Source organism: Bacillus sp. SD088 (assembly GCF_017355205.1).
Taxonomy (GTDB): domain Bacteria; phylum Bacillota; class Bacilli; order Bacillales; family Bacillaceae_C; genus Lederbergia.
Genome location: NZ_JADIJK010000013.1, coordinates 1 through 115,343, shown reverse-complemented (window position 1 = coordinate 115,343; position 115,343 = coordinate 1). Strand labels below are relative to the sequence as shown.

The 115,343-nt window shown below is 39.3% G+C and carries 115 protein-coding genes, 1 tRNA gene, 1 pseudogene and 1 riboswitch (1 of these 118 running past the window's edge); of the genes and pseudogenes, 52 read left to right on the top strand and 65 right to left on the bottom strand.

The genetic code is table 11. The annotated features are described in order from the left end of the window. On the bottom strand, positions 1-496 hold the 5' end (the start) of the coding sequence (locus IPU53_RS13040; RefSeq protein ID WP_207451329.1) for a glycerol-3-phosphate dehydrogenase/oxidase. It extends 1,163 nt beyond the left edge of the window; 496 of the gene's 1,659 nt are visible here — the first part of the coding sequence; it begins with the start codon at positions 494-496; its stop codon lies off the left edge, out of view. 184 nt (positions 497-680) lie between these two features. Next, positions 681-1,367 carry an SDR family NAD(P)-dependent oxidoreductase gene (locus IPU53_RS13035; protein WP_207451328.1) on the bottom strand — a complete coding sequence of 229 codons (687 nt, stop codon included), beginning with the start codon at positions 1,365-1,367 and terminating at the stop codon, positions 681-683. Between the two features lie 661 nt (positions 1,368-2,028). Here IPU53_RS13035 and IPU53_RS13030 point away from each other — a divergent pair. Continuing rightward, positions 2,029-3,558, top strand: a complete 1,530-nt coding sequence (locus tag IPU53_RS13030; RefSeq protein ID WP_207451327.1) for a glycine betaine uptake BCCT transporter — start codon at positions 2,029-2,031, stop codon at positions 3,556-3,558. Positions 3,559-3,696: 138 nt separating this feature from the next. On the opposite strand, the gene IPU53_RS13025 is transcribed toward IPU53_RS13030, so the two are convergent. From IPU53_RS13025 to pbp4, 3 genes are all read right to left on the bottom strand, one after another. Beyond that, positions 3,697-5,490: a BlaR1 family beta-lactam sensor/signal transducer gene (locus tag IPU53_RS13025; RefSeq protein WP_207451325.1), complete on the bottom strand. Its 1,794-nt coding sequence runs from the start codon at positions 5,488-5,490 to the stop codon at positions 3,697-3,699. After that, complete coding sequence (locus tag IPU53_RS13020; RefSeq protein ID WP_207451323.1) at positions 5,490-5,879, bottom strand: BlaI/MecI/CopY family transcriptional regulator; 390 nt, start codon at positions 5,877-5,879, stop codon at positions 5,490-5,492. The genes IPU53_RS13025 and IPU53_RS13020 overlap by 1 nt, the downstream gene beginning before the upstream one ends. 82 nt (positions 5,880-5,961) lie before the next feature. Further along, positions 5,962-8,007 (bottom strand): penicillin-binding protein PBP4(5), encoded by a 2,046-nt coding sequence (pbp4, locus tag IPU53_RS13015; protein WP_207451322.1) that lies wholly within the window; start codon positions 8,005-8,007, stop codon positions 5,962-5,964. 229 nt (positions 8,008-8,236) lie between these two features. Next, positions 8,237-8,338: riboswitch (SAM riboswitch) on the top strand. Between the two features lie 114 nt (positions 8,339-8,452). Between pbp4 and IPU53_RS13010 the strand changes: the two genes are divergently transcribed. The 3 genes from IPU53_RS13010 to IPU53_RS13000 all read left to right on the top strand — a co-directional run bounded on the left by IPU53_RS13010 (position 8,453) and on the right by IPU53_RS13000 (position 11,115). Beyond that, positions 8,453-9,217: an SDR family NAD(P)-dependent oxidoreductase gene (locus IPU53_RS13010; protein ID WP_207451321.1), complete on the top strand. Its 765-nt coding sequence runs from the start codon at positions 8,453-8,455 to the stop codon at positions 9,215-9,217. A 22-nt stretch (positions 9,218-9,239) separates the two neighbouring features. After that, complete coding sequence (locus IPU53_RS13005) at positions 9,240-10,553, top strand: Na+/H+ antiporter NhaC family protein (RefSeq protein WP_207451320.1); 1,314 nt, start codon at positions 9,240-9,242, stop codon at positions 10,551-10,553. Positions 10,554-10,647: 94 nt separating this feature from the next. Further along, positions 10,648-11,115 carry an S-ribosylhomocysteine lyase gene (locus IPU53_RS13000; RefSeq protein ID WP_207451319.1) on the top strand — a complete coding sequence of 156 codons (468 nt, stop codon included), beginning with the start codon at positions 10,648-10,650 and terminating at the stop codon, positions 11,113-11,115. A 687-nt stretch (positions 11,116-11,802) separates the two neighbouring features. On the opposite strand, the gene IPU53_RS12995 is transcribed toward IPU53_RS13000, so the two are convergent. Further along, the gene (locus tag IPU53_RS12995; RefSeq protein WP_207451318.1) at positions 11,803-13,128 is read right to left on the bottom strand and encodes a hemolysin family protein; all 1,326 of its coding nucleotides are present in this window, start codon (positions 13,126-13,128) and stop codon (positions 11,803-11,805) included. Between the two features lie 213 nt (positions 13,129-13,341). Between IPU53_RS12995 and IPU53_RS12990 the strand changes: the two genes are divergently transcribed. The 5 genes from IPU53_RS12990 (at position 13,342) to IPU53_RS12970 (ending at position 18,308) form a co-directional block, all read left to right on the top strand. Continuing rightward, positions 13,342-14,190 (top strand): undecaprenyl-diphosphate phosphatase, encoded by an 849-nt coding sequence (locus IPU53_RS12990; protein WP_242698272.1) that lies wholly within the window; start codon positions 13,342-13,344, stop codon positions 14,188-14,190. Positions 14,191-14,347: 157 nt separating this feature from the next. Next, complete coding sequence (gene pxpB, locus IPU53_RS12985) at positions 14,348-15,052, top strand: 5-oxoprolinase subunit PxpB (protein WP_313886486.1); 705 nt, start codon at positions 14,348-14,350, stop codon at positions 15,050-15,052. After that, complete coding sequence (locus IPU53_RS12980) at positions 15,037-16,005, top strand: biotin-dependent carboxyltransferase family protein (protein ID WP_207451314.1); 969 nt, start codon at positions 15,037-15,039, stop codon at positions 16,003-16,005. The genes pxpB and IPU53_RS12980 overlap by 16 nt, the downstream gene beginning before the upstream one ends. A 16-nt stretch (positions 16,006-16,021) precedes the next feature. Next, complete coding sequence (locus IPU53_RS12975; RefSeq protein ID WP_207451312.1) at positions 16,022-16,771, top strand: 5-oxoprolinase subunit PxpA; 750 nt, start codon at positions 16,022-16,024, stop codon at positions 16,769-16,771. Between the two features lie 121 nt (positions 16,772-16,892). Continuing rightward, the gene (locus tag IPU53_RS12970) at positions 16,893-18,308 is read left to right on the top strand and encodes a LysM peptidoglycan-binding domain-containing protein (RefSeq protein WP_207451310.1); all 1,416 of its coding nucleotides are present in this window, start codon (positions 16,893-16,895) and stop codon (positions 18,306-18,308) included. Positions 18,309-18,518: 210 nt separating this feature from the next. On the opposite strand, the gene IPU53_RS12965 is transcribed toward IPU53_RS12970, so the two are convergent. Together IPU53_RS12965 and IPU53_RS12960 are read right to left on the bottom strand one after the other, a co-directional pair. Further along, the gene (locus IPU53_RS12965) at positions 18,519-19,400 is read right to left on the bottom strand and encodes a helix-turn-helix transcriptional regulator (RefSeq protein ID WP_207451308.1); all 882 of its coding nucleotides are present in this window, start codon (positions 19,398-19,400) and stop codon (positions 18,519-18,521) included. Between the two features lie 153 nt (positions 19,401-19,553). Further along, positions 19,554-21,479, bottom strand: coding sequence for an LTA synthase family protein (locus IPU53_RS12960; protein ID WP_242698271.1), 1,926 nt, complete (start codon positions 21,477-21,479; stop codon positions 19,554-19,556). Positions 21,480-21,824: 345 nt separating this feature from the next. On the opposite strand from IPU53_RS12960, the gene IPU53_RS12955 reads away from it, so the two are divergent. The 6 genes from IPU53_RS12955 to IPU53_RS12930 all read left to right on the top strand — a co-directional run bounded on the left by IPU53_RS12955 (position 21,825) and on the right by IPU53_RS12930 (position 28,858). Continuing rightward, entirely contained in the window at positions 21,825-22,043 is a 219-nt protein-coding gene (locus IPU53_RS12955; RefSeq protein WP_207451307.1) for a heavy-metal-associated domain-containing protein, read from the top strand. A 36-nt stretch (positions 22,044-22,079) separates the two neighbouring features. Further along, positions 22,080-23,984 carry a heavy metal translocating P-type ATPase gene (locus tag IPU53_RS12950; protein WP_396019950.1) on the top strand — a complete coding sequence of 635 codons (1,905 nt, stop codon included), beginning with the start codon at positions 22,080-22,082 and terminating at the stop codon, positions 23,982-23,984. Further along, positions 23,971-24,660: a Crp/Fnr family transcriptional regulator gene (locus tag IPU53_RS12945; protein WP_242698270.1), complete on the top strand. Its 690-nt coding sequence runs from the start codon at positions 23,971-23,973 to the stop codon at positions 24,658-24,660. The genes IPU53_RS12950 and IPU53_RS12945 overlap by 14 nt, the downstream gene beginning before the upstream one ends. 627 nt (positions 24,661-25,287) lie before the next feature. Next, positions 25,288-26,649, top strand: coding sequence for a spore germination protein (locus IPU53_RS12940; RefSeq protein WP_207451302.1), 1,362 nt, complete (start codon positions 25,288-25,290; stop codon positions 26,647-26,649). After that, positions 26,646-27,746 (top strand): GerAB/ArcD/ProY family transporter, encoded by a 1,101-nt coding sequence (locus tag IPU53_RS12935; protein ID WP_207451300.1) that lies wholly within the window; start codon positions 26,646-26,648, stop codon positions 27,744-27,746. The genes IPU53_RS12940 and IPU53_RS12935 overlap by 4 nt, the downstream gene beginning before the upstream one ends. Beyond that, positions 27,743-28,858, top strand: coding sequence for a Ger(x)C family spore germination protein (locus tag IPU53_RS12930; protein WP_207451298.1), 1,116 nt, complete (start codon positions 27,743-27,745; stop codon positions 28,856-28,858). Before IPU53_RS12935 ends, IPU53_RS12930 begins: the two co-directional genes overlap by 4 nt. Positions 28,859-28,997: 139 nt before the next feature. Here the strand turns inward: IPU53_RS12930 and IPU53_RS12925 are convergent, their stop codons facing one another. Further along, positions 28,998-30,371, bottom strand: a complete 1,374-nt coding sequence (locus IPU53_RS12925) for an MDR family MFS transporter (RefSeq protein ID WP_207451296.1) — start codon at positions 30,369-30,371, stop codon at positions 28,998-29,000. 202 nt (positions 30,372-30,573) lie between these two features. Beyond that, positions 30,574-31,473, bottom strand: coding sequence for a glucose 1-dehydrogenase (locus IPU53_RS12920; RefSeq protein WP_207451294.1), 900 nt, complete (start codon positions 31,471-31,473; stop codon positions 30,574-30,576). 192 nt (positions 31,474-31,665) lie between these two features. On the opposite strand from IPU53_RS12920, the gene IPU53_RS12915 reads away from it, so the two are divergent. Next, positions 31,666-32,670: a DUF3231 family protein gene (locus IPU53_RS12915; protein WP_207451293.1), complete on the top strand. Its 1,005-nt coding sequence runs from the start codon at positions 31,666-31,668 to the stop codon at positions 32,668-32,670. A 6-nt stretch (positions 32,671-32,676) separates the two neighbouring features. After that, the gene (locus IPU53_RS12910; protein WP_207451292.1) at positions 32,677-33,138 is read left to right on the top strand and encodes a hypothetical protein; all 462 of its coding nucleotides are present in this window, start codon (positions 32,677-32,679) and stop codon (positions 33,136-33,138) included. Positions 33,139-33,687: 549 nt separating this feature from the next. Here IPU53_RS12910 and IPU53_RS12905 read toward each other — a convergent pair. Beyond that, a complete protein-coding gene (locus IPU53_RS12905) occupies positions 33,688-33,921 on the bottom strand; it encodes a hypothetical protein (protein ID WP_207451291.1) in 234 nt (77 codons plus the stop codon). Positions 33,922-34,178: 257 nt separating this feature from the next. On the opposite strand from IPU53_RS12905, the gene IPU53_RS12900 reads away from it, so the two are divergent. After that, positions 34,179-35,255, top strand: coding sequence for a GerAB/ArcD/ProY family transporter (locus IPU53_RS12900; protein WP_207451290.1), 1,077 nt, complete (start codon positions 34,179-34,181; stop codon positions 35,253-35,255). A gap of 197 nt (positions 35,256-35,452) precedes the next feature. Here the strand turns inward: IPU53_RS12900 and IPU53_RS12895 are convergent, their stop codons facing one another. From IPU53_RS12895 to IPU53_RS12855, 9 genes are all read right to left on the bottom strand, one after another. Beyond that, on the bottom strand, positions 35,453-36,679 hold the full coding sequence (locus IPU53_RS12895) for a Ger(x)C family spore germination protein (protein WP_313886491.1): 1,227 nt from the start codon (positions 36,677-36,679) through the stop codon (positions 35,453-35,455). Continuing rightward, positions 36,660-38,264: a spore germination protein gene (locus tag IPU53_RS12890; RefSeq protein WP_207451289.1), complete on the bottom strand. Its 1,605-nt coding sequence runs from the start codon at positions 38,262-38,264 to the stop codon at positions 36,660-36,662. The genes IPU53_RS12895 and IPU53_RS12890 overlap by 20 nt, the downstream gene beginning before the upstream one ends. Before the next feature lie 120 nt (positions 38,265-38,384). Continuing rightward, on the bottom strand, positions 38,385-39,287 hold the full coding sequence (locus IPU53_RS12885) for a peptidylprolyl isomerase (RefSeq protein ID WP_207451288.1): 903 nt from the start codon (positions 39,285-39,287) through the stop codon (positions 38,385-38,387). A 132-nt stretch (positions 39,288-39,419) separates the two neighbouring features. Further along, positions 39,420-40,823, bottom strand: a complete 1,404-nt coding sequence (locus IPU53_RS12880; protein WP_207451405.1) for a sensor histidine kinase — start codon at positions 40,821-40,823, stop codon at positions 39,420-39,422. Then, positions 40,819-41,571, bottom strand: a complete 753-nt coding sequence (locus IPU53_RS12875; protein ID WP_207451287.1) for a response regulator transcription factor — start codon at positions 41,569-41,571, stop codon at positions 40,819-40,821. Before IPU53_RS12875 ends, IPU53_RS12880 begins: the two co-directional genes overlap by 5 nt. A gap of 211 nt (positions 41,572-41,782) precedes the next feature. Then, the gene (locus tag IPU53_RS12870) at positions 41,783-43,012 is read right to left on the bottom strand and encodes a S1C family serine protease (protein ID WP_313886485.1); all 1,230 of its coding nucleotides are present in this window, start codon (positions 43,010-43,012) and stop codon (positions 41,783-41,785) included. Between the two features lie 200 nt (positions 43,013-43,212). Next, the gene (locus IPU53_RS12865; RefSeq protein ID WP_207451283.1) at positions 43,213-43,758 is read right to left on the bottom strand and encodes a GNAT family N-acetyltransferase; all 546 of its coding nucleotides are present in this window, start codon (positions 43,756-43,758) and stop codon (positions 43,213-43,215) included. Between the two features lie 28 nt (positions 43,759-43,786). Then, on the bottom strand, positions 43,787-45,145 hold the full coding sequence (locus IPU53_RS12860; RefSeq protein WP_207451281.1) for an MATE family efflux transporter: 1,359 nt from the start codon (positions 45,143-45,145) through the stop codon (positions 43,787-43,789). A 225-nt stretch (positions 45,146-45,370) separates the two neighbouring features. Beyond that, on the bottom strand, positions 45,371-46,315 hold the full coding sequence (locus tag IPU53_RS12855) for an aldo/keto reductase family protein (RefSeq protein WP_207451280.1): 945 nt from the start codon (positions 46,313-46,315) through the stop codon (positions 45,371-45,373). A 197-nt stretch (positions 46,316-46,512) separates the two neighbouring features. Between IPU53_RS12855 and IPU53_RS12850 the strand changes: the two genes are divergently transcribed. The 13 genes from IPU53_RS12850 (at position 46,513) to IPU53_RS12790 (ending at position 56,721) form a co-directional block, all read left to right on the top strand. After that, on the top strand, positions 46,513-47,304 hold the full coding sequence (locus tag IPU53_RS12850) for an HAD family hydrolase (protein ID WP_207451278.1): 792 nt from the start codon (positions 46,513-46,515) through the stop codon (positions 47,302-47,304). 5 nt (positions 47,305-47,309) lie between these two features. Beyond that, the gene (locus tag IPU53_RS12845; RefSeq protein ID WP_207451276.1) at positions 47,310-47,708 is read left to right on the top strand and encodes an SLAP domain-containing protein; all 399 of its coding nucleotides are present in this window, start codon (positions 47,310-47,312) and stop codon (positions 47,706-47,708) included. 402 nt (positions 47,709-48,110) lie between these two features. Continuing rightward, positions 48,111-48,935, top strand: coding sequence for a transporter substrate-binding domain-containing protein (locus IPU53_RS12840; RefSeq protein ID WP_242698267.1), 825 nt, complete (start codon positions 48,111-48,113; stop codon positions 48,933-48,935). Between the two features lie 223 nt (positions 48,936-49,158). After that, entirely contained in the window at positions 49,159-49,821 is a 663-nt protein-coding gene (locus IPU53_RS12835; RefSeq protein ID WP_207451274.1) for an amino acid ABC transporter permease, read from the top strand. Position 49,822: 1 nt separating this feature from the next. Continuing rightward, positions 49,823-50,545: an amino acid ABC transporter ATP-binding protein gene (locus IPU53_RS12830; protein WP_207451403.1), complete on the top strand. Its 723-nt coding sequence runs from the start codon at positions 49,823-49,825 to the stop codon at positions 50,543-50,545. A 153-nt stretch (positions 50,546-50,698) separates the two neighbouring features. Then, complete coding sequence (locus IPU53_RS12825; protein ID WP_207451272.1) at positions 50,699-50,911, top strand: YjzC family protein; 213 nt, start codon at positions 50,699-50,701, stop codon at positions 50,909-50,911. 245 nt (positions 50,912-51,156) lie between these two features. Then, positions 51,157-51,414: a hypothetical protein gene (locus tag IPU53_RS12820; RefSeq protein WP_207451270.1), complete on the top strand. Its 258-nt coding sequence runs from the start codon at positions 51,157-51,159 to the stop codon at positions 51,412-51,414. Between the two features lie 152 nt (positions 51,415-51,566). Further along, a complete protein-coding gene (locus IPU53_RS12815) occupies positions 51,567-52,133 on the top strand; it encodes an RNA polymerase sigma factor (protein WP_313886484.1) in 567 nt (188 codons plus the stop codon). Continuing rightward, complete coding sequence (locus IPU53_RS12810) at positions 52,126-52,881, top strand: hypothetical protein (protein ID WP_207451268.1); 756 nt, start codon at positions 52,126-52,128, stop codon at positions 52,879-52,881. The genes IPU53_RS12815 and IPU53_RS12810 overlap by 8 nt, the downstream gene beginning before the upstream one ends. Positions 52,882-52,884: 3 nt before the next feature. Next, positions 52,885-53,760 carry an ABC transporter ATP-binding protein gene (locus tag IPU53_RS12805; RefSeq protein WP_207451266.1) on the top strand — a complete coding sequence of 292 codons (876 nt, stop codon included), beginning with the start codon at positions 52,885-52,887 and terminating at the stop codon, positions 53,758-53,760. A 5-nt stretch (positions 53,761-53,765) separates the two neighbouring features. Beyond that, the gene (locus IPU53_RS12800) at positions 53,766-55,028 is read left to right on the top strand and encodes a hypothetical protein (RefSeq protein WP_207451264.1); all 1,263 of its coding nucleotides are present in this window, start codon (positions 53,766-53,768) and stop codon (positions 55,026-55,028) included. Positions 55,029-55,040: 12 nt separating this feature from the next. After that, positions 55,041-56,165, top strand: a complete 1,125-nt coding sequence (locus tag IPU53_RS12795) for a hypothetical protein (RefSeq protein WP_207451262.1) — start codon at positions 55,041-55,043, stop codon at positions 56,163-56,165. A 13-nt stretch (positions 56,166-56,178) separates the two neighbouring features. Beyond that, positions 56,179-56,721, top strand: a complete 543-nt coding sequence (locus tag IPU53_RS12790; protein ID WP_207451260.1) for a VanZ family protein — start codon at positions 56,179-56,181, stop codon at positions 56,719-56,721. A gap of 401 nt (positions 56,722-57,122) precedes the next feature. On the opposite strand, the gene IPU53_RS12785 is transcribed toward IPU53_RS12790, so the two are convergent. The 13 genes from IPU53_RS12785 to IPU53_RS12725 all read right to left on the bottom strand — a co-directional run bounded on the left by IPU53_RS12785 (position 57,123) and on the right by IPU53_RS12725 (position 67,010). After that, on the bottom strand, positions 57,123-58,106 hold the full coding sequence (locus IPU53_RS12785; protein WP_207451258.1) for a nuclease-related domain-containing protein: 984 nt from the start codon (positions 58,104-58,106) through the stop codon (positions 57,123-57,125). Between the two features lie 85 nt (positions 58,107-58,191). Then, positions 58,192-58,479, bottom strand: a complete 288-nt coding sequence (locus IPU53_RS12780) for a hypothetical protein (protein ID WP_207451256.1) — start codon at positions 58,477-58,479, stop codon at positions 58,192-58,194. 8 nt (positions 58,480-58,487) lie between these two features. Next, positions 58,488-58,877, bottom strand: coding sequence for a hypothetical protein (locus IPU53_RS12775; RefSeq protein WP_207451254.1), 390 nt, complete (start codon positions 58,875-58,877; stop codon positions 58,488-58,490). A gap of 18 nt (positions 58,878-58,895) precedes the next feature. Next, the gene (locus tag IPU53_RS12770) at positions 58,896-59,267 is read right to left on the bottom strand and encodes a DUF2089 domain-containing protein (RefSeq protein WP_207451252.1); all 372 of its coding nucleotides are present in this window, start codon (positions 59,265-59,267) and stop codon (positions 58,896-58,898) included. A gap of 170 nt (positions 59,268-59,437) precedes the next feature. After that, on the bottom strand, positions 59,438-60,508 hold the full coding sequence (locus tag IPU53_RS12765) for a Gfo/Idh/MocA family protein (protein ID WP_207451250.1): 1,071 nt from the start codon (positions 60,506-60,508) through the stop codon (positions 59,438-59,440). Between the two features lie 20 nt (positions 60,509-60,528). Further along, complete coding sequence (locus IPU53_RS12760) at positions 60,529-61,692, bottom strand: Gfo/Idh/MocA family protein (RefSeq protein ID WP_207451249.1); 1,164 nt, start codon at positions 61,690-61,692, stop codon at positions 60,529-60,531. Positions 61,693-61,797: 105 nt separating this feature from the next. Further along, entirely contained in the window at positions 61,798-62,553 is a 756-nt protein-coding gene (locus IPU53_RS12755; RefSeq protein ID WP_207451247.1) for a sugar phosphate isomerase/epimerase family protein, read from the bottom strand. A gap of 18 nt (positions 62,554-62,571) precedes the next feature. Next, the gene (locus tag IPU53_RS12750; protein ID WP_207451245.1) at positions 62,572-63,423 is read right to left on the bottom strand and encodes an AraC family transcriptional regulator; all 852 of its coding nucleotides are present in this window, start codon (positions 63,421-63,423) and stop codon (positions 62,572-62,574) included. A 206-nt stretch (positions 63,424-63,629) separates the two neighbouring features. Continuing rightward, the gene (locus IPU53_RS12745) at positions 63,630-64,196 is read right to left on the bottom strand and encodes a superoxide dismutase family protein (RefSeq protein WP_207451243.1); all 567 of its coding nucleotides are present in this window, start codon (positions 64,194-64,196) and stop codon (positions 63,630-63,632) included. Between the two features lie 79 nt (positions 64,197-64,275). Beyond that, on the bottom strand, positions 64,276-65,007 hold the full coding sequence (locus IPU53_RS12740; RefSeq protein WP_207451241.1) for a hypothetical protein: 732 nt from the start codon (positions 65,005-65,007) through the stop codon (positions 64,276-64,278). Then, complete coding sequence (locus IPU53_RS12735) at positions 65,004-65,750, bottom strand: hypothetical protein (RefSeq protein ID WP_207451239.1); 747 nt, start codon at positions 65,748-65,750, stop codon at positions 65,004-65,006. The genes IPU53_RS12740 and IPU53_RS12735 overlap by 4 nt, the downstream gene beginning before the upstream one ends. Further along, the gene (locus tag IPU53_RS12730) at positions 65,719-66,630 is read right to left on the bottom strand and encodes an ATP-binding cassette domain-containing protein (RefSeq protein WP_207451237.1); all 912 of its coding nucleotides are present in this window, start codon (positions 66,628-66,630) and stop codon (positions 65,719-65,721) included. The genes IPU53_RS12735 and IPU53_RS12730 overlap by 32 nt, the downstream gene beginning before the upstream one ends. After that, positions 66,627-67,010, bottom strand: coding sequence for a GntR family transcriptional regulator (locus IPU53_RS12725; RefSeq protein WP_207451234.1), 384 nt, complete (start codon positions 67,008-67,010; stop codon positions 66,627-66,629). Before IPU53_RS12725 ends, IPU53_RS12730 begins: the two co-directional genes overlap by 4 nt. Positions 67,011-67,195: 185 nt before the next feature. Between IPU53_RS12725 and IPU53_RS12720 the strand changes: the two genes are divergently transcribed. The 4 genes from IPU53_RS12720 to lipA all read left to right on the top strand — a co-directional run bounded on the left by IPU53_RS12720 (position 67,196) and on the right by lipA (position 70,168). Continuing rightward, positions 67,196-67,948: a GTP pyrophosphokinase gene (locus IPU53_RS12720; RefSeq protein WP_207451232.1), complete on the top strand. Its 753-nt coding sequence runs from the start codon at positions 67,196-67,198 to the stop codon at positions 67,946-67,948. Positions 67,949-68,015: 67 nt separating this feature from the next. Then, positions 68,016-68,089 (top strand) — tRNA-Pro (locus IPU53_RS12715). Positions 68,090-68,387: 298 nt separating this feature from the next. Continuing rightward, on the top strand, positions 68,388-69,221 hold the full coding sequence (locus tag IPU53_RS12710; RefSeq protein ID WP_207451230.1) for a lipoate--protein ligase family protein: 834 nt from the start codon (positions 68,388-68,390) through the stop codon (positions 69,219-69,221). Beyond that, the gene (gene lipA / locus IPU53_RS12705; RefSeq protein ID WP_207451229.1) at positions 69,221-70,168 is read left to right on the top strand and encodes a lipoyl synthase; all 948 of its coding nucleotides are present in this window, start codon (positions 69,221-69,223) and stop codon (positions 70,166-70,168) included. The genes IPU53_RS12710 and lipA overlap by 1 nt, the downstream gene beginning before the upstream one ends. 196 nt (positions 70,169-70,364) lie before the next feature. Here the strand turns inward: lipA and IPU53_RS12700 are convergent, their stop codons facing one another. Continuing rightward, a complete protein-coding gene (locus IPU53_RS12700; protein WP_207451228.1) occupies positions 70,365-71,285 on the bottom strand; it encodes an aminoglycoside phosphotransferase family protein in 921 nt (306 codons plus the stop codon). A gap of 148 nt (positions 71,286-71,433) precedes the next feature. After that, a pseudogene (locus IPU53_RS12695) lies at positions 71,434-72,245 on the bottom strand (DUF368 domain-containing protein). 208 nt (positions 72,246-72,453) lie between these two features. Here IPU53_RS12695 and IPU53_RS12690 point away from each other — a divergent pair. Next, positions 72,454-73,440: a nuclease-related domain-containing protein gene (locus IPU53_RS12690; protein ID WP_313886490.1), complete on the top strand. Its 987-nt coding sequence runs from the start codon at positions 72,454-72,456 to the stop codon at positions 73,438-73,440. A gap of 120 nt (positions 73,441-73,560) precedes the next feature. Here the strand turns inward: IPU53_RS12690 and IPU53_RS12685 are convergent, their stop codons facing one another. The 9 genes from IPU53_RS12685 to IPU53_RS12645 form a co-directional block, all read right to left on the bottom strand. After that, positions 73,561-74,724 (bottom strand): AI-2E family transporter, encoded by a 1,164-nt coding sequence (locus IPU53_RS12685; RefSeq protein ID WP_207451227.1) that lies wholly within the window; start codon positions 74,722-74,724, stop codon positions 73,561-73,563. A gap of 353 nt (positions 74,725-75,077) precedes the next feature. Then, the gene (locus IPU53_RS12680) at positions 75,078-76,307 is read right to left on the bottom strand and encodes an ABC transporter permease (RefSeq protein WP_207451226.1); all 1,230 of its coding nucleotides are present in this window, start codon (positions 76,305-76,307) and stop codon (positions 75,078-75,080) included. Then, positions 76,297-77,241, bottom strand: coding sequence for an ABC transporter ATP-binding protein (locus IPU53_RS12675; protein WP_207451225.1), 945 nt, complete (start codon positions 77,239-77,241; stop codon positions 76,297-76,299). The genes IPU53_RS12680 and IPU53_RS12675 overlap by 11 nt, the downstream gene beginning before the upstream one ends. A 120-nt stretch (positions 77,242-77,361) precedes the next feature. Next, positions 77,362-78,099 (bottom strand): DUF2812 domain-containing protein, encoded by a 738-nt coding sequence (locus tag IPU53_RS12670; protein WP_207451224.1) that lies wholly within the window; start codon positions 78,097-78,099, stop codon positions 77,362-77,364. Then, positions 78,096-78,413 (bottom strand): PadR family transcriptional regulator, encoded by a 318-nt coding sequence (locus tag IPU53_RS12665; protein ID WP_207451223.1) that lies wholly within the window; start codon positions 78,411-78,413, stop codon positions 78,096-78,098. The genes IPU53_RS12670 and IPU53_RS12665 overlap by 4 nt, the downstream gene beginning before the upstream one ends. Before the next feature lie 446 nt (positions 78,414-78,859). Continuing rightward, positions 78,860-80,761, bottom strand: coding sequence for an ABC transporter permease (locus tag IPU53_RS12660; protein WP_207451221.1), 1,902 nt, complete (start codon positions 80,759-80,761; stop codon positions 78,860-78,862). Beyond that, positions 80,736-81,506 carry an ABC transporter ATP-binding protein gene (locus IPU53_RS12655; protein WP_242698265.1) on the bottom strand — a complete coding sequence of 257 codons (771 nt, stop codon included), beginning with the start codon at positions 81,504-81,506 and terminating at the stop codon, positions 80,736-80,738. The genes IPU53_RS12660 and IPU53_RS12655 overlap by 26 nt, the downstream gene beginning before the upstream one ends. A gap of 95 nt (positions 81,507-81,601) precedes the next feature. Further along, the gene (locus tag IPU53_RS12650; RefSeq protein ID WP_207451219.1) at positions 81,602-82,579 is read right to left on the bottom strand and encodes a sensor histidine kinase; all 978 of its coding nucleotides are present in this window, start codon (positions 82,577-82,579) and stop codon (positions 81,602-81,604) included. Then, positions 82,576-83,277 (bottom strand): response regulator transcription factor, encoded by a 702-nt coding sequence (locus tag IPU53_RS12645; RefSeq protein ID WP_207451217.1) that lies wholly within the window; start codon positions 83,275-83,277, stop codon positions 82,576-82,578. The genes IPU53_RS12650 and IPU53_RS12645 overlap by 4 nt, the downstream gene beginning before the upstream one ends. Positions 83,278-83,406: 129 nt before the next feature. On the opposite strand from IPU53_RS12645, the gene IPU53_RS12640 reads away from it, so the two are divergent. From IPU53_RS12640 to IPU53_RS12615, 6 genes are all read left to right on the top strand, one after another. Continuing rightward, positions 83,407-83,742 (top strand): MGMT family protein, encoded by a 336-nt coding sequence (locus tag IPU53_RS12640; protein ID WP_207451215.1) that lies wholly within the window; start codon positions 83,407-83,409, stop codon positions 83,740-83,742. Positions 83,743-83,794: 52 nt separating this feature from the next. Then, entirely contained in the window at positions 83,795-84,781 is a 987-nt protein-coding gene (locus IPU53_RS12635; RefSeq protein WP_207451398.1) for a nuclease-related domain-containing protein, read from the top strand. A gap of 447 nt (positions 84,782-85,228) precedes the next feature. Beyond that, positions 85,229-86,374 (top strand): MFS transporter, encoded by a 1,146-nt coding sequence (locus tag IPU53_RS12630; RefSeq protein ID WP_207451396.1) that lies wholly within the window; start codon positions 85,229-85,231, stop codon positions 86,372-86,374. Positions 86,375-86,499: 125 nt separating this feature from the next. Then, positions 86,500-86,823, top strand: a complete 324-nt coding sequence (locus tag IPU53_RS12625) for a PadR family transcriptional regulator (RefSeq protein WP_207451213.1) — start codon at positions 86,500-86,502, stop codon at positions 86,821-86,823. Then, positions 86,816-87,367, top strand: a complete 552-nt coding sequence (locus tag IPU53_RS12620; RefSeq protein ID WP_207451211.1) for an HAAS signaling domain-containing protein — start codon at positions 86,816-86,818, stop codon at positions 87,365-87,367. The genes IPU53_RS12625 and IPU53_RS12620 overlap by 8 nt, the downstream gene beginning before the upstream one ends. A 1-nt stretch (position 87,368) precedes the next feature. Further along, a complete protein-coding gene (locus IPU53_RS12615) occupies positions 87,369-88,271 on the top strand; it encodes a DUF4097 family beta strand repeat-containing protein (RefSeq protein ID WP_207451209.1) in 903 nt (300 codons plus the stop codon). 230 nt (positions 88,272-88,501) lie between these two features. Here IPU53_RS12615 and IPU53_RS12610 read toward each other — a convergent pair whose 3' ends face one another. Further along, a complete protein-coding gene (locus IPU53_RS12610) occupies positions 88,502-89,086 on the bottom strand; it encodes a TetR/AcrR family transcriptional regulator (protein ID WP_207451207.1) in 585 nt (194 codons plus the stop codon). Positions 89,087-89,184: 98 nt separating this feature from the next. On the opposite strand from IPU53_RS12610, the gene IPU53_RS12605 reads away from it, so the two are divergent. Continuing rightward, complete coding sequence (locus IPU53_RS12605) at positions 89,185-89,724, top strand: hypothetical protein (RefSeq protein WP_207451206.1); 540 nt, start codon at positions 89,185-89,187, stop codon at positions 89,722-89,724. Between the two features lie 89 nt (positions 89,725-89,813). Here the strand turns inward: IPU53_RS12605 and IPU53_RS12600 are convergent, their stop codons facing one another. The 5 genes from IPU53_RS12600 to IPU53_RS12580 form a co-directional block, all read right to left on the bottom strand. Further along, on the bottom strand, positions 89,814-90,116 hold the full coding sequence (locus tag IPU53_RS12600) for a DUF5316 domain-containing protein (protein ID WP_207451205.1): 303 nt from the start codon (positions 90,114-90,116) through the stop codon (positions 89,814-89,816). Between the two features lie 108 nt (positions 90,117-90,224). After that, entirely contained in the window at positions 90,225-91,538 is a 1,314-nt protein-coding gene (locus IPU53_RS12595) for a (Fe-S)-binding protein (protein WP_207451394.1), read from the bottom strand. Further along, positions 91,538-92,950, bottom strand: coding sequence for a glycolate oxidase subunit GlcD (glcD, locus tag IPU53_RS12590; RefSeq protein ID WP_207451392.1), 1,413 nt, complete (start codon positions 92,948-92,950; stop codon positions 91,538-91,540). Before glcD ends, IPU53_RS12595 begins: the two co-directional genes overlap by 1 nt. Positions 92,951-93,110: 160 nt before the next feature. Continuing rightward, entirely contained in the window at positions 93,111-94,241 is a 1,131-nt protein-coding gene (locus tag IPU53_RS12585; RefSeq protein ID WP_207451204.1) for a CdaR family transcriptional regulator, read from the bottom strand. 67 nt (positions 94,242-94,308) lie between these two features. Beyond that, positions 94,309-95,205 (bottom strand): LysR family transcriptional regulator, encoded by an 897-nt coding sequence (locus IPU53_RS12580; protein WP_207451203.1) that lies wholly within the window; start codon positions 95,203-95,205, stop codon positions 94,309-94,311. Between the two features lie 314 nt (positions 95,206-95,519). Here IPU53_RS12580 and IPU53_RS12575 point away from each other — a divergent pair, with 314 nt between their 5' ends. After that, a complete protein-coding gene (locus tag IPU53_RS12575; protein WP_207451202.1) occupies positions 95,520-96,542 on the top strand; it encodes a YeiH family protein in 1,023 nt (340 codons plus the stop codon). 259 nt (positions 96,543-96,801) lie between these two features. On the opposite strand, the gene IPU53_RS12570 is transcribed toward IPU53_RS12575, so the two are convergent. From IPU53_RS12570 to IPU53_RS12555, 4 genes are all read right to left on the bottom strand, one after another. Next, entirely contained in the window at positions 96,802-97,914 is a 1,113-nt protein-coding gene (locus tag IPU53_RS12570) for a mechanosensitive ion channel family protein (protein ID WP_207451201.1), read from the bottom strand. 189 nt (positions 97,915-98,103) lie between these two features. Next, positions 98,104-99,375 (bottom strand): alkaline phosphatase, encoded by a 1,272-nt coding sequence (locus IPU53_RS12565; protein WP_207451200.1) that lies wholly within the window; start codon positions 99,373-99,375, stop codon positions 98,104-98,106. Between the two features lie 68 nt (positions 99,376-99,443). Beyond that, complete coding sequence (gene splB / locus IPU53_RS12560; protein WP_207451198.1) at positions 99,444-100,472, bottom strand: spore photoproduct lyase; 1,029 nt, start codon at positions 100,470-100,472, stop codon at positions 99,444-99,446. Then, positions 100,465-100,716, bottom strand: coding sequence for a transcriptional regulator SplA domain-containing protein (locus IPU53_RS12555; RefSeq protein WP_207451196.1), 252 nt, complete (start codon positions 100,714-100,716; stop codon positions 100,465-100,467). Before IPU53_RS12555 ends, splB begins: the two co-directional genes overlap by 8 nt. Before the next feature lie 130 nt (positions 100,717-100,846). Between IPU53_RS12555 and IPU53_RS12550 the strand changes: the two genes are divergently transcribed. Beyond that, positions 100,847-101,119 carry an alpha/beta-type small acid-soluble spore protein gene (locus tag IPU53_RS12550; protein WP_207451390.1) on the top strand — a complete coding sequence of 91 codons (273 nt, stop codon included), beginning with the start codon at positions 100,847-100,849 and terminating at the stop codon, positions 101,117-101,119. Between the two features lie 55 nt (positions 101,120-101,174). On the opposite strand, the gene IPU53_RS12545 is transcribed toward IPU53_RS12550, so the two are convergent. From IPU53_RS12545 to IPU53_RS12530, 4 genes are all read right to left on the bottom strand, one after another. Next, the gene (locus tag IPU53_RS12545) at positions 101,175-101,489 is read right to left on the bottom strand and encodes a DMT family transporter (protein ID WP_207451194.1); all 315 of its coding nucleotides are present in this window, start codon (positions 101,487-101,489) and stop codon (positions 101,175-101,177) included. A gap of 1 nt (position 101,490) precedes the next feature. Next, positions 101,491-101,826, bottom strand: coding sequence for a DMT family transporter (locus tag IPU53_RS12540; protein WP_396019949.1), 336 nt, complete (start codon positions 101,824-101,826; stop codon positions 101,491-101,493). Between the two features lie 74 nt (positions 101,827-101,900). After that, complete coding sequence (locus IPU53_RS12535) at positions 101,901-102,470, bottom strand: TetR family transcriptional regulator (protein WP_207451190.1); 570 nt, start codon at positions 102,468-102,470, stop codon at positions 101,901-101,903. Between the two features lie 145 nt (positions 102,471-102,615). Then, complete coding sequence (locus tag IPU53_RS12530; RefSeq protein ID WP_207451187.1) at positions 102,616-103,887, bottom strand: DUF5068 domain-containing protein; 1,272 nt, start codon at positions 103,885-103,887, stop codon at positions 102,616-102,618. Positions 103,888-104,339: 452 nt separating this feature from the next. Between IPU53_RS12530 and IPU53_RS12525 the strand changes: the two genes are divergently transcribed. Together IPU53_RS12525 and IPU53_RS12520 are read left to right on the top strand one after the other, a co-directional pair. Then, positions 104,340-104,660, top strand: a complete 321-nt coding sequence (locus IPU53_RS12525) for a YbjQ family protein (RefSeq protein WP_207451185.1) — start codon at positions 104,340-104,342, stop codon at positions 104,658-104,660. Between the two features lie 5 nt (positions 104,661-104,665). Beyond that, a complete protein-coding gene (locus IPU53_RS12520) occupies positions 104,666-104,893 on the top strand; it encodes a hypothetical protein (protein ID WP_207451183.1) in 228 nt (75 codons plus the stop codon). A gap of 18 nt (positions 104,894-104,911) precedes the next feature. Here the strand turns inward: IPU53_RS12520 and IPU53_RS12515 are convergent, their stop codons facing one another. Further along, entirely contained in the window at positions 104,912-105,349 is a 438-nt protein-coding gene (locus IPU53_RS12515; RefSeq protein ID WP_242698263.1) for a hypothetical protein, read from the bottom strand. A 209-nt stretch (positions 105,350-105,558) separates the two neighbouring features. Here IPU53_RS12515 and IPU53_RS12510 point away from each other — a divergent pair, with 209 nt between their 5' ends. Beyond that, the gene (locus IPU53_RS12510; RefSeq protein WP_313886489.1) at positions 105,559-106,473 is read left to right on the top strand and encodes a lysylphosphatidylglycerol synthase domain-containing protein; all 915 of its coding nucleotides are present in this window, start codon (positions 105,559-105,561) and stop codon (positions 106,471-106,473) included. A gap of 235 nt (positions 106,474-106,708) precedes the next feature. On the opposite strand, the gene fni is transcribed toward IPU53_RS12510, so the two are convergent. From fni to IPU53_RS12480, 6 genes are read right to left on the bottom strand one after another with little or no spacing between them, the layout of a single operon-like run. Further along, positions 106,709-107,734: a type 2 isopentenyl-diphosphate Delta-isomerase gene (gene fni, locus IPU53_RS12505; RefSeq protein ID WP_207451386.1), complete on the bottom strand. Its 1,026-nt coding sequence runs from the start codon at positions 107,732-107,734 to the stop codon at positions 106,709-106,711. Positions 107,735-107,760: 26 nt separating this feature from the next. Next, positions 107,761-108,864, bottom strand: a complete 1,104-nt coding sequence (locus IPU53_RS12500) for a phosphomevalonate kinase (protein ID WP_207451179.1) — start codon at positions 108,862-108,864, stop codon at positions 107,761-107,763. Further along, positions 108,851-109,837 carry a diphosphomevalonate decarboxylase gene (gene mvaD, locus IPU53_RS12495; RefSeq protein ID WP_207451177.1) on the bottom strand — a complete coding sequence of 329 codons (987 nt, stop codon included), beginning with the start codon at positions 109,835-109,837 and terminating at the stop codon, positions 108,851-108,853. The genes IPU53_RS12500 and mvaD overlap by 14 nt, the downstream gene beginning before the upstream one ends. A gap of 15 nt (positions 109,838-109,852) precedes the next feature. Next, positions 109,853-110,806 carry a mevalonate kinase gene (mvk, locus tag IPU53_RS12490; protein ID WP_207451175.1) on the bottom strand — a complete coding sequence of 318 codons (954 nt, stop codon included), beginning with the start codon at positions 110,804-110,806 and terminating at the stop codon, positions 109,853-109,855. 29 nt (positions 110,807-110,835) lie between these two features. Next, complete coding sequence (locus tag IPU53_RS12485; protein WP_207451173.1) at positions 110,836-112,194, bottom strand: tripartite tricarboxylate transporter permease; 1,359 nt, start codon at positions 112,192-112,194, stop codon at positions 110,836-110,838. 3 nt (positions 112,195-112,197) lie between these two features. Further along, positions 112,198-112,446, bottom strand: a complete 249-nt coding sequence (locus IPU53_RS12480; protein WP_207451171.1) for a hypothetical protein — start codon at positions 112,444-112,446, stop codon at positions 112,198-112,200. A 373-nt stretch (positions 112,447-112,819) separates the two neighbouring features. On the opposite strand from IPU53_RS12480, the gene IPU53_RS12475 reads away from it, so the two are divergent. Genes IPU53_RS12475 through IPU53_RS12460 form a run of 4 tightly spaced genes read left to right on the top strand, consistent with a single transcriptional unit; the run spans position 112,820 to position 115,205 of the window. Further along, a complete protein-coding gene (locus tag IPU53_RS12475; RefSeq protein ID WP_207451169.1) occupies positions 112,820-113,539 on the top strand; it encodes an ABC transporter ATP-binding protein in 720 nt (239 codons plus the stop codon). A 28-nt stretch (positions 113,540-113,567) separates the two neighbouring features. After that, positions 113,568-114,308, top strand: coding sequence for an ABC transporter permease (locus tag IPU53_RS12470; protein ID WP_207451167.1), 741 nt, complete (start codon positions 113,568-113,570; stop codon positions 114,306-114,308). A 33-nt stretch (positions 114,309-114,341) separates the two neighbouring features. Beyond that, positions 114,342-114,797, top strand: a complete 456-nt coding sequence (locus IPU53_RS12465) for a LytTR family DNA-binding domain-containing protein (protein ID WP_207451165.1) — start codon at positions 114,342-114,344, stop codon at positions 114,795-114,797. After that, positions 114,798-115,205 (top strand): DUF3021 domain-containing protein, encoded by a 408-nt coding sequence (locus IPU53_RS12460; protein WP_207451163.1) that lies wholly within the window; start codon positions 114,798-114,800, stop codon positions 115,203-115,205. It abuts the gene before it with no gap. Positions 115,206-115,343 lie beyond the last annotated feature (138 nt).

Here is a 115,343-nt window from a genome sequence, read left to right as displayed (position 1 = left end):
CGACATAATAGCCACTGCCCTTTAATCCAGTCTTTTTAATAAAAGGGACCTTATTTAAGGTCTCATCAACCGAAAGCATCTTTCTTCTTTCCGCCTTTTTCACTCCAGCTAAAAAGTCATACACCATCAAGCCAATAGAAGTCGTGAATTTCCCAAAAGTCCCTCCTGTATGAAAAGGAAGCAGCATCCATTCTGGTGTCGTGACATGCGGACCGTTTTCATAAACAATCGCTCGTTCCTTTCCAAGCTCTGCCACTTCTTTTATTTCAAACTGCTTTAAATAACGCAACCCACCATGCACTAATTTCGTGGATCGGCTTGATGTACCAGAGGCAAAATCATTCATTTCTACAAGCGCTACTTTCAACCCTCTTGTAGCCGCATCTAAAGCAATTCCCGCACCAGTTATTCCTCCACCTATCACAAGCATATCAAATTCGGCTTGCTCCATATCTTGAAAAACAGCCTTTCTATTTAAACCTGAAAATTCCTTCATAACAGTTCTCCCCCTTCGAATGTGCTAAAAAAGGAGATGCAAAAAAAGAGACTCAAAACAGACACTATAAACTAGACAATAGTGCTGCTTGGTCTCTCTGCATCTCCAACCATTTATGAACTTATTATTAGATTATCATATTTCTTCCTCACTTGCATGGGTGAAAATTATAAAATCCCCCATTTTATTCACTCGCTTTGATAACCTGTCCATTGACCCCATCTGCCGGTAAAGCTGCCAATTTTACAATTCCATCAACAACTGTCGCTGGATCCCCTTCTCCATAAGGGTTTTGCTCCGTTTTCAAATTCCCTGGATCGAACATGTTCACTAATATTCCATGTTCCTTTTCTTCAAGCGCCACTGTGCGCATTAATCCTTCCAAACCTGCTTTAGCAGCCGAATAAGCCCCAAAACCTTCATACTCATAATGAGCCATTGCAGAAGTAATGGTCACAATCCGACCATACTGTTGCTTTCGCATTATCGGAAGAAATGCGTTTGTTACAATGAAGGAGCTAGATAAGTTGAGACGAATCGTATGATCCCATAACGAAACTGTCATGTCATGGACTGCACTGAATCCCCCAGTCCCGCCGACGTTATTGATTAACACATCTATCCGACCCACTTGAGCGATTAACTGATCACGCAGCGTGTTCACCTCTTCTGGATTCGTTACATCCACAGGGAATACAAGCGATCGGCCCCCTGCCTGCCCAATAACCTCTGCTACTTCCTGTAATTTTTCCTTACGTCTTCCGGTTAATACAACTTCTGCTCCTTCGGCCGCCATTTGAATCGCTGTTGCTCTTCCTAAGCCAGTTCCTGCACCTGTCACTAGGACAACTTGATTTGTTAATAATCCCATAATGATCACTCTCCCTATGTATTATTTTCCTCATCCATTCACTTGCTCCAAAACAAAAGCGCAAGCGCCCGTTTAGCGACCTACAAACTTTCTTAATAAGGATGAACGGCTAAAAACGTGCCATCCTGGCGGCAGACCCAAACGCGACGTCCTGTCGCTTCGTCTGCACTAGTACATCCTGTACGTCGCAACGCCGATGGACTCGCTCCTGCGAGCCTTGATCCGATGGCTCCTGAAGCTGACAACAACTGCCCAGCCTTGAAGCAATCTTAAGAAAACTTTATTTATCTTTTAAAAAAGTGAATCAACTGCTGAGTAATGATTTTTACTCAATATTTCTCTATGTTTCAATTTCTTAACTCTTTCCTTAAAAATTTTTACAATATTCATTGTATTAATGAAAGGACCCAATGTAAACGAATTTGTCTTCGAACCATACATGTAAACCAGCTATCTTTTGCATCATTACCTTTCGGATTCAACCTGAATGAATTATCGTTTAACGAGGAAAGATAAAGTGACTGGCATCACGGGGTCGCTGGTTGGGGTTTCATTTTATCCTCCTTTGGGAACACACTCTATAAACAAGACATTTGAAAAAGGTCACGATCATTGATATGGTAAAAAAATGAAAAAATTTGTTATTAGAAAGGAAAACGGCATGAATAAAATTTCGAATGTATTTTGGATATCTGCTGCTTTCTTAGTTATTGCAGTTATTTTTGGAGTTGCAGCACCAGATAGCTTTGAAGCGATGACCTCTAATGTGAAAGATTTTATTACAAGTAGTTTTGGTTGGTATTATTTAATCCTAGTTTCCGTAATTGTCCTCTTTTGTATCTTTCTTATTTTTAGTCCTATCGGAACAATTCGATTAGGGAAACAGAATGATCGACCTGAATTTTCCCGAACCTCATGGTTTGCCATGCTCTTTAGTGCAGGAATGGGAATTGGTTTAGTCTTTTGGGGGGCAGCAGAGCCAATTTCCCATTTTGCCATTAACTCAGCCACTGCTGAACCCGGTACAGACGAAGCGTTAAAGGAATCCATGCGTTATACTTTCTTTCACTGGGGGATTCACGCATGGGCAATCTACGCATTTGTTGGATTAAGCCTTGCCTTCTTCAATTTCCGGAAAGACCGTCCAGGTTTGATCAGTGCCACATTAGAACCGATTTTAGGTAAGTATGCGAGAGGCCGAATTGGCGTATTGGTTGATATTATTGCTGTTCTAGCTACGGTGATTGGTGTATCCACAACATTAGGATTTGGGGCTGCCCAAATCAATGGTGGACTTTCTTACCTTTTTAATGTCCCCATTTCCTTTCCGATCCAGTTTATCATTATTGCTATTGTCACCGTCTTATTCTTGATATCATCTTGGTCCGGATTAAGTAAAGGAATTAAGTACCTAAGCAATACAAATATGATCTTAGCTGTACTATTGCTTCTTTTAGTCTTTATCGTTGGCCCTACCTTATTAATTTTGAATATGTTTACAGATACGATTGGACTTTATTTGCAAAACATAATTCAGATGAGTTTTCGGATTGCCCCTTTGAATTCTAGTCATCGAGAATGGATTAATGACTGGACCATCTTTTATTGGGCTTGGTGGATCTCTTGGTCACCTTTCGTTGGTATATTTATTGCCAGGGTTTCTAAGGGTCGTACCATTCGCGAATTTGTCATTGGAGTTCTTTTGGCTCCAGCTATCGTCAGCTTTATTTGGTTTGCTGTATTCGGTACAGCAGCGATTGATGTTCAGCAAATTGGAGCAATTGATTTAACGCAATTTGCAACAGAAGAAGTGTTATTTGCCGTCTTTCATGAAATGCCATTTTCCATTGTCTTGTCAATTGTCGGGATTGCTCTGGTTGCGATCTTTTTTATCACATCGGCAGACTCTGCAACCTTTGTACTAGGTATGCAAACAACTTATGGATCGCTTACCCCACCTAATACTGTTAAGCTTTCATGGGGAATTATCTCAGCGGCTATGGCCTCTATTCTCTTATATAGTGGTGGCTTGGACGCATTACAAAATGCTTTAATTATTGCGGCCTTACCATTTTCTATTATCATGATCCTGATGATGTTCTCGCTTTATAAGGCATTGGCCAGTGAGAAAAAAAGGCTGGGACTTGTGCGAAGACCAAGGGAACCAAAAGCAGAAAAATCATCAAAATAAGGCACCTAAGAAAGTGTAAAACTGCAATTTACCTATAAGCCAGAAGTTTATAAATTCCTGCACACAAAAAACCCGAGATTCTATATTAGAATCCGGGATTTTTTGGTTTAGGCATTCCTGGGTTATCGGTAGACAGCATTAATACGAATAAATGTTTTTATCCTGGAGAATGTGCTTGGCGATCTCAGCTGCTTTACTACCGTTTGCCCCATCATTTTGAATATTAACAGCAAAATAATAAAAATGATGATTCTTTTCGATATAGCCAATAAACCAACCATTCACATCTATTCCATTAATCGTACCTGTGCCTGTTTTTCCATGTAATTGTCCCTGCGCTTTCTTCTCAATAGAGATTGCTTGCTTAACGGCTTGAATGTTTTCTTCTTTAAAACCGAAGCGGTTTTCTTGTAAAGCAACTAATAATTCCACTTGTTCAATTGGAGAAATTTTTAATGAAGATTCCATCCAATATTGATCCAGCTGCCCGGAGAGATTCTCATTTCCGTACATTATTTTATCAACATAATGTTGTAATTGCTTTTTGCCCATTTTCTGATCAAGATTCTGGAAATACCAGTTCACTGAACTTCCTATGGCCGTATCCAAGTTATGGTTTTGATTCCATTCTGGATAAGGGTGAACTTCACCATCCCAAGTCTGTACATTGTTGTCAGGTGTTATCACATTTGACTCTAAGGCAAATAAGGCTGAGTAAATTTTATAGGTGCTATTAGGAGAAACCCTTTGTTCACTCATCTTCTGATTATAAATATGATATTGATCTTCGGATGCATCATATAAAACAAAGCTGCCTTTAAATCCTTGAAAATAACGATCTAAATCTTCATATATAACCTTTTCCTCATCGAATGCATAAACATCAGAACTGGCTACAGCATTAGTGAAGGGTGTCAGGCATAGCACAAACATACCTAAGGCTATGCAAATGGCTATACTTTTCCGTCTCAATAATTGTGAATCCTCAGTATGCTTTGCAATGCTAATGATTCTCTGTTTTATTTGTTTTTTCGTTCCTCCTATTCCTGGAACAAATTGTTCATACACACGGTCATGTTTTCCTCTCGCAAAATGAAGAATTGTATGCCCATAGTCGACATAGTTGTCTTCATCTATCAGACTTAGCACAGATGCATCGCAAGCTAATTCACGATCGATTCTTATCCGCTTTAAAGCATACCAAACAAATGGATTAAACCAATACAAGATTTGCAAGGCCAACATCAGATTATTAACGAGCACATCTTTGTTTTTTTGATGGCTTAATTCATGTAAAAAAACATATTTTAATTCATTCAATGAAAATTCCCTTTGAGCATGTAAAGGCAAAAGGATAGATGGCTTTATCATCCCAAAGGTAATCGGGGAATTGATCATTGAAGTCTCCTGCAATGCGATCTCTCTTCTTACCCCGACAATCTCCTTACACTCTTCTAATAGATCCTTTATCTTTTGATCTCTTATAAGTGAGGCCGACTTTTTAATTTTGCGGATTTGGCCATGTGAATAGATAATCCATCCAGCTAAGACAACTATGCCAATCGCCCAAACGATTAACCCCATAGTGAACACAGATTCTGGAGTTGACCTATTCACCGATATAGCAAAATCGCGTAATAGATCACTGTTTTCTGCTTGAGAGATTGTGGACCCGCTCATACTTTTTTGCTTAAGGGAATTCGATGTATTTTGCGTGAATATATTTGTAAAAATCGCTGGGATTGCTCCAAGTTTGAAAAAATCCCACGGAAAAAAGGGAGTCATTAGGGGAACGAAAAGAAAGTACCAAATTTTATAATGCACTTTAATAGAAAGATGCTTGCTCAATCCCTTTTTAAGCAAAAGAATCGTGATAATTAGCAAAGTAACTAGCAAAGTACTTAGCATAAAACGATGTATAAAGGTATCCATTATTCTCCCCCTTTCTTCTTCTCCCTTTCTGATAATATCGCTTTTAATTCATCTATATCTTCTTCTGATAGTTGATCATTCTCAATAAAATTTAACACCATAGAATTTAACGCACCATTAAAAAACTGTTTAAGGAATAGTTCGCTTTTTTGTTCAACATATTCATGCTGCTGAACAAGTGATGTGTAAACAAACACTCTTCCCTCTTTTTTCGTTTGCAAGACCTTTTTCTTTACTAGACGTGCAAGCATCGTGTGAATGGTATTTGGTTTCCAGTCAATTTTCCCCATAACCTTCTCGACAACCTCAGGAGTGGAAATCGGCTCATACTTCCATACAATTTTCATCACTTCATATTCTGCTTCCGATATTGGCGGAATTTTACTCATTCTTCATACCCCCTACTCTTACATGTGTAGTATTTATTATATAAAATAAATGCGCAGGCGGTCAAATCAAGCAGCGCATATGTTATGTGCCCATCTTTGAGAAATAGGCATATAATTCTTCTATGAACGCTTGGTTTAGTTGGGTTGCAGAGTTTCCGGAAGTATAATTCTCTACAAGTGAGAGAACTAAAAAATCATACTCGTCTGTATCAAAAGCAAGTAAAAAACTGTTTTCATTCCCTTGTTCACCTTGTTTCAGTTTTAACTCAGCTGTGCCGGTTTTGGCAGCTAAATGATGCTCTGGGTTATACAGACTATGGGCCGTGCCATTTGGATCATGAACTACCTCAACCAAGCTATCTTTTATTTCATTTACTGATTTACTTGTAAGTGCAGCTTTCGTTTTTCTTTCTTTTTTATCTGCTGCTAATAATTGCGGATAAATGATGTTTCCCTCATTCCGAAAAGTAGAGTACATCACAGCCTGCTGAATGGGCGTCATCAATAATTCCCCTTGTCCATATGCCGTATCAGCTAAGAGGATTTCTGAATCAAATGTATCTTGATTCGATATTTGCGCGGGCTTCATAGTAATGGGTAAATCTAATTCTTCCCCAAAGATAAATTGGTCTAAGCCCTTTCTGAAACGTTTTTCTCCTATCTCTAAAGCTTCTTGAGCAAAATAGATGTTATCAGAGTAAATTAAGGCCTGTCTCATATTTACCTTACTTACTTCAGAAACACGGGTCACAGAATAACCTCCCCAGCCTTTATCCTTTTGCCATTTTAAACCACTTATTTCTCTTACCTTATCTATCTGTGTCACATTTGCATCAAGGCCAATGCCTGCTGTGATCGTCTTAAATGTTGACCCGGGTGCATAACCGACTGCAAATCTAGAAAGAAATGGTTTTCTCTCATCATTCGCATATTCATTGTATTCATCCTGCGATATCCCTTGCACCATTTTATTAGGATCAAACGACGGCGAACTAACCAAAGCATAGAGACCACCGTCATCGGGGTTCATCACAACTGTTGCTCCTGGTTTCTCTTTTAAATGCTCATAGGCTTTCTCTTGAATATAGGCATCAATAGTTAATTGAATATTTTCACCATCCATCTTCTCTACCTTTTGAATTTCTTGCTTCTTCTCTCCCTGTTCATCAACGATAAAAAGCTCCCCGCCATCCTTTCCTCGTAATTCCTTATCAAAAGCTCGCTCTAATCCCATTCTTCCAATCATATTCTCTTCAGAGAGATTTGGATTTTTTTCTAAATCCTCTTCTGTGACCTTACCAATATAACCGACTAAATTGGCAGCTGCCTCCTTTAAAGGGTAATAACGAACCTTAGTATCTTGATAGGCAACCCCAGGCAACTGCTTTACTTTATCAGATTCAATGATTTTAAGGGGTACGAATAAATCGTCTTTTATCCAATCTTGTTGAAGTGTTTTATGCAAATCATTCAGTGAAATATTAAATTGTTTACTTATATTTTCAAGACTACTTTCTTTTTCCTTCCCCTGGCCCAAGTCTTTCGGGATGACACCAACCCATTTAAAATCCTCATTAACAGCCAGTTTATTGCCAGCATGGTCATGAATTTCACCACGTTCCGCTGGGGAAACACGAAATGCCACCTTATCCTTCCCCTCCATTTCTGGAAAAATTAGAGAGGGGTCCCATTCTACAAAATAATCATCATCCCTTCTCACAAGCTTTGCCTGATAATGCAACTTATCCATGTTACCTAAAGGAGTGGTGAAACTTAGTTGAAATGAAAGCTTTTGTTCATTTTGATTTATTTCATCTATGTTTACCTTAGTAGCACGGATGTTGTGAATAGGGATGCTATTAAAAATCTTTTCATATTTATCTTTTACTTCGTCTAATGTATACCCTAGTGCTTTGTATGACTGCTGATCTAGTACAGTACTTAAATCTTCATACTCCTTATCCTCTAAAATTTGTAGGAATTGATTTGCTACTTCCTGGGCTTGATCACGCTCACCCGCATTTTTAAGTTGAAAATAACCCAATCCCCCAATCCCTATGAGCAAAAAGAATATTATCATTATATAAGGAAGCATTCGCAGCTTGTTTCTTTTCATTCGACTAGTCATATATTCATCTCTCCTTTAATCAATACTAATTACTACAAACGTAGTAATTAGAGAAAAACTACATGCGTAGTAATGGAGATATTATAGCATGTCATTGAGGAATTATCCAATTAAAAAATATAGTTAATTTGAAAGAGATTTTACCGACGACAAGCTATTATTTCTCTTCCACTATTGACTTACATAGTTTTTTGAGGTAATTTATTACTAATTACATACTTTATACTATTTCTTATCTAGAGAGGTGGAGGGACTGGCCCTACGAAGCCTCGGCAGCGGACTCTTAGAAGTACTGTGCCAATTCCAGTAGTTATTAACTTAAAGATGAGAAGAGGAAGTCTATTATGTTTTTTAAAGCCTCTTTCATTCAAATGAAGAGGTTTTTTATTGGGTAAAAGGGAAAGCTGCCTGCATCTCAAAAAGGCATTTCAAAGGGGGACAACCAATGTACTCGATGGATTTAACAGGAAAAGTAGCCATTGTCACAGGCGGGGCAAATGGAATCGGAAAGGCAATTGCCGATGCGTTTTTGGATTGTGGTGCAAAAGTGGCGGTTGCTGATATGTCCGTGCCAGAAAAGGACGCAAATGATCACCTATATTATGTTCAAACCAATGTATCTAAAAGCGATCAAGTAGAAGCGATGATAAAAAAAGTAACAACTCACTTCGGGAGATTGGATATTCTAGTCAACAATGCAGGAATTTCCACGATGGATTATATGGTGAATATTAAAGAACATGATTGGGATCGGACGATGGATGTGAACACAAAAGGGGTATACTTATGCATGCAAGCGGCCGCCAAAGTTATGAAGGCCCAGGGGGAAGGCGGGAAAATTATTAATATTTCCTCTCAAGCTGGAAAAAATGGCTATCGCTTGATGGGAAGTTACGTAGCCTCAAAGCATGCAGTATTGGGAATCACAAAGGTAGCTGCAATTGAATTGGCACCAGACCAAATTAATGTGAATGCTGTATGTCCAGGGATCGTAGAAACGGATATGAAAAGGACAGAAAGAGTAATTGGTGGAGAACTTCGAGGGCTAGATGGAGAATCGATTCGTTTAGAAGACAACTCTCAAGTACCATTAGGAAGAACAGCATTGCCAAAGGATATTGCCAATGTTGTCGTTTTTTTAGCTTCAGAATACTCGGATTACATGACTGGACAAGGTATCAACGTTACTGGCGGGATGACAATGAACTAATCAAGTTTAAGGGGGGTTATTTATGACGACGAAGACGAAAAAAGGAAGTCTTCTAGCGCTGTTACCATTGCTTGTGTTTGTGTTGCTTTTTATTGGGAATGGAATTATTTCCGGAGACTTTTCAAATATGCCATTAAATGTTGCGATTGTTATTGCCGCAACCGTTGCATTAGCGATGAACAGAAAGGAAACTTTAACAAGAAAATTAGACATCTTTACAAAAGGGGCCGGCCACCCCAATATTATTTTAATGGTTGTAATTTTTATACTAGCAGGTGCATTTGCAGAAACTGCTAAGGGGATGGGGGCAGTTGACTCTACCGTGAATATGGGACTATCCTTCATTCCTAGTAATCTATTAATGGTAGGATTATTTATAGTCGGCTGCTTTATTTCCATTTCAATGGGGACATCCATGGGCACAGTAGCTGCCTTAACACCAATTGGCATGGGTATTGCTGACCAAACAGGAATATCAATGGCTTTAGCTATGGGGACAGTCATTGGCGGAGCCATGTTTGGCGACAATTTATCAATGATCTCGGATACGACGATTGCCGCTGTACGTACGCAAAAAACAAAGATGAACGACAAGTTCAAAACAAACTTTTTTATTATTTTACCTGGAGCAATTGTGACAGCCCTCATTCTTTGGCTTGTAACCATGGGAAATGAGATCCAGACTCTTGGGGAATATCCTTTTAATTTCATAAAAGTTCTCCCTTATATTCTCGTGTTAGTTGCCGCATTAGTAGGAATTAATGTTGTCGTTGTCTTGCTTGGAGGGACGATTTTTGCTGGGGCGATTGGTTTAATTGATGGCTCCTATACTACAACGGGATTGATTAAAACCATTTCTCAAGGAATAATAAATATGGAGGATATTGCTATTGTCGCTGTACTTATTGGTGGTATGATAGGCATTATTCAACATAATGGAGGGATTGACTGGTTACTAAACTTTATCAAGAGTAAACTGAAAACAAAAAAAGGCGCGGAGTTTGGGATTGCTGGATTGGTCAGTGTCACAGATATTGCCACAGCCAATAATACAATTTCGATTATTATGACCGGTCCATTAGCTAAAGATATCGCAGATGAATATAAAATAGACCCGCGAAAATCTGCAAGTCTATTAGATATTTTCGCAGGATGCTGGCAAGGAATTGTTCCCTATGGTGGACAAATGCTTGTTGCTTCAGGACTAGCTGCGATTTCACCTGTTAGTATCATACCATTCTCATTCTATCCGATGGCACTTGGTATCTGTGGTATTTTGGCCATACTCTTTAACTTTCCAAGACATCGTCATACAAACAGCAAGAATAAAGAGTAGCTGGATTGAGGATGAATAGATAAAAGACCAAATTTTAATAAAATATGTTACGATATTAGTAGAAATGATAAATCGTTTAGGAGTGAATTAGATTATGGTTCAAAAAATGAATGTTGAAAGTTTTAATCTTGATCACACAAAAGTAAAGGCACCTTACATTCGCCTAGCAGGAGTCACAGAAGGCGCAAATGGGGATGTTATTCATAAATATGACCTTCGCCTAAAACAACCGAACAAGGCGCATATGGAAATGCCTGCTCTTCATTCACTTGAGCACTTAATGGCAGAATTAATCCGGAATCACCATAATAGTGTAGTCGATTTAAGCCCAATGGGATGCCAAACAGGATTCTATCTAACAGTAATTAATCATGACAATTTTGATGAAATCCTTGATGCTGTTGAACAAACGCTAAACGATGTTCTCGTTGCGACAGAAGTTCCTGCCTGCAATGAGGTGCAATGCGGTTGGGCAGCAAGCCACAGCCTAGAAGGTGCACAAGCACTCGCCCGTGAAATGCTTGCAAAAAAAGATGAATGGCGCGAAGTATTTGGGGAATGAACAAAAGCGCAAGCGCCCGTTTAGCGACGTACAAACTTTTTAGGGTTCTGACGAGATAAAGGAAACACCATGAGCTTGGAAAGCGAATGGATGTTGACTTATCGTAGGAAGAAACCGAAAGTTTGCTAGTCGCTGGGCGCTGGAGCTGGATGTCAAGCCGCAACGTAAACAGTTATCCACAGGCCAAGAATTTTATAATTTCCTTAACAAGAACAAAAGCGCAAGGCGCCCGCCAATTGTCGGCTAAGATCTCCACTGTCCACATGTCTTCGCCGATGAACTCACATTCTGTGGGCTTCTCAGAGCTAGGTACTTGAAGCTGGATGAAAAGGCTTCTTGTTAGGGTTTATCCAAATAGTTTCTAAACCACGAAAAAAGCATGCTATTGGTTATTTAGCATGCTTTTTTCGTTTATCCCGATTTAACTGGCAGTAAGACCCCCATCAAGAATTCGAGGTGAAAACGAAAATTCTAAGTGGGGGACAACTGCCAGTAAATACCCGGTTGGTTCGGGCCTGCAGGACGCAGGTCACAAAGGCGTTGCGACGTACAGGACGTACTAGTGCGGGCGAAACGACAGGATGTCGTGCTTTAAGCCTGCCAACAGGATGTTGCGAATTTAGCCTTTGATCCTTAACATTCAGTGGGGGATGGAAAAAACCCCCACTGAATGAAGTTTCACTTTATTTATTCATTTTCAACCATTTGTAAAAGGACTTCTTCCCTTTTAGCGGAAATATAGCGAACCTGATGTCCATCCATTTCTTTTACAGTGAAGGTAAAATGATCATGTGAAAAGGTATCTCCCATTTTCACATCACTATTCTGTGATAAGATCCATCCTCCGAGCGTATCTACCTCTTCGTCGGATAATGAGATGCCTAATAAATCATTTACTTCATTCACTAAGACTTTCCCACTTAATACATATTGGTTTTCAGAAATTTTGGTAATTTCCTCTTTCTCATCTGCATCAAATTCATCGCGGATATCTCCAACGATTTCCTCGATGATATCTTCAATCGTAACAAGACCTGATGTACCGCCATATTCATCCATTAACACAGCCATATGAATACGTTCTTGCTGCATTTTCAGAAATAACTCCTGTATGGAAATCGTTTCAATAATGAGAATCACTGGTTTAAGAAAAGCAGTCAATTTCATCTCTGAATTGGATTTAGTGTGGCTGATCTGGGCCATTAAAATATCTTTTACATTGATAATTCCTACAATATTGTCTTTATCCCCATCATAAATAGGATAACGTGTCAGCTTCTCTGTTTTTATGATGTCCATCCAGTCTTGGAAACTATTATCGGTCGAAAGAGAAATCATTTCGGTTCTAGGAACCATAATTTCTTTTGCACTTCGGTCATCAAACTTAAAAATATTATTCACGTATAATAGTTCTGATTGATTAATTTCCCCACTTTTATAACTATCTGACAAGATAATTCTTAACTCTTCTTCAGTATGGGAAGTTTCGTGCTCCATCACTGGCTGCATACCAAACGCTTTAATAATAAGCCGGGCAGAACCATTCAGTAACCAAATGAACGGAAACATCAATTTGTAAAACCAGATAATCGGTTTAGCAGCAAGTAAGGTAATATTTTCTGCTCTTTGAATGGCCATTGTTTTTGGTGCAAGCTCCCCTACTACGACATGGAGATACGTAATAAATAAAAATGAAACTGCAACCGAAATAATGGTCGAAAAAGATGAATTAATTTGCAGCTTATCAAGAACTGGATCAAGTAAACTTTTGACGGCTGGCTCACCCAACCAACCAATTCCAAGAGCTGTAACAGTAATTCCTAATTGACAGGCGGATAAGTATTCATCCATGTGAGTAATCACATGCTTGGCAGCTTTCGCCCCTGGCTTCCCTTCTTCTACTAGCTGGTCAATCCGAGAACTTCTAATTTTAACAATCGCAAATTCCGTAGCAACAAAAAAGGCGGTTAAAGCAATTAATAAAGCAATTAAGAGTAAACTGGCAACGTCCAAATGGTTCACCTTTCAGAGAAAGGTGGTCCACCTCCTATTTTTTTAAAATGGTGTTAAGATCTATTATACAATGAAAAAGTAGTGTATGTATATTATTAATTATTGATAAATATGTTCTTTTTTTCCTCAAGCATGTGTAAACTGAATAAAGGACGAGTATTAAGTTAGCTAGAAGCATTTAGGATCAAGGTTTATTAATGAGAGGAGTTACTTATGGATATTCGTGATTGGATTGTCGCACTTATTCTAGGATTTGTAGAAGGCATGACCGAATTTGCTCCTGTTTCCTCAACAGGTCATATGATTATTGTTGATGATATGCTGTTCAAATCGGCCGCATTATTAGGCTCACAGGAAGTAGCCAATACATTTAAAGTCGTCATTCAACTAGGCTCGATAATGGCCGTTGTCATTGTCTTTTGGTCACGCCTTTGGAGTTTGGTCGGGGTTAAGGTTGGCAGGACAAACACCTCCTCCCATGGCTCCCATTTAAGACTCTCTCATGTCATCGTTGGTCTGATTCCCGCCGCCGTGTTAGGGCTGGCCTTTGAAGATGTTATCGACAAATATTTATTTCGGATCGAGACTGTTCTATTGGCCCTCGTTGCCGGAGCGATTCTTATGCTGGTCGCTGACCGGCAATCTAAAAAGGAACGAAATTTCCGCGGGAATTCACTTGATGAAATTACATATCGCCAAGCTTTTCTGATTGGTCTTTTCCAATGTATTTCCTTATGGCCAGGCTTCTCACGCTCAGGCGCCACAATCTCCGGTGGTGTATTAATGGGATTAAAACATCGTGCAGCCGCGGATTTCACTTTTATTATGGCTGTCCCTATCATGTTCGGAGCGAGCGCCGTTTCCCTTTTGAAAAAATGGGATGTGATGACACTCGATGTGTTGCCCTTTTTTATCGTCGGCTTTATTAGTGCCTTTGTCTTTGCTTGGGTCTCAATTCGCTTTTTCCTAGCCCTGATCAGCCGGGTAAAATTACGTCCCTTCGCCATCTACCGGATTCTTCTAGCTATTGTGTTAGCCGTTGTGTATTATTCTGTTGGTTGATTTTCACTACATTTCTGATTCATCCTAGTAGGCCAAGTTAAAAGCTTGGTCTTTTTTCATGTCGCTATTTGGCGGTTATCGTGATCATAATCTCTGTAAAAGTATTTCTCCTCTTGGTATAGTAGTAGGTATAGATCTCGATAAAGGGGTGAAAAGCGTGGATGCAATAAGGTTTTTCCCACTGGGTGAAGACGCCTTAATCATGGAATTTGGAGATTCCATTAATCTGGAAACGAACCAGAAGATTCTCAGTTGGAAGAAGGCAATTGAAGTGGCAGATCTTCCCGGAGTTTTGGATATTGTTCCAGCTTATACGACACTTACTATTTTTTATTATTCAGGGTCTATTTCTTCTTTTCCCTATGAAACATTAAAATCATCCATTCTACAACTTAATCCCATTTTATCGACAGCACAGGAAGTGAAAAAACTCAAAGATATTCCCGTTTGCTATGAAGAGCCCTATGCGCTAGATTTACAATTTGTAGCTAAATCAAACGGGATATCTGAACAAGAAGTGATTCGAATTCATACAAGCAAACATTATCCTGTCTATTTCTTAGGATTTTCACCAGGCTTTCCCTTTCTTGGTGGGATGGACTCGAAAATAGCGGTACCTAGACGAACTACTCCCCGAGCGGAAATCCCTGCCGGCTCTGTTGGCATTGCAGGTGAGCAAACTGGCATCTATCCCTTAACCTCTCCAGGTGGCTGGCAAATTATTGGTAGAACACCTTATCGACTTTTCAATCAAGACCATCATCCGCCTACCCTGCTTCAGCCTGGAGATTCGATTCGCTTTATCGCTATCAGTAATGAAGAATTTCAAGCTTTGGAGGGAAAGACATGTCTCTTTACGTGATCAAGCCAGGTATGCAAACGACGATACAGGATTTCGGTAGACATGGTTGGCAAAGTCTTGGGGTTTCGGTTTGTGGAGCAATGGATCCATGGGCTGCAAGGATAGCGAATATCCTGCTTAACAATCACGAAAATGAAGCTGTTTTAGAAATGACTGTTCATGGACCAACACTTGAAATCCAGGAAGATCTATTTCTCGCTATTTTTGGCGCTAATATGGACGTAACTAGAAATGGAAAGAAGCTGGCACAAGGCAAGCCTGTTTTCGTTCAAAAAGGCGATATTTTAACGTTTGGTTATGCTAAGACTGGAATGAGAACATATCTAGCTGTAAAAGGAGGATTTCCCCTCCAAAAGGTACTACATAGCTATAGTACGGATTTGAAAGCTAAGATAGGGGGATTGAATGGCAGGGCCTTAAAAGAGGGGGATATTCTTCCAAGCAAAAGTGAAGTACCCTCCCTAGCGCCCGATTGGGGATTCCCTTATCATATAAACAACCACTATATCAATAAAAATTGCTCACCTATTCATTTTATAAGAGGGCGACACTATCACTGGTTTAAAAAAGAGTCATTGCAAGTCTTTGAATCTAGCTTTTTTACAATAAAGCCTGATTCAAATCGAATGGGATATCGATTGTCAGGCCCTGCTCTAGAATGGGAAGAGTCTAGAGAGTTAATCACAGAAGCAACAACATTCGGGAGCATACAAATCCCTCCAAGTGGACAGCCGATTATTTTAATGGCTGATCGTCAACCAACAGGTGGCTACCCAAAAATCGGTGAAGTAATACAAAGTGATCTTCCACGGTTAAGCCAAATGCGACCGGGGCAAAAACTTTACTTTCAAGAAATTACCTTACAAGAAGCGTATCAAAAAACACATAAACAACATCAAACTTTAGAAAAAGTAAAAATTGCTTGCCGAATGAAATGGCAGGAGATGTCTTAATTTAGGAGGCTTTCATATGAAGCAGATCGATTTAAACTGTGATATTGGAGAAGGTTTTGGCGCCTATAGAATTGGGTGTGATGAAGACATCATGCCTTATATCTCCTCCGCCAATATAGCCTGTGGCCTACACGCTGGGGATTTCACAACGATGAATCAAACTGTTCAGTTGGCGCTGGAGCATAATGTTGCGATCGGAGCACATCCCGGGCTTCCTGATCTGCAGGGATTTGGCAGAAGAACGATGAAGGTTTCTCCCCAAGAGGTATTTGAGATTGTCCTTTACCAAATCGGTGCTCTTCATGGATTTGTTGTCGCCCATGGTGGGAAACTTCGGCATGTCAAACCTCATGGCGCCCTTTATAATATGGCAGCCATTGATCCAACATTAGCAGAAGCCATTGCAGAAGCGGTCTACCGCTTTCAGCCTGAACTTATTTTATTCGGATTATCTGGAAGCGAGTTAATTAGGGCTGGCGAAAAAATAGGTATACAGACGGCAAGCGAAGTATTTGCGGATCGAACCTATCAAAGAAATGGAACGCTGACACCAAGAAATCAAGCAAACGCACTTATCCACAATGTGGAACAGGCAGTCGATCAAGCAATCCGTATAGTTATGGAACAAAAAGTAGAGACCATTGAAGGTGGCAGTATTTCTGTCCAAGCGGATACGATCTGTCTACATGGGGACAGCCCTTCCGCCCTCCACTTTGCATATGAGTTGAATAAGCGATTCGCTGCAGAGGGCATTAAGATCCTCTAAATCTATGCTCCCGATCGATTTTCGGACATAGCTTCTTATTTTTTCAGCATGAAAAACAAGCTGTTCTTCCTTTCTTAATGCTTGCATAGAATAATTATATGATCTATTTAGGAGTGGGTTTATGATTATTCATGTAGTAAGAAAAGGAGAGACATTGTACACGATTGCTAATCAATATGGAAGTCAAGGTCAACTGATTGCAACGGCAAATGAATTGCCTGATCCAAACAAGCTTTTAATTGGCCAAGCCTTGGTGATTCCGATTGCGGCTATTCACCATACAGTACGCGGAGGAGAAACATTGTGGGGAATTGCACAAAGATACGGCATTCAATTAAATGCCATCCTTCAGGCAAACCCAACGGTAAGCAGTCATCCTTCTTCGCTCAGTATCGGAACCATTCTTGTAATCCCCCCGCGTACTCATGTGGTACAAGCTGGGGAAACCTTATGGCAGATTGCCCAACAATATCAACTAAATATTCAATCACTAATCCAAACCAATCAGATACAAAACCCTAACCAAATTGTTTCAGGGTCTGTTTTGATTATTCCTTTTCCAAAACCAATCATTGATGTTAATGCTTATACAATGAATACCGGAGAAACAGGAGCCCAAGAAGTGCGGGAGGTAGCGCAATATCTCACCTATATTGCCCCTTTTGTGTACTCAATAAAAGAGGATGGAACGCTAACTACGCTAAATGATCAGGCTATAATCCAAGCTGCAGTTGAAAATCAGATCGTCCCGATGATGTGTATTACCAATTTTTCTTCTACAGAAACCGGCACAGAGCTAGCCCATCAAATCCTTTCCAGCTCGCAACTTCAGGACAAATTACTTGATCACATTGTGCAGGTAATGCAAGAGAAAGGATATAAGGGACTGAATGTTGACTTTGAAAATGTACGGCAAAGCGATCGAGAAGCTTATAATCAATTTTTACGAAAGGCAGTCGATCGCCTCCATCCACTTGGATTTTTCGTTTCCACTGCAGTAGCACCGAAAACAAGTTCCGAACAAAAAGGCCTTTTATATGAGGCGCACGATTATGAAGCACAAGGCAGAATTGTCGATTTTATCATTTTAATGACATATGAATGGGGCTATCGTCTTGGACCACCCCAGGCGATTTCCCCTATCAATCAAATGAAGCAGGTCATCGACTATGCGGTCACAGTTATTCCAAGAAATAAAATTTTTATGGGCTTTCAATTATATGCCCGTGATTGGCTCCTCCCTCATAAAGAAGGACAAGAAGCGGAAACATTCGATATGCAAGAGGCGCTTAGACGTGCTTTAACACATCAAGCCGCTATCCAATATGACACCGTGACACAGTCGCCGTTCTTCCGTTATACCGATGAACAGGGCAGAGATCATGAAGTTTGGTTTGAGGATGCCCGCAGCGCTCAAGCAAAATTCGATTTAGTGAAACAATACAATTTACAAGGCATTAGCTATTGGGTACTTGGATACCCGTTTCCACAAAATTGGCTCTTACTGGAGGATAATTTTACGATAAGAAAGCGCTAGAACAGCTTAAAATGGCAGATGGATCTCAGCTCCATCTGCCTCCCCTTTCCCAATCATAATTCCTTAATCGAAATTGGTTCAGTTCATTAAGCTTCTAATAAAGTTTACAATTAAATGACCCAGAAAATACTTCCCTGCTATGATGGTAACCACTACTATAGCACCAATCACTAGTTGTTGTTTTGAAGTAGACAAGAATCCCAACTCCTTTTATTCTTCAAATGATAAATTTGTAGGTTCATCTAAGATATCACTGGTAAAATCAATATTTGTTGTTGGTGTTTTTTTATCAACTTCTTCAAATTTAAATTCATCCACCCACACTTGTCCCTTTCCTGACAGTAGAACTCCGAAAGAGATTAATGAAGTGTTCTGAGGTACATCCAAAACAATATAATAGTGATTCCATTCCGTACTACCTATGATTGGTCTGTCACTCATATTATCAAACTGCAAGACATCACCAATTGTATTATCCACTCTTAACCAAAACCCACAATAACCTTCAATACTCTGAGATTTCAAAAAGCCAGAAAGCTTTATTCTCTTGCCAAGATATTTATTTGCTTTAAATTGTTGCATCATTGTTGCAAACTCATCATTTGATTGTACAGTACTAGATTTTAGGAATCCTGATCCCTTACCTTTATGGAAAATTTTACGATCAATTCCCATTCTATAATTAGCGGGATGACTCCCACTTAATAACCAACCTTTTAAGCGTTGTTCATTTTTCAAAACAGTTTCCTCCCTTTGTAACATTAATTGACCCATAATTTTCCGATACTGTCCCGGCGGTAGCTTATAATGTTTTTTAAAAGATCGACTAAATGATTCTTGTGTCTCAAAATGATAATAAAAGGCAATATCTATGATCTTTTCATCCGCATTAATAAGCATACTTGCCGAATTGGCAATTCTTCGATACCTAACATATTCAGATATTGTTACACCAGTTTCTTTTTGAAAGACACGATGAAAATGATACCTTGAAAAGCCGGCAAACTGCGCAATACTTTCTAAAGATAAGTCTTCATGCAAATTATTTTCTATATACTTAATAGATTTTTGAATGATTGGCTGGTAGCTCATTGCATCAACCTCCCTAAAGATAAGATAACAAATAGTCCATACGTTTTTTTGATATATATTGCTCTAATATCTTTCGCACCACAAAGCTACCTCATAAGACTTTTATAAAAAAATCAAAAAACCCCCTCTCATCAAGTGAGAGGGAGCTTTGCTCTATTCTTTCGTTCCATTGGTATATTGATAATCCTTCGGGTCAATGGGCTCAAAGCCTTCTGGTTGATAAAAACGAAGTAAATCTTTCGTAACAATTCGATCCGAAATCTCTAATTTTTCTTTAGCAATTTGATCATCTGCAAGGCATTGCTCATCTTCGATTTCCTCACCCGTCTCATTATCATAACAAACACCATTTACCTGTGTTACATTATTTGTAACGAAGTCTCCATTACGGAAAGGCACAATTTCCTTGTAATCAGGTGATAGAATATCATTTCCTAAATGCAAGTAATTGCGAGTATCAACTCCTAACAAATGAAGAAGCGTTGGCTGAACATCAACCTCTCCACTATATTTATCGACAACTCCACCCTTCACGCCAGGAGCATGAATAAACAGAGGCACCCTTTGTAATTGGGCATTTTTAAATGGTGTGATTTCTTCGCCTGTTACTTTTTCCATCGCATTATTATGATTTTCCGAAATACCATAATGGTCACCATACATCACAATAATCGTATTATCATACAAGCCTGCTTCTTTTAAACGATCAAAGAATTCTTCCAGGGCTTGGTCCATATAATTGGCTGCTTGAAAATACTGATTAACCACTTTATCGCCAAAATCCCCTGCTGGAAAGTCTGTGTCCCCTTCATCCATCGCAAATGGGAAATGGTTCGAAAGCAATATAAACTTCGAATAAAATGGTTGTGGTAAGGATTCTAATAACGGCATCGATTCCTCTAAGAATGGCTTATCCTTCAGACCATAGTTTTTCACATTTTCTGGTGTCATATTATAATACGTAGCATCGAAAAAGTGATCGTATCCAAATGTTTTATAAACTTCATTTCGATTCCAGAAAGTTTTATAGTTTCCATGGAATGCAGCCGAAGTATAACCTTTTGATTTTAAAATGGCAGGTGCTGCATGATACGTGTTCTGCGCTCTATTAATAAAGACTGATCCTTGTGATAGCGGGAATAAGGAAGTTTCCATCATAAACTCAGCATCCGATGTTTTTCCTTGTCCTGTTTGATGAAAGAAATTATCAAAATAGAACGTTTCCCCGTCATGAGCTAATGAATTCAAAAATGGTGTAACTTCTTGACCATCCAATTCATAATCAATTATGAATGTTTGCAACGATTCTAGGGATATATACATGACGTTCATCCCTTCCGCCTGTCCAAAATAGTCTTCATTAGGCTTCGCAAAATTGGCCTTTAAGTTATTTTCGATTTCTGTAACATCATCACTACTAGCAAGAGTCCGTTGCATCGAAGATCGCGCTGTTTGGATTCCATCATAAATAGTGAAATTATAGGTTCCCAAATATTTCACAAGATAATTCCGGTCAAACGACCGAGTCAGTAACTCAGGACGATCATCCTCTGCTAAAGACAAATTAAACATGAAAATTCCCACTGCTACTAGCATCGGAATGATTGCCAGTTTTCTTGTGGATACAGCTTTTAATTGAAAGACTTTAAATCCTAACAATAAAGCCAAAATAATTGTATCTGCAAAATACAGGATATCAAGCGGCGTCATTAATGATAAGGCACTCTCAGTTTGTCCCCCGTTTACCTTCAACTGTAAGATCGTTGGCCATGTAATAAAGTCATCAAAGAAACGATAATAGACCACATTCGCGTACAGCCAAAACGATAAGACAAATTGAATCGCAATGATGGCCTTTCCCCAGTGTTTCTTAGATAATAAAGCAACTCCGGTAAATAAAAAAGCAGAACTAAGTGGATTGATAAATAATAAAAACTTTTGAACTGAATTATCAATTCCTAAATTAAATTCCATTCTATACGTCACATATGTTTTTATCCAAAATAGAACAATCGCAATTAGAAAAAATTGTACACTTTTACTATGAATGTTGAATGAGAACTTTTTAAGCCGATTCAACTTAAACGCTCCTCTCTTACAAACTACTAATCATATAGGTTACGTGGTTTGTTGTTTGCAGTTAAACGCCAAAATTTATCTATCTTTCTATCTAAAAAAAGTGACTACGATATTATAACTCTTTTTATAGAAATGTCCAGCCTTCTATTCCTATTCCCATCAAGCTATATATGTCAAAAATGCATCATACCTGCTTTTGTGGACATACCCTAAATATTTTTCAGCACAAAATGACAATTGATTTTCATTTTTTCCTTATTTACTCTTCAATCTTGATGCACGTCAAGGAACTTCCCTCTTATTCCGTTTAAGATTAGAGTACAAACAATAAAGGAGGCGGTCGACATGACCACTGTCAAATTCCAGTTGGAAACTCTCTCATGTCCATCCTGTGTCAAAAAAATTGAAACAGCTTTAAACAAGCAAGCGGGGGTGATAGAAGTAAAGGTTCTTTTCCATTCTAGTAAAGTCAAAGCAATATTTGACGAAACGATCACAACGGCCAAGCATCTTGAAGAAACGATAAAGAGACTTGGCTACCCTGTTTTAACAACAAAAATATGACAAGTTGGATGCTTGCTCACAGAATAGGCAAAAGGAGTGATTTCATTGACAGGCAAAATAAAGGCGCGGATAACTGGTATTACAGGTTTATTTCTTTTGTTTGCATTTATTTCCCATCTACTTGGTCTTTCTCAACTTCAAAACATACTTTTAATTACCTGCACCTTTATAGCTGGCATTCCGATTAGCATAAAGGCGGTTCAATCACTAAGAATGAAGGCATTTAGCATTGAGCTACTCGTATCCATTGCCGTTATTGGCGCTCTTTTCATTGGCGAATATGTGGAATCAGCTGTAGTTGCTTTCTTATTTTTATTTGGTGCCTATCTTGAAGCAAAAACTTTGGAGAGAACAAGAGGCTCTTTGAAAAGCTTAATGGATCTATCCCCCCAAGTCGCAACTGTCTTACGTCACAATCAACAAATAGTTCTTCCCGTTGAAGAACTGAAAGTAGGAGATCGTGTTTTTATCCAATCCGGTGAGAAAGTAGCGGTCGATGGCTTTGTAGTTTCCGGTACAGCTTTCATCAACGAGTCCGCTATTACAGGAGAATCCGTTCCAGTTCACAAACAAGTTCAGGATAGGGTTTTTAGTGGTACGATCTTGGACCATGGCTATATAGAAGTAATCGCGGAGAAGATAGGAGATGATACAACCTTTTCTAAAATAATCGAACTTGTGGAAGAAGCCCAAGAATCTCAAACGAAAACAGAAAAGTTTCTCGAAAAATTTGCCAATATTTATACCCCTGCTATCGTGCTATTATCCATTCTTGTTTTGATCTTCACCCGAAACATCGAGTTCACTTTAACTTTTCTTGTTATTGCCTGTCCAGGAGCTCTTGTGATATCAGCACCTGTTTCAATTGTGGCTGGTATCGGCAATGGAGCAAAACATGGTGTCTTGTTGAAGGGCGGGGAAACGGTAGAGAAATTGGCAAAAGTAAATACCCTTGTGTTTGATAAGACCGGAACTTTAACGAAGGGAAAGCCAACAGTAACGGCTATAAAAACTTTCACGATGAATGAGGATAAACTTTTACAGATGGTAGCAGAAGTTGAAATCATTTCTGAGCACCATCTCGGGCAAACCATTGTTCAAGAAGCAAAACAAAGAAAGCTTCCTCTGTCCAATAAACCTGACCAAGCTACAATTATAAAAGGGCATGGGATTCAGGCTTTCATCTCTGGCCAACAAATTGTCATTGGAAATCGCCGTTTAATGAAAGAAAATGGAATTTTAATCCCCAAGCATATGGAGGCCTATACATCTAAAATGGAAATGCAAGGAAACACAGCAGTTCTTGTAGCAGTTGCTGGCCAAATAGCAGGCATTATATCGATTGCAGATCAAATTCGAGATGATGCCAAAGAGACGATTGAACAGCTTAAAAGAGCGGGCATCGAACAAGTCTATATGCTCACAGGTGATAACCGCCATACTGCGGAACGCGTAGCTGCTGAACTCAAGATCGATTATGTATGGGCAGAACTACTTCCTGAAGAAAAGGTCGCCAAAATTATTGAATTACAAAAAACAGGTTTACACGTTGCCATGGTCGGGGACGGGATTAATGATGCACCTGCCATTGCTAAGGCCGATATAGGACTTGCGATGGCAGATGCTGGGACAGATGTCTCAATGGAGACGGCAGATATCGTGCTAATGGCCAATCGACTATATCCATTTGTCCATGCCTATTCTTTAGCAAAAGCAACTGTTCGCAATATGAAGCAAAATACCTTTCTCGCTGTTAGTACTGTTTTATTCCTGCTTATTGGCGTTCTATTTCAAAGAGTATATTTAGCTTCTGGTATGCTGATTCACGAATTAAGTGTCCTAATCGTCATTCTGAACGCGATTCGATTAACAGGTTATAATAAAAATAGGCGCCATACGATTATTTCTAACAAGGAGCAGATGCAAATTGAAAGATTATGAACATTACCCGAAGGAGATGCAGCAACTCTGCGTCTCCCTTGTTCCCATTTTTAACCATTTAAAGTCGGATGAAATGCTTGAAATTGCCAAAACAACTACACATGCCCAATACAATCGAAATGAAATCATTTATAGTCCAAGTAACCACCCCGCCCATTTATATATTGTTCATCAAGGGCGTGTGAAAATTTACCTTCTATCTGATTCTGGGAAAGAACAACTCATTCGCATTTTGGAGCCAGGTGATGTTATGGGCGAACTCTCCTTATTTAAAGAATCTGTTTTTGACCATTTTGCTGTCGCTATGGAAAAAACCGAAATATGTATTATGAAGCGAACAGATTTACAGGCCTTTTTATTGAAGTATCCCGCCATCTCTTTAAAGCTCCTTGAAGAATTTAGCCATCGCTTAGAAAACATAGAGAAACTTCTAAGCCTGCTTACATCTGAAGATACAGAAAAACGAATCGCCACCTATTTACTAGAACTAGTTGAAGGACAAGAAGAGAGCACCATCACCCTCCCGATGGCTAAAAAGGATCTTGCCTCTTATCTTGGCACAACCCCAGAAACCGTCAGTAGAAAACTAGCTGAGTTTCAAGGGCGAGGTTGGATTGAACAAACAGGACAAAGGAAAATCCATATTCACAGCACACAGGCGTTAGAGGAGATTTAGGTGAACTGCCAAAAAAGACCACGATAATTGGAAACATGGAAGTTTGATTCCAGAAAATGACCTAAAGTATGCATTGTTCGCCGTTAGAGCTTAGCATTTTAATTATGTCCCAGCCTCTTGCCCACACTAATCGTTGGATGTTTTAGTCATTTGCCTCTATATCTCCTTTTTCCAATTTATTGTTTAAAGATACGGCTATTCTATCCAACCTATTTCCACTTGGGTATAGATACCCCGAATTAACTGGCAGTAAGACCCCTACTTCAAGAATTCGAGGGGACAACTGCCAGTAAATACCCGATTGGTCCAGGCCTGCAGGACGCAGGTCACAAAGGGAGTAGCGACGTATAGGATGTACTAGTGCAGACGAAGTGACAGGACGTCGCGTTTGAGTCTGCCAACAGGATGTTACGAATTTAGCCTTTGATCCTTACTATTCAGTGGGGGATGAAAAAACCCCACTGAATGAAGTTTCACTTTATATTTAAAAGCATTTTGGTTTTATGTATGAGATCTATTATTATGTATTTATTTATACGTTATTCTTCCTTTCAGATCTCCGCATAGATTATCCAGTTTTGCCAAAACTACCTTAGAGAAAACGAAAGAAACGAGGTGGTTCCAGCAATGCCGAGAAAACCAATTTCACCTTCCCCCGTTACAAAAGACTGGCTTATTCAAACATTTAAAAATTCCTTTGACTTTACGCATAAATCATTAAAAATTGAACAAAAGGAAATTGATTTACTGTTTATCAAAACAGTGACAGATAATGATCGTCTACAACAGATTGTTATCAAGCCTTTTTTCGAGTTGGCTTCTATGGAACAAATAGAAGCTTATTTAACCTCACTTCCCAACCAGCAAACCATTGACTCAAAAGAACAAATCGAACTTGAATTAACAAAAGGAAGTGTCGTTATTTTCCTTAACGAGCACATTTTACTTTTCGACTTTAAGACCGTACGTACAGATACCGTGCTTGAAAGCAATATCGAACCGACCATTATGGGGCCACAGCTCGCCCTAAGTGAAGACATCGATACCAATCTGAATTTGATTCGCCAGCGCTATCATCAACCCTCTTTAGTCATCGAAATGCATGAAGTTGGAAAGAAGTCACATCAATCATTAGCAGTTATTTATGATAAAGACTTAGTCAAACCTGAGACTCTAAAACTGATTAAACAAGGCTTAAAAAAATTAAACAGCGATGTCATATTGTCCAGTGCTGAACTGGTTCGCTTTCTAAATGTGAAAAAACGTTCCCTTCTCCCGACCATGCTTCAGACCGAGCGGACAGATCGTATTACCTACAATCTATCTGGTGGGAAGATCATTCTTCTACTTGATGGGGATTCATTAGTTATCCTTGCGCCAGCTGTTTTTTTCGATTTTATGACCTCTATGGAAGATAATTATCATCCTTATTGGGTAACCAAGTTTGCGGAGATCCTTCGCTATATTGGCCTTATTACTTGTATCATCTTTCCTGGATTGTATGTGGCTATTGCTTCGTATAACCCAGAGGTGTTTCGGGCGGAACTAGCCTTATCCGTCGCTGGCTCGCGGATAGGTGTGCCTTACCCCTCTTATGTAGAAGTCCTGTTTATGTTAGTCGTTATGGAATTACTAACAGAAGCCAGTATTCGTTTACCAAAGGCTGTTAGTGCCACTGCGACAACCGTTGGTGGATTAATTTTAGGAACAGCCGCCACGGATGCTGCACTTACCTCTAATATTATGATTATTATTGTCTCGGCTGTGGCGATTTCAACCTTTGTTATCCCGATCAATGAAATGAGCTTTTCGATTCGGGTTTCTAAATACATTATTTTATTATTTGCGACCTTTGGAGGAATGGCCGGTTTAATGCTTAGTTTTATAGGATTTATTATGCTTCTATCGAATAAACGTAGTTTTGGGGAGCCTTATTTTAAAATGTTTATTCAAGCGAAAGAAAAGGAAACAAGCGGGAAAACATCATGAATCGATATTATTATTATCTTATCTTCGTTAACTTGGTGGCCAATATGATTTCAACTGTCCCTAGGATCTTTTTCATTCATAAGACAAGCGGCACTCTTAGTTCTCTACTGCTTGCCATTCCAGTAGGTTTGGTTTCTGTATATCTGTTTATTGGCTTTTTTAATTTTTTTCAAGGAAAGGACCTCTCCGAGTTATTAAAGAAGTATTTCTCTAAGTGGTTCTATCTTCCCGTCTTAAGCCTTTTAGCCATAAATTGGTTTGCAGCCGGATTGATCACATTAATCAATTTTACATTTATGATCAAACGTTTTTTAACACCCGATATGTCGCTTCTATTCATTGCATCGCTTTTTTTGATTTTTATTTCTTATGGTGTATTAATGAAAACAAAGAGCGTTTTATATACGATTGAAACGGTGCTTATTTTCTCTATTCCCTTAATAACCTTTATATTTATCAAAGCATACAGTAGCCCAAATTTCATATGGGACTTTGTAAAAGTTGCGGTAATGTATAGTAATCACTGGCCTAGCTATAGTAGCTTTTCCGCAGCCTTGTATTGCTTCCTAGGCATTGCCAATCTTATTGTGTTTAATCGTGCCTTTCCGAAAATAAAATTCCAACTTTCATGGAAGTCGATGCTATTCATCGGAATTGTAGGAGGTATTATCGTTATATCTAGTTATATCCTTCCGATTGGACTTAATGGCTTTGAAAAAATTGAAAATCTTGTCTATCCTGCGATCACAACGAGCGATACACTTCGCATGAAATTTGGTGTGATTGAAAGAGTGCTTTTTCTATTTTTTATGTTTTTCCTAGCTCTAACTTTTATTAGCCTTCTCATTCACTGGCATGTAGCCGTAGAATTATGTAAGAACATTCTTTGGCTAGAAAATTTTAAATGGAAGAAAACGAACCTAACACCTTTTATTATTATTGGGATCTTTTGGGCCGTCACCTTGTTTTTAACATTCTATTTAAATGAATACACATTATTAGTCTACACAAATTACTTTTTCAATTGTCTTCCCCCTTTTTTCTTACTCACGTTTATTCTTTTTTGGTTCATTCGAAGGAGGGCAAAGGCAGCATGAAAAGACTTCTAAAAAAGTATATGGTGATGATTCTGTCGATGCTATTTTTTACTTCACTCCTTTCGAGCTGTGCCTTTAAGGATATTGATAAAAGAATTTTTGTACAAGGCATTGCGATTGATTACACAGGGAAAGAAGATAAACCATATAAGATCACTTTGAAATTAGCTATTCCTACTGGCTCTCTCAAAGAAGCGGAAGGCAATAAATATGGCTATCTGTCTAGGGAAGATTCTAGCTTAGCGGGAGCCATCCGTTTTCTGAAAACGTACGCTGATAAAGAGCCTGATTTCGGTCATGGGAAAATTATTTTATTAGGAGAAGAGTTATTAGACCACAATATCGAGGATGTAATGGATTTTTTTTATAGGAGAAGAGATATTCAAATGATTTCCTGGGTAGCTGTTGGGAATCCAACCGCTGAGGATGTGTTAAAAACAGAGCCTGTCTCCGAAATGGCAGCATCCAATCTTTTGACAAATCTTTTTTCAAAAAATGGCGTGGAAAGTGCTTATACGGTCTCCACCTTTCTATTTGAAATGAAAAGGGAATTTTCCGAACCGGGAATTGATCCAATCTTACCCGTGATTCAGACCAACAAAGAAAAGTCAAAAGTAAAGGTAAATAAGTCAGTTGTACTGAAAAACAATCATAACGATTTACATCTTTCAAGCAAATACACACAATCCTTTAATGTACTTACAAATAGAATTAATAAATATGATCTTCGGGTAAAAGAAGAGGATGTTCACTTTCTTGTAGCAATTGATTCAATTAAGGTAAAATACAAAATTGATACATCCAAGGAAATACCTGTCATCAAGATGAATGTCAAACTTACAGGAATTGTTGAAGAATCTTTTGAAGAAATATCAGCTTCAAAGTTAGATCATTACGGTGATCTTGCAAGCAAAGCAGCTAAAAAAAATATCGTCAGCTTTTTAAAGCTTCTCCAAGAAGAAGATGCTGATCCATTAGGATTTGGCCTGCGTTATCGTGCTACAAGGCTCCATAATCGTGATACGTACGAAGAATGGAAAGAGCTATATCCAAAGGTAAAATTTGATGTTCGAGTGAAAACAGCTGTCAAGAGTACGGGGACGATTGAATAAGAAAGTGCACTTTGCATACCATCGTCCTCCTGACCGCTTATTGCAGGCTCACAATGCATATATGTGCATTCGATTGGCCAAAATCAAAAAGCTGGCAAGGAACTGCACAAGCCTTGCAAGCTTTGTTTCAATTCTATTTCTAATCTGTTGATAATTCTCCACCTTTTTCACCCAAAAGCATGGCGGTCACAGCAAAGCCAAGTCCTGCTAACACAATTAACAGGATAAAAACTTGATGCAAGCTTGCTTCTAACTCGGCACCCTGCAATTGATCACTTAACCAAAGTCCAGAGACGGCAATCCCGATGGTTTGTCCTAAAGTACGGAATAAATTATTAGAGCCCATCGCGGCACCACGCATACTCCACCCTACAGATGATTGAACCACAACAGTAAACAAGGTGGTTGATAAACCAAAGCCAAGTCCTAAAATGGCGGTTATAAGCATCATCCATACTAGACTTGTACCAGTTTGCAATAAGCTCATCCCAATGCATCCTATGATGACAAACACCATTCCAATCAAGGCAATCCGGCCAACCTCCATTTTCTTCACCCATTTCCCGACGAGCATCGCCCCTAAAGGCCAAGTTAATGATTGCGGCAACATCGCTATTCCGGATAAAGTAGCATTAAGGCCTGTTACCCCTTGAACCCATAATGGAATATAAAAGGTAACCGCAATTAAAATAAAACCGATTAAAAAGCTGGCTCCATTCGAGACAACGATCAAGCGAATTTTAAATAAAGACAGTGGCAGCATTGGTTCTTTCCCTTTAGATTCAATCCAGATAAAGAGAAGAAGACTAATCAAAGCAATCGCAAACATCATCGTGATGCTTCCAGTCAATTGCCGCTCCTCTTTCCATAAATTCAATGCATATAAAAATGAAGTCATACAGACTGCAAAGGTCAAAATACCTGCATAATCGATCGTGCGTTTTTTCTTTTCTATTTGTTCATGTAATGAGGTTCCAATCAAAATTAACGCAATAATCCCAAAGGGGAGGTTCATAAAGAAGATCCAATGCCATGAAATAGAATCTACAATAAAGCCGCCCACTAAAGGCCCTAGAATTCCGGATATTCCCCACACACTGCTAATCAATCCTTGAATTTTCGCCCGCATTTCATAAGCAAAGACATCACCAATAATCGTCATGGGAATCGTTGTCAATGCCCCTGCGCCCAGTCCTTGAATGACTCGATAAACAACAAGCTGTTGCATTGACTGAGATAGTCCTGAAAGCACTGAACCCAACAAAAAGATAAGCACTCCAAGAGCAAACATTCGCTTTCTGCCGTATAAATCCGCCATTTTACCAAAAATCGGTGTACTAATGACCGTCGCCAGTAAATAAACCGATATCACCCACGTATATAAATGACTGCCACCTAAATCCCCAACAATTTTAGGCATAGCTGTACTTACGATCGTTCCTTCAATCGCAGTTAAAAAAGTTGCAATTAATAAACCGGCCACAACGTACTTTTGTTTTGTTTCCTTTTTCACGATTCTCTCCCTACCATTCTATGAAAATTGCAAGACGCCACGAACTGTGACCGCGACCATTTGATTGGTCGATTTTCCCTTTAATCTTTAGTATACCTGAAAGTAGGAGGGATAAGAAAAAAATCAATACAAAAACATGCATCAAATGGTTTTTTCTAACGATTGAAGAACACTCTAAACTCGCGAGCGTTCTTCTCTTTTTTTATGAGCTTACCATCACGCCACCATTCACATGCAGGACCTGCCCTGATACAAAGCTTGCTTCATCTGAAGCTAGATAGACATAGGCTGGAGCTAATTCGACAGGCTGTCCTGCTCTTTTCATCGGGGCGTCAAGTCCGAATTTCATAATATCTTTATCGGAAAAGCTTGCTGGAATAAGTGGTGTCCAAACCGAACCAGGAGCAACAGCATTCACACGAATTTGTTGATTGGCAAGTGAAAGAGATAATGAGCGTGTCAATGTTACAATCGCCCCTTTCGTCGCGCTATAGTCTATTAGCTTTTTATGCCCTTCATACGCTGTAATCGAAGCCGTATTGATAATTGAACTTCCTGCCTTCATATAAGGAAGAACGGCTTTAATCAGATAGAAAAAAGCAAATATATTCGTTTGAAAGGTGAATTCAAGCTGTTCCTTCGTAATATCAAGAATACTTTTTTGAACATATTGTACCCCATGGTTATTCACCAAAATATCAATTTTTCCAAAAGCTTCAATTGTCTGTTGAACAACCTGGTCTGACATTTTCTCATCTTTTAAATCTCCGAAAATCAGCAGACATTCTCCGCCAAGCTCGTGAATTCTTTGCTCAGTTTCTTTCGCATCACGATGCTCATTCAAATAGACAATTACTACCTTAGCTCCTTCTTTTACAAAAGCATAAGCAATGGCACGGCCAATTCCGCTATCTCCCCCTGTAATAATCGCGACCTTATTTTCTAATTTATTGGAGCCTCGTTCATCTGGATTCTCTGAAATCGGACGGGGATGCATAAGATATTCCAGACCAGGTTGCACCGGCTGATGCTGAGGTGGAAAAGCAATTGGCTCATCTTTACACTTTTTATAAAATCCATAATACGGATAATAGGGAATCACATGACATCCTCCTCATATTTGGTCTAGGTATCTTATGTATAAAATCATTGCATGTGTCCTTAATCGGAAGAGTGTTAAAAAATGAATCATCTTAATAAGAGAAATCATCTTCCCTTCCACTCTTCATTATATTTTTTCAATTTAGGGAAACACTATGCTTACTTAGATATTCTAAAAGGAGGAGGAACTAACATGACATCTCCCAACCATAGTACATTAACAGCAAGCGAATTAAGCATTTTATTTGGATCCTATCTAGATGATACCTTAGCTATTTGTATGCTCTCTTATTTTAAAGAACATGTGGAAGATCCAGACATGAAAGCTTGTGTGGAATATGCACTAGAATTATCGGAATTGCACGTTCGCTTTGATAAGAACATTTTTACAGAAGAAGGGATTCCTATTCCAGTGGGATTTACTGAGCAAGACGTAAATACTCATGCCCCAAGACTATATACCGATGATTTTATTCTCCATTATGTGCAAAACCTTGGGATTATGGGCTTAAGCGCATATAGCATGGGTTTACCTAAGGCGATTCGGAAGGAATTACGTGACCATTTCACTCAATGTCTCCAGTCGTCGGCTGAATTATTTAACCGAACAACTGAACTTTCTATAGAAAAAGGGACTTATGTCCGGCCACCATCTATTCCTTATCCGCAACAAAATCAATTTGCCCATAAGCAGCACTTTTTAGCGGGCTGGATAGGCGAACAAAGGCCACTTACGAGTATAGAAATTTCGCTTCTGTTTATGAATCTTTATCGTAATTCTTTAGGCGAGGCTTTATTGATGGGATTTGCTCAAGTGGCTCAGTCAAAAAAAGTACAGAAATATATGGTGAGAGGCGCTGAAATTTCACATCATTACTGTTCAGTATTCTCTAAATTTTTACTGGAGAATGATTTACCTGCTCCAACATATGGAAATTTTAGTCCGATGGCAACAACAGAACCGATATTTTCAGATAAACTGCTTATGTATCACACAAGTGCCTTAATTAACGCAGGGATTAGCTTCTATGGGAGTAGTATGGGGGGGAGCCCAAGAAAAGATCTTGCTACCGCTTATGGCCGCTTGATCCTAGAAGCAGGCGAATACTCCGAGGATGGGGCAAAAATTATGATTGATCATGGTTGGATGGAAATCCCTCCTTCCGCCCCAGACCGCGAAAATTTAGCAAAGGGTTAAGATAATGTGGACGCAAAAGAAAAATTATTTTGGAGTATTGCCCTCCCCGGCTTTGGACAATTATTAAATAGAAAATATATAAAAGGTCTCTTGTTGGTTTTACTGGAATTTATCGTGAACGTAAAATCCCAATTTAATGCTATGATCATCGCCAGTTTTCACGGCGATATCCAAAAAGCAATCGAACTAGCTGATTTCCAATGGCTTCTTTTCTATCCTTGTCTTTATTTTTTCGCTATGTGGGATGCTTTCAAAGATGGAGGTGGCGGAAAAGAACCGTATTCATTTATGCCTTTTGTCTTTTCCGCTTACTTTGTTACTGTAGGGACTATCTATTCCACAAAGGTCACCATTTTCGGCTACTTACCTGGTCCTATATGGTTGCCGATTCTTAGTGTAATTCCTGGAGTACTAATAGGACTATTATTGAAAAAGATCTTAACGAAATGGGGGAAGAGAAAAAATTAGCATGTTTCTCTTCCTCTTTATTTTGTCTAGCAATGGATTAAATGGTGAGTAGAATCATTAGGCAAGAACAAAAGCGCAAGCGCCCGTTTAGCGACGTACAAACTTTCATAGTAAGGATGAACAGCTAAAAACGCGCCGTCCTGGCGGCAGACTCAAACGCGACGTCCTGGCGCTTCGTCTGCACTAGTACATCCTGTACGTCGCAACGCTGTTCTGACCTACATCCTGTAGCCCTGAGATAAAGGATACATGAAATGCGAAAGACGGCTGATTAGGAGCGACAAGCAAATGTTCCTGAAACGAAGAAGGGCGAATTTTCCCTTCTGCGATTCAGGAACATTTGACCTCGAGCTTCTGCCGTCTGTAGCTAGACAGTACGGCGAAGCATGAGCCGATGTTGACTTACGCAAACAGAAGCTGAAAGTTTGCTAGTCGCTGGGCGCTGAGCTGGACGACAAAACTCAAAATTACAACTTATCCACAAGCGACAATTTTATAATTTCCTAACAATAAAAAAAAACGATAGCTTTCACTATCGCCATATAAGTATCATGATGTGTTTCTTTTTTTATTCAAAAAACACTCCACGATCGGCTGACAAATAATACTTAATGGATAAAAAATATAAAGGAGATTTTCAGATACATTTCGCAGATAAAGCGGTTGAAACCAATTTAGTATAGCTCCTTTTATATCCGGCCCATAGAAAAAGATATTTATACACATTGTAGCTGGGATTAATAAGACCATATATAAAATAGTGATCCCTACAATTTTCAACATGAACCACATCCTTCAATTTATCCCGCATTACGGGCAGTAATCCCCCTTTAGAGAATACGGAGAAGCGTAGGTGGGCGGTAAACTGCCTGTAAAGGTCCGATTGGTTCAACTAACAATCAGTGGAACCCCCCACTGATGAAGTTTCACTTTATCCTTTTTTTCTTAAAAATGATATTCATTGGCTAGTTATAAATAAAGTCGATATTGGGTAAACCGATGAATATACTTCTATTCGTTTTCTTAAGAAAGGAGATACTATGGAATCCGCAAAAATTAGTCCCTTTCAGTTATTCGTTCTGATTCTCCTTTTCGAACTTGGCAGTGCCTTACTATATCCACTTGGGACTATGGCGAAACAGAATGCATGGCTAGCGATACTATTTGCCATGGTTGGGGGATTCGGTATTTTTTTTATTCATTATGCACTTTATAATTATTATCCTGATCAATTACCAACAACTTATACTCAGAGGATCCTTGGTAAATTTTTCGGGAAAATAGTAGCCTTTATTTACATGCTTTTTATTCTTTACCTCGTTGCTCGCGCACTTCGTGACTTCGGTGAAATGCTTGCTATTCTCGGTTATCCGCAGACTCCACTTGTCATCAATCATTTTTTATTAATCCTGGTTGTTATCTATGCCGTCAGAAAAGGAATTGAAGTCATAGGAAGAGCAGGTGAAATTTTATTTACTTTTATTTACGTTTTGGCTATTTTTGGCTTCATCTTTATTATGGCTTCTGATCTCATCCATTTAAGTAATTTAAAGCCGTTCTTAGAAGACGGTATTTTACCTGTTATGAAAACGGCTTTTACACAGGTAGTGTTTTTTCCATTTGGGGAAGTATTTGTCTACGCCATGATCTTCCCTTATGTCAATCAACCGAAAAAAGTAAAAAAGGCCGGTCTATTAGCTCTATTGCTGATTGGTATTAATTTAGCTATTAGCACCGTTATTAATATTAGTGTCCTTGGTTATGCCAAAATTGAACGCACACAGTTTCCTTTACTCAATACCATTCAAGCGATTGAAATTGCAGAATTTCTGCAGCGACTGGATATCTTTTTTATGTTATCTATTATCATTCTTGGCTTTTTCAAGGTGGCTATTTATTTTTATGTTGTGATCATTGGCACGGCTGATTTATTTAAAGTGAAAGAATCCTCAAAACTTGCTTTTCCATTAGCATTTGTTGTTATTTTTCTATCCATTATCATTGCTAATAATGCGTTGGAACATATTGAGGAAGGAAGGAAGATTGCCTCTATCTATGTCCAATTTCCATTCCAAGTTCTCATTCCAGCCCTATTATTACTTATTACCTTTTTTTAAAAAAAGAAAGAAAAGCAGTTTAAATAATTGCATCAAGGATGAGTAGATATGGTCGCCACGACAATTGCCACTTCGATAGGCGCTAGAGCTAGAACCAATCAGTCACAAATTTTATACTCCTTATATATAGAAACGAATGATTTCTTATCGTGTAAAAAAGCTCAATTTCTTTTACGCAAAAGAAACTGAGCTTTCCCTTAGTCATGTTCAATATACTTGAACGAATTGCTTCTTAAACCAGTTCCTGAAATCATTGCATCCACCCCTACTTCCACCTTCATTTCAGGAAAATATTGATCTTGCCAATCTTCCTCTATCTGCCGCCACTTTTTTGGATGGGAATGATAAATTTTTTCCCCAAAGCCAAAAATATCAGCTTGATACGATTGAACCTCTGTAATCGTTGAACGAATCATATGTTCAATTTCCTTTTCTACTTTTTTCTCAATTTGATTACGAATACGCCTATCTTTAAGATTGATGGGCACGTTCACCTCTCCCAAGTCGCCTTGTGTTTGTATATCTAGCTTTGCTATAATTTGGTTCCCATCAAACTCAAATTTCACCTTCGTTTTTTCTCGAACAACCTGAAATGAAATGGCCTCCATTTCCTCTTCCCAATCGATCGCAATATTGGTAGAACGAATCTTATTCATAATCCAAGCTGTTCCCCTTGCCTGTTCATCATGGAGCCAACCCATTAGTTTCCCATCTTTGAAGATTCCGAGACCGTTTGTACGAATAATGGCATCCGGGCTCGTTCTTTGCAGACTTTCAATGGATTTTGCCGCATCCCGATCACCGTAAATAGAAAAACTCGGAATAATCGGTTCTTTTCCAGTACTTGTTAAGGCATTTAAAATATCTCTAATTTTGACCGGCCATTGTTCCCCCCATTGTTGTTCAGAGAATCGTAGGGTTTTAATGACCTTATTTGCAGGAATTTTGTCAATTGGGGTCGTGATTTGCATCAGTTCACTTGCTGTAGCCCCCCGGGCAATCACCACCTTAGATGTATCACGAAATCGATCATCACGATCGAGACCATCCAAGATTCCATCGATTCCCTCTTCCTTAGCCAGTTCTTCTCCAATCACGACCAAATTAGCATGAGAGTAAAATAAAACCCGTGAAATTTCATTAGCAGCACGACGACTAACATCTACCATATTTTCCCCCGGAATTCGGTATACCGTGACAGTGGCCCCATCTTGTCCAGATCCTCCCTGTAGCCCTCCTGCAACATTACTAGGGTTAATAATTTGAAAGGTGCCTACATATTGACCATTTTCCCCTTTATCTATCCCCATTGCTGCCACAAAAGCAATATCAGTCAACTCCTTTTTATCCCAGCAACCAGTAAGGAGACATAGTGATAAGATCAGGATGAGGTACAGTTTAACGTTATGAGTCATTGTTGTCACCTTTCCCAATATCCTTATTCCTTATTGTCCGAGGCGATGGAGGAGCTGGCTTTGGCGTATTCTTTGCATGAATCTGCTTTCCCTTCATGATTAAATTGGCTTTTCTTCTTGTCGTCCATAAAGGGATACGAATCAGTGTATCCCCTAAATTCCCAATTGTAACAGGTGCCATTGGCGTCATATATGGCACACCAAAGGAACGTAAACTACATAAATGAAGAGTAAGAAAAATAGTGCACAAAATCACCCCATATAAACCAAAAGTCGCTGCAGCTACCATAAATAAAAAACGAATGAGGCGAGCAGAAATGGCGATCGCAAATGAAGGAGTTGCAAAATTCGCAATCGCTGTAATCGAAACAATAATCACCATAGCTGGGGAAACGATCCCTGCTTGAACAGCCGCTTGCCCAATCACAAGGGCGCCCACGATGGAGATGGCAGCCCCAACAGCACGCGGCATTCGTACACCCGCCTCCCGTAAGATTTCAAATGTAATCTCCATCATGATAGCTTCCACAAAAGCTGGAAATGGAACGGTTTCACGCTGTGCCGCAACAATAATCGCCAGCTGTGTCGGAATCATTTCCTGATGAAACGTCGTTCCAGCAATATAGACAGATGGCGCAATGATCGATAATAAAAATGTGATAATCCGTAAAAATCGCAAAGCGGTCGCAATGTCGAACCGAGCATAATAATCTTCAACAGATTGGAAAAATTGAATAAACACGGCTGGCGCTAGTAAAACAAAAGGAGTTCCATCGACAAAGATAGCTACTCTTCCTTCTAAAATATTCCCCGCTACCGAATCTGGCCTTTCTGTATGATAAATGGTCGGAAAGATTGTCCAGGTCTGATCCTCAATCAATTGTTCGATATAGCCGGATTCCAAAATGGCGTCAATTTCAATTTCTTTTAACCGCTTACGCACTTCAGTCACAATCTTCTCGTTGACAACACCATTTAAATACATGATTTCCACATTTGTTTTGGTTTGATTGCCGATTTTCATCGACTCTGTCCAAAGATTAGGGTTACGGACCCTTCTCCTGACAAGGGCAGTGTTCGTACGTAGCGATTCTGTAAATCCGTCTCTTGGACCACGAACCGTTACCTGGCTTTCCGGTTCTTCAATCGAACGCCGTTCCCCACCCTGTGTATCAATTGTTATCACTTCGTCGATTCCATCAATAAGAAGAATGGTATTCCCGTCCATTAAGGCTGTATATAACTGAGCCCATTGCCTTGATTTTTGAATCGGCCCCATTGCAACGACTTTCGAAGTAATGGTCTTTAAAAGTTCCTTAGGGTCCCGCTCTGTCCTGATACCAGATTCTAAAATCGAGTCCACTATAAAATCATGAATTGAAGTATCGTCGACAATCCCGTCTACATAAGCAATTGCCACGGACAACATAGGTTCCCCAAGCTCCAATTCTCTTATGACAATATCCGAGCTATCCCCCGTCTCCTTCTTTATTCTTTCCACCGTATCAGATAAATGAGAACCTACATACTCCATAGGGGATTTGTTGTGTGTATTTCCTGTATCCTTGTGTTTCTTCTTAAATAATGAAAACATGACAAAAAATCCCTTTCGTTTTCCTATTAGGATTCGTCAACTGTCCGTTTTTATACATTCTTCTATCCGCTCGTAAAAAGGCTGCCTCCAGGACGGGGCAGCCTTTTTACGAGCAACTTATTAATTTGTACCTAATGATTTTTTAATTTTATAATCTTCTTTTTTCTCATTTAACCATGTTTGGTATTCTGTTTGCAGTTTTTGCTCAAATAATGCGTCTTTAACTTCCTCTTTATGATCTTCTAGTTTCGCCTCTTTAGCGTCTTTTTTATCAGTTACTTTGATGATGTGATAGCCATGTTCTGTTTTGACGGGATCACTAATTTCATCAACTTTCATAGAAAAGGCCTTGCCTTCAAATTCTTTGACCATTTTTCCTTTTCCAAAGAAGCCTAGTTCTCCACCAGATTCAGCATTTGATTCATCTGTTGAGTATTCTTTGGCTAATTCTGCGAAATCTTCTCCATCATCTATCTTCTGTTTCACTTCTTTTGCTGTCTTTTCATCATCGACTAAAATATGACTAGCCTCTACTTGTTCTTCTTGGTCAAAGCTAGCTTTATTATCTTCAAAGTATTCCTTAATCTCATCATCGCTAATGTCAATCCGTGGTTCTAAGATCTTTTGAATTGATAAAAAACTCACAATATCCTTTTCAAGATCCTTTTTAGTCAGCCCTTGTTGTTGTAAGGCTGAATTAAAGGCTTCTTCGCCCCCACTCTGTTCAACATATTTATCCATTTCTTTATTGATTTCATCATCAGATATAGATACTTTTTCCTTCTTTGCTTCCATTTTTACAATTTCATCATTGATCATACCATCAAGAGTTTGCTCCCCATAGTTGTCCACAAGTTGCTCATACAGCTCGTCTTTTGTAATTTTGGCATCCCCTACATTCGCAACAATGTCTCTCTTCACAAAAGCCGTTGTAAAAATAACAGCAGCTCCAAGTATAATTAGGACAATCACAGAAATCGTAAACTTTTTGCTAGATGATTTTGCTTGTTGATGCTGACTCATTTTCTTCCTCCTCTAATCCCTATTTTAATGTAGTTATATAGGCCATATTTATTTGTACAACCTTAGTCTACAAAATAAATGTGAACAAACTATTAACAATATGATATATGAAAACGCTAAAAATTTCGATATCTATTTTTTAAATGGAAAGGTCAAAGTGAAAGTGGTTCCCTTTCCTTCCTCACTTTTCACGTCAATTTGGCCGTTATGCAACTGAACAAGCTGTTTGACAATCGATAGCCCAAGGCCAAACTCTCCATAGGGATTATTGGTTCTTGATACCATTGCCTTGTAAAATCGCTGCCAAATCTTCTTAATTTCGCGCGGATCCATCCCCTGTCCGTTATCTTCTATTTCAATAATGGTCTCGGTCTCGCCCATTTTGCCTCGTAACGTGATCGTCCCCTGTTCCGTAAATTGAATACTATTCTTTGTGATATTTATTAAAATTTGCGTTAAGCGATCATAATCAGCATACACCTGTGCATCATTCTCTACTTCTAATACAATCTTATCCTGCTTTTCTTCAGCCTGAATTTCCAACTGATCGCGAATTACTTCCATCACTTCAGACAATAGAAGATTTTCCTTATGGAGTTTGATTTGATTCGAACGGATTTTTTCATAATCGAGGTTTTCATTTACCAATCTGATCAAACGCTTTGTTTCTTGACTTGCCATCAGCATAGCCCGCTTTTTTTCTGATTCAGGAATCATCTGATTGCGGATTCCATCAATCACACCGCGAATCGTCGTGAGCGGGGTTCTTAATTCATGGGAAACATCTGCCATAAATTGGCGACGCCGATTTTCTAAACGTTCGATCTCTTCCATTGATTCCTCTAATTTTTCAACCATTTGATTGAAATCCCCTGACAGCTCCCCAATTTCATCAAAATCAGAAGAAGGAATGCGCACTGAATAATCACCATTTGCAATTAAAGAGGTGGCTTCCTGAAGTCGTTTAATTCTTCTTACATGAAAAGCCGATAAGATCCAACTTAACAGCAAAGCAACAGCTACTGCCACCAATACTGTATACAGCAAATATTGATTGATTTGTGAAATAATATCCCGTGTTCCTTTAATCGGCGATGCGAGCAAAATACCACCAACAAATTGACCTTGGCGAAAGTAAGGTAACAACACAAAGGTCATCCCTTCGTTAAACCGTTTATAGTCTTGTTTCACTACAACGGTATAGCCATCTTGGATTTTTTGCCATTCTCCCGCTTCCAGCTTGATTCTCGCTCCCCTTCCTGTTGAATAGATAATCGCTGAGCTCGGATCAAATAAACTGTACTGGATATCACGCCCAGCTAAAACATGTCCATATTCTTGTAAAATGGATTCGGAATCATAGTTTTGTTCAAGATCTGCCAAAACATTTTTCCCATAGGCTGTAAGCTCATCAATTTTATCCTGGTAAATTAGATTTTCAATAAAATGGGAGAACAGTAAGCTTAAAATAAGGATCGCAATCACAATCACGCTGACATGACTCAAAAGCTGTTGATACAGATATTTCATTTTAATTTTCATAGCGATTCTCATTTGGAGGAGTTTCTTCAGTCTGTTTTTTGAGTCCATCCGCTGATTCTTCAAATTTATATCCTACACCCCAAACGGTTTTAAAAAAAGGTTGTTCTGAAGAGCCCAATTTATTCCGTAAGCGCTTGATATGAACATCTACGGTTCGGTCATCTCCGTAAAAATCATAGCCCCATACTTTATCTAATAATTGTTCGCGTGAAAATACCTGTCTCGGATGCTGTAAAAAATGATAAAGCAAATCAAATTCCTTCGGTGTTAAATTGGTAACAGACTTCCCGTCTAACAAGACTTCACGTGTATCCTTATTCACTTTGAAATGGGGCGTTTCGATCGTATTCGTATTGCTGTTTACTTTCTTACTCGGCTGGCTTTGAGATCTACGTGTTACAGCCCGAATTCTTGCCATTAAAGCAAGGGGGCTAAATGGCTTTGTCACATAATCATCGGCACCCATTTCTAGGCCCAATACTTGATCAGATTCTGTATCTTTGGCTGTAAGCATAATAATCGGTACCGTTTTATTCTTTTCTCGAATTTTCCGGCAGATACTGATGCCATCCATTCCTGGGAGCATCCAATCAATAATTAAGCAATCCCACTGTTCCTGCTTAGCACGTTCATACCCGGCAATTCCATCTTGAATAAATTCCCCTTTAATTCCTTCTTTTAAAAAGAACATTTCAATCATAGAAGCGACATTCTCATTATCTTCAATGACTAATATTTTCAACTTGGGCACCCCCTTTATATTAAAAGTAAAGGAATTTAAATCCTTGTGCAAGCATCAAATAGGGGATAGCATCGGTAGTAGAGACAATCCTTCCTATTAACAAGCCAAGCATGAACAAAACACCCCTTGACATTACAAGAGGTGTAAGCATTTTTTATAAAATGAAACTTCAATCAGTGGGGGTCTTACAGCCAGTTAACGCGGGACAAAATTAACTCTCAGGGTTTGCCGTTAAAGTAACAAAGAATGTCTTTTCTTTCCCATCGCGATAGACTTGAAGAGAAGCTTTATCTCCAACTTTAAGGTCTGTATATAAAAGCTTTCTTAAATCGCTCGCATTTTCGATCTTATGGTCATTGATACTAACTAGGACATCTTCCATTTGTAAACCAGCTTTGCCAGCAGCCGAATCTGGATCAACGGATGTGATAATCACGCCACTGTCAACGTCTTCCGGCAGTTGTTGTAAATATTGGGGAGCAACTTGCTCAAAGTCGACCATGCTAATTCCCATATAAGGACGTTCAATTTTTCCGTTTTTAATCATTTCTTCAATAAGCGGCTTTGCATCATTGATCGGAATCGCAAATCCTAGCCCTTCTACACCACTCTCGGCAATTTTCAAACTATTAATCCCAACTAGTTCACCTTTTGTGTTGACTAAGGCTCCACCGCTATTTCCTGGATTGATTGCAGCATCAGTTTGAATGACATTTAATTCCCAATTCCCTGCAGAAGTTTGCACATCAATGGAACGATTCACCGCACTCACAATACCTTGTGTCACTGTCCGTGAAAACTCAAGTCCAAGTGGATTTCCAATCGCCACAACTTGTTCACCTGCACGTAGCGTATCGGAATCACCGAAATTCATGACAGAATCAACTTTGCTACCATCTATTTTAAGGACAGCCAAATCAGTTAAAGCATCCGCTCCAATCAATTCAGCCTCCACCTTGTCTCCATTTTCTAGATTGACCTCAATTTGCTCAGAACCCTCAATTACATGGTTATTCGTCACGATAAAAGCGTCTTTACCTTCTTTTTTAAATATGACACCTGACCCTGATTTTTCCCCTTGACTTTCGTTCTGAGGAGCAAATGGATTTCCTTGTGTTTTCGTCGCACTCACAATTCCGACAACCGCATCTGATGCCTTTTCGACCATATCAGCAAGAGATGTCGTATTAGCAGAAAGTTGCTGAACATTTCCGGATGAATTTTGCTCTGTATTTGCCGTAGCTGTTTGCACTGTATCCTCCTGAGGTTCAGAGTCTTTTAAAAGCGGTGTATTGAGAACAACGCCTAAAGTTAAGACCGAACCAATTACACCCGCACCTACAGTCGATACAACCCTCTTCACAGCTGTCCTTCCTTTCGCCCAGCGTTTTTTCGGTCTTTCCGTCACATCACTAACTTCATATTCATCTTGATCCTTCACTTTGATTACCCCCCTGCGATTTATGGTACTTTTATCATAATCACAAGATATGAATAAACTATGAACGAAGCATGAACAGTTCATAAAGAAATGCGTAAGCGGCGGACAAATTACGGTAAGGACGAACCGATGTTGACTTACGCAATCAAAAGGAGGAAAGTTGAAAATGCAACCTTCTACCGACGATCCAGTTGGCTTTCTTATGTTTTTTGGTTATCACTAGCAAGAAAACTGTAGATGATATGATCTACGTAATGGTCATATAGCCACTCAGCTTCACGCAGAATCCCTTCTTTTTTAAAACCAAGTTTTTCAGGGATTGCCTGACTCCTCTTATTTCCAGCTGCTACGCGAATTTCAATGCGGTTAAATTCAAGGATATGAAACGCATAGTCCATCAGCGAGCGGACAACCCGATTCATAATCCCCTTCCCTTGAAAATCCTTACATAACCAATAACCAATAGACGCCGCTTTATTCTCTGGATCCATTTCATTAAATCCTGAGACACCGATCAATTTCCCTCTATATAGAATACCCAGAGTCATGGAAGTAAATTCAGCAAATCCCTGCTGACTTGATTGAATAAAAGCAATGGAGTCTTCCTTACTTTTGATCCTGTCGATCCATGGCAACCATTCCCGTAAGTACTCTCTTGATTGATCTGTTAGTCGAAAGAGCTCTTCCGCATCCTCTTCCTCCACCATCCGCAAATAAAGCTCTTCATCCACAGGATGTACGAACATTGAATCACCTCATCCTTAAAGCCATTAGTTAGGATTCCACCGATCTGGCTGTGTCATCCTGTAGTAACTCTTTTTCACTCCATTTTCCAAAGCGATAATAACAAAAGGCCACTATACTGCTAATCACAAAACTACTGCCCAGCCCATAGGCAATTCCTCTCTCGCCAAAATATTGGGCAAACAACCAAGTTAATGGGAATCGTAAAACCCAAAAAGAAATAAGATTCAGCATAAGCACTTGAAAAGCTGCACCAGAGGCGCGGACCACACCATTCCACACAAAATTAAATCCTAAAAATGGAAAGAAGAACGCAACCATTTTTATATACTCTGTCCCAAAACGAACAGCTTCTGATTCAGAAATAAACAAGCGAATCCCCCAACCACCGATTGCAAAGATCAGCAGTGCAATCAAAAGCATCGTGATGAGGTTAAGAATTGTCGCATACAGAGTGATTTTATGTACGCGTCGCCACTTCCCAACAGCGATATTTTGGCCCGCCATACTGTTAACAGCAGTTCCTAAAGCTTGCGCCGGTAGCATAATCATGCTCTCCAATCGCTGTGCCGCACCAAAGCCAGAAACAGCATCACTCCCAAATGAAGTCACCACACTCATAATCGCTGCTGATCCAGCGGAAATAACCGTCATTTGCAACCCAGATGGAAGGCCTTGCCCGAGAATTAATTTTATCTCCTCTATTTTTGGAAAAGCGGGAGATGAAAATGGAATTTGCTTATGAGCGATACTCAAGAACACACCATATAGGAAGGCAATTCCTTGCGCTAAAATGGTCGCAAATGCTGCCCCTTCTATCCCCCAATTAAATACATAGATAAAGAGCGGATCTAGGAAAATATTTAGAATCACAGCAATAACGACAAACCGCAAGGGGGTTTTACTGTTTCCTAACGCCCGAAATACAGTTCCAATGAAATTATAGCCAAATAAAAACAGGATGCCCAAAAAGTTTATCCGTAAATACCCCGTTGCTTCTCCTAACATCGATTCAGGTGTTCCTAATAAACGAAGAATCCACTCAGATGACAGATAGCCGATAATCCCAAGCATTATGGCCATACTTGCTAAAATGACAGTAAAGGCATTTGTGTAATTTTTTAAGCCCGTTGCATCGTTCTTTCCCTTCAACTGAGATAAAATCGTTAATGTGGCATTATTTACACCAATGATAAATGATAACACGGTAAAAATTACAGTACTGGATACCGCTACCGCTCCGAGCGCTGAAGCACCAAGCAAATTTCCAACCCACAAGCTATCAATTAATTGATAGGAGACCTGAAGAAGATTGGTTAAAATAATCGGGCCCGAGAATAGCAGTAACTGCTTTCCAATCGAACCCCTTGTAAAATTCTCTTGCTGCATGTATATAAATTTCCTTTCCTTATTTTCTACTATTCTACCTCAAAATGGCTTTATTGCTAGAACAAAAGCGTAAGCGCCTTGATCTAGCAATAAAGGCTAAATTCGCGCTGCGCTGGAGCTGGACGTCAACCCGCAACGTAGACTATTTAACCACAAGCCAAGAATTTTATCGTTTCTTCAATCATAAAAAAGCCCCGATTCCATTCAAGAAATCGGAGCTTCCCTTTAGGCCAGTATGCCTTCTATTTTATCAAGGACATCAGCGGTTAATTCAAGCTCACTGCCTTTGATATTGGCTTCAATTTGTTCGGGCTTACTAGCCCCAACTAGCGCGCTCGCTACCATAGGTTGACGTAAAATCCAAGCAAGAGCTAATGCTGGTAAGGTGGTATCCAATTCCTTTGCCACTTCAGCTAATTCTCTTACCTTCCCTAGCACTTCCTCTGTCAGCATCCTTCTTACACCATTATTGATCTCATCATTCGCCGCACGACTTGTTTCAGGGATATCGCCACCAAGATATTTCCCCGTTAAAATCCCTTGAGCGAGCGGGGAGAATACCACTTGTCCAATCCCATATTTACTTGATACTGGTAATACTTCTTTTTCAATATAGCGATTTAGCATATTGTAAACTGGTTGATTGACCACAATTCGATCAAGCAACTTTTTATCTGCGATGCCTACTGCTTCTTCGATTTGTGCTGCTGACCATTCACTGACACCCGCATATAAAATTTTCCCTTGTCGAATTAAATCATCGATCACGCGAAGCGTTTCTTCCACAGGCGTTTCCGGATCATAACGGTGACAATAGAAAATATCGACATAATCCAAATCCATACGTTTCAAGCTATTATGAACTTGCTCATACACATGCTTCCGCGACAGGCCGCGATCATTCGGTCTTTCTCCCATCGGCCAGAAAGCCTTTGTTGTAATGACATAAGATTCACGAGGAAATTCTTTCAATGCTTTAGATAGGACCTTTTCTCCTTCCCCTTGTTCGTAAACGTTTGCAGAGTCAAAAAAGTTAATCCCTAAATCATACGCTTTATGTATCGTCTTTGTTGCCGTATCATCTTCCACCGATTTCCCATAAGTTAACCAGCTTCCAAGGCTAATCTCGCTAACTTTTAAACCCGTTTTTCCCAGTCTACGATACTTCATTAGGATCTCTCCTTACCCATATTTTAAAAGTAACTTTACTTTTTTATCATTCCTTATTTTTTTAGGAGTGTCAAGCAATCATCCTTCTATTTCTTTTGACAATATTCGCTTTAATTCGCTCTCGTCCCCACTTGTTATATGTTTTATTTCCTTAATATGATAAACTGGCTAAAAACCCACTTCTAGAGGAGAATAAAATGTCTACTTATCAGGTATTGTTTTTAGATATTGATGGAACGATTCTTAAACCCGATCATACGTATGATCCCTCAACAAAAGAGGCGATCAGGCAGGTACAAAAAAGGGGACTCGAAGTGTTTCTAGCCACTGGCAGGCCTCTACACGAAATTAGAGATTTGGCAAAGGAACTAAATGTCCATTCTTTTATTGGCTATAATGGAGCTCTTGCGCTTTATAAGGAAGAAGCTGTAGTCAATGAACCGATGAAGAAAGAAACGGTGTTGCAGTTTCTAGAGATCGCGAGAAAAAACGATCATGAGATGGTCTTATATACAAGCGAGAAAAACTATTTCACTAGCATCGATACACCTGTTGTCCAGCATTTTATTGAGATGTTTCAACTAAAAGAAAATGAATTGTTTACCGAAGAAGCAGCTGATCAAATTCTAGGAGCTACTTTAATCAATCTAACAGCTGAAGATCAAAAGCTCTATCATTTCGACCCGACCTACCATCTTTCCCAAGTCAATGTGGAAGCGCTACTCCACTGTTATGATGTGATACGTGATCGGGTAAATAAAGGTGGAGCCATTCACAAAGTATTAGAAGTTTTAAAGATCACAAAAGAGAATGCCATTGCCTTTGGGGATGGAATGAACGATAAAGAAATGCTACAAGCTGTTGGAGAAGGCTTTGCAATGGGAAATGCTCATCCAGATCTCTATCAGTATGCCAAGCATAAGACAACAAGTGTTGCAGACTCCGGTATCGCCAATGGTTTAAAAATACTCCATCTTATTGAGGAATGATGTTCATGTCAGCTATTCATTTTCATCCTGTCTGGGATCAGCAACTAACTGAAAAAGAAAAGGAATCCTATATTCAAGAAGCACAAACTCTTGTCATTCCTGAGGAGTCCTTTACAGTCAGCCCAATTATGACAAAATACAAACGCAATGGCGGGCTTGTGGCAACTGTTTTCCTGCACAATGGCTTTCTATATCCCTTACACTTACATAAATTGTCCGTAAGGATCACAAATCAACATAAACATAATGAGACCATTGCTCAAGGAGACTTCTCTTCTTCACTAGAAATTAATCCTATATCGTCACAACCATGGTCATTTGTCTTTTCTAAACAGATGGTAAATCTGACAGACGCCGATTTAACACATATAGCCATTTCTGTTGTAGAGGATGAAAGCGAATGATTCGCGTATTGTTTGGCCGCCTCGGAGATCGTCATTTAATTGAAAGAGAAAAAATCCTAATTGCTGTATGCAGGGGTTAGATCCACTCGATCCAGTTTTTATGCTTTCTTTAAATTAGACGAATAAATCTTCAAAACTCCCATACCATTAGGTCGTGGGAGTTTTTTGGTTTCCTTTTCCCTGCTCTCTTCGAAAAATATGTTTATGCCATTTTACAAAAGGGTATCAAACAGTTATCGAGACATATGGAGAGGATTATTACAAGAATAGTAGCCTAGGTTGATTACATGTGCTCTTATCCTTGCTAATCCATCCTCATACTGTTTTGGGAATTTTTCCTTTATTCCAGCTTTATTAGATAATAAAGAGCAGATGTAAAAAAATAGGAAGGGTGTCACAATCTTGAAGAAAAAGCTTGTTTTTCTTATTGCCATGGTTTCTATTATGCTAGCGCTTGCAGCATGTGGAACAAGTGAAAATGCTGATGGAGGTAGTAACGGCGGAAGTAATGACGGAGACGGTGATTCGAAAGGGAAGACCTATACTGTCGCCACAGATTCGAATTTCAAACCATTCGAATATCTCAATACAAAGACGGGAGACTTAGAGGGGTTTGATATTGACATGATCACAGAGATCGCCAACCGTGCGGGCTATGAAGTTGATTTTGAATCAATGGATTTTGATGGCCTTCTTGCAGGCATGCAAGGCGGACGCTATGAAATTGGCGTTGCCGGAATGTCTATTACACCTGAACGTGAGGAGACACTTGATTTCTCCATTCCATATTATGATTCTGGTATTATCTTAATGGTTCCAATTGATAGCGATATTGAGTCGATTGATGATGTGGACGGAAAGAAAGTTGGGTCTCGACAAGGCTCCACAAGTGAAAGCTACTTAGGCGAAAATACGGATGCCCAGGTGGAAGCGTATCCTGAAATTGTCACAGCGTATATGAACTTAGCGAATGGCAAACTTGATGCTGTCCTATATGATGTTCCAAACGTTCAGTACTATATCGCCCAAGAAGGAGAAGGAAAATTAAAAACCACTGGTGAAATTCTTCAAGGAGAATCCTATGGAATCGCCTTTAAGAAAGGATCTGAATTGGTTGATGACTCCAATGAGGCGCTCGAAAGCATGATTGATGATGGAACTTATGCGGAAATTTACGAGAAATATTTCGGTGAAAAACCTAGCGATGAATGGTTGGGCGAAGAATAAGTAAGACTTCATACAGCCGGGAAGCTAGACCATAGGAGGTAGCTATGTTGAGCTGTGAATAAGGCGCCAAGCTAATTAAGAAAAGCGCAGGCGCCCGTGTTGCCGTCCTGGCGCATCGCCTTTCTGCCCAACTCCTTGTTGGTCTCAGTCGCAACAAGTTCCTTAACTTGTTGCGACTTTTTCACTCATGCAAAATACGTTTTCAAAGGGAGAGAAATAAAGAATGCTCGAAACAATCATGGACAGTCATTATATTCAAAGCCTCCCTATGCTTTTTAGAGGATTGCTTTGGACATTAATTATTACGATCATCGGTCTTATTCTTGGTTTTATTCTTGGAGCTTTAGCTGGTTTAGGCCGCTTATCAAAAAGCAGAATTCTCCGCGGCATTTGTGCCTTTTATGTGGAGGTTGTTCGTGGGACTCCTATTCTAGTGCAAATTTTATTTATTTATGTTGGACTTTCTGAAGATATAATTGGATTTAATATCGATAAAATTACAGCTTCTATCATTGCGATTACCATTAATGCAGGTGCATATATCTCAGAAATCGTACGGGGTGCTGTGAAATCCATTGATAAAGGACAGCATGAAGCTGGACGTTCAATCGGGTTAACAGCGAAACAAACGATGCGCTATATTATTTGGCCGCAAGCCTTTAAACGAATGATTCCTCCATTAGGAAATCAATTTATCATTAGTTTAAAAGACACTTCCCTTTTTTCTGTTATTGCCGTAGGAGAGCTTCTTTACATGGGAAAACAGTATTATAATGCGACCTTCTCCGCTTTCCAAACATTAATTATGGTTTGTATACTTTATCTTCTCATTACTATCCCTACCTCCTATTATTTACAAAGATTAGAAAGGAAGCTGGATGTCTAATATGATTACAGTAAATAATTTGCATAAAAGCTTCGGGAAATTGGAAGTATTAAAAGGAATCGATATGGAAATTGAAGAAAATGAAGTGGTTTGTGTTATCGGACCATCAGGTTCTGGAAAAAGTACCTTTCTTCGCTGCCTTAATTTATTAGAGGAAATTACATCAGGCGAAGTGATTATTGATGGCGAAAATATCGTCGATCCATCAGTAAACATTAATGATATTCGTTCCCAAGTTGGGATGGTCTTTCAGCATTTTAATCTTTTCCCCCATAAAACGGTATTAGAAAATATTATGTTGGGGCCACAAAAGGTGAAAGGGATGTCCATATCAGATGCCGAGAAAATTGCTGAGCCTTTATTAGAAAAGGTTGGACTTTCCGATAAAGCCCATGTCTATCCTCAAAGCTTATCAGGTGGACAAAAGCAACGTGTCGCCATTGCTCGCGCATTAGCAATGAATCCAAAGGTTATGCTTTTTGATGAACCAACCTCTGCCTTAGACCCTGAATTGGTGGGCGATGTCCTACAAGTCATGAAGGACCTGGCAGAAGATGGAATGACCATGGTAGTCGTGACACATGAGATGGGCTTTGCACGCGAAGTTGGAGATCGCGTTGTATTTATGGATGAAGGCATTATCATGGAAAAAGGTAACCCAACCCAAATTTTTGACGATCCACAAAATGAACGTACACAAGAATTTTTAAGTAAAATATTGTAAAGAATGTGCAAAATGCGGGACGTCATCTAGGTTTATAATAGAGAATACTTTTTGTAAAATTTAATCTTTTACAATTGAGTTGGCTTTTTATATGCATTGTTTGTTATAATGTCTTTATATTGTGCAATCTATCTAAAGTGAGGGAAATACATTATGAACCAATTTTACAAACCAGGTGACACAGCACCCGTAACAGGTACTTATGTGGAAGCAGGTCATGGCGGCGGAAAAGTTAAAAATCCAGAACGCGTGGAGCTTCAACAAGGAGATAAACTTCCTGACCTAAAAGCTTATACTGTCACAATCGAACATAAAGGCGAAGAAAAAGTTAAAGATCGTCAACATGTTTGGACGTTAGAAAAATAAAAAGTGTTCTTTTGAACATAAAGCTGTCGAGATGCTAGATGCTCGGCAGCTTTTTTATTTTACACAAGAAAAGTGCAAGGAGCCCACTACCTTCGACAAGCAAGTGTTCCGAGCCGATGGTTCCTGAAGCTGGACAACTTCTACACTCAGTCCCAAAGCAATCCAAGGAAAATTTTATACTTTCTCAACTCATCCGATAACCTTCTATTCTTCGATGCATACAGTAGACTTAGGGGGTGTGAAATGTGAATAAATCACTAACTCTTGGAATAGCCATTTCCTTCATTTCACTTATTACCGGATTCCTGACCAATAATTGGTTTTTGGCTGTCAAGATTACAGGTATGACAGCTATTGTTTCTATTTTACTTGCTGGTATTTTTATGGGCGCCCCAATCAGACATCAAGAAAATAAATGGATTAAAAATTTGGTTTTCATCGCCATTCCTAATTTTATTCTTCTGACCATATTAATTGGCATTCGGACATTCATTCCGTTTTAACATTTGTATCCGTTTTCATTTTCAGCACTCTAGTTCCCGTTGACTGGAGTGTCTCCTCTTTCAATGGCTTTCCTCTCTTTTTTTTAATAATTTTTCGCTTTTTAAAACTTTTTTCCATATGATTACGAATATATAACCAGAAGGCTTGAGTGGTGAAAAAGAAGATGATACAAGAACAGCACTGGATTAAAAAAATAAAAAGAAATGGCCATCATGAATCGGCTAATCAGTTAATTTCAAAATATTATCAAGAAATATATGGCTTCGTGTACAAGCAGACAATGGATGCGGATACCTCGCTCGATTTAACACAGGAAATTTTTATTAGTGTTTTACAATCGATTCATCGGTTTAAGAATGAGAGGGCTTCTTTCCGTACATGGCTCTATCGAGTAGCCACCAATCGGGTCGTAGACTATTACCGCTCCAGAAACTACAAATACAGAAATTATACAAGTCCATTAGAAGATGAGGATGTGCAAGACCAAAATGATTTTGTTCTATCCCTCGAATATAAAGAGGATATAGAGAAAATCACGGGGTTGATCAATCAATTAGAGACTGTCTCCCAAGAAATTATTCGTCTCAAACTATTCGGAGAGTATACGCTTCAAGAAATTGCCGAAATGGTACAAGCCCCCCTTTCAACAGTGAAAACGAAATACTATAAAGCTTTGAAAGAGATCAAAAAGAAAATGGAGGAGGATCACGATGCCTAAAGAAAAGCTTTCTATTCCTTATCCAGATCAATTAAAAATGAAATCAGAAGTTGCGCGGATTGTACAGGTCGGAGTAAAGCCGCACCAGTCCTTCCTTTCCTATATTGTTCATTTATATAAGAATATTGGTTGGAAGTATTTATTTACCAATCAAAGGGATGGCGCCTTGATTACATTTTCTGTGATGGTTTTACTCATTGGTTTATTTAGCAGTATGGCCGAAACGGCTCAAACGGAGGCAGACATTTTTCCTATTCTTTTTGTCGCCTCCCCCTTGCTTTACATGGCTCTGTCCTTTTATGATTTTTTGCACAAACGCCATCATGCGACATTCGAGGTAGAGATGGTCACGAAATACAATCTTTATCAAGTTGCTGCCTTTAAAATGTTACTCTTTAGCGTCCTTTCAATTTTGGTAAACACAATGAGTATTCTTATTGTCAGTTTCATATATGAAGAGATCCACTTTTTCAAAGCATTTTTGGTATCCACGACCGCATTGTTCTTATTCTCAATTATTTTCCTTGCCATCATCATGAAAAAACAAACAGGTGTAAGAGCCACCATGACTATTATAGGTTGGGGTGCAGTCAATATCCTTTTGGACCTCCTCCCTAATCAGTTATACAGTTACTTTTTACTTCAGTTACCCATTTTTGTGTATGGATTAGTTTTGGGCTTCAGTGTAGTCATCTATTTTCGATTTTTAAACAAGCTGGTTCGAAGAAAGCCAGCGGAAGGAGTTTAGACAATGCTCGTTGTAAAAAATGTCAGCAAACAGTACGGAAATTTTCCCGCCTTGGAACAAATACATGCAGAATTTGATCATGGTGTTTATGGACTCCTTGCTCCTAATGGGGCTGGGAAAACAACCTTGATCAAGATGCTTGTCACGCTTATTTCTCCAACAAAGGGAGAGATCCTTTATAATGGCTCGAACATTATTGACCTGGATGAAGAGTATCGCAATATCCTTGGCTATCTACCGCAACACTTTGGTTATTACAAAAACTATTCACCTAAGCAATTTCTGCTCTATCTTGCTGCTTTAAAGGGAATCGACAAAAGGATTGCCCGCTCGAAAATAGATGATTTGCTGCAAAAAGTAGCGTTAAGGGATGTCGCCAATAAAAAGATGCGAAAGTTCTCCGGAGGAATGATTCAACGTGTCGGGATTGCTCAAGCCCTTTTGAACGATCCAAAAGTATTAATTTTGGACGAGCCAACTGCAGGCCTCGACCCAAAAGAACGGGCTCGTTTTCGACATTTATTAACGGAGCTGGCACGCGAGCGATTGGTCATTATTTCGACCCATATCGTTTCCGATATTGAATCGATTGCCAACCAAGTGATAATGATTAAAAATAAACAACTTCTATATCAAGACACCGTTCAAAACATTTGCGCTACATTGAATGATAATGTATATGAAGCAGCCATCCCGTTTGAACAATTGGAAACATTCCGTAAACAATATATGCTTTTGTCAGAGAAACAAGAACAAGGAGAGATGATCGTCCGCTTTGTCCATAAAGGTGAGGCAGATGTTGGTTGGATTCCAGTTGTCCCCCATTTGGAAGATGTCTTTCTCTATGAATATCGCGATGATTTGCAGATGGACGAGTGAATAGAATGAGAGTTATTTTATTGGAATGTAAAAAAGCACTATTATCGCCGATTATTTTAGGGCTACTCCTGTTATTCACAGCATGGAATATTTTTATTATTTACAATGCTTCTCATTTCAAAGAGGAATTAGCGATCGTGAATGAACTAGCGGGAAAATATGGTGAAGAATATACAGAGGACTCGCTAGCATTATTGGGGGAAGAAATCAAAACAGAGTTAGTGCAACTGAATGCGATAACTGAAAAGACAGCTTCTCAAACGTTTGTTAGTGCGCTTGATTTTTTTGATCAATTGACATTCAAGGAACAGGAGAAGTATATGGAGGAGGAATTGAACACTTTTTACGAAATAGCTTTAAAAGAGATGTATATGAGCACAGCTGCTTCAATGGATGAAAGTTATGCAGGATTCGATATTCAGAAAATTGGAGAAGACGAGATTGCTCAGTTCGGGTTAACTGGCTCTGCAGCGGAAACCTTACGGAAGGAATACAGAGACTTTGAGGATCGCTTTGTAGCGTTACAACAAAATGGAGAGCATAGGCAATGGTTTTTCTCTGGACAAAACTACCACATGCACAGCCTGCTATTCGGCACTGTATTTCGCCATCTTGTCATTGAGGGGATAATTTTAGTTGTGTTGGCCACCGCCTTAATCACCAATTTTGAATTTGAACAGCGAACTCAACTTGTGGCTTATGCAACAAAAAGAGGGAGAACATTAATGGCTGATAAATTAGTCGCTTCCCTGCTTACAACCATGGCCTTAACCATCTTTTTATCCGTCGTCACCTTAGGAACCTATTTCACTATTTTTGATTATGCTCATTTATGGAAGACCGCGATCAGCAGTGGGTTCAATTGGGAAGCTAACTTTCCGTATGTATCATGGTGGAATTGGTCCTTGCTTACATATTTTCTTATGAGCATGGCGCTTTTCTTTCTCTGTATGCTGTTATTTTCCTTATTTACCTTTTCGATTTCCGTATTAGTCAAAAACAACTATTTTACGTTTATTCTATTTGCCATCTTGTTCATCGTCCTTTATCTCGTTCCAGGGTTTATCCCTAACTCTACAAACCTTATGTTGATGGCAGGATACACTCTTTCTTCGCTAGTATTGAATCCACTGCAATGGTGGATGGGAACCGGTGGACTTACGATATTCAAAAATTACGAATGGATGACCATTACAGTTTGGACGATTATTTTGATCGCGCTCTGCAGGTTTTCTTATAGAAGATTTGCGCGGCAGGACATTTCATAAGGGGAGTAAATTATGGGGATTATCATCAATGAAATAAAGAAAATATTAAACTGGAAAATTCTTTTGGTCCTGGCTTTTGTGAATGTGAGTTTATATTACTTTTTGATTGAGTTTGATATTCAATATTTTCCGAATGGTCGCCCTGCCTTGGATTCATACAGAATTGGTGTGGAAATGCTTGAAAACTATGGTCCTGAAATGAATGAAACAGAACTTGCTGATTTTAAGGAAAAATATAAGCAAGAGGTTCAGAAAGCGGATCAATTTTTACAGTCACGACAGGATGCTCAAGATGTAGGAGTGACCTCATACGAGGATTTTCGAAATTTGGGCATAGATGATCAATTAGCTGATGAACTACATTCGAAGATTATGTTTGAAGAAAGTGTCAATCTTTTCTGGGAGCTACAAGAACGAGAAAGATTAATCGAATTCCATGATATGAGAGACGAGATCATACAAAATAACCCTCAACAAAGGAGACATTTAACCAAATTAATGGAGATTGGTCATTATGACTTGTACCCTGAGGTGGTGGTTATGAATTATCAAAGTATCATCCGCAGTATTGCGATTGCTGTTCTTATTAGCGTGGTTTTGCTCGTTTCACCACTTTTGCTCCGCGATCGTTCCTTACGAATACTTGACCTACAGTATACAGCAAAACTAGGGAGAGCGATTTTCAAAAAAAAGCTAGTGGCTGGCTTCATTTCAGCCTTCCTTGTAATGAGCGGGTTATTGGCGATGTATCTTGGATTGTATTCACAAAACCATCCAGAGCCATTTTTCGATGTGCCCATGAACAGTTTTATCGGAGGTGAACAGTGGTATGATCTCACCTTCTTTCAATATATTATTCTCACCGTTGTCGCCATCTATGTATTGGGGTTCATACTAGTCTTCATGAGCCTTGCTGTTTCCCATCTTGTCCCTAATTATATTACACTCATTGGCGTCCAGGTTCCAATTATCTTTGGGTTACTTGTCTTCGGCTTACGTTACTTACTAGACTTGATCACAAATTTAGACTTACCCCAATGGCTTGTCCCATTATGTTATAGTTTTTTTCTTGTAGCTAGCATCGTATTTATTATGCTATTATGGAAACGAGAAAAGAAAACAGACATCATACTATAAGGGAGAGCTAAAAGTGTGGCAGGGACTCGTGATTCTCGGTATATTCAGTATTCTCTGGATCCTATACCGTAATAAAAGATACAAGAAGAAATACGTACATTCATCTCGAGAAATGATCGTCAATTTATTTTTTGTCTATCTTGTATTCGTCGTATTCCTGACCATGCAGCCATTCCAATGGAATCTCCCTTTCGGAATATGGGGTGGAAAGACAACCTATCATTTTGATTTCCACCTCTTTTATGAATTAAAAAACATGTCCAATCCTAAGCTGCAAATGCTCTATTCACTTGGAAATATTGCTTTATTCATTCCCTTAGGGCTATTTACTCCCTTACTGTTTCGACATTGCCAACGGTTATGGACGGTTTTATTGTTAGGATTTGCCTCTTCCTTAACGATTGAGTTGATTCAAACCTTCTTTACGATGACAAGGCGCGGAACCCTGGATGATTTAGTGTTTAATACTTCGGGAGCCGTGATTGGGTATAGCTTATACATCATGATCAAAGTGGTTGCTAAGAAAATACCTGTTTTGCTTCATACCGCAAAGTAGTGATAAATACCATCCCTTAAAAAAGAGCTTTTATTTTAAAAAGCTCTTTTTTAGATGGCAAAACGGCAAGCCTTGCTGAGTTGTTTGCACCAGTTATTAGCCGTTAAAAGCAGGTTATTAGCCGTGGCGCGGTCTCTATTAGCCTTCGCAGGTCTCTATTAGCCGTTGGAGCCTTGCTATTAGCTGTTGCTCTTGCGCTATTAGCCGTGGCCCTTTTCAACGGCAAGTTTGCATCTCCGATAGTTGCTTTGCTTCATTTGCTGCCTCTTTTTTGCTCTATTAGCCGTTAGAAGCGGTTTATTAGCCGTGGTACTTATTCTATTAGCCATCGCAAGCACTCTATTTGCCAGTAAAGTCTTTCTATTAGCCGATGCTCTCGGGATTTAGTCGTTACTTTGTTTTTAAAGCAGGCTTCGTAGGTAATCTAATGATAATTCATATTTTCGATGTCTGCGTTCACCCTTAGTTGGCAAATTTAAAGAATTGAGCAGTTTGGATGCGGTATGAATAGAATCAACTCCAAAGAACTTCCGAAACTCTCGATTGGTTATGGTTGTACAAATTAATAAACGATAATCAATTAGTGCTTGAACAAACGCCTTATCAGCTTTTTGATTGCAAATGTGACATCTCCAGAAGCGTTTGAGTCTTTTAACAGAGAACTGTCCACATTCTTCACAATAAATTCCCGGCATCATTTCACTCTTATTCACCCCATACTGACTAAATACGTCCGGTTCATCTGGTGTATGCAGCCGTAGTAAAAGCTCTGAGATTTTCACTAACTCATTATCACTCAAAATTGGCTTTGGATGTTTTTTCTCAACAAGTTCGAAACCAAATCTTAATGCTTGTGGTCGAATAACTGTTTCTAATACTTCCTTATAATCGGGGCTTGGCAAAATAGTCGACTTTGGGTTGGTAATCACAATGAAGGCATCGCTTGGGAGAGAAGGGAAGGAGTATTTCTCCAATAATACTTTTAAAAAGTATTGTTGGTTTTTTACTTGGACAATAAGATTGGGAAACGATTCTCCCACATTATTTAACTCTCGTATTAATTGTTTTGGGTCAAAAAACAATTTTCCTGCCATATGTTTTCCTTCAAAAATTAGAAGATAGTATGGGGTTAAAATAAGTGTGTCAATTTGAAAAAAGGCTTCACTGGAGATGGGCAATCGAAGATCGTGAAAAATAAAGTGGTGTTTTTGTAGTGGAAGGTATTTCGTATAGTAATCTAAAACCTGTTCGCCTCGATATCCGGCATAGCGCCTACCTAATTCTTCCTTAACCTGGGCCCTAGCTGGGTGGCTTTCTAAAAGTCTCCTTTGTAATGCCTCTAATATTAATATCACAATTGGAACTGTTCTTTCCTTCTGTTTCACTTCATCACCTCTTTTTAGTCTATATACATATTCTACTCTATGTACAAAAGTCCTTCTCCCCTTTTATATGAAAGGGAAGAAGGACTCAAAGTTCAATTTTAATCGCTTGCCCATTTTTATCTTGAATATCAACGATGGTTAATCCTTGATAATTCTTTATTTCTTTTACGATTGGTTGAATGTCCTTCCAATCTATTCGGTCTAGGGAAAACGATGGCGAGTTTGTTTTTTCTTGCTTTTGTTTTACTCTAGATTCGATCAGCTTCCACAAGAGTTTTGTTGTCGCAAGCCGCCCTCCAGCCCGGAGAATAAAATAGGGCACGTGGAAAGTCCTAGATTTTTGATTTTCTTGACCAATCGTGATTTTCAACATGAGCGCTCTTACTCAATCACGATTGAAACTTGTTCGCCATCGCCACTCGCAATATCGACAATCTGACCTTCTGCTTCATGCTCAATTGCTTCTAATATAAGATCCACATCAATTTTATCAATTCCCTCAACATATTTAGCAGATTCAGGGATTTTAGATGCTATACTTAATCCAGATTGTAAAACGGCCTTCACCAGCCGCAATGGCAAGTTCACATTTACTTTATCGTCTTCGTCTATGATGCGAATCTTTAGAGATTTACTTAAATAATCTGTGCGTTCCACTTTCGCTACCGTCTCTTCTTTCTCTTGCAAGGCTTGAATCAAAGCTGTTGCCTCTTCTGAGTCTAATTTTCCTTCTTCCATCATCGCTAAGATTTTTTTGATTTCCTCTTTCATGCCAATCATCCCCCTCTTTTATTCATCCTTTAATCTTCGTAAAGCCTCTTCTGCGGTGATTTCGCCATTTTCTAGCATGGTGATCACCTGTTTTTCCTCTGTTTTACTTTTTGTTTCTTTCTTTTCGGGATAACCTAGGGCTGCAACCACATCGTTTAGTTTTCCTCGGACAGTTGGGTAAGAAACACCTAACTCTTTTTCAACTTCTTTAATATTTCCTCGACTTTTCAAAAAGATCCCAATAAAGTGCAATTGTTCCGGCGTGAGTGATGCCCAGCTTGATAGCTCGAAGTCATTTTCAATTGTTGTATGGCAATGATCGCATTGTAATTTCGTAATCTTTAACTTATGTGAGCATACTGGGCAGTTTGTAATTAATGGATACCCCACACTCTCCCTCCTTTTATTTAATTTATTAATATCATATTAATACATATTAATATTTAAATCAATATTTATTTAAAAATTAAATTACAAAATTAATATTTTTATCAAACAAACTAAAAAACTCTATTAGCCAAGTAAATTGGCCAACAGAGTTTTTTGTAAAAACATATTTTCTATTCTAACCTTACAGCTTCCTTCTGTGCGATCAGGCAAAGTTCAGCTGTTTTAAAGGCATGTGCCTGTGTCATTGCGTTTTCAGTTCGATTTAAGCAATCTAAAATAAGTTCACCGAAGAAAGGAAAACCTACTTCACCTTTTACTGAATAATGATAGGTACCTTCTTGGTTCACAAGATAGACCTGATTTCCTTCACGTTCACGGCCTACATCAATATACTTACGGATTTCAATATATCCATCTGTTCCAAGAATGATGGTTCTCCCATCTCCCCAGACTTCCGATCCGTCCGGAGTCAGCCAATCCACACGACAATAATGACTAGCCCCATTTTCGCCAACAATCATACAATCACCAAAATCCTCTAATTCAGGGTAATCCTTATTGGTGTAATTTGCGACCTGACTGCGCACAACCTTTGCATCCGTATTGCCCGTATAAAATAGGAACTGTTCAATTTGATGGCTACCGATGTCACAAAGAATGCCACCATACTTCTCCTTTTCAAAAAACCATTCAGGTCGTGAGGATGCGTTCAGTCGATGTGGAGCTAGATTGGTCACTTGAATAACACGCCCAATTGCCCCTTGTTCGATCAACTCGCCGGCAAAAACAGCACTTTCTACATGGAGTCTTTCCGAATAATAGACCATATACTTCTGACCAGTTCGCTCAACTGCTGTCTTGGCATCCTCCAATTGCTCCAAGGTTGTAAAAGGTGTCTTATCCGTAAAATAATCCTTTCCACTATCCATAACACGAATGCCAAGTGGCCCACGTTGATTAGGAATCGCTGCTGCTGCCACAAGTTTTACCTCAGGATCCTGGAAAATCTCTTCCTCACTTGTCGCCGCCTGAACTTTTGGATAGGCTTCCAAAAACTTTTCAACCTTTTGTGGGTCAGGATCGTATACCCATTTTAAAGTCGCGCCTGCTTCCACAAGTCCATTACACATCCCATAAATATGACCGTGATCAAGCGCCATCGCTGCCATCACAAATTCTCCTTCCGCAACGACACGGTTGGGCTTACCCTTTGGCGCATAGTTCATTCCATCTTTTGACATATAGCTCCCTCCTTTCGCTTTTAATGCGTACCGCTAACATCTAAAGTAACATCATCTGCTGACTGCTTACGGAACGTTGATGCGGCAATTTTCTCTTGTAATTTTTCATAATAAAGATCTTCATCAATCGGTAGGTCCACCCAGTCATCTAACCAGCTAGATAAGTATACGCCATTTGAAATGGCCAAGCTTTTAATTCCTTCTTCACCTGGGGCTAATAGTTCCGCACCATTTAAAATCGCATCCACCCAATTTTCCAAAATCCCTAAATGCTGATTATTTTTGCCACGCACCGGAATCTCCATTTTCCAGCACTCCGGTTCGCCAAAGCCGCCTCTAAACGTTTGATTGAATTCACGCTCAGATTGTCTTAGCCGCCAGAAGGTTAATTTTCCATTTTCAATTACAAGTTTTCCACGATCACCTGCTACTTCAAAGCGGTTCGTACCAGGCGCTTCCCCTGTTGATGTTACAAATAAGCCTGTTGCTCCATTTTCATATTCAACATAAGCCGTCACATCGTCTTCCACTTCAATATCATGGTACTTTCCAAATCCACAGAACGAGCGAATTCTAGTTGGCATCATACCGGTAATCCATTGCCATAAATCAAGTTGATGTGGAGACTGATTCAGCATCACACCACCGCCTTCGCCCTTCCACGTAGCACGCCAGCCACCTGATTCATAATAGCTTTGCGCCCGATACCAATCCGTAATAATCCAATTGGTCCGCTTAATCTCACCTAGTTCACCAGACTGAATTAGCTCACGCATTTTTTTATAAAGCGGATTTGTCCGTTGATTAAACATCATACTAAACACTTTTCCACTTTTAGCAGCCGCCTCATTCATTAAGCGAACATTTTTCGTATAAACGCCCGCAGGCTTCTCACATAGAACATGCCAGCCTTTTTCAAAAGCCCTAATTGCTAGTGGTGGATGCTCGTAATGTGGGGTCGCAATAATCACACCATCGATCTCAGCTTCAGCAAAAAAATCATCAATCGTTAAAAAGCGTTTGACTCGATCTCCGAATTCTTCTCTGGCTTTAACCATTCGTTCTTCACGCACATCGCACACAGCTGTTAAGATAGCCCCATCAATTTCACGATTGAACAGGCGTTTGGCGTGATTTGTCCCCATATTTCCCAGTCCAATTATTCCTACTTTTACGTTTGTCATGGTTAAAAGCCTCCCTTTATTTTCCTATTAAACTTGTACACATGATTTTGAACCTAACAACATTATTATTCCGAAAAGGCTGAAAAAAGCACTTCGATTTGCAGTTTAGATTTTTTCCTTCAATTTCAGTAAGTTCTCTAAGCTTAAAGCTAGACTATCCAGTGGGTTTCCAGGACAGGAATCTTGTTCCACCGCGTACCATTCTACTCCCGATTTCTCACCCCATTGCAAGATTGGAATAAAGTCAATTTTTCCGGTGCCAATTTCGGCGAATGTTTCTTGTTCATCATCGGTCATATCCTTCAGATGGATAATTGGCATCCTATTCACATAAGGCTGGATAAAGGACAGTGGATCCTGACCGCCTTTTTTCACCCAATAGAGGTCAACTTCTGCCAAAACCTTGTTTTCTGCAACTGGCTCTAATAAGTATTCAAGTGCTGACATTCCATTTATCTCAGTTGAAAATTCAAAGGCATGATTATGATAACTAATACGATAATCAGGAACCTGCTGAGCCACGTCATTTAATTTTTTTCGGACGATTTTATAGCCTTCCTCTGTTTGATATTCTGCTGGTAAATATGGACAAACAATATCCTTTGTGCCGTATAAGTCCGCTTCTTTCACAACATTTTCCAAATCATTCTCTAAACGATCTAATGAAATATGCATTCCTGCTGTGCCAAGTTGATTGTCCTTTAGAGCATCCGCAACTTCTTGTGGGTCATAGCCTTGCGGCAAAGCTGAAATCTGTACACCTGCCCAGCCCATCTTCTTAATCTCTTGAAAAACAGGTGTGATTCCCTTCGCTAGCTGTTCTCTTACTGTAAATAATTGTGCAGCAAATTTCTTTTCCATTTCTGTCACTCTCCTACTCTATGATTTTAATTTTTGTCTACGATATACAGAAGGTGTCATACCTACCCTTTGCTTGAAAAAACGGCTAAAGTGCGCCTGACTCTCAAAACCTGATTCTGTTGCTATTTCCACTAAGGTTCGATCTGGGTACATTTCCAGGTCAAATTTCACTTGATTTAAACGACATGTCATCACATAATTCATCACTGTTGTACCCGTTACTTCCTTAAAAATTCTCGATAAATAAAACTTACTTAAATTCAATTCAGATGAAATATCTTCTAAACTTATACTCTTTTTAAAATGTGTCTGAATAAAATGAGCAATTTTTTCAACATGAAGCACCTTTTCACTTTTTGGCATGGCTAGATGTTGATTTTCTTTTTTACTCAATTTATAAATTTGCATCAAAATCGTTAAGAGTAAAATCTTTAATTCTGCCTCTACTTCCGGCTTCATCATAAATGCGATGTCTTCATTCATCAGATGATCCATTGTCTTCATCGATTGTAAGATCCGTTCTCTTTCTCCTTCATCTTGGCCGCGAAGCAAGCAATTATTCATCTCTTTGAAGGGAGAGAGCAATTCTGGCATCCGCAGTTCCTCAATCACTGGATAAATCCAATCCGGAGAGAAATGCACCACGCTTCGTTCATACAAGGAAAATTTAGATGGATTAGCGCGATGGGCTGTTAAGCCATTCATAATAATAATATCTCCAGGCTGAAGATCATAAATGGAATGATGAATAAGATATTTACAATCCCCTTGATGAAAGAAATACACCTCAAACTGCGCGTGTGAGTGGAACGCAAAGTCCTGTTCTCCAATTGATTTCATTCGGTAATTCGGTCTTAACCATTCTTCCATCTTTCCACCTCTATGTATTCTGAAAGGGCTTACTTTATATACTAATGTTTTTCCAATGATTTTCATTACCCCTGCATGCTCAAATTCTTACTATTATTGACTCAAATTGCTCTGAGAATGTCAAATATGGGTAAATATAATTTGCCCATCAATAAAACAGCACATTATTCTGTACTCCGTTGAGTAACAAAATAATGTGCTTATTTTTACTTACCGCCGATCACACCACAGACAATGCGATCTCCGGCATTTCCGGCAGGGTCGGTCTTATAATCATCTGCTTTTTCATGAATAACAAGAGCACTGCCGTCCTCATCAAGCAAGGAACCCTCTTCGCCTTCCTTTAATGTCACATTTGGGGCCGTGATCACAACATTCACCGTGCCATCGTCTTCGATTCCGATATTCGGTAAGTCCCCTATGTGAAAACCTTTGGGATTTTCAAAGCCATGTTCTTTTTTTCCTGGGTTAAAATGAGCACCTGCGGATGTAAAATCCGGTGCTTCACATACCCCGGTTTCATGAATATGAATCGCCTTTATCCCCGGCTCTAAGTCTTTCGCCTGCAAGTGGATTTGTACTCCTTCTACTGTTTCCTTTAGGGCCGCTTTGCCAACTTCCTTTCCTTCAGAATTGATCATCTGTACATCGACATCTGCGTGGCCACTAACAGGAATAGCCTCCTCCTCTACTTGCGGCACCGCCTCTTCTCCACTACTACAAGCACCTAATGTTATCCCCATAACTAGCAGGACACACAACAATTTTTTCACAGAAAAACCTCCTATTATTAAAATCATTAGCATGATTGCCATACTGGGGATTTTTCAAACAGGAGGTCTTTCATTATTCTTACTCTACATTATAATTTACTTCAATTTCACCCGTGTAATTGAAGGATAAATCATCATTTTTTTGAAACTGCAAATCTTTTGGGATTTGTAAGTAGATAAAACGAACTTGCCTCATTGTGCCATCAGCAAAGATATTTCTACTTTCTGTAAATTGCGAGAGAACCAAATCTCTTTCCGCTGTGATCCCCTTAAATTCAAAAAACTCGCCAACTTCCTCAAGGTTTAAAGTATCATCTGATAAGTTAAATTGAATCGACCTGACTTTATCAGAGAAATCCAGTGCTTGATAGATCACACTCGCAATATATTTCCCTTCAATCATGCCATCATTCTCTTGTTTTCTTTCTACAACAATCGGGACCGTTTCCTCCACTGTTTGTTGTAGATTTAACTCATTTCCCTTATATGGCTGCTGCCAAGTTTCTCGAATATACTCAGGATTAATATCAGCAAGCCTCCCATCATAGATCGCCTGTTCAAGCTCCATCGTTTTTTGCTCCAAGTTCTTATACTGCACCCTTGGAATCTCCTCGCCCGTTTTCGGCAAAAGTTCGTAGATAAAGGGTGAGAGAATGAGAGCAATCGCATAAATGATGATTAGGGCTGTTACGATCTTTTTATTTTTAAAAATTCCCCCTTTACCTGTTACTAGATTTCGCAACAGCTTCCAATACAAGAACCCAATAACTAAAAGAGGAATGAGCAGCCCTAATAAAATGATATTACTCATTTCCTCACCTCCAGTTTATTTGAAAGAAGGATAGCTACCACAAAGAAAATGCCAGAGATGAGTAACACCTTCAATAAAAAGAGCCAAAAGTGAGATTCCCTCATAATAAAACCAAAAACAGCTCCCACTTCCTCATCATAGCCACTTGACACGGAGGCGATCAATACTCCTACACAGATTACAGGCAGCATGTACTTAAGGCTTTGATGCAACTGTATGATCATACCAAGCACATAACCAAATGAAGCAAACAGGAAAACATACAAGCTAATCGCACCAATAGAGAGGAGAAAATCAAGTGGTGCCTGAAATAATCCCGCTCCCATCGTAAGCTCATTAGAATAATAGCCAAGGATCCTCACAATATACCCGCATAAGGTCGCAGAGATTCCTCCTATAAGGCTTGCTGTTAGTAGAAATAGGATATTCGCCAAATGACTGCTTAGTCGATTTCCGACAAAGGCATAATCATCGTATCGGGCTGCTTTAGTGGTCGTAAAAATCGCTAGAGAAAATGTCCATAAAATGGTAAATATCACCACAATATCACCTGAATAATAGGTGAGCTCAACGGAAAGGTCTCTACCATGGAATCCAGATGACCCACTCCCTCCTGACGAAAAGAATATCGCTAACACTTGTAAAATCACCAGGGTGCCAAATGTCGTAAAAAAGGATTTACTTTTAAAAACAAATTGTTTCCAAACAACTTCAGAGAGACTCGTTTCGATTAAAGACATCATCGATCCCTCCCTTATCTCCGTTTGTTAAATAAATACACAGATCATTCGCTGACACAGGCAATACATCAAGTCCTTCCTGCTTTACTTCACGAATCGTGTCTTCTGACCATTTATTCCGGATCACAGCATATCCAAGTCCTGGGCCGATTTCTTTTTCATACACGATTTCTTGCCCTTCAGTCCACCGAGCAATGGCCGACTTTTTCCCTTGAAGACCAATCGCCCATTCCTTCAAGTCGGAAATGGATGAATGCTGCAACACTTTTCCTTCGTGAATCAGCAACACATCCTCTAACAAGTCCTCTATTTCATTCAAATGATGGCTTGAGAGGATAATGGTCCGTGGATGAGCTACATAATCCTTAAGCAATGCCCGATAAAAATCCTTACGTACCGCAGCATCCATCCCAGTCGTCGGTTCATCGTAAATCGTTAAGGCACATCGAGAAGAAAGTCCAAAAATCATATTGAAGGTACTTCTCATTCCTTTTGAAAGCTGCTCATAATAGGCCGTTTTTGATAAAGAGAAATACTCCAGCAATCGCCTCGCTAATTCAAGATTGAAATTGTCATAAAACCGCTCGCCCTCTTGCAAAATTTCGCCCAATTGTAATGAGGGTGGAAAAGTCATTTGGTCGTCGATCATAACGCTATTAGCGGAAACAAGTAAACTGTTAAAAGGTCTGCTAGAAAACACTTTGATCTCGCCAGCTGATTCGTTGGTAAAACCAGCAATCATTTTTAGCAGCGTGGTTTTTCCGACTCCATTTCTACCGATTAGTCCGGTGATTTTCTCTCCTGCTATGGTAAAAGTTACATCCTCTAAGACTGACTTTCTTCCGTAATTTTTCACTAATTCTTTACATTCAATCACATTCACTTCTTCTCCTCCTCTCCCCTGATGACCGCTTGAACCATCTGTAATAAGTCCCGTTCCTCTACTTCCAATCGTTTTGCTTCTAGAACTAGTTCATGAATAAGCCCAGTTAATGTCTCACTCTTTCGCTTCTTCAATATGGCTTTCTTCGCATTCTTTGTTACAAACATACCGAGTCCACGTTTTTTATATAAAATTTGCTCATCCACTAGCATGTTCAACCCCTTTGCGGCTGTCGCTGGATTAATCGTAAACATTTCTGCCAATTGATATTGTGAGTATACTTTTTCATCACTCTTGAACGTTTCTGCGATGATTTCATTTTCAAGCCATTCCGCAATCTGCACATAAATGGGTTTAGAGCCATCTTGGTGTAACAGCATCCAGGGACCTCCCTTCGAAATTAGTGCATTAGTGTTGTAATGTAGTATATAATTTTTCTTATCTCTAGACAAGGAAGATATTGGATTTACTAAAAAAATCTTACTGGTTATGGTACGATATAGTATATAAGGGGGCATTTTGCTTATCCGATCTTTAAAAAGATCATCTAGAAAGGAAGACCTTCATGAAACAAGATCAAATACTGGATATTCAACTCGTAAAAGAAATGAAAGTCGAGCTCACTCGATTTATGATGGCGTATCAATTTGCTTGTGATGAAATCAATACAAAAATTAATATATTATCAGATGAATTTAATTATCTTCATGACTACAACCCGATTGAACATGTAAAATCGCGGGTTAAGTCTCCCGAAAGTATTTTTAATAAAATAAGGCGAAAAGGATTTCCATTTTCCCTCAATGCTATTAAGGAGAATATTCGCGACATTGCAGGGGTACGGATTACTTGTTCGTTTATTTCAGATATTTATGTTTTAGCTGAGATGATAGGCAAACAAAAGGATATTACCGTTATAGAATACAAGGATTATATTCAAAATCCCAAGCCCAATGGCTATCAAAGCTTACATCTTATTGTCCAAATTCCTATCTATATGACCGACCGCACAGAGCATACGTATGTCGAAATTCAAATTCGTACGATTGCGATGGACTTTTGGGCAAGCCTTGAACATAAAATTTACTATAAGTATGATAAGGAAATTCCAGAACATCTGGCGAAGGAACTGCAGAGCACCGCATTTATTGCGGCAGATCTTGATAAAAAGATGGAGAAATTGCATAAAGAAGTTTCCTCTATCAAAAAGGAAAATGAAGATGATGGCGTATTATCCCGCTTAGAAGAAGACGTCATCACCAATATCCTCCCTAAAGTGCTGGATCAGTATAAAAGAAGTCTTGAAGACGGTTCATAACAATGAATGTTTCGGGATTGTTTTCCAAGAGACCATCTACTATAATAAGAGCTAGTATCACGATTATCGGGATGTAGCTCAGCTTGGTAGAGCACTAGCATGGGGTGCTAGGGGTCGCAGGTTCAATTCCTGTCATCCCGATCACAAAACTGTACTTTTAGATTGACATTTGTTACCATACTTCTAGCAGATAAAGTGAAACTTCATTCAGTGGGGGTCTTACTGCCAGTTAATTCGGGATAAAGATATAGGATATCCTCTGAAGTGTGGGAAACATGAGGTCTTAGACGATTTTCATGAAGAACTGCATTTCTTTGAAAATGCAGTTCTTTTTATGTATTTTGAAAAAAGAATGACATTTTTTATAGAAAAAACTAGATAACGATCACTTACGCCATGGCCTTCTATGATTTTTAAATTCATCTAGGAGTTGAGCAAAATGAAAGATACTTGGGGGCTTATCAATACTGGACATCAAGATGCAGCGATCAATATGGCATTGGATGAATGTCTCCTCCTTTGGCATAGCCAAGATCTGATTCCACCTGTTCTTCGTTTCTATGGTTGGTCAAAGCCCACTCTATCCATTGGTCATTTTCAAAAGGAAAGAACAATTCATTTTCCCGGTATTGAACAACACGGGTGTCAATTTGTCCGTCGTCTAACTGGAGGAAGTGCTGTGCTGCATGATGATGAATGTACTTACAGCCTTGTTGTTTCTGAACGAAAACCCTATATAGAAGATTCGATTCGGAAAGCCTATCATGCATTGGCCCAAGGCATTTTTGCAGGATTTAAAGAATTAGGCATCCAAGCGCAGTTTTCTATGCCTGAAGATCATTTTATAGAGGAACGGTCTGCTGTTTGTTTTGAAAGGCCATCCGATTATGAAATGCTTGTCGATGGGAAGAAAATATCTGGCCATGCTCAGACAAGAAAAATGGGCGTTTTGATGCAACATGGTTCCTTACCTTTTACAATCGATCAAGACATGCTCTTTGATTTATTCGCCTTTTCAACAGAAGAGATGCGCGCCCGAAAAAGAAAGGCTTTTGCAAATAAGGCCATCTCTATGAATGAAGCGAGCGGAAGAAACATTACATACGATCAGGCAGTTGCTGCATTTACAAAGGGATTTGAAACTGGATTGGACTTACAGTTTACTCCATTTGAACTTAGTGACTCCCAATGGGAAGAAGTACAGGCTCTAGCAGAATCAAAGTATCGTTCAGATGAATGGAATCTAAAATTTCAAAAGAAGGTGCAGGCATAATGGCAATCGATAAACAAGAATATATTAGAAAACCAGAATGGTTGAAAACAAAAATTAATACGAATGAATCTTATATGGGCTTAAAAAAATTAATGCGCGGTCAACGTTTAAACACAGTCTGTGAAGAAGCGCGTTGTCCTAATATTCATGAGTGCTGGAGTGAGAGAAAAACAGCTACCTTTATGATCCTTGGAGATACGTGCACAAGGGGATGCCGTTTTTGTGCAGTCAAAACGGGACTTCCAAATGAGCTAGATTGGGGCGAGCCAGAAAGAGTCGCTGATTCCGTAGAAATTATGGGCTTAAAGCATGTCGTGGTTACAGCGGTTGCCCGTGATGACTTAAATGATGGTGGAGCGGCTGTGTTTGCCGAAACCGTCAGAGCGATCCGCCGGAAGAATCCTGGATGTACAATTGAAATCTTACCATCTGACATGAAGGGAGATTATGAAAGTCTTCACACCTTAATGTCCAGTGAACCAGAAATTTTCAACCATAATATCGAAACCGTGGAGCGCTTAACACCAAAGGTTCGTGCGAAAGCAACCTATCGTCGCTCACTCCAACTTCTACAGCGAGTAAAAGAAATTGCTCCAAAAACACCAACAAAATCAAGCATCATGGTGGGGCTTGGTGAAACCAAAGAAGAAATCATTCAAGCCATGGATGATCTTCGTGCTCACAATGTCGATATTATGACAATTGGCCAATACCTACAACCAACGAAAAAGCATTTAAATGTGGTTCGTTATTATCATCCTGACGAATTCGCAGAATTAAAGGAAATTGCTCTTTCCAAAGGCTTTAGCCATTGTGAATCCGGCCCACTTGTTCGCTCATCCTATCACGCAGATGAGCAAGTAGGTCAAGCCGCTGCTCAACGCCGCATCAACTATATGAAAGGCGTTGAAGAACAAGAAGAACAAGAAGTTGATTTTAATTTTTAATAGAACAAAAGCGCAAGCGCCCGTTTAGCGACGTACAAACTTTTTAAGCTTCTGACGAGATAAAGGATACACGGCGAAGCATGAGCCGATGTTGACTTATCGTAGGAAGAAGCTAAAAGTTTGCTAGCCGCTGGGCGACGAAACTAAACCATATCCCAAGTGAAGAATATTCGCTTGGGATACTTCTTTTCGTCCATCAAAGCGCTATTTTCTCATTCATAATGGATTCTGCCAAAGCAATATCTTTTATAAAATCCGTATATTCCTTACCATCTTCTATACACCAGCTTACTCCCATAACAGTTTCCACATATAGGCATTGTCTTATAATCTTTTCAGGAATATGAAGTTCTTTATCAAAAAAATGTATGATATGGTTTATTTTTTTATATGTTGCTGCATCTTTTTCATCATCAAATTCATTTAATATAAAACGGGGAACATCAAAAACAGGATCGCCTATTACACCTTTAGGATCAATGATTACATACTTACCGTCCTTACCAAGTAGAATATTATCGTGATGAAAGTCTCCGTGAAGCAATTCCTTTTGCGAATACAAGGCAGAAACCGATAAACATATCTCTCTTGCCTTTTTCATATGCCCATATAGCTCCTGACAATCGTTGCGTCTACTCATATAGTCTGTTATCCGATCAACCCACTCTGTATAAGTCGGATAGATGTCCTCTTGAGTGGAGGGAATATGTAATCCTTTATATAAAGAACAAAAAATAGCCAGTCTTTTATCGAGAGACTTCTCAGCCCTTAGTGGTTGTCCAGGCTGCACACACTCTTCAAGAATGACACCATTCTCAATATCATTTTTAAATACCCTACAAAATCTCTTGCCGTTATACTCAGACAGAGCATAAAATTCTTTAAATATCTCTCCGAAAGATGGATTGCCTATTTTAAGTACGACATTTCCTAGGCTTTCCGAATAACATTTAAAAACTAAGTTTGCAGAATATGAAGGAATGAGCTGAAATGAGGTTAAATTCCACTTATCAGTATAAACTTCAATATCTCTCAAAACTTTATTGTGGAAATCCTCTCCAAAACGATTGATTATTTCTTCAGTCTCATTTTTTTTGAAACGAAAAGGGTTATCCATCCGAGTAAACCTCCCATTGAGTACTATGGTAAACTTCGATTTTTCTAAAATAATACCTGCTCCTTAATTAAAAAAATCCGCTAGATATCCTCTCACTAGCGGATTTTTTATGATTCTACTCTTAATCAAACATTTGATTAAATGTTTATCAAGCCTTTTTCACTAGACTAATGGAAAAAGAAAGACCAAGCCCAAGTATAAAAGTGAAGATGCTGATGACAAGGGTTGTCCCACTTGCCATGCCTGGATAGATAACAAATACAGAGCCGATAATCATGCCAATAATGACTGCATACGTCATATGTGAAGAACGGGAGAGTAGATATTGGATCCCTTTACTACTCACCACAAAACCAACGATCACCCCAGCTCCAATCGTGATAATCAATGGAATATTAAAGGTCGAAAGCGCATTGATCGCTGTTGAATACACACCTAATAACAGCAGAACAAAGGAACCGCTAATTCCTGGCAAAAGCATCGCCATACTCGCTAACCAACCTGAAAAAAATAATCCGATCATAGTGGACATGTTTAATGTCGTAATGGGATCTACATTTTCTTGCGTTTTGAAAAATCCTAAGGATGCAAGAAGCAACGCCATGATTACTAAAATAATATAGTGCTTAGCTGAAAAGTTCTTTTTCACTTCTGCCTGTTTCATAAGATAAGGTAAAACACCTAACACAAGCCCCATGAAAAAAACTGCGTGGGCTCTTTGTGCTCCGATAGTAAATAATCTATCCCCTTACTGAGGACAATTAATGCTGTTCCCATGCCAAGTGCAAGCGGGAGTAAAAAGCCAATATGCCTTTTCCAATCTCGGCTAAAAAAACCGCTAATTGCCGTCAGTAACCGATCATAGATTCCAAGAACGAAGGCAACCGTCCCCCCACTCACACCTGGTATTAAATCCGTTGTTCCCATAAGAAAGCCGCGAAATATATTTTTCCACTCCATCGATTTTAGAATCTCCTCTATTAAAATTCATACGCTTTATTATAGCATAGGGGAAGTTTAAAGTTGAAAGGTTTTACTATACGAGAGTATTTTTCATTATACGACAGTATTTCAACGCTATACGACAGTATTTTTCTGCATCCGACAGTATTTCTTTGGATTATTTGAATCTAACTTTTTATCGATCTTTTTCTAATCGTGTGATAGAATAACAGCAATATCAAATGGAGGTGTTGTTGCCATTAATGTTAAGTTTCCAGCAGAATCACTAGCACTTCAAGGATTAAAAGCAACATTAAATCGATTATCTGCAGATCATCCTCAGTATTCACTCATTTTCAGTAAATACCAGTCGAAAAAGGCAGGTATAGCTGGAGAGAAAAGAGTGGAGCAGATCTTCCGAACCCATTCTTTCCTGATGGAACATCGCATTATCCACGATTTGTCTCTTCATACAAGTGCTAAATTCCAATTAGATACAACCTTTCTCACCCAAGCCTTTGCCTTAATTTTTGAGGTGAAGAATATATCAGGAATTTTAACTTTCAAAGAAAATCCTCAGCAATTAATTCGCGAAAAATTTAGCGGCGAAGTAGATAGTTTTGAGAGCCCTGCCACCCAATTAGAACGGAATATGGCCTTACTCCGAGAATGGTTCCACCAGCAAAACATCCATCTCCCAGTTCTTGGTGTTATCGTTTTGGCTTATCCAAAGCAAATAGTCAAAGTGCCACCCCAAAATGTAAAAATATTATTTCCTAATTTGATTCCCCCCTATATTCATACTCTCTCTCATTATCCAAACAAACTTGATATCCATATGCTTGATCTTCTAACGAACAAACTTTTAAAAAGCCATCAAGAGTATATTCCTCCACCTATTTGCGAAAACTACTCCATCTCAAAAGAGGATATTCAAACGGGCGTCATTTGTCCAACCTGCAAGTATATTGGTATGAACAAGATACCTCGGTCCTGGCATTGTACTCGGTGCCGAAAAAATAATCCTTTGGCTCATGTTCAAACCATACGCGAATGGTTTCTCATCATGGGGAGAGCGATGAAGAATCAAGATTGTCGAGAATTTTTGCAAATTGATAACTTGAACACGGCCTCACGCCTCCTAAAAAATATGAATCTAAAAACCACTGGTACATTTAAAGATCGAAGCTATCAAATGGATTTTTTGCATTAAGCTACCCCATTTTAAATATATACGATAGTATTCTACTTCTATACGATACTATTTTCCATTATCCGACAGTATTTCAACTTTATGCGAGAGTAGTTTTTACTTTTGCACATCTTTTCATTCTTATTTATGAGCTTGTTCATCCATTTGATAAGCTCCAGCATCTTCTCCATAATATTTGTTATATCGTTGTTTAAACTTACCAAAAAAGTGGACGACAATTACTTTTAAGATCGCATAACCAGGAATACCAAGAATGACACCAACAACCCCAAATAAATTTCCTCCGACAAGTAATATGAACATGATGGTAATCGGATGGATTTTCATCGTATGTCCCATAATATTAGGTGAAATAAAGTGACCTTCCAAAAACTGAACTGCTGCCCATACGATTGCTAGCTTTACAAGCATAAAGGGGGAATCCACTAAAGCAATAATAATGGCTGGGGAAACAGCAATCATTGGGCCAAGGTAAGGAACAACACTTGTTACAGCAGCAACAATAGCTAATGTGATTGCATAATCCAAACCAATGATTAAATAGCCAATGTACAACAGGATACCGATGCAAGTAGCAACGATAATTTGGCCACGTATATAAGACCCTACTTGTACATCTATATTTTTAAGTACCTGATCCGCATCACCTCTATATTTTGGTGGAAGCAACTGCAAGTAATAGGACTTGAATTTTGCACTGTCCTTTAATAGGAAGAACAGAACAAATGGAAAGGTAAACAGTGCAACAAACACATGTGTCAATGTACTGGCAATACTCAAGATACCTTCATAAGCACCACCTAAATATCCGCTGATTTTATTTGGCAAATCACTTAAGGTCGATGTAACCCATTTGTATCCTTCATCATAATATGGGCCAAAAAAGGAATGATCGACCCAATCATTTATCTCTTCTCCCATCTGCTTCAAATAGATAGGGATGTCGACAATCAAATCATTAATCTGTTTTTCTATGGACGGGGCGAGGAGAAAAACTAGACCGGTTATTAGTCCGCCGATCCCCAAAATAATAATGATAATTCCCCATATCCGCTTAATATGTAGTCTTTCTAGGAGATTGACAATCGGATTCATTATATAGTAAGCAATAAAGGCAAGAATAATCGGTGCCGCGATTGTTGATAATATGACAATCACCGGATGAAAAATAAAGGAAATCTTATTGTAAATAAAAATCGTAATTCCAATGAAGATTAGGATAACTAAAGCGAAAATAAGATCGCGTCCGCCTAGGAATCTAATAAAACGGGTGGGCTGCTTCATAAGATGCACTCCTTTATAAATTATTCTTTAATAATCAAATCTATTAAAATGTTAGTGTTCGTTGTTTATTGCACTCATTTCTTATCATCTAGCTTAGGAATATGATTCATTATCTCACTCATTGTGAAGAAAATACAAGTGATATTTGGGGAAGTGACCGGTTCGTTCTATTGAAAAAATTTTAAGCAGGGCGGACCTATTGCCCGCCTACCAATTCATAGTTGATGTCCACCATTTAGCGAAGCAAAGTGTTCACCTTCAGCAGTCGGAACAGGGATGTTTCCTTCTTACGATTCCTCCAATCTATTTTAGAGAAAAAACACCCCTGGCCATTTCCGACCAGGAGCGACTTACTAAGCCCATAACCACTTCCAAATTTCTTTTGGTGTGGCATTTTTCCCATACATAAGGATACCCATTTTGAAAATTTTTCCAGCCGCTTTCATTGCTAACCAAATAAATACAAATAGTACAACGATCGCAATGATGATTTCAAGCCACGGCCACTCTTCCAACATAGCAAGACGAATTAATAGAACACCTGGTGTGGTAACCGGAATAAAGGTCATCACTTTCGCAACCAAACCACTTGGATCCATTAAAATCGGTCCCATAAATATAAACGGAAGGAATGGCAACATCATAACAATTCCTTGAAAGTTACTTGTAGAGCTCATGTCTTCGACCGTTGCTCCCATCCCGACAAAAATAGCCGCGAATAAGAGGTAGCCAGCTAAAGCGATAAGCAAGAGTAGCGCCAATTCTGGTACAAATAAGTATTCTAGGATCGGAAAGTCAATCTTCCATAAAGCGATAGGAAGAAGAAATGCTAGCCAAACGGCTACTTGTGTAATCCCTAAAACAAAATAGCCAATGATTTTTCCTTGCATAAGATCTGTTGGTGTAACAGAAGACAAAATAATCTCCGCTACCTTTTCCTTTTTTTCCTGTGAGGCAGAGGTGAAAATCATCATCCCTGTGATCACAATCGAAAATAAGACAACGCCCGCCGCAATACCAGGAACAATATGCTTGAACGGATCCCCTTCTTCAGCTGATTCACCATCTGTTTTTGAAGAATCCCCAGTATTCTCATGCTCAATCGGCTTCAATGAAACGCCCTTGCCAATGATCTCCAACTGTTGATCTGATAAATTCATTCGTTCCAATTGTAGTTGACGAAGTGGCGTTTCGATGATCGACGCTTCAAAAAGAAAACTGTCCTCCAGCTTGTCGTTTAAATAAACGGGGATTTCTCCTTCTTCTAGTGCCTTTTCTGTTAGAGCAATATAAGCTGTATGTGCAGCTGCTTCTGCTTTAGCCGCCATCTCCGCTTCAGTGACATCTGTCTGCTGTAACTCCCAATTTAACTCTGAGGAAGTAACCATTTCCTCTACTTGCCCGTAAACATCCAGATCATCTAAAATAAATACTTGTGTCGGCTCGTCTTCCGAATTAAAAAGAGTAGGAATAAACGCAAATAACATAAAAATAATCGGTGTAATGATCAAAGAAATAATAAACGATTTATTTTTCATATTGCGTTTGATTTCCCATTTGGCTACCTTCCAGCTATTTCTCATGATGATCGCCCCCTTCCTGAATACCTTGGCCTATGTGTTGATCTGTTGCCACATCTATAAAAATTTCATGTAAGGATATTCGATCAATCGATAACTCTTGAATATTCAGATTTTCTGGAAGCTGTCTTAACCATGATGGAACATGGACATCTGGAGTTAAGTAAAGCACCGCCACATCACCGGTTGATTCAACGCGTTGTACCTCTGCAAGGCGCTCCAATACTTGCACATCATTTTTCCCACGGATCGTACATTTAAAATTAGCGTATTGATTTTTTACATCTTCTAATGATCCATAAATCACCTTTTGCCCCCGATGAATCATAAATAAACGATCACAAACCTCTTCCACCATATTCATTTGATGGGAAGATAATAAAATCGCTGTCCCCTGATTTGCCAATTCCTGAATTTCCTTTTTAAAAACCTCTTGGCTAACAGGATCCAATCCCGAGAAGGGTTCATCCAAAATCAGCAGCTCCGGCTCATGAATGATCGAACCGATAAATTGCACTTTTTGCCCCATTCCCTTTGATAATTCTTCAACAGAAACCTTTTCTTTTCCCTCAAGGCCGAGCTTCGCTAAATAGTCCATCGCCCGCTGTCTTGCTTTTTTCAAGGGGTAATCCTTTAGTTCCGCTAAATATAAAATCATATCCATCACGTTCACATTCTTATAGAGACCGCGTTCCTCTGGTAAATACCCAATTTTATGGCGAGGGATTTCACCAGTTGGCTGATTATGAAATTGCACCGTGCCCTCATCTGGATACATAATCCCCATAATATTTCGGATCGTTGTCGATTTCCCCGCTCCATTCGGACCAAGAATGGCCATAATTTCTCCCTTATGCACTTGGAACGAGATGTTTTGAATAATTTGCGTTTGCTTAAAGGCTTTCCCTAATTGATCTACGGTTAAAATTGGCTCCATACCATCCGTCCTTTCTATTCTCTTACTCTTTACGAATGAAATGATCTAAAGTTTCAGGAACCCACTCTTAAAAGGTCTGTTATAAACCCTTATAAGCTGCTTCAAATAGCGGGCTCCCATTCATTTTGACGAAAACTTTATTTTCCTGCTCCTATTATATAGCGACATAATAACCCAAATAATTGTTGGAAGTGCGATCGCTCCAGCTACCATATAGCTTAAGAGGTTAATTGCGGAGTCTGCATCTGTACCACCGACATATAACAAAAGAATAACGACAATGAATAAGGTAAGGATAGGTATCATTTTTACTAAAATGACTAATCCCTTCCTCCCTTCTACCTGCCATTTGTTACTGTATGTGGTGATAATCGTCCAAGCTGCTGGAAGGGCAATTCCACTAAGAATAACAGCGACCACAAGAAGTATTGATTGTAAGCTGCCAGAGCTGATCATTGCACCAACCCAAACGAGTGCTGTTATAAAAATAAACGGAATAGCTAATTTGTTCATGGAATTACTTAAATCTTTATACTTTTCAGCTGTTGTATCTTGGTCAGTATAAATTGGTTGTGTACCAGGAAGTGCTCGAAATAAATGTATATTTGCTTCTGAGGCAATATGAGACCATCCAACAGATGAAAAAAATTCAAGGTATTCCTCTTCTGTATCCTTTTTGACTGAACGATAATCTATACTGTAGATATAGTCTGCGCTTTCCCCTTTTTCCAGGGTATACCCCATAAACTTAAAGTCACTAACATGCCAACCCTTTAAAGAAAGCTGGCGTAATTTCTCCATGTCCTTATCCTCAGAAAAGGCCAGCCCACCCGACATAATATACTTGGTTTGCCTCATTCCTCAACCTCCTTCAAGCCAGTTTCCGCTAACTGCAGCATCCGTTTTCTAAGCTCCATATCTTCACCTAATACTTCTCTGCCTTTTTCAGTAAGCAAGTATGTTTTACGTCTTGAATCCGACCCATCATGTAAATAAATCCACTCTTGTTTTAATAGCTTTTTAATGATCGTATACATCGAAGCAGGCCCGATCGTCATAGCTCCTTTTGTTGTTTCTTCAATTAAGCTCATAATAGCGTAGCCATGCCTTGGTTTTGTTAAAGCAGCCATAATATAAAACATTGAATCTGTTAAATGTTCCGTTTTTCCCATTCCATCACCTTCTATATCTCTTTCGGATATATCCAAAAATGATATATATCTAAAAAGAATATATCATAAAGTGATATACATGTCTAGAGATGATAGATTATAACTACAAGAAAAGCGCAAGGCGCCCGCTACCTTCGACAAGCAAATGTTCTGAGACAAAGAAAGGCGTTCTTTGCCTTTCATTGGCTCAGGTTATTATGCAGAACATCGGCTAAGTTCGCGCCGTCCTGGCGGCAGACTCAAACGCGACGTCCTGTCGCTTCGTCTGCACTAGTACATCCTGTACGTCGCAACGCCGATGGACTCGCTCCTGCTAGCCTCGAGCCGATGGCGCCTGGAGCTAGACAACGAAACTCAAAATTATAACTAATCCACGAGCGACAATTTTATAGTTTCCTGGTAAGCTACAAAAAAGGCACATCTTCTTAGAAATGTGCCTTCAAACCTTATATCGATTCTTTTATTTTCCGAATGTAATTAAAGCGAATGAAGAGGAAGTACACCAATTGAACTACTGTAAAGGTTCCCAGTACCATTGCTGAGCTCTTAAATAAGTTAAAACCAAACATATGCTGTAGGGCTGTGAGCGCTACTGCACCATGAATCACTGCAACAAGAATCGGCACAAAGAAGAGCAGAGCCAATTGAACGGTCAATATTTTTGAAAGCTCCTTATCTGTAAGTCCAAGTTTGCCAATAACGGAAAATTTGTGTTTCTCATCCCCTAAATCTGCATAGAGACGGAAATATAAGAAGCTGCCGGCAGCAACGAAGAAGACCGCGCCGATAAACAAGCCAATAAATAGAACGGCTCCATATGCTTGGTTAATCATATGCCAACTATACCCTAGAGAAGTAAAACTAAATGTTCCGTTTGTATCAAAACCGTCCGTTTCTTCCACATCGAATCTTTTCATTAGTTTTTCGCCAATGTCGGCTGTGTCTTTCCAATCCTTAATATAAAAACCATAATAAGTGTTTGTTTCCACTGATTCAATTTTTTTAAAAAAGCTGTCATTGACGACAAGATAATCTTCATAAGTTCCAATTAGATTCATCAGCTGAATATCAATTTGTTGAACCGTCTGTCCTTCAATCTGGTGACTAACTTTTTTAGGGATATCAGGCAGGTTATCAAAGGTATTTTGAGTATAAAGGAATACAGCCTCAGTATCTCCAAGCTTCACTTGCTTATCTGCTTGATCAGCTATCTTAGCCAACTGATTATACTCAGTTTGTGAAACAATCGCCCTTTCAACAGAATCTCCATCTGGATTTTCGACAAGAGTATGTTTAATCAAGATACTTGCCCTTTTATAATTTGTTGCAGCTAATTCCTTATCAATTTCTTGAATATGTTCCGCCTCATGCTTGTTGTCTTCATGTGACACATAGTCAAACGCAAATGGTTGACTCTCTGCTATAGAAGTCGTGAGCATATACCTAAACCCAACTAGCGAGCCAATTGCCGAGAAAGCGACCGTCGATACGATGGCCACAAAGAAAAAGGCGCGAGCATTATCTTTCATCCGATAGGCAAGATCGGATAGGAGAACAATATTTGTCTTTTTCCAAAATAGTGTCTTGCGTTTCTTTAATCGGTGAATCGTAAATACACTAAGTTGGGTAAACAGAAAATACGTTCCAATGATCACAAGAATTGTGACAGGAATCATTGCGACTACAACTTGCATTTCACGAACCACCAAAGCAATTGCATACCCAACAGCGAGTAAAAGAGCCGCTAAAATAGACAGAATCACAGAAGCCTTTGGTTCTTTTTTCGGGGCTGAACTTCCTTTTATTAAATCAATTAATTTATTCCCTTTTAAAATGGAAACCGTAAAAAAGGAAATGACAATAAACAAAATTAAAAAGGCACTAAATGTTAATAAGATCGCTTGCCATGGCAGATAAAAAGGCAAGGCTTGCTCTAAATTTAAAATGCTTTGTGCAGCCATCAAAATCAATTTGGCAAAAACGAGCCCTACTACGATGCCAGAAACGGTCGCGAAAAATCCAATTAGCACGTTTTCTAGAAAAACCATGCGACGCAGCTGCTGATTGGTCATCCCTAGCATCACCATTAAGCCAAATTCTTTTTTTCGTGATTTCAAAAAGGCACTCATCGACACGAGCACGAAAATAAATGAGAATACATAAATAATCCCCTCAGCAAAATGCAATCCAACCGCTACATGTGGATTAATTTTCGATAATCCCGGATGAAAAGCGAAAATCGCATATACAAAGAAGACAAGCACAGAAAAGAGGCTACTTAAAAAGTAAGCTGCATAAATACGTTTATTGCGAAAAACATTGTTAAACGCGAATTGACGAAAGGTCACTTGCATCCCCTCCCAACAGCGATAACACGTCGATGATCTTTTGGAAAAAGGCTTGTCGATTCTCACCACGGTGAATTTCATTGAATAATGTACCGTCTTTGATAAACACAACTCTTTCCGTATAGCTAGCTGCAATCGGATCATGCGTAACCATCATCATGGTTGTCTTATCTTCCTTATTGATTCTTTCCATCATTTCCATTGCCGCTCTCGATGCTTTAGAATCTAAATTTCCCGTCGGTTCATCGGCAAGGACCATCTTCGGATTATGAATGATCGCTCGGGCGATCGCCGTTCTTTGTGCTTGTCCACCTGATATTTCATAGATACGCTTTTTTAAAATCGATGTAATCCCTAATTTCTCCGCGACAACCGTTACAGCTTTTTCCATGTCCTTTACTTTGGTCCCATCTAATGTAAGCGGAAGAACAATGTTTTCCTCGACTGTTAAAGTGGGGAGCAAATTAAAGTCTTGGAAAATAAATCCCAATTGCTGGCGTCGAAAGAGAGCCAATTCATTATGCTTCATCCGTAATGGATCTTTGCCGTTCACGATCAGTGAGCCTGATGTCGGTTGGTCAATCGTCGCCACCATATTCAACAAGGTCGACTTCCCACTCCCTGAGGGACCCATAATCCCGACAAATTCCCCTTCCTCTATCGTCAAATCGATATCTGCTAATGCTTTATGGGCAACTTTTCCGTCATAAACCTTACTTAAATTTTTAATGTTTAAGATTTCCAAATTAAAAACCCCTTTCTCAACTAACTATAGTGTAAGAGAAACGGGCTCTTTCATACCATCGCTCTAGCTTTCATTTAGCTTACATAATTGTAAGATTATCTATGAAATACTAGTTGTACACTCGTCCCTTCTCCCTGAACAGAGGAGAGTTCAATATCATGACCCAATTTTTCACAGACCTCTTTGACTAAATAGAGCCCCATACCTGTTGATTCACGATAAACCCGGCCATTTTCTCCTGTAAAAAAGGGATTGAACACTCGTTTTAAATCCGTTTTGGGGATACCAACACCATAATCCTGCACCGTTACCATGATTTCACGCGTATGCTTCGCTTCATTAATGACCACCTTACGCCCTTTTCCAGTAGAATATTTCACTGCATTTGTAATCAATTGATTAAAGATAAATTCTAACCACTTTTCATCAGATTCCACAATTGTTTCGGAAACATGAATCTCTGGATACACGTGATTTTTGATAAACAGGCGTTTATTTTCGCGGACGGCTGCTTCAATGACTGATCGCAAAGACACAGGCTCTACTTGAAAATCTTGTTCAAACATTTCCAATCTTGCCGCATACAACACCATTTCTAAGCCCTTTTCTAACTTATCTGTTTCTTCGCGAATGCTTTCTAACTGCTCGTCGTCATCATTTTCTTGGGTGATCAATTCAATGACGGATAAGGGTGTTTTCATCTGATGAACCCATTGATTAATAAACGTTAAGTGGTCATTTCGCCTTTTTTCTTGTTGATCAAGTTGATTCATATAAATACGATGTTGTCGCTTTAATAATTCGCCTAATGCCTTGGCAAGAGGAGCTGTATCTAATGTCTCAAAGGCTTCATTCATATGAGCCATTGGGTTCGACAATCTTTTATAAAACCTGCGATGAACAAGATAACGAAAAATAAGATAGAGCATGAGAATAAATGTCGCTAAGAAAAGAGCGTAAACATACAAGGTAAAATGCTGATAACCATCCATCCAAAACACGGTTAATAAAACAATGACTTGGAGCACGTTCATAAGGATAAGCAGGAAATGATCCCGAAAAAATAGCTTCATAATGAAGACTCCCAATTGGGAATAAGCCGATAGCCTGCTCCTCTTACGGTTTCAATTGCCTCTATAATACCCAACTCCTGTAATTTTTTCCGAACTCTTGTAACATTGACATTCAACGTATTTTCATCAACAAAAGATTGGTCATCCCATAATTTTTCTAGAATCGCTTCACGGGAGGCGATTCGTGGTGAACGTTTCATTAACATTTCGAGTAGTACTGCCTCTTTCTTTGTCAGAAGGACATTTTCTCCACCTTTGGTGACTTCCATCCTCTCAACATACAAAACAAGCCCTTCTAGTTCAACGGTCCGTTCTTTCACCTTCGGAGCATATTCCCCATATGCCCGCCGTAAGCTACTTCGGATTTTCGCCATGACAATTTCATAATGAAAGGGCTTTGTAATAAAATCGTCACCGCCATTTTCTAACGCCATCACTTGATCCATTTCTCCTGAACGCGCAGAAATAAAAAGAATCGGGCAAGTGGAAATTTGCCGGATTTGCCTGCACCAATAAAAGCCATCAAAGCTTGGCAGATTAATATCCAATAATACTAAATCAGGTTGAATTTCTTTGAAAAAATCGAGAACTTTATCAAATTCTTCTGCTATGATTGCTTCAAATCCGTACTTTTCTAAATGATTTTGCAGTAATTGAGCAATCTTAGGATCATCTTCTACAATTAAAATTTTTGCCATCTTCGACCATCCTTTTCCATCTTTAACAGGGCTAGACCCTCACTTTTTTGCTATAATATGTGAAAGGGAATCTTAATTTTCATTTAGTCGTCACCCTTATCATATCTTAACCAGTCAGGAGAATAAAACATGGAGGTTTATACACAGCAAGTTATTACTGTCATACAGGCAATCCCCGTTGGGACTGTAGCCACTTATGGCCAAATTGCTCGTTTAGCTGGCAACCCTCGTGCTGCCAGACAGGTCGCTAGAATTCTTCATTCTATGAGCCAAAAATATGATTTACCTTGGCACCGTGTGGTGAATGCGAAGGGAGAGATTGTGATTAAAGATTCTGAGACTGCCTACACACAAGCTTCTTTGCTTAGTGAAGAGGGCGTCGAGGTTTCTAAAAAAGGAAAAGTAAATTTATCGAAATACCAATGGAACGCCGAAGATCATAATCAGGATTGGCTGGAGGGGTGATATCCGTATATGATAAGATACGTATAACCTATTATATAAGGAGGTAGTCAAAATAAAAATTACGGATTATTTAAACGATCCTCTTCCACTTCTCGGGTTAAAAGCAGCTCTATCAAGACTAGCTAGTCACCATTTTGCCTATTCACTTTTAAAGACTAAATGCTTAAACCTTGAAGCAGGATTAGACGGAGAATATAGAGTCAATTCTGTTTTACAAAATTACCCTTTTCCAATGGAACATCAAGTTTTCCACGATTTATCTCTCAAATCCAGCCAACTCTTTCAAATGGATCATCTCTTCCAAACGTCATCATATTCAGTCATATTCGAGACAAAAAATATTAGCGGAAAATTACGCTTTCAGGAAAATCCCAAACAATTAATTCGAATAAAAGCTGATGGTGGAATGGATGCCTTCGAGTGTCCTGCTACGCAGGTAAGAAGAAAATGCGAATTGTTAAAGGACTGGTTTCAAAATAGAAACATGGATATACCTGTATACGGCGCACTTGTCTTAGCCTACCCCAAGCAAATGGTGGAACTTGCTCCAAAGGGAACAAAAATCTTTTTCCCCATCCAACTACCCTCATTCATTAGAACTTTTCCTAAAGAGAAAGAGCCATCTGGAGATCTCAAATACATCGCACGAGACTTAGCCGCACATCATCAGCCCTATATTCCCGCTCCCATCTGTCAAACATATAACATTTCAAAAGACGATATCTTAACCGGCGTAAAATGCCAAAAATGTGGCACCTTCGGGATGAAGAAAATTAAAAGGAGCTGGGCTTGCGGAAATTGTGGGCATCATGACCAATACGCTCATATTCCCACTATTATTGAATGGTATCTAGTCGTAGAAGAGAAAATGACCAATAAGGATTGCCGTGATTTCTTACATGTTGATATGAAAACAGCTACTCGCATATTACAAGGGATGGAGTTATTAAGAACTGGCGGCAAACGCAATCGCGCCTATCAAATAGATTTCAAACGCTATTTGCAAAAACGAACTAAGTTTGACTGCATACAAGATTAAGAGTTGACTATACAAGGGGAAAATCTATAAGGGTTTATTTTTCTCTTACGGGAGAGAACGGCTCCTTACGTGTTTAAACCTCTGCCATACGGGATTATTCACTCTCTATAAGGGTTTATTTTCTCTTGCGGGATTAGACCGGCTCCTTACGTGTTTAAACCTCTGCCATACGGGATTACTCACTCTCTATAAGGGTTTATTTTCTCTTGCGGGATTAGACCGGCTCCTTACGTGTTTAAACCTCTGCCATACGGGATTAAACTCTCTATTCTCTCACAGGATTATCCAGAATTATTCCACCTCCACACCCGCCCTTTTTTATGAAAGCTAGAAATTCGGCACATAATTCCCATGTTATTCACATATTTGTTGAACATATACCCTTGAGAATTTCTGTTTTCATGAGAAGATGGGGGTAATGATTCTAGTTTGGAGGCTGTGAGTATGATGAGGATTCTCATTTACTTAATTGTGTTTTTTTCCTTTTTCGATCTCTTTTCGCAATTGCCGATTATGAGTCCATTGGCGGCTTCCCTTGGGGCACCTCCTTTTTTAGTTGGACTTGTTGTCGGGATGTTTTCTCTTTCTAATATTATCGGCAATGTGACGTCCGGCTTTTTGACGGATAAAAAAGGGCCTTTTTCCATTTTGATGTTCGGCCTATTTTCCACAGGTATCACATTATTATTATATTATTTCGCAACAGGTACTTGGATTTTATTGCTTGTTCGCTTTCTACATGGTTTCACAGCAGGTCTGATCGTTCCTGCAGCTTTTACCAATTTAGCGAATACAACGGCGAAGGAAAAGAAAGGAAAAGGAGCTGCATTATCTGGTGCTTTTATTGGATTAGCCGCGATTAGCGGACCGGCCTTCAGCGGCATCGTCGCTAGTAAGATGAATGAAGTCACCGTGTTAACGGTCACAGCTATTTTCATGTTTGTGCTAGGCATCCTATCCTTTATCTTCCTTCGCTCGTTACAAAAGGTGGAAAAGCCTAAAGTGAACAAAAAGCCAATTTCGGTGAGAATTTTTTTCCAAGATCCACTCATTATGAAAACATATTTAGGAGCATTATTCCTTATGTTCTCACAAGGCGTTGTCGCGTATATGCTTCCATTAAAAGTAGTGGAATTAGGAAGTGACACTCAAACAAGTGGTTTATTGATGAGTACATTTGGGCTAGTGGCTGTGTTAATCTTTATATTGCCAACTAATACATTATTTGATCGTTTAAAGCCTATACATACAGCCGTGTTTGGTATGTCGATCATGGGTATAAGCATGCTCCTCATCAGCTTTGCCCCAAGCATCACACTCCTTTATGTAATTATGGGTACTTACGGAATTGGTTTTGCCTTTTTATTCCCATCTTTAAACTCTATGCTTGTCGACGCAACAGATCCTGCTTATCGCGGAAAAGCATATGGATATTTTTACGCTTTCTTCTCCATGGGGGTCGTCATCGGTTCAGGTATTACAGGTTTACTCCAATTAACAGCCAACGGAGGATTCCTTTTCGCCGGAATCTTGTTATTAATTGGAGCGATTTTCATGTTTTTTAAAAATCGAACTTCGCATACAGCTGTGTAGGGGCTTTCCCACTCCTCCTCACAGCTTTTTTAAATTTAAATTTCTACAGTACCTTGCAATGAACAGTACTAGATGTTATATTATATTCAAGTACTATACATTATACAGTAGTGGAGTGGTGAAAATTGAATGTTCAATTTAAAAAGGGAGTTTTAGAACTTTGTGTTCTCGTCCTTCTGGATAAAGAAGACCGCTATGGATATGAACTTGTTCAAAGCATTTCCAATCAAATTGAAATATCGGAAGGCTCAGTCTATCCCTTACTAAGAAGATTAACAAAAGAAGGTTATTTTACAACCTATTTACGCGAATCAAACGAAGGCCCATCACGGAAATATTATAAATTAACAGAACAGGGGCGGGATTATTTATATAAACTTGTTGCAGAATGGAAACAATTTTCCAAAGGGGTCGATCACATCATCGAGGAGGGAATCGCCCATGAATAAACGGGAATTTTTATTAGAATTAGAACGATATTTGCGTTCCTTATCTTCGGTCGAAAAAAATGATATTCTTCAAGATTATGAAGATCATTTTAATTTTGGAATTGAAGAAGGGAAATCAGAGGAGGAAATCTCTGCAGCTCTTGGTTCACCAAAACAATTAGCTCGAGAAATTCTTGCCGAATATCATATAGAAAAAATGGAAACGAGCCGATCAACAGGAAATATTTTTCGCGCCGTATGGTCTGTGATTGGACTTGGCTTTATTAACTTGGTCTTAGTTCTAGGTCCGTTTATTGCCTTAGCAGGTTTATTATTAGGAGGATGGTGCTTAGGTGCTTCCTTTACACTTAGCCCCCTATTAGTTGTGATCAGTGCCCTATTCAATCCAGGAACATTCGCATGGTTCGATCTATTTTTCTCTATCGTTCTTTCTGGACTAGGCTTTTTCATATCCCTAGGAATGTATCGTCTATCCATTGACTTTAAAAACTTGCTTCTTCGTTATTTAAAATATAATGTATCTGTTGTGAAAGGTGGAAAATAACATGGTCAAGAAAATTTCAATCATCGCTCTCCTTTTTATCATTGTAGGAGGAATCGCCAGTGCCATCACATTTTCAGCAGCTAAGGAAAAAACAGCAGCTGTGACAACCGATATTAGTGATTTCTCATTTAACTCCGTGCAAATTGATGTTACGAATACAGATGTCGAACTGTTCCCTACTCAAGAACAAGCAAAGATTGAGGTAGTGGGCAGGAGCGCTCAAAAAATGAGTAACGAACTGTCAGTGGACCAACAAAGCGATATGCTTACCATTCACTCTGAAGATAAAACAAAAAAGTGGTTTTCATTCGGCTTTGATCAATCCCCTAAAATCAATGTATATGTGCCTGAAAAAGAATACGAGACCGTTCAAGTAAAGGGAAAAACAGCTGATTTATACGTTGAAAAAATCGCAGCAAAGAATATCGACATCACCACTAATGCCGGGGATATTGTAGCTGAAAACCTTACATCTGATCAACTCGCTGTCAAAGCAACGAGCGGTGATGTCCGTTTAGATCAAATCACTGGTGATACGTCTGCAGAAACAAAATCAGGAGACATTGTCTTATCTAATATTGAGGCGACCAATGTCCATAGCCTAACAAGATCAGGGGAGACCGCATTCAAAAATGTCTCTGGAGAGGTACAGGCGAAAACACGATCAGGAGATTTCTCCTTGCGTAATGATCAGATCTCAAACCCTATAACCGCTGAAACGTCAAATGGGGATATATTCATTCAAGCAAAGAACTATCCTGAAAACGTCCAGTTTGATACAGCTACAAAGCATGGAGACATACTTATTTTTGATCAAAAGAAACAAACGATCAATAACCAGAATCAAGGAACAATGATTCAGCTGGAAACAAAAAATGGAGATATTATCGTGAAGAAAAAATAGTTCTATCTGTCAAGAGGCTGAGGCTCCAAAGACGAACAAATCTATTAACTTAGCGAAGGAAATATACGTAGACTCCTGGGAAGTGAGAGTTCGACAAGGCCCCGGAAGGCGAAGCTTGAAGAGGCTTGCCACTCGCCCGTGGAAAGCGAAGTATATTTCCAGAGCGAGTGTATTTCTTTGGTGAAAACATTTTTGTTCCAGCCTCTTTTCTTTTATTTTCTCCCTTTCACCTAAACACAAATCATTTGCATATGATACTCAATCACCTTCACAAGCCTTTCCTTGTCCATTCTTTGTGGTTCTAATAAAGCATGAAGGGCCAGTCCATCAATTAAAGCATATAATCTTTCCGTTTCAATCTCGATATCCACCCCATCCCGCAGTACTCGGTGCTGACGTAAATAGAGCAATAATTTTTCCATTCCTCTAAAAATAACATCTTCTTTTGCAGCAAATATATCCTCTTTATGTCTTGTATAGAAGACATAGGCAAACCACACTTCCATCTCTGCCATTGTTTTTGCATCGATCGGGACAATTTCTAATAGAATAGCCATGACTTTTTCAAATGCTGGCAGTTCACTGGCGGCGATTTTATTAATACGTTCTGTTGCATTCTCTTTGACTAATTTCATTGCATAAACAAATAACTCATCTTGAGTTGAAAAGTAATATCGCAAAGCCCCTAAGGACAAACCAGCTTCCTTTGCAATATTGCGTACTGTCGCTCCCTCCATTCCTTGCTCTAAAATTACCTTCCAAGTAGCTTCTGCAATTTGTCTTTTTCTTTTTTCATGATCAACTATTTTTGGCATACGTTTATTTTAGCAAAATCATTTTAAAAAATACAGTTGTATTAAAATAAAAACCATGGTATATTTTAAATCTACTTTGAGGAGGGGAGGCATACAGATTGAACTTTGTCGCATGGATGATTATCGCCGCTGAAATCGGCTTTTGGGTTGTGATTCTACTTGGGTTTGTGACAAGATACCTACTAAAAAAAGAAAAACTAGGCTTTTTCTTCCTAGCTCTCACACCTGTGATTGATTTAATTTTATTGGGGACTACAAGCTTTGATTTATATCATGGGGCAACTGCCACTCAAGCCCATGGACTCGCAGCTATTTATATTGGTATTTCACTCGCCTTCGGAAAAAGTATGATTCGTTGGGCTGATGAGCGATTTCGCTATTATATAATGAAGCAAGGCCCTAAACCATTGAAGCGTTATGGCATGGATTATGCAAAGCATTATTTGAAGAGCTGGGGACAGCATGTACTTGCCTATATAATCGGGAGTGTCTTTTTACTCGGGCTTATCTTTTTCATCCAAGACCCTGCCCGCACAGAAGTATTGGATGGCTTTTGGAAACTATGGTCTTTGGTCCTTGGAATTGATTTCTTGATCGCCCTTTCCAATTTTATTTGGCCGAAGAAGGAGAAAGCGTAGCTTGTTAGATGTTTTAATCCCTTATAGAAAAAGCTTAATTCCGGATAGGAGCAGTTAGTCTTGTTTAAGCTTTTTTGCTCTTCCCCTTCCTATAAGGTAACAAAGTAATCAACGACCAACAAAATAAGAATGAAGATAAAACTAGGAAAAGCAATAAAGATAAAATTTTTCACCCATTGCATTCTTTCTTCTCTTGAACTCTTTGGTTCACCCTCATAATTAGCACGGACCCGATCTCCCCCTGCCATTGCTCCGGTAAAGAGCCCAGCAAGAAGTAAGAATACCAACACAACGCCACCAGAAATTTTCAAGACAAGCAACCAATTACTCGTGACAAAACCAACGACTAAGGCTATGATGACGATGAAAACACCGAAGCTTACATATTTCATCCTTTCACCTCCTTATACCTACACTTCTAGAAATAGCACCTTTTTCCTGCTTATTCTCATCCTATGCAAAAAAGCTTCGTGCCTTTCTCCCTCACGAAGCCATCTTCCTTAACCACATGCCTCCAACAGCAAATCCACAATATGAAGGGCGCGCACTTGATCTCCTAATCCTTCTCGCTCAATGCCAAGCTTCATCTGTAACAGACATCCAGGATTGGCTGTTACAATCGTTTGCGCTTTTGTTGCGGTGACCTTTTCCATTTTATGGTCTAATATTTTCATCGACATCTCAGGTTGAACTAGATTGTAAATTCCTGCGGAGCCACAGCAGCTATCGGCTTTTTCCATTTCTTTGTATGTGACACCAGCTATTGCCTTCATCAAAACGCGAGGAGCCTCTGCTGTTCTCATCACATTTCGTAAATGGCATGAATCTTGATAGGTCACAACTTGTTGTGTTACTTGGAGCGGCACCCGTTCATGAAAATTCAATTCATATAAAATCTGCGAAATATCCTTCATTTTTGCGCTAAACTGGCGCGCTCGTTCTGCATATTCTGGATCGTCTTTTAGCAGATGGTCGTAATCCATTAAAAAGGCGCCACAGCCTCCCGCATTGACGATAATATAATCTGCTTCTGTTTTTTCAAAAGCTGCAATATTTCTCCTAGCTAACTCCTTGGCCTTCTCTTTTTCTCCACTATGCCCATGCAAAGCACCACAGCAACCTTGATTTTCCGGAATCACGATCTCACAGCCAACCTTCTGCAGTAATTTGATCGTGGCTTCATTCGTCTCTAAAAACATCGTATCCATTAAACAGCCAGAGAAAAAGGCCACTTTTGCGGATTTGGTCCCTGATGAAGGTAGATGAGTTTTTATCCTGCGATGTCTCGGCACCTCGGGTAAAGCCTTTTCCATTTCTCGCAAGCTTTCTGGGAATAATTTCATAAAGCCAATTTTTCGAGCAACGGTTTGCAAACCACTTTTTTGATAAAATCCCAGTAAACCAACGGCTTTGGTCATCCGCTTTTGATGTGGAAACAAACCATCAAACATCGTTTTACGCAACGCCTTCACTGGTAATGAATGGGGATGATATTCATTGAAAATATCTCTTGCTTCTTCCAATAAATGACCATATTGCACTCCTGCTGGACAAACGGGTTCACAAGCCCGGCAGCCCAAACAAACATTTAATGAATGTTCCACTTCTTCATCTGGAGCAATAAGTCCGTCATAGACTGCCTTCATTAAGGCAATCCGTCCACGCGGGGAATGAGTTTCATCATATCCTGTTTCAATATAAGTTGGACAAGCGGGCAAACAAAAACCACAGCGCATACAATTCAGCAATTCTGACTCATCCATTCTTTCCTGGAATGCTTCTTGAATGTTCCTCTCACGAATTGTTAAATCCATCATGTCGACACCACCAATCGATTACGGGTTTCTTCCGTAAAAACCTTACCAGGATTTAAAATTTGTTGTGGATCTAATGCTTGTTTTATTCCTTTCATAACCGCAATCCCTGCTGCCCCTACCTTCCATTCCAAATATGGGGCCTTGACGATTCCAACTCCATGCTCACCAGTGATCGTGCCGCCTAATCGAATCGCCTGATCAAAAATATCCGCAAAAGCAGCCTCTACTCTTGCCATTTCATCCTCATCTCGAGCATCCGTCGGACAAGTTGGATGCAAATTTCCATCCCCTGCATGGCCAAATGTGCAAATCTTCACCCGATGCTTCTCTGCAATCTCATTAATTGCCTTTACCATATTGGCAATTTCCGAACGTGGGACGGTCGCATCCTCTAAAATAGTTGTCGGCTTCAATCTTGCTAAAGCTGATAATGCTGCCCGTCTTGCTGTTGTCAACGCCTCTGCTTCCTCTATTGTTGCCGCAATTTGCACAGATACAGCCCCTGTTTCTGTACAAATCAGCGCCATTTTTTCAATATCACGTGCTACTACTTCCTCAGGGCCATCCTGCTCAATCAAAAGAACGGCTTCCACATCTGTTGGCAATCCTATCTGTGAAAAATCCTCTACTGCTTGTAAAGTTGGCTGATCCAAGAATTCCAAAGTCGCTGGTATCATTTGCGCTGCAATAATTTTTGAGACAGATTGTGCCGCTGCATCAATATTTTCATAGAGTGCAAGCATTGTTTTTTTCGACTCAGGCATCGGAATTAGTTTCAATGTTGCTTCTGTGATAATCGCCAATGTCCCTTCTGAGCCAACTAGTAATTGAGTTAGATTATATCCAGCAACATCCTTGGCTAGTTTGCCACCTGTACGAATCACTTCACCATTCGCTAAAACAGCTTCCAACCCCATCACATAATCAGCGGTCACACCATACTTCAGACCACGTAACCCACCAGAGTTTTCATTAATATTGCCACCAATCGTTGAAATTTTCATCGAGCTTGGATCAGGCGGATAGAATAACCCTCTCCTCTCTACTGCTTCAATCAAATCTTGTGTAATCACACCTGGCTGCACAGTTACCGTTAAATTTTCCTCATCCACTTCAAGGATTTGATTCATATGTTTAAATAACAGCACAACTCCGCCTGCAATCGGGACTGTCCCCGCACATAAATTAGATCCAGAACCACGTGGGACAATCGGAATTTTCTCTTCCCGGCAAACGTTTACAATTTCAATCACTTCTTGAGTCGAACGCGGAGCCAATATTAAGTCGGGCATCGCTTGCATATTCGGTGTTGCGTCGTAGGAATATACAAGCCTTTGCGCCTGTGAGGTCATTATATTCTCTTTGCCTACGATCGCTTCAAACTGGCTTTTGATTGATGCGGAAATCATCATAATCCACCCTCTTTGCCTAAACTAAGAAACTCTCACCCTTTATACTCTTCCGTAAGACTCCATTTTAGATGGATGGCCTAAGTAGAGGATAAGCGTGCGCTCCCCTCACTTTATCATAAAAAAATTGGATCTCTTTTTCTATAGAGAGATATTTAAATTACTTTTCTTTTTTGATCCCTTTTTTTGTATGTTCCTCCAAAAACTGCAAAGCTAAGAATAGTTGAAATACATCTGGGACTTTCTTCACATCCAATCCCGTATATTCCTCTATTTTTTTCAAGCGATAATAAAGAGTGTTAATATGGATATGTAGCTCCTCCGCAGTCTTTTTTAGCGATAAATGATAGGTAAACAAAGCCTTTAAGGTTGCTAATAGCTCTTCCTGTGCCAATAGTGGATCAAGAATTCGTGTCATATACTCTTGCCTCGTACTTTGTTTAATTTCTTGTAAACATAGCTCTAAACGTAAATCCTCTTCAAACATTATAGGAGAGGCCTCTGAAGCTGCTAGGAGTGCCTTTTCTGCATTCGTCACCCCTATTCCCAACTTTCGTGGTATCACCTTGCTTCCAACACCAATTCGAACAGAAACTCCCCAGCTGCTTTCAATGAATGTCTTTAATTGATTTAACTTATGCAATATAGTGGTTTTCTGCATTATCGGTCCGTTATGTAAAAGTAAAAAACGATGACTGCCCCACTGGATCATTAAATCCTGGCTTTGCGAATCTTCCCAAATCTGCCTAATTTGTCCGATTGCATTGAAGATAAAGGGCGAGTGTTGATCCCATTCAATGAATATAGGTAGGCGACACAATTCTAAATCAATTTTTAATACATGCGCACGTTCTATGAATTCCGCTGTCCACTCTTTCTCTTGTATCCAATCTAGTATGAAAGATTCTATCATTCTAGCTCGCCATTGACTTTCTTCTGAAAAATAACTCTCTTTTATCATTAATTCTGTCATCTTTTGTAATAGTTCCCCAAAGGGCATAATTTGCCTAGGTTCACCTGTAATTCCAATCACTCCAATTACTTTTCCTTGAAATAATATCGGAAAATTTATACCTGCTTTTACTCCTTTTAAGTAAGGGATATCACTTTCCTTTATGATAATCTTTTCCAATTTTTGTGCACAAAGCAATGCACCTTCATGATAATCACCAATTCTCCCTTCCTCCGAGCTAGCAATGATCTCTCCTTCTATATTGACAATAATCAGGTCTTTTTCGAATAATTTTCCTACTTCATAAATAATTTTATTCGCTAGTGTTGTTGATAACATCGCTCTCCTCCGTTCTCTTCATACGACCGAGGCAGTCGTCATCCTCCTTACAAATGGAAGATTTTCCTCACCTTTTCCTTAAAGTAAGTGATTCGCTTGTACGAAGCAGCTCGATAAATACCTCCAATGCCTTTGTCTGAAATCGCGATTTAGTAATAATCGAAAACTGCCGCAAGAATGGCAGGCCCTTGATTGGTAAAACTTTCAGGTCTTTGTTTCGAATCTCCTTTTGCACAGCCCATTTTGATAATAAACTAATACCCAAGCCGGCTTCTACCGCTTCTTTAATGGGTTGCGTACTACTAAAGACTATTTTCTTCTTTGGAGAAAACAAAAGCTGGTGAAACATAGCCTCAGTAGCTTCTCGTGTGCCCGATCCCTTTTCACGGACAATCCATCGCTCATTCTCTAGGTCACTTATGGTCACAAACTTTTTAGATGCCAATGGATGATGAGTTGAAACCACAATCACCATGGAATCCTCCGCAAAATTCTCTTCTATCAATTCCTTGCCCTTTAATCCTCCTTCTATAATACCAATATCTAATTGATGGCTTGCAATAAGCTCTGCAACAGTCGCTGTATTGGCAATCGTCACAGAAGGTTCAATTTCCGGATATTGTTGCTGCAAATCGGTTAGAATATGTGGCAAGACATACTCACCAAATGTATAACTAGCGCCAATCTTTAGATCTCCTTTCGCCCTATGTGTCAAATCATCGACTAGATTTTGCATTTTCGTATATAGACCAAGAATTTCCTTAGCATGATGATACACAATATCCCCAGCTTTATTCAATTGGACATATTTATTCGTTCGCTCTAATAATCGAATCCCCATACTGTCTTCTAAAGCACGGATGTACTGACTAACAGCCGGCTGTGTCATATGCAATTCTTCTGCTGCACGGGAAAAATTCTGCTTTTCAGCAACCGTGACAAATACTTGCAAATGCTGATCCATTGTTTCGTCCCCCTTGTCCTTTCAGTGCGTGTTCAAAAAGGAGGATAAAAGCACTGGCGTCAATCGAAAATGCCCGACACTAGTATATCTTGTACAGCGAAAGCTCGAAGCGGACTTGCATGCGTTATGCTGTCTTCGACGTTCGACATAGGAGGTGTCGGCACTTAGTCGAAAATCATTTTATTAGCGCAGTGTCATTTTTACCGGCCTTTTCGAACACCCCTATTATACCATTTTACTTATCATCATTATCACAACTAATTATTTTACTTATATAGGAGTGCTCATTATCCTTAATATCAGGAGGTGTTTTCATGGGGTCATTATCACAAACACAAACTATACAAGAAAATCAAGCTGGTAAGTGGATAGCCGGAGTAGCGTTCACCTTTTTCATCGCCCTTCTTGGATATTTGCTTGCCATGGTACCAGGATTTGACCGGGTTGGGCAATTAGCCTGTGCCATTATCATTGCCGTGATCTATCGGCAAATTTTCGGTTATCCTGAGGTGATTCGAAATGGTATTACCTTTTCATCGAAAAAACTATTGCGTGTTGCTATTATTTTATACGGTCTTAAATTAAATATTGATGTCGTTTTCCACGATGGATTGGGATTACTTGCACGTGATGCTCTCGTTATTACCTTTGCTATCCTTTTGACCGTTTGGCTTGCAAAAGTATTGAAGGCGGATAAAATGATCTCCCTATTGCTTGGAGTTGGGACTGGAGTATGTGGAGCTGCTGCAATTGCTGCGATTGCACCGATCGTAAAATCAAAGGACGAAGATACTGCAATCGGTGTTGGGATTATCGCCTTAATGGGAACCGTATTCGCGATTGCATATACGATTTTACGGCCATTTCTTCCTTTAGAAGCATTGGATTATGGCATTTGGTCTGGTATCAGTCTACATGAGCTTGCCCATGTTGCGATCGCAGCTGATCCTGCTGGAGAAGACGCCCTGGCGATTGCCTTATTAGCAAAATTAGGTCGTGTCTTTTTGCTTGTTCCGCTTTGCTTCATCTTTATTTTTATTATGAAACGGAAAAACAAAGACTCTGGGCAAAACACAAAGGTTGATTTCCCCTGGTTCCTGATTGGATTTATTCTTTTGAGTATATTAGGAAGCTATGTTTTTGGACATTCTATTCCTGTATCTGATTCTGTGTTCCAAGGGGTAGCTACGGTCACAACCTGGCTATTAACAGCTGCGATGGTTGGACTTGGATTGAATGTTAGCCTTAAAGATCTACGTTCCCGAGCGTTAAAGCCATTAATCGCAATGACTATTACATCCATCTGTCTCTCCATATTAGCCTATTTCATTGTTTAATGGTTAAAATTCTTCAAGAAAAGCGCAAGCGCCCGTTTAGCGTCGTACAAACTTTTTAGGGGACTGACGAGATAAAGGAAACACGATGAACCCGAAGGGTGAATCGATGTTGACTTACGCAAGCAGGCACCGAAAGTTTGCTAGTCGCTGGGCGCTGGAGCTAGATCAAGCATTAGCCAAAATTTATACTTTCTTACCTTTCAAGAAAAGGGAGCGTCCTAGGCGAAAGCTTGCCTGACACTCCCTTTATCTTATATGGCTATGAATCATTCGATACAGACCCAACATTTGAAGGCCCTTCCTGATTAGAAGCATCGAACACCTGTCTAGCTGGAATCGCAATCGAAAGGTTTTCCTCGTCTAGGAGACTGAGAATTTGTAAATTAATATCTTCCTTCACATCCAAATGCTCTTCCCAAGCAGTCGTTTTTGTAAAAAAGTAAAGCATTATATCATAACCATTTTCCTTAAATTCATCAAATTTGACCAAAATGGTTTCTGGATGAACGCCTGGATGGTTCTTGATCATCGTTTCTATTTTACTTTTTGTATCACGGACTTTTGCATATGATGTGTCATAAGGCAATCTCACATTAAAATTTACTCTTCTTTTATTCATTTTATTCCAATTGGTAATGGCTTCGTTTGATAATGTCGAATTGGGAACTGTTACGAGCGCATCGGCAAACGTACGGATTTTCGTACTACGGAAAGTAATATCTTCCACTGTTCCCTCCACTGTTGGTGTTAAGATCCAATCGCCAATTGTAAAAGGCTTTTCGGTAATAATCACCACTCCGCCAAATAAATTCGCTAACGCATCCTTAGCGGCAAAGGCAAAAGCAAGTCCACCAATACCTAATCCAGCCACAAAGGTACTAATTTTATAATCAAATTCTTCCGCAATCACGGAAATGGTGATCGCTACAATAATAAAGCGAAGGGTTTTGGACAAAATCGGAATTAAAATCTCATCAATATTAAAATGAAACTTCTCATTGATTTTGGTAAACAAGCTAGAAGAAGCATCTGCTAGATTAAATAATCCCCAGCCTATGATCAAAATAATAGAAGATCGAATGAGATGAAGAAATAAAGGATTCGTTTTGTCCAAATATGGAAAATAGGAAACTGCGATATACAGACCGATAATAATAAATAACCATCGTAACGGCTTTTCAAAAGCCCTTGTTATATTGGTAAATAAGCTCCCGGGTACTTTTTGCGTCAATTTTAATATAATCGTAAATACTAATTTCGTAAGAACCTTTCTTAAAAAAAGAAATAATAAAAACACCCCAATGGCAATAAGGATGCCGATTATATCTTCAATATAGTTTGGCTGCCAGCTTTCCCATGGTTTCCAGAACATATCCTCATGACCTCCTTAAGAGTAAAAATTAACATAGAATGTAATTGGTATTTTACATACTAACATAAAGAGACTGTTTAAGCATAAGAAAAGTGCACATGCCTGTTTAAACTACGTAAATTTTTCTATCCGCTCGTAAAAGGCTGCCTCCGAAGGGCAGCCTTTTACGCTAACTTTATGAAGTTGATCTTATTTGGAAAGTGTAATGTTCATTAGCTTCGCCATCTTCTTCGGCAAATCTGTATTTTCTTGCAAGCCTCTAAAGCTCTCAGCCCCTGGTCCATATGCATATACAGGAACATCCGCCCCGGTATGCTCATACGTTGTCCAACCAATTAATGCGCGTTTCGAAAGGATCTGATTAATAGCACGTTGAGGATCCTTCGCAACCTGAATTTTCTTTTCTTCGTCAGGAGTCAGAACAATATTTGCATATTTCTTTAAAACCTTTTTACTATTATTTCGGTCTTGATTCAATTGGGTGGCCATATATTGCCCAGTAGCTTTCATATTATGGAGGAGGTCAATATTTGCGGCATATTGATTATAGCCCCCAATTGATATACCACCTGTGTTATGGTCTCCGGCGATAACGACTAATGTCTGCTGATCCTTTTTCGCAAATTCCTTCGCTTGTTTCACTGCTTCTTCAAAGGCTTCTATATCATTCATTGCCCATGCAGCATCATTCGCATGACCAGCCCAATCAATTTGTCCGCCTTCCACCATTAAAAAGAAACCGTTCTTTTCTTTTTGTAAAAGTCGAATGGCCGCCTTTGTCATTTGGGCAAGACTGGGCTCCTTTGTCCTATGGCGATCCAGCTCAGGGGCCATCGCTCCATCGGAAAATAAGCCTAACAGTTTATCTGAGGACGAATTTACTGAGAGGTCCTTGCGATCTGTGACAATCTGGTATCCCTCTGTTTTAGCCCGCTTCAGAAGTTTCTCTGAAAAATACTTCCGTCCGCCACCCAACAGAACATCTACTTTATTGTCTATCAGTTGTGGCGCAATATCCGCTTCCATTTTTCGGTCTTGCACATGAGAGGCGAAAGCAGCAGGTGTTGCATATGTGATCGTTGTGGTTGTTAGCAAGCCTGTTTTCCTCCCGCTTGCTCGTGCGGCTTGTAAAATAGTAGGTAATCGGTCCCCTGATGGTGACATCGCAATCATCCCATTATTTGTTTTCACGCCTGTAGCCATCGCCGTTCCACCAGCAGCGGAGTCGGTTACGATCGAGTTTGCGGAATAGGTCCGATGCATGCCGATCAACATATCATCCATAATCGATTTCTCTCCTTTATACCACCGATATCCCGTCGCATAAGCGGTTGAAAAACCATCAGGGATCATGAAAATGACATTTTTTACAGTTTTATTGTCAGCCTGTACAGGATTCTCACTCACTACGAGCGGAAACATCCCAAAGCAAATGACTAAAATCAGCATAAACCTTTTCATTTCTTACTCTCCTTAATGTGGATTCGTTCGGTTTATTTTTACACCTTCCCCTAGTCTTATGCGCAATATTAAGTAAAATACTCTAACCTGGCTTCGGGAAAGAAATGCTTAATATACTGGCCTAAGGTATCTTTAATATCCTCTTGTTCGGAATCAGTATATACATACTTCCCAATCCCATATCGACCCCACTTCCATTTCCTTTTCTCTTCATCAAGCTCAAGCTTCGTCATTGGATAGTTTTCTTGAATTACTCGTTTAGCCGGCTTAGTAAAGCGATGTTGGATCATTTCAAATGTAAGATCCTTTCGGGCGCTAGCGGGCAACGTGGCATCTAGCTTTTCGAACATTTCCAAGTACCCCTCTTTCCAGCCTTCATGTAAATAAATGGGGGCAATGATAAATCCTAGGGGGTAATCTGCGGCAGACACTTTAGCAGCTGCTTCTAATCTCTCATGAAGTCTAGATGTACCCGGTTCAAAATATTTAATAATATAATCATCATTAATACTAAAACGGAATCTTGTCTTTCCTTGATGATCGGCATCCAAAAGATGATCAACATGAGCAAATTTTGTCACAAATCGGAGTTGTCCATATTCTGACTTCCCAAAAAACTCAATCGCTCTTTTTAAAGAATGGGTTAAGTGATCGACCCCGACAATATCGGATGTGCAGGATGCTTCAAAGCGTGTTGTTTCTGGAGCCCTTTCTTGCATGTATTCTTCCGCTGCCTCAAATATCTCCTCCACATTTACATAGGTTCGAATATATGGTTTGCTGCCCATTGTCGTCTGTAAATAACAGTAATGGCAATGGCCCATACAGCCAGTCGCTAATGGAATCGCATATTCAGCTGAAGGCTTTGAAGTATCGAACTTTAATGTTTTCCTTATACCAACAACTAAAGTTGATTTCGCCATTCGATATTTTTGAAAATGATTTTCTCCAGGTAAATTTCTAATTTGATTATGGGAGGTCGTATGGCGAATCTCAATGCCCATATCTTGAAACTTAGTAATTAATTCCTTTCCAAGCGGATATTCCAATGCCTTTGGTTCAACATAGACGAGTTGTGGAACAAACGGCTTAACCATAAAACCCCTCTATATCTGAAACCCCAAAGGCTTCTTGGTAAGCCGCTTCTGCCTCTCCTTCTGTTGGATAAACTGCAAATTCTTCTGTTAAAGGATAATAGTTCTCATGTAAAAATAACGCCAATTGAGAAGGATTTTCTGGATTTTTCACAACCGCAGCTTGCTGAACATTCGCTACATTTTGTGCATGTGGATTACGAAGAATAACATATACAATTTCACCCGGATGATAAAGTTGATTCATATCCAATATTCCCACCCAGCTTTCTATTTTTATTTCCCTTATCTTGTACCTGTGAACTTGTTTTATTCGAGAGAATAACTGCCAGTTTATAAAGTAAGAGAATACACAATCTAAATGATAAGGAGGGATGATGAAGATGGGCAAAAACAAGATTTTGGTTCCCGCAGCACGAGAACCATTAAATCAACTTAAAGCCAATGTAATGAAAGAAAAGGGATATCAAGTCGACCAAAAACATCCCGACAATATTAAGTATGAAGTTGCAAAAGAGCGGAACGTTCCCTTAAAAGAAGGATATAACGGACAACTTACATCCGAGCAAGCCGGAAAAATTGGTGGAACAATCGGCGGCAACATGGTAAAGGAAATGATCAAAATGGCGCAACAACAGTTAAAAAAATAATGGTGCCAGACACAGAAAGGGCTGTCCACATTACGTTTGGACAGCCCAATAGTGATCAAGATACCGCCTTTAATCCTGTCACTCCAATAATTATTAAACCAACACTTATCAATCTTGCTCGACTTTTTAGCTCACCAAAAAAGACCATGTTGAAAAGTACTGCGCCTGCTGTACCAATACCAATCCAAACAGCATAGGCGATACTCACTTGTATATAATGAAAAGCTGCATATAAAAAAACAAAAGAAGCACCGAAGCCTCCTAGGTAAAGTGATCCATTTTTCCAGGTCTTCTTCTGACTATACATTTTTAACCCCATTGTTCCAGAAACCTCGCTAATGGCAGCCAAAACGACATATATCCATCCCATTTTAAACCGTCCCTTCCTTGTCTTTCAGATCTGCTAGATTTAATCCAATAACTCCTGCAACCAGAATAATAATGAAAAAAACCTTTCCTGTATTAAACGTCTGTTCAAAGAAGAATATATCCATTAAAGCTGTCCCCACCGTTCCTACGCCTGCAAAAGTGGCATAAACCGATCCAGTTGGAAGCAGTTCACAGGCCTTTGTTAAACAGTGGAAATCCACAAAAATAAAAAAGACAATAAAGATCCAATGCCACCATTGATTCGCTGTATTAAACCCATAAATCCAGACTAATTCAAAAAAACTAGTCAGCCCAACATAAAGCCATGCCTTTTTCAAAACATTACCTCCCATGTATATATGAATGACTATCAGTCATTTTCATTCATGATTCATTGTTCTTTTTTATCACTTCAAACCCTTAAAGCATGAATTAAGAAGGAATGGACTTCTTGCTTTTGAATATCTGCCTCTTGCTCTCGATCGGAATCATAAAGAAAGATTTGCTCTGCCGCTGATTCAATCAAACCAATCACAAGCTTAGAGACACGTTCTGTGTTCACTGAATTACGAATTGTTCCAGCAGTTTGTGCTTCCTTCAAAAACTCACTCATCCAATGATAAAAAGGCTCGTAAACTGCTTCCCATTCCTTCATATGCTCTGTTGTTGCCATACCCGCATACACCATCGCCAATACCTCATGATAATTCTCCGCCACAGAAAAAAGGGCGTTGATCACCTGCGTAAGCTGCGTTGAAAAATCATCTTCTCTCTTCACTTTTGCGCGAATTTCCTCCAGACTCTTTACTACCATTACTTCTGCGATCGCAGGCATGACCGCCATTTTGGAAGAAAAATATAAATAATACGTTCCCTGAGCGATCCCCGCTAATTTAACAATATCCGAAATCTTCGTCTTTTCCACACCCTTCTCTTGAAAAACCTCAACTGCCGCTTCAACAATTCGCTCTCGTTTATTCATATCGCACATCCCTTAAATGAATTTTTTATCATCCTTCATTATTTTTATATGACTGACTATCATTCATTATAGCAAATAAAATGGTGCCTGGCACGTCCCGAAAAATGACGAAAAGTGCCTGGCACCGCTCGGCTTTTGTCGAAGCCTATTTTTTCATTGGTAAATCGAATTGTACGGATTTTTCTTTAAATAGACGTTTTGCATTTTCATCGGCTAATGGCCCAATTTGTAGTTTCAGTTCTTTAAAGATGCCAAATTCATCTTTTCGGAATAAAAACACGGCTAAACCTTCAAATGTATCTCCAGGTTGAACTTCTCCTCTTACAGTTGGTTCTAACATCCCTTGTGATAACATGGTTCCCCGGTCATCAACATGCAGTTTTCTTTCAATAAAGGATTGGTCAAAGGCTTCATCACTGTTATTTTCAACCGTAAATTTGGCCGTTAAAGCAACTAATGGACCATCTCCAAAGTTCTTAAACCTTTCTTTATGTCCATCCGTAGGCGTGATATCTGCATATTGCACACCATTTAATGTCACTTTTACTTTATCAATCTCTTGTGTTTCATTAATGTCCTCTTCTGAGAAAAATACTTCTTTTTCAGCAATTGTATCTGTCACCATTTTATCTTGGTACAAATTAGCTGATTCCTTCGCTTTATTCTTTCCTTCATCAGATAAAGGAAGTGGAATAACAGCTTCTTCCCCAATTCGGTCACTGACGTCCTCTCCACGCCATAAAGCATCAATTTTCAAAATAGGTAGCTGGGATTTTTCAAATTGATCTTTAGTGATCAAGAAAGCATCTAAGCCAGTAAAGGACTTCCCAGCTGAATATAAAGAAGCTCCTTCAGTCGACTCATCCTTCATCCACTGATCACGATCCACTAGTGTCGTTCTCTTTACAATATGCTCTGTTGCATCATCAGTTTGCATAGATAGTCCGCCAGCATAGCTAATTTCATCTTCTGATTGATTATCAAGTGTCAATTTTAATGTTAATACATACCCTTCGTCTTCATCATTGAAAGAACCTTTAGCCGATTCGTTCATATTGCTCACATGAACAATTTGATACGCATCAATTGACATATTAACCTTGTCACCAAATGCATGAGCAAATCCTGGGTTTTGGTTTGTAAATACGACCTCTACATCTCCACCAGTATACTCCTCAATATATGGATTTAAAATTTCTCCATTATCTTCTTTAGCCTTATCATTATCAGCTACGCCTTCATCCTCCGTAGCTTTCTCTGACTCATCTTCTTTTTTCTCATTTTTACTCTCATTTGTTTCTGTTTGCTCAGCATCCACTTTACCCGATGATGACTTTACTTCTCCCTTGTCCTTACTACTGCAAGCCCCTACGAACAAAAGGGCTAAAACAGTTGTAATAATATACAGTTTTTTCATATAAACTCTCCTGTCTCAACTTGTTGTTAAAAATAAACACGCATTCAATCATAGCACTTCCCACCTTGTCTCTTAGGAGTTTTTTTGAATTCCAATCCTTTTTCCTAGAAGAAAGAGAAAAAAGTTATAGAAGCTTTTCTATTCCTACCACATTCACATGACCAAAGATCCGGATCATTTAGATCAGTAATGGATATAGTAGAACTTTCATTTATTATCCGACCTGCAACTAAATTCATCGGAGTCCGAGACCATATTATCTGGTCAAAGTATAATTACAACAGTTTCTCTCAATCTTTTGAAACCATTTCTTACTTCAATCCGTAAATAATACTAGTAATACAGTAAACCATTATATTCTTGATTAATTAGGGAATCGCCAATTGAGGAAATGTAGAACTGGACCTCGATTACGGAATAACAAAGGATAGATAAAGGAGTGTGTTTATATTATGATCGTTGTCACGACAGAACAAATTGCTAATCATAAAGTAATCGAAGTGAAAGGGCCTGTATTTGGTCTAACCGTTCGAGCACGTGGGGTTGGAAAGGACATTTTCGCTTCCTTGAAAGGCTTAGTTGGCGGAGAAATTAGCGAATACACAGAAATGCTAGAAGATGCTCGAAAACAAGCGCTAGATCGGATGGTTGAAAATGCAAAGGCGATGGGTGCCAATGCGATTATTATGGTCCGCTTTGATTCAGGGGAAATTGGGCAGAACATGAGTGAAATTGTCGCATATGGGACAGCCGTTATTGCGGAAGAAGGATGAAGCCGATGGCGGTGGTGTTTAGCCTTTATGGATTAAGCATTCTTGCTCTTATCATTTTAGCTATTGGTTCATGGTTTATTTGGGATCGTCGTTATAAAAAACACCCGGAACAACCTATTCCTGAAGGCTATATTCGGACGAAAGAAATTTTTATCGATCCTACGACTAAGAAAAGAATGGTCGTATACTTTCATCCCGAAACAGGAGTTAGATTTTATAAGGAAGAACCCTGAAGCCGTACTCAGGGTTCTTTAAACAGGAGGCTTTTTCTTTTTAAAAAGGATGAAGCCTAATAGTAGAACCACCCCTGATAGAAAAAAGGGCAAATATCTTATAAAAAAATCTCCTAAATGGAAAGGCGCTTTATGTGCAAAAATAGCCTTTACCCACTGCCCCTCCTCTGTCTCAACTGCAATTTCTTCACTTGATGGTGTCCCTTCAATATCGTAATACTTTGTCCCGATTGGATAATAATTCGACGCATTGCCATGGAATTTTCCAGAATATTCATTTTCTTTTGTTTTGACTTCTCCAATCACCTGCCTTATTTGACTTTCAGCCACAGCCTCCTCTGTCACTTCATAAACATTTCCATTCCAAACAACAAATATAATTGTCCAGCTTAGAGCCATTGCAACCATTGGAAATGCAATAACAAGGAAAATAAAGCTAACAATGAGCTTTTTCAAATACTCTGCCCCCTTCCCTAAGGAGACTTATTATATAAATTTCTCCTCTTACCATTCTTTTGAATCCTAACCTAAATACTATTCACTTCCAATGTTTACTTTGAAAATTAAACCATTCTACAATATGAACTTTGGCGAGGATAAAAGCGTGTTATAATAATGTATATCTCGCAACTAGAGCTGAACGACATGGGGTGTATTGTTTGAAAGTGATACCAAATAAGCTACTACAATTCTTAAAAATCTTATTTCCATTGGCATTATTGATATTAGCTGGAACCGAACTCAGTGAAATTATAAGAAACACAGACTTTCACTTACTAGGGAAGCAAATTAGGAATATGAATGACTCTTTAATTCTTTTTCTAATTATTGCTGCGATGATGGCCATTTCTCCCATGTTTCTATACGATATAATTCTTCTGAATGCACTCAAAATAAAACGTTCATTTATGATTACAATAAGACAATCCTTTATCGTGAATTCCATTTCTAATTTTATTGGATTTGGCGGAATAGCAGGATTAATGCTGAGAAGTTTTTATTACTCTGCTTACAAAAAGGATAAGTTGAACTTTTTAAAAAGCGTGACCTCTGTCACTTTGTTTTCTTTGACAGGGATGTCTGTCTTAGCTTGGGTTGTCTTGGTCGGATACCGTCATTTTCCTTTATTTTCGGAAACACCTTTTTCTGTTTTCATTGTGATAGCCATGGGGCTTTATCTCCCTATTATAATTGGCTTTCATCTTTTTCAGCGAAAAAAAGGGAAAACTTCTCTTATAAATAAAACGTCTGGAACTCTGCTTGTGCTTTCCTCCATCCTAGAATGGTCTGCGATCATGGTAATCATATGGTTGATTACTCTTTCCCTCCATATCCCGATTGGTTTCTTTCAGTTGCTTCCAATCTTTATTGTCGCATCTTGTGCTGGTAATTTAAGTATGATTCCTGGTGGGATTGGTTCCTTTGATGTGGTTTTTCTATGGGGAATGGAAAGCTATAGGATTCAAGATGAGAATGTTCTTGCGTTACTAATCTTCTATCGTCTTAGTTATTTTGTGATTCCTTTTTTAGTATCGGCACTGTTGTTTATTATAGATTACTCAAAGAGAGATAGACATTAGAAAATATCATTGTAGAATACACCTTCAATCTTGAGGCCACTTAAGAAAAGCGCAAGCGCCTTGCTCAGCCCCGACAAGCAAATAACCTGCGCCAATAAAAGTCCGGTTTTGACTTTTATTGGCGCAGGTTATTTGACCTCGAGGGGCTAGGCGCTGGAGCTAGATCAAAACACTAGCCAAAATTTTATACTTTCTTATCTTTAGAAAAAAGGGCCTCTTTGGAGTCCCTTTTTTCTCACAACATCACTCTATCTGTCCGCTTTAGTTCTTCTAAAGACGAACAACCAATTCCGAACATGGCCATCTTTAATTCCAATTCTCGTGTCGCCATCACACGCATAACATCCTCCGTGGATTGGGTCGCTTCCTTTAAGATCGATCTGCCAAAGCCGATCATATCTGCTCCGATAGCAATGGCCTTGGCTGCATCTAAGCCTGTCCTCATCCCGCCACTGGCGACAATTGGCTGATCTTCAACCTGCTTACGCACGGATAGCACACATTCTGCCGTGGGAATTCCCCATTCACTAAAGGCCTCAGCAGCCTCTGCCTTCACCCTGTCCTTTGCCCGAAATTTCTCTACCTGACTCCATGAAGTGCCTCCGGCTCCTGCTACATCGATAAAGGCGATGCCGACATCCATTAATTTCTTTGCTACTTTTCCATCAATCCCCCAGCCTACTTCTTTCACGCCAACAGGGACATCTAGCTTCTGACAGAGCTCTGCTATTTTTCCTAACAAGCTTTTAAAATTTGTATTTCCATCTTCCTGGATGACCTCTTGAATACTATTCAAGTGAAGAACAAGCATATTCGCATCCGTGATTTCGATAATTTGCTTACATTCCTCGATTCCAAATCCATAATTCAATTGTACTGCCCCAAGGTTGGTAATAATAGGAATATGAGGGGCATATTTTCTCACCTGAAAGGAAGAACGATGCTCCTTACTTTCAATCAAAGCACGTGTAGAACCAAGCGCTAGTGCCCATCCACGTTGTTCAGCAGCTTCCGCTAAGTGACGATTGATGGATTCTGCTAAAGCCGCTCCCCCTGTCATTGAGCTAATTAAAAAAGGGGTGTTTAATTCATGTTCTAAAAAATTTGTCTTTAGACTGATTTCTGCAAAATCTATTTCCGGTAATGCATTATGGATAAAAGAGATTTCCTCTAAACCTGTTGATATCTGATTGCCTGTTACTTTTTTGTTTAATGTGATTTCAATATGTTCAGATTTTCGTTTATGAATGGAATCAGACATGATGACACCTTCTTTCTGTTCAATATTTAAAGACTTTTCACATGGGCTCCAACAGCTGAAACCTGTAAAGGTAATGGATAGATATGCTTCTCCTGCCATTTCTCTCGTAATTCCTCGGCAGCTTGCTCGCCTTCTACAAACGCAATACCACAGTCTCCACCGCCAGCACCAGAAGATTTTCCACTGCCATACTTGTCGGCTACTTCAATCAAAGTCTTTATTTCCGCTGTTTCAATCCCAACTTCCGCTTGTTGGTCTAGGCATAATAAAACCTGACGATTTTCTTTTAATGTATGAATCGCCTTTTGACAATCATTTGTTTCAAAGGCTGTCAATATACGCTGAACGGCCTTTTGACTTTGCTGTAAGAACGATTGGTAATACGCAGGGGCTTTATCTTTCAATTGGTGAACCTTGCGGACCATTGGACCTGTTGCTGCTGCATTTCCTGTCCAGCCTACACAAAGCTGCAAGGATAAAGGCGGAGTTATTTCTTGAATGGTAAGCCCTGGCCAGACTACTGCGACTAAGGCTGTAGTCGATATCCCCGCCTTCATTTGTTTCAGCAACCAATCAGAATCAAAGGTTGAATAAGCCAGCCAGTCCCCAAAGGTGGCAGCGGCAATATCGGCACATGACCCATTGCCTTGAGTTTGGTAATGAGCGATTGCGGCTAGTTTGTAAATCTTCCGTTTAGAGGAGGGAGTTAACTTGAAACCATTCAATGTCCATAAAGCTGTAATTACAGCCACAACAACCGCTGCACTAGAGCCAAGTCCATATTTTCTTCCTGAAGGATCATCCAATTCGCTTGTGAGGGTTAATGTAAAGGGGTGGGATGCTTCGTTCTGTTCCTGTAGATATCGATCCCAAATCAACATAGCCGCTCGGATATAAGCAAACTTTGGATCCGACTCCCATAGAAGCTTATGCTCCTCTTCCCAGGCTATTTTCTCCATTCCCCATTGTGGAAGAGATATTGTGTTTTTATCACTTTTCTGTATGGTAGCTGTTATATAACGATCAATTGCAATAACAATAGACGATTGTCCAGGTTCTGTTACGGCATATTCACCAGCAACAAAAAGCTTTCCTGGTACTTTTACTTCGATTGTATCAGATTTCTTCATTTAGATAGCTTACCCCATTTCCAGGATGGCAAATAAATACGTCTTGAACAGTTGGAAGAGTTTTTAATAGTTCACTCACTTTCCCCTCATTATGGGGTTCACATAATACTTTAACATTTGGACCTGCATCAATTGTAAAATAGGATGGAATCCCTTGCATCCTTAGCTCCTGAACCTGCTCCATTACATCAATGGTAGCACTTTGCCAATACATAAATGGAGGATTTGCTCCTAATGTCGTTGCATGCATTTTCAATGCATTACTCTCCAAAACTACTCCCAGCTTTTCAAAGTCACGCTGAAAAATCGCTTCTTTCGCTAGTCGCATATCCTTTTCTACAGCTTCAAGCCACCCCGAATAAAAAGGGGACGTTTCGACGGTTCTCTTCATCCCTTCTCGACTTAAAACTTTCTTACGCTTTGATTCAACCAATATTGACAAAATCGAAAGATCCCATTCTCTTTGCTCTAAAATGGGAACAGCATAGGAATCAAGCCCATCCTTTCGTGCACCTTTTTTCCATTCCACAAACCCACCATAAATCGAACGACATGCTGATCCAGAACCTTGGCGGGCTAACACAGAAAGTTGCGAATCACTTAAGTGAAGTCCGGTAGCCTTTGTTGCCGCCGCTGCTAAAGCCGCAAAGCCAGAAGCAGAGGAAGCAAACCCTGCTGCTGTTGGAACATGGTTCACAGAGTCTACAGTCGCTCCCCATTGTTCTCCTGTTTGTTTCCGAATAATATCTAAAAAACGACTAATTTTATGCGTTTCTTCTTCTCCTTCTTGCTGGCCATTGAGGAGGAAGATATCTTCCTGTTGATCCGGATGAATGTGTACAGTTGTGGTTGTAGAAAAACGATCTAATGTGATTGATAAATTACTGTTCATTGGGAGAAAAAGCTGTTCATCTCTTTTTCCCCAATATTTAATCAGAGCAATATTAGTATTTGCCTTTGCTGTGGCCTTCATCCTAACAACTCCTATTTATCCTGTATTACGGGCAAGAATATAAGACCACGCTTGGGCTGCCCCGTTCCGCAATAATCCTTCCACTAAATCTTCTGCATGTTCGCGACTAGAGGCGAGAGCAATCAAACAACCGCCCTTTCCTCCACCAGTCAATTTTGCACCAAGGGCGCCCCGGTCTTTTGCCGCTTGCACCAAATGATCTAATTCCGGATCACTTACACCTAATTTCTTTAATTCACGATGAGCGGCATCCATCATTTTCCCTACCACTAGTAAATTTCCCTGTGCTAAAGCTGATCTTGTCTGAACTGTGTAGTAACCTAAAAGATCAATTGAACGTTTTACTTTATCAGGAAAAGTTAACCTATTTTTGCGAATGGAGTCCACTGCTTCTAATGTTCCGCCGATACGTCCTGTATCTGCCACAACAAGATGCAAGGGAGATTTTACTTCAACAGGAGATATCTCTCTAGCTTTTTCAAACCATAAAGGCTGATCACTTGAAGCGGCCATCATGTCTATCCCACTTGGATTACCATGGGCAAAGGTTTCAGAAATATGGACAAGCTCCAATAGCTTTGTTTTTGAGAGCTTTTCTTCAAAATAATCGTACAAACTTTTCACAACAGCAATAGCACTTGACGCACTCGATCCTAAACCGCGGCCGATCGGTACAGACGAATCAATTCTAATATGCAAGCCGTCTGTAGGCTGTTTTAAACTTTTCAAAGTCTCTATAATGCATGCAGAAATTCCTTTTAAATCTTTTGGTGCTTCATTTAACTTTCCGACAAAATAGCGACAAGCTAGAAAAAGCTCGCCGGAGATTGCCTTCACACTTGAAACCACTTCAAGCGATGGAAAAGGAAGGGCAATGGCAGGTTTCCCGTATACTACGGCGTGCTCACCAATTAAAATAATTTTGCTATGGGCACGGCCGATCGCTGTCTTCTGTTGTATTGTCATCATCTGTTCCCTCTCCTTAACATTGAATCAGCTTAGAAACCGGCGATTTTTGCTATTAACCATGGCGCAGCATATAAAACCATAAATTGCACGCCATAATGAATGCCTAAACGATGAAGGAAGCCTGAAACAAGGCCGATTAAGAAGACTCCTCCAATATTAAGCCAGCCACCGTCCATATAGGACAATAATAACACAAGCCCAAAGAACAATCCTAAAATGGATTCATGGGGTACCCATTTAAACACAAATGCACAGATTTCTTGGGAAAATTTCACTACAATAAAGTAGGTCAGCCCCAAAGCGACGGCGGCGCCAATAATCGTTGCCCAAATGAAATCCGATGTACTTAACAGATGGTGGATATTATGATCTAGATTAAAAACCGGTGGCGCATTGAATAGAGCATTACCTGGACCTATAGCAACAGGCGATAATGGAATCCCTAATGCAATTAATGGAATTAAAGTTCCGGCTATATAGGTAGCATTTGTGAGGGCATCCATGGAAGAGATAGCCCGTGACGCTTTTTTGACCGGATCCTTAATTCGACTGGAGAATAATTCACCAAGTAAACTTGTCATACCAACTGGGCTCATAATAAACGTAATAGAACCAATGAGCGAGGCTAATGCACTCGTACCAACTTCTTGTTTCGTTAAAATTTTAAAAGGATTAGGAAACTCTTTCGTTTTCTTTCTTTTATGGAGAACAATTGATTTAAGACCAAATCGTTCTAAGCGATCTCTCTTGCCCTTATTCAACAATTCAAACAGGGTTAAAATAACCGGCCCAATCGTAATGCCTAAAAAGAAAGAAACAAATACGTTTGTATCTTCAGGAACTGTTCCAAGGCCCCAGTATAAATGCCGTAAAGACTGAATAAGAATCGCAAATGGAATAATCGAGGCCAAGGCAATCCATCTGTTTTTACTCATAAGCGCAAGAATCACAGCTCCAATAAAGAAAAGTGGGTCTGCATACTCTTTAATCACGTCGGAAACTGGAATTAATGCATTCGCTAAGAGAAGACTTACTGGTACGGCCACTAACGTTCCGATCACGGAACCTGACGCCATTTTGCGAATACTAACATCTGGTTTTCCATGCTTCTTTAATGTTACGGCATGCTCCACCATGGGGGCGGCCATCACTCCACCAGGTACACCTGCAACCGCGACTGGTACCGAGTCTGTTAATTTATTGGCCACAATCGCAGACATAAAAAAGGTCAGAACTACAATCGGTTGGATTCCCATTAAAATCAGTGCAAGTATAACTGGCGCAATCGTCGCCGTTTCATCTGTTCCAGGCGCAATTCCAATAATTGTATATATAGTCGCTGCTAAAGCAGCAGCCATGATCATTTGTAATATTAGACTGACATCCATATGTTAATCCTCATCCTCAATCATTTCAAATGTTCTCTTCGGTTTTACAATGATACTAATAATGATAAAACCGACTATAGCACCAGCAAGACCGAAAAACAATGGTTTTGGGGGCTCTGCAGGAGCTAAAAGGTAAGCTCCTAAAGTTGTCACACTACAAATCACGAGTGAAAGAATCAATTCTTTCAAATTCACTAAATCCTCCCACACCTCAATATTCTTTTTCTCATGCGGGTCATTCTCTTTTCGCAATTTTGTTCCTCTCCTCTCTTTTTTATAAATATGAGAAGCTCTCTATATAAGAGGATATAGGGACCTCCATGAAGTTCGTTTTTCTATCCATATCCTGTCACAAGGCTTTTGACAGTTTTCGTCATTATTATAGTTTAATTGAGAAACGTTATCAAATAATGAAGGCGAATCGGTGAGAAGGTAGAAGGACAAAGGAGAATAACTGTAAGTTCATATCTCCTTTTCACTTCTCTTCAATGCACATGTAAGACACCGGCGATTTTTTGCATGTGACCAACCTAAAAAGTCATATTACCTTTATTCAACAGACGGAAATACAAATTTTATATACGATGTTATTAACAAACAGCCACGACATGGAGGTCGATGAAGTATGATCCAAGTAAACAATTTGCATAAATCCTATAAAGGGAAATCCGTTCTACGCGGGCTCGATTTCCAAGCCAGTAAAGGAGAAGTTATTGGAGTTATTGGAAAAAACGGAGCGGGAAAATCGACATTTCTGGAAATTTTAATGACACTCAAGAGTTATGATGAAGGTGAAGTAACCGTATTTGACCAAAACGTACAAAAACTATCGGAACAACAGCAACAAGCAATAAAGGCCAATATCTCAGCCGTCTTACAACCTACCCAATTTTATAAAAACCTTAAAGTAGAAGAATTACTTCGCCTGTTCAAGGCATATTATCGGACCGATATCAGCATCAAGCAGATTTTACAAGATTTCAAGCTAGAATCCCATCGGAAAACCTATTTTGAAAAACTCTCTGGTGGTTGGAAGCAAAAGGTTAGTCTAGCCATTGCCTTTTTGTCTCAGCCAAAACTAATTATTCTGGATGAACCCACAACGGGTCTAGATCCACATATGAGAAATACTCTTTGGTCTTACATTAATGATTACAAGCGAAAATCGGTAGCAACCGTTATTCTCACTACTCATTATATGGACGAAGTGGAAATGTACTGTGACAAAGTTTTATTGCTTAACGATGGAAAAGCAGAGTTTTATTCAACTCCTAAAGAAATTCTAACACTTGGCTACTCGTCGATTAATGATTTTTACTTACAAAACGTTAATGAGGCAATGTAATCGCAAATTTTTCAAGGAGGGAACATTCATGTTACTTACACAATTACGCTATGATTTACTAATGTTTTCAAGAGAAATCTTTTATTTAGCTTTTTCACTCATTATCCCACCTGTTACCTATGTCTTTATGGGCCAATTATTTGGCGATAATTCATATGCTAATGGGCTAAGCTATGCTGAAACTTATACACCATCATTTATCTTACTAATTACATTTTCCGTTATTTTCTTTGCCTTTGGCTTTGAACAAGTGATAAACCGTTCAAGCGGCGTTGAAAAGAGGGTATTACTTTCACCTGTTCCTAAAAAAATATTATTGATTTCCAATATTCTTAAGTCTGTGCTTATCACTAGCTTCGGTTATTTTCTGATTCAGTTACTTAGCATTTTGATCTATGGCCTACCTTTTAGCTTGTTTGGATCACTCGTTTCATATATCTTTTTCATTTTATTCAATGCCATCTTACTTATTGTGGCATCCGCTGTCTACTCTTTGTTCCATGATATGAAAAATGCGTTAATTTTCTCGATTGTACTCTTTCAAGTTGTTATGTTTACTGGAGACTTCGCTTTACCGATTCAGATGATGCCTAAGTTTATACAAGTTATCGCTCATCTAAATCCTATTTATCATATGAATCATTTATTTATTGCTATTTGGAATAACCAAATTCATTTTCATACAGATACCTTTTTATCGATTGGCTATATATTCCTACTTCTAATTATTTCTTATTTGTTCATTCAAATAAAGAAAAAACCCGTATAATAGGGGGGAGAAAATTAGTGGAGGACGATTTAGATGAAGATATCCCTGGACATCGATCAAGTTCATGAACAAACGAGAGTCACGATCCATTGTAAAGAACTCGATGATTCCATCCAAGATATTCTAGACTTCTTAAAGGGAAAAGAAACAGAGTTCATTATTGGGAAAGATGGCGAGATGCAGCATATATTAAAACCCAATGATATTCATTATTTTCATACAGAAGCGGAAACGGTCGTTGCCGTGACATCAGCAGGTTCCTTTAAATTGAAAGAAAAATTATATGAATTAGAAGAAATCCTTCCATCTTCAAAATTTGTCCGTTTGTCCAAATCAGTCATCGCTAATCTGCATGAACTGAGCCGATTTGAGCCTTCCTTTAACGGAACACTCTGTGTCCATTTTAAATCAGGCGCCAAAGAATACGTAACACGACACTATGTAAAAAACATTAGAGATTCATTGAAAATGAATAGGAGGAAAAAATAGATGAAGAAATTTTTATTTCAAAGTGTAATAGGGATTTTATTTGGGGCCTTCATAGCAGTTTTGATCACCAATATTGTTTATTTAAAAGGATCACATCTGTTAGACGGCCAGCTTTTTCTAAAAAATTCCCTTGCCTGCCTTTTCTGTGGATGGTTTTTCTCGGTTACACCACTGTTCTTTGAAATAAAAAGACTAAAATTACTACAGCAAACCATCTTACATTTTGTTTCAGTCGCTATTCTTTATTTTATTTTATCATTTCGTGTTGGTTGGATTCCTTTTACACTAAAAAGCATTCTATTGTTTTCAGGGCTATTTCTGGTTATTTATGCGGGAATTTGGTTAGGCTTCTATCTCTATTTTCGAAATCAAGCGAAAAAGCTCAACGCTGATTTATTAAGGATTTAAAGAGGCTGGGACAAAAGTGTTTTCACCAAAGAAAAAAAACGAACTAGTATGGTGTATATACCCGCTTCGGAAATATACTTCGCTTTCCGCGGGCGAGTGGCAAGTCTCCTCAGGCTTCGCCTTTCGGGGTCTTGCCGA

Excerpts from the sequence above, each read along its gene's own strand:
- IPU53_RS13035 (WP_207451328.1), bottom strand. The coding sequence starts at position 1,367 with ATGGGATTATTAACAAATCAAGTTGTCCTAGTGACAGGTGCAGGAACT.
- IPU53_RS13030 (WP_207451327.1), top strand. The coding sequence starts at position 2,029 with ATGAATAAAATTTCGAATGTATTTTGGATATCTGCTGCTTTCTTAGTT.
- IPU53_RS13025 (WP_207451325.1), bottom strand. The coding sequence starts at position 5,490 with ATGGATACCTTTATACATCGTTTTATGCTAAGTACTTTGCTAGTTACT.
- IPU53_RS13020 (WP_207451323.1), bottom strand. The coding sequence starts at position 5,879 with ATGAGTAAAATTCCGCCAATATCGGAAGCAGAATATGAAGTGATGAAA.
- pbp4 (WP_207451322.1), bottom strand. The coding sequence starts at position 8,007 with ATGACTAGTCGAATGAAAAGAAACAAGCTGCGAATGCTTCCTTATATA.
- IPU53_RS13010 (WP_207451321.1), top strand. The coding sequence starts at position 8,453 with ATGTACTCGATGGATTTAACAGGAAAAGTAGCCATTGTCACAGGCGGG.
- IPU53_RS13005 (WP_207451320.1), top strand. The coding sequence starts at position 9,240 with ATGACGACGAAGACGAAAAAAGGAAGTCTTCTAGCGCTGTTACCATTG.
- IPU53_RS13000 (WP_207451319.1), top strand. The coding sequence starts at position 10,648 with ATGGTTCAAAAAATGAATGTTGAAAGTTTTAATCTTGATCACACAAAA.
- IPU53_RS12990 (WP_242698272.1), top strand. The coding sequence starts at position 13,342 with ATGGATATTCGTGATTGGATTGTCGCACTTATTCTAGGATTTGTAGAA.
- IPU53_RS12980 (WP_207451314.1), top strand. The coding sequence starts at position 15,037 with ATGTCTCTTTACGTGATCAAGCCAGGTATGCAAACGACGATACAGGAT.
- IPU53_RS12975 (WP_207451312.1), top strand. The coding sequence starts at position 16,022 with ATGAAGCAGATCGATTTAAACTGTGATATTGGAGAAGGTTTTGGCGCC.
- IPU53_RS12970 (WP_207451310.1), top strand. The coding sequence starts at position 16,893 with ATGATTATTCATGTAGTAAGAAAAGGAGAGACATTGTACACGATTGCT.
- IPU53_RS12965 (WP_207451308.1), bottom strand. The coding sequence starts at position 19,400 with ATGAGCTACCAGCCAATCATTCAAAAATCTATTAAGTATATAGAAAAT.
- IPU53_RS12955 (WP_207451307.1), top strand. The coding sequence starts at position 21,825 with ATGACCACTGTCAAATTCCAGTTGGAAACTCTCTCATGTCCATCCTGT.
- IPU53_RS12940 (WP_207451302.1), top strand. The coding sequence starts at position 25,288 with ATGCCGAGAAAACCAATTTCACCTTCCCCCGTTACAAAAGACTGGCTT.
- IPU53_RS12935 (WP_207451300.1), top strand. The coding sequence starts at position 26,646 with ATGAATCGATATTATTATTATCTTATCTTCGTTAACTTGGTGGCCAAT.
- IPU53_RS12930 (WP_207451298.1), top strand. The coding sequence starts at position 27,743 with ATGAAAAGACTTCTAAAAAAGTATATGGTGATGATTCTGTCGATGCTA.
- IPU53_RS12915 (WP_207451293.1), top strand. The coding sequence starts at position 31,666 with ATGACATCTCCCAACCATAGTACATTAACAGCAAGCGAATTAAGCATT.
- IPU53_RS12905 (WP_207451291.1), bottom strand. The coding sequence starts at position 33,921 with ATGTTGAAAATTGTAGGGATCACTATTTTATATATGGTCTTATTAATC.
- IPU53_RS12900 (WP_207451290.1), top strand. The coding sequence starts at position 34,179 with ATGGAATCCGCAAAAATTAGTCCCTTTCAGTTATTCGTTCTGATTCTC.
- IPU53_RS12890 (WP_207451289.1), bottom strand. The coding sequence starts at position 38,264 with ATGTTTTCATTATTTAAGAAGAAACACAAGGATACAGGAAATACACAC.
- IPU53_RS12885 (WP_207451288.1), bottom strand. The coding sequence starts at position 39,287 with ATGAGTCAGCATCAACAAGCAAAATCATCTAGCAAAAAGTTTACGATT.
- IPU53_RS12865 (WP_207451283.1), bottom strand. The coding sequence starts at position 43,758 with ATGTTCGTACATCCTGTGGATGAAGAGCTTTATTTGCGGATGGTGGAG.
- IPU53_RS12860 (WP_207451281.1), bottom strand. The coding sequence starts at position 45,145 with ATGCAGCAAGAGAATTTTACAAGGGGTTCGATTGGAAAGCAGTTACTG.
- IPU53_RS12855 (WP_207451280.1), bottom strand. The coding sequence starts at position 46,315 with ATGAAGTATCGTAGACTGGGAAAAACGGGTTTAAAAGTTAGCGAGATT.
- IPU53_RS12850 (WP_207451278.1), top strand. The coding sequence starts at position 46,513 with ATGTCTACTTATCAGGTATTGTTTTTAGATATTGATGGAACGATTCTT.
- IPU53_RS12845 (WP_207451276.1), top strand. The coding sequence starts at position 47,310 with ATGTCAGCTATTCATTTTCATCCTGTCTGGGATCAGCAACTAACTGAA.
- IPU53_RS12835 (WP_207451274.1), top strand. The coding sequence starts at position 49,159 with ATGCTCGAAACAATCATGGACAGTCATTATATTCAAAGCCTCCCTATG.
- IPU53_RS12830 (WP_207451403.1), top strand. The coding sequence starts at position 49,823 with ATGATTACAGTAAATAATTTGCATAAAAGCTTCGGGAAATTGGAAGTA.
- IPU53_RS12825 (WP_207451272.1), top strand. The coding sequence starts at position 50,699 with ATGAACCAATTTTACAAACCAGGTGACACAGCACCCGTAACAGGTACT.
- IPU53_RS12810 (WP_207451268.1), top strand. The coding sequence starts at position 52,126 with ATGCCTAAAGAAAAGCTTTCTATTCCTTATCCAGATCAATTAAAAATG.
- IPU53_RS12805 (WP_207451266.1), top strand. The coding sequence starts at position 52,885 with ATGCTCGTTGTAAAAAATGTCAGCAAACAGTACGGAAATTTTCCCGCC.
- IPU53_RS12800 (WP_207451264.1), top strand. The coding sequence starts at position 53,766 with ATGAGAGTTATTTTATTGGAATGTAAAAAAGCACTATTATCGCCGATT.
- IPU53_RS12795 (WP_207451262.1), top strand. The coding sequence starts at position 55,041 with ATGGGGATTATCATCAATGAAATAAAGAAAATATTAAACTGGAAAATT.
- IPU53_RS12780 (WP_207451256.1), bottom strand. The coding sequence starts at position 58,479 with ATGTTGAAAATCACGATTGGTCAAGAAAATCAAAAATCTAGGACTTTC.
- IPU53_RS12775 (WP_207451254.1), bottom strand. The coding sequence starts at position 58,877 with ATGAAAGAGGAAATCAAAAAAATCTTAGCGATGATGGAAGAAGGAAAA.
- IPU53_RS12765 (WP_207451250.1), bottom strand. The coding sequence starts at position 60,508 with ATGTCAAAAGATGGAATGAACTATGCGCCAAAGGGTAAGCCCAACCGT.
- IPU53_RS12760 (WP_207451249.1), bottom strand. The coding sequence starts at position 61,692 with ATGACAAACGTAAAAGTAGGAATAATTGGACTGGGAAATATGGGGACA.
- IPU53_RS12755 (WP_207451247.1), bottom strand. The coding sequence starts at position 62,553 with ATGGAAAAGAAATTTGCTGCACAATTATTTACAGTAAGAGAACAGCTA.
- IPU53_RS12750 (WP_207451245.1), bottom strand. The coding sequence starts at position 63,423 with ATGGAAGAATGGTTAAGACCGAATTACCGAATGAAATCAATTGGAGAA.
- IPU53_RS12740 (WP_207451241.1), bottom strand. The coding sequence starts at position 65,007 with ATGAGTAATATCATTTTATTAGGGCTGCTCATTCCTCTTTTAGTTATT.
- IPU53_RS12735 (WP_207451239.1), bottom strand. The coding sequence starts at position 65,750 with ATGATGTCTTTAATCGAAACGAGTCTCTCTGAAGTTGTTTGGAAACAA.
- IPU53_RS12725 (WP_207451234.1), bottom strand. The coding sequence starts at position 67,010 with ATGCTGTTACACCAAGATGGCTCTAAACCCATTTATGTGCAGATTGCG.
- IPU53_RS12720 (WP_207451232.1), top strand. The coding sequence starts at position 67,196 with ATGAAACAAGATCAAATACTGGATATTCAACTCGTAAAAGAAATGAAA.
- IPU53_RS12710 (WP_207451230.1), top strand. The coding sequence starts at position 68,388 with ATGAAAGATACTTGGGGGCTTATCAATACTGGACATCAAGATGCAGCG.
- lipA (WP_207451229.1), top strand. The coding sequence starts at position 69,221 with ATGGCAATCGATAAACAAGAATATATTAGAAAACCAGAATGGTTGAAA.
- IPU53_RS12700 (WP_207451228.1), bottom strand. The coding sequence starts at position 71,285 with ATGGATAACCCTTTTCGTTTCAAAAAAAATGAGACTGAAGAAATAATC.
- IPU53_RS12685 (WP_207451227.1), bottom strand. The coding sequence starts at position 74,724 with ATGAAGCAGCCCACCCGTTTTATTAGATTCCTAGGCGGACGCGATCTT.
- IPU53_RS12680 (WP_207451226.1), bottom strand. The coding sequence starts at position 76,307 with ATGAGAAATAGCTGGAAGGTAGCCAAATGGGAAATCAAACGCAATATG.
- IPU53_RS12675 (WP_207451225.1), bottom strand. The coding sequence starts at position 77,241 with ATGGAGCCAATTTTAACCGTAGATCAATTAGGGAAAGCCTTTAAGCAA.
- IPU53_RS12670 (WP_207451224.1), bottom strand. The coding sequence starts at position 78,099 with ATGAGGCAAACCAAGTATATTATGTCGGGTGGGCTGGCCTTTTCTGAG.
- IPU53_RS12665 (WP_207451223.1), bottom strand. The coding sequence starts at position 78,413 with ATGGGAAAAACGGAACATTTAACAGATTCAATGTTTTATATTATGGCT.
- IPU53_RS12650 (WP_207451219.1), bottom strand. The coding sequence starts at position 82,579 with ATGAAGCTATTTTTTCGGGATCATTTCCTGCTTATCCTTATGAACGTG.
- IPU53_RS12645 (WP_207451217.1), bottom strand. The coding sequence starts at position 83,277 with ATGGCAAAAATTTTAATTGTAGAAGATGATCCTAAGATTGCTCAATTA.
- IPU53_RS12640 (WP_207451215.1), top strand. The coding sequence starts at position 83,407 with ATGGAGGTTTATACACAGCAAGTTATTACTGTCATACAGGCAATCCCC.
- IPU53_RS12630 (WP_207451396.1), top strand. The coding sequence starts at position 85,229 with ATGAGGATTCTCATTTACTTAATTGTGTTTTTTTCCTTTTTCGATCTC.
- IPU53_RS12620 (WP_207451211.1), top strand. The coding sequence starts at position 86,816 with ATGAATAAACGGGAATTTTTATTAGAATTAGAACGATATTTGCGTTCC.
- IPU53_RS12615 (WP_207451209.1), top strand. The coding sequence starts at position 87,369 with ATGGTCAAGAAAATTTCAATCATCGCTCTCCTTTTTATCATTGTAGGA.
- IPU53_RS12610 (WP_207451207.1), bottom strand. The coding sequence starts at position 89,086 with ATGCCAAAAATAGTTGATCATGAAAAAAGAAAAAGACAAATTGCAGAA.
- IPU53_RS12600 (WP_207451205.1), bottom strand. The coding sequence starts at position 90,116 with ATGAAATATGTAAGCTTCGGTGTTTTCATCGTCATCATAGCCTTAGTC.
- IPU53_RS12595 (WP_207451394.1), bottom strand. The coding sequence starts at position 91,538 with ATGGATTTAACAATTCGTGAGAGGAACATTCAAGAAGCATTCCAGGAA.
- glcD (WP_207451392.1), bottom strand. The coding sequence starts at position 92,950 with ATGATTTCCGCATCAATCAAAAGCCAGTTTGAAGCGATCGTAGGCAAA.
- IPU53_RS12585 (WP_207451204.1), bottom strand. The coding sequence starts at position 94,241 with ATGTTATCAACAACACTAGCGAATAAAATTATTTATGAAGTAGGAAAA.
- IPU53_RS12580 (WP_207451203.1), bottom strand. The coding sequence starts at position 95,205 with ATGGATCAGCATTTGCAAGTATTTGTCACGGTTGCTGAAAAGCAGAAT.
- IPU53_RS12575 (WP_207451202.1), top strand. The coding sequence starts at position 95,520 with ATGGGGTCATTATCACAAACACAAACTATACAAGAAAATCAAGCTGGT.
- IPU53_RS12570 (WP_207451201.1), bottom strand. The coding sequence starts at position 97,914 with ATGTTCTGGAAACCATGGGAAAGCTGGCAGCCAAACTATATTGAAGAT.
- IPU53_RS12565 (WP_207451200.1), bottom strand. The coding sequence starts at position 99,375 with ATGAAAAGGTTTATGCTGATTTTAGTCATTTGCTTTGGGATGTTTCCG.
- splB (WP_207451198.1), bottom strand. The coding sequence starts at position 100,472 with ATGGTTAAGCCGTTTGTTCCACAACTCGTCTATGTTGAACCAAAGGCA.
- IPU53_RS12555 (WP_207451196.1), bottom strand. The coding sequence starts at position 100,716 with ATGAATCAACTTTATCATCCGGGTGAAATTGTATATGTTATTCTTCGT.
- IPU53_RS12550 (WP_207451390.1), top strand. The coding sequence starts at position 100,847 with ATGAAGATGGGCAAAAACAAGATTTTGGTTCCCGCAGCACGAGAACCA.
- IPU53_RS12545 (WP_207451194.1), bottom strand. The coding sequence starts at position 101,489 with ATGGGATGGATATATGTCGTTTTGGCTGCCATTAGCGAGGTTTCTGGA.
- IPU53_RS12535 (WP_207451190.1), bottom strand. The coding sequence starts at position 102,470 with ATGAATAAACGAGAGCGAATTGTTGAAGCGGCAGTTGAGGTTTTTCAA.
- IPU53_RS12530 (WP_207451187.1), bottom strand. The coding sequence starts at position 103,887 with ATGAAAAAACTGTATATTATTACAACTGTTTTAGCCCTTTTGTTCGTA.
- IPU53_RS12525 (WP_207451185.1), top strand. The coding sequence starts at position 104,340 with ATGATCGTTGTCACGACAGAACAAATTGCTAATCATAAAGTAATCGAA.
- IPU53_RS12520 (WP_207451183.1), top strand. The coding sequence starts at position 104,666 with ATGGCGGTGGTGTTTAGCCTTTATGGATTAAGCATTCTTGCTCTTATC.
- fni (WP_207451386.1), bottom strand. The coding sequence starts at position 107,734 with ATGTCTGATTCCATTCATAAACGAAAATCTGAACATATTGAAATCACA.
- IPU53_RS12500 (WP_207451179.1), bottom strand. The coding sequence starts at position 108,864 with ATGAAGAAATCTGATACAATCGAAGTAAAAGTACCAGGAAAGCTTTTT.
- mvaD (WP_207451177.1), bottom strand. The coding sequence starts at position 109,837 with ATGAAGGCCACAGCAAAGGCAAATACTAATATTGCTCTGATTAAATAT.
- mvk (WP_207451175.1), bottom strand. The coding sequence starts at position 110,806 with ATGATGACAATACAACAGAAGACAGCGATCGGCCGTGCCCATAGCAAA.
- IPU53_RS12485 (WP_207451173.1), bottom strand. The coding sequence starts at position 112,194 with ATGGATGTCAGTCTAATATTACAAATGATCATGGCTGCTGCTTTAGCA.
- IPU53_RS12475 (WP_207451169.1), top strand. The coding sequence starts at position 112,820 with ATGATCCAAGTAAACAATTTGCATAAATCCTATAAAGGGAAATCCGTT.
- IPU53_RS12470 (WP_207451167.1), top strand. The coding sequence starts at position 113,568 with ATGTTACTTACACAATTACGCTATGATTTACTAATGTTTTCAAGAGAA.
- IPU53_RS12465 (WP_207451165.1), top strand. The coding sequence starts at position 114,342 with ATGAAGATATCCCTGGACATCGATCAAGTTCATGAACAAACGAGAGTC.
- IPU53_RS12460 (WP_207451163.1), top strand. The coding sequence starts at position 114,798 with ATGAAGAAATTTTTATTTCAAAGTGTAATAGGGATTTTATTTGGGGCC.